Origin of the sequence: uncultured Winogradskyella sp. (assembly GCF_947501905.1) — a bacterium.
In the GTDB taxonomy this organism is placed as follows: domain Bacteria; phylum Bacteroidota; class Bacteroidia; order Flavobacteriales; family Flavobacteriaceae; genus Winogradskyella.
The window spans coordinates 403,700-519,042 of the sequence record NZ_CANMXL010000002.1; the positions used below are offsets into that span (position 1 = coordinate 403,700).

106 protein-coding genes and 1 tRNA gene (2 of these 107 running past the window's edge) are annotated in these 115,343 nt (G+C 32.7%); 47 read left to right on the forward strand and 60 right to left on the reverse strand.

What is annotated here, in order from left to right; all coding sequences use genetic code 11:
- The 4 genes from Q0770_RS05500 to Q0770_RS05515 form a co-directional block, all read right to left on the reverse strand.
- Positions 1 to 2,011: the start of a T9SS type A sorting domain-containing protein gene (locus Q0770_RS05500; protein ID WP_299114852.1), read on the reverse strand. 3,614 nt of this gene lie to the left of the window's left edge; the window shows 2,011 of its 5,625 coding nt (coding positions 1–2,011); it begins with the start codon at positions 2,009 to 2,011; its stop codon lies off the left edge, out of view.
- Between the two features lie 14 nt (positions 2,012 to 2,025).
- Positions 2,026 to 4,257, reverse strand: coding sequence for a hypothetical protein (locus Q0770_RS05505; protein WP_299114853.1), 2,232 nt, complete (start codon positions 4,255 to 4,257; stop codon positions 2,026 to 2,028).
- Between the two features lie 24 nt (positions 4,258 to 4,281).
- Complete coding sequence (locus tag Q0770_RS05510) at positions 4,282 to 4,794, reverse strand: T9SS type A sorting domain-containing protein (protein WP_299114855.1); 513 nt, start codon at positions 4,792 to 4,794, stop codon at positions 4,282 to 4,284.
- 87 nt (positions 4,795 to 4,881) lie between these two features.
- A complete protein-coding gene (locus Q0770_RS05515; RefSeq protein WP_299114857.1) occupies positions 4,882 to 5,475 on the reverse strand; it encodes an outer membrane beta-barrel protein in 594 nt (197 codons plus the stop codon).
- A 280-nt stretch (positions 5,476 to 5,755) separates the two neighbouring features.
- On the opposite strand from Q0770_RS05515, the gene Q0770_RS05520 reads away from it, so the two are divergent.
- Positions 5,756 to 7,690, forward strand: a complete 1,935-nt coding sequence (locus tag Q0770_RS05520; RefSeq protein WP_299114859.1) for a tetratricopeptide repeat protein — start codon at positions 5,756 to 5,758, stop codon at positions 7,688 to 7,690.
- A 56-nt stretch (positions 7,691 to 7,746) separates the two neighbouring features.
- A complete protein-coding gene (locus tag Q0770_RS05525; protein WP_299114861.1) occupies positions 7,747 to 9,531 on the forward strand; it encodes a tetratricopeptide repeat protein in 1,785 nt (594 codons plus the stop codon).
- Between the two features lie 422 nt (positions 9,532 to 9,953).
- Here Q0770_RS05525 and rimO read toward each other — a convergent pair whose 3' ends face one another.
- On the reverse strand, positions 9,954 to 11,258 hold the full coding sequence (gene rimO, locus Q0770_RS05530) for a 30S ribosomal protein S12 methylthiotransferase RimO (RefSeq protein ID WP_299114863.1): 1,305 nt from the start codon (positions 11,256 to 11,258) through the stop codon (positions 9,954 to 9,956).
- A 122-nt stretch (positions 11,259 to 11,380) separates the two neighbouring features.
- On the opposite strand from rimO, the gene Q0770_RS05535 reads away from it, so the two are divergent.
- Positions 11,381 to 12,466 carry a serine hydrolase gene (locus Q0770_RS05535; RefSeq protein WP_299114865.1) on the forward strand — a complete coding sequence of 362 codons (1,086 nt, stop codon included), beginning with the start codon at positions 11,381 to 11,383 and terminating at the stop codon, positions 12,464 to 12,466.
- Here Q0770_RS05535 and Q0770_RS05540 read toward each other — a convergent pair.
- From Q0770_RS05540 to Q0770_RS05585, 10 genes are all read right to left on the reverse strand, one after another.
- A complete protein-coding gene (locus Q0770_RS05540) occupies positions 12,463 to 14,124 on the reverse strand; it encodes an amidase family protein (protein ID WP_299114867.1) in 1,662 nt (553 codons plus the stop codon). The genes Q0770_RS05535 and Q0770_RS05540 overlap by 4 nt on opposite strands.
- 48 nt (positions 14,125 to 14,172) lie before the next feature.
- On the reverse strand, positions 14,173 to 14,601 hold the full coding sequence (locus Q0770_RS05545; RefSeq protein WP_299114868.1) for an SRPBCC domain-containing protein: 429 nt from the start codon (positions 14,599 to 14,601) through the stop codon (positions 14,173 to 14,175).
- Between the two features lie 3 nt (positions 14,602 to 14,604).
- The gene (gene ftsY / locus Q0770_RS05550) at positions 14,605 to 15,579 is read right to left on the reverse strand and encodes a signal recognition particle-docking protein FtsY (RefSeq protein WP_299114870.1); all 975 of its coding nucleotides are present in this window, start codon (positions 15,577 to 15,579) and stop codon (positions 14,605 to 14,607) included.
- A gap of 252 nt (positions 15,580 to 15,831) precedes the next feature.
- The gene (locus Q0770_RS05555; RefSeq protein WP_087491600.1) at positions 15,832 to 15,984 is read right to left on the reverse strand and encodes a DUF4295 domain-containing protein; all 153 of its coding nucleotides are present in this window, start codon (positions 15,982 to 15,984) and stop codon (positions 15,832 to 15,834) included.
- Positions 15,985 to 16,002: 18 nt separating this feature from the next.
- Positions 16,003 to 16,185 (reverse strand): 50S ribosomal protein L33, encoded by a 183-nt coding sequence (rpmG, locus tag Q0770_RS05560; RefSeq protein ID WP_008271040.1) that lies wholly within the window; start codon positions 16,183 to 16,185, stop codon positions 16,003 to 16,005.
- Positions 16,186 to 16,211: 26 nt separating this feature from the next.
- On the reverse strand, positions 16,212 to 16,448 hold the full coding sequence (gene rpmB / locus Q0770_RS05565; protein ID WP_087491601.1) for a 50S ribosomal protein L28: 237 nt from the start codon (positions 16,446 to 16,448) through the stop codon (positions 16,212 to 16,214).
- 80 nt (positions 16,449 to 16,528) lie between these two features.
- The gene (locus tag Q0770_RS05570) at positions 16,529 to 17,776 is read right to left on the reverse strand and encodes a competence/damage-inducible protein A (protein WP_299114873.1); all 1,248 of its coding nucleotides are present in this window, start codon (positions 17,774 to 17,776) and stop codon (positions 16,529 to 16,531) included.
- A gap of 2 nt (positions 17,777 to 17,778) precedes the next feature.
- Positions 17,779 to 18,120: an Hpt domain-containing protein gene (locus Q0770_RS05575; RefSeq protein ID WP_299114875.1), complete on the reverse strand. Its 342-nt coding sequence runs from the start codon at positions 18,118 to 18,120 to the stop codon at positions 17,779 to 17,781.
- Positions 18,121 to 18,211: 91 nt separating this feature from the next.
- Positions 18,212 to 18,823: a fumarylacetoacetate hydrolase family protein gene (locus Q0770_RS05580; RefSeq protein WP_299114877.1), complete on the reverse strand. Its 612-nt coding sequence runs from the start codon at positions 18,821 to 18,823 to the stop codon at positions 18,212 to 18,214.
- 1 nt (position 18,824) lies between these two features.
- Positions 18,825 to 19,601 (reverse strand): 3'-5' exonuclease, encoded by a 777-nt coding sequence (locus Q0770_RS05585; protein WP_299114879.1) that lies wholly within the window; start codon positions 19,599 to 19,601, stop codon positions 18,825 to 18,827.
- Positions 19,602 to 19,725: 124 nt separating this feature from the next.
- On the opposite strand from Q0770_RS05585, the gene Q0770_RS05590 reads away from it, so the two are divergent.
- Positions 19,726 to 20,814 (forward strand): hypothetical protein, encoded by a 1,089-nt coding sequence (locus tag Q0770_RS05590; RefSeq protein ID WP_299114881.1) that lies wholly within the window; start codon positions 19,726 to 19,728, stop codon positions 20,812 to 20,814.
- Positions 20,815 to 20,953: 139 nt separating this feature from the next.
- On the opposite strand, the gene Q0770_RS05595 is transcribed toward Q0770_RS05590, so the two are convergent.
- Both Q0770_RS05595 and Q0770_RS05600 read right to left on the reverse strand, forming a co-directional pair.
- Entirely contained in the window at positions 20,954 to 21,649 is a 696-nt protein-coding gene (locus Q0770_RS05595) for a LytTR family DNA-binding domain-containing protein (protein ID WP_299114883.1), read from the reverse strand.
- Positions 21,646 to 22,464, reverse strand: coding sequence for a sensor histidine kinase (locus Q0770_RS05600; RefSeq protein WP_299114885.1), 819 nt, complete (start codon positions 22,462 to 22,464; stop codon positions 21,646 to 21,648). Before Q0770_RS05600 ends, Q0770_RS05595 begins: the two co-directional genes overlap by 4 nt.
- 224 nt (positions 22,465 to 22,688) lie before the next feature.
- On the opposite strand from Q0770_RS05600, the gene Q0770_RS05605 reads away from it, so the two are divergent.
- On the forward strand, positions 22,689 to 23,861 hold the full coding sequence (locus Q0770_RS05605) for a metallophosphoesterase (protein WP_299114887.1): 1,173 nt from the start codon (positions 22,689 to 22,691) through the stop codon (positions 23,859 to 23,861).
- A 59-nt stretch (positions 23,862 to 23,920) separates the two neighbouring features.
- On the opposite strand, the gene Q0770_RS05610 is transcribed toward Q0770_RS05605, so the two are convergent.
- The 4 genes from Q0770_RS05610 to recR form a co-directional block, all read right to left on the reverse strand.
- Complete coding sequence (locus Q0770_RS05610) at positions 23,921 to 25,231, reverse strand: dihydrolipoamide acetyltransferase family protein (RefSeq protein WP_299114889.1); 1,311 nt, start codon at positions 25,229 to 25,231, stop codon at positions 23,921 to 23,923.
- A gap of 118 nt (positions 25,232 to 25,349) precedes the next feature.
- Positions 25,350 to 25,970, reverse strand: a complete 621-nt coding sequence (locus Q0770_RS05615; RefSeq protein WP_299114891.1) for an HAD family hydrolase — start codon at positions 25,968 to 25,970, stop codon at positions 25,350 to 25,352.
- Positions 25,963 to 26,541 carry a phosphoribosyltransferase gene (locus tag Q0770_RS05620; protein WP_299114893.1) on the reverse strand — a complete coding sequence of 193 codons (579 nt, stop codon included), beginning with the start codon at positions 26,539 to 26,541 and terminating at the stop codon, positions 25,963 to 25,965. The genes Q0770_RS05615 and Q0770_RS05620 overlap by 8 nt, the downstream gene beginning before the upstream one ends.
- A gap of 9 nt (positions 26,542 to 26,550) precedes the next feature.
- Positions 26,551 to 27,168, reverse strand: a complete 618-nt coding sequence (recR, locus tag Q0770_RS05625; RefSeq protein WP_299114895.1) for a recombination mediator RecR — start codon at positions 27,166 to 27,168, stop codon at positions 26,551 to 26,553.
- A gap of 91 nt (positions 27,169 to 27,259) precedes the next feature.
- On the opposite strand from recR, the gene Q0770_RS05630 reads away from it, so the two are divergent.
- Complete coding sequence (locus tag Q0770_RS05630; protein ID WP_299114897.1) at positions 27,260 to 28,720, forward strand: sodium:solute symporter; 1,461 nt, start codon at positions 27,260 to 27,262, stop codon at positions 28,718 to 28,720.
- Here the strand turns inward: Q0770_RS05630 and Q0770_RS05635 are convergent.
- On the reverse strand, positions 28,707 to 29,069 hold the full coding sequence (locus Q0770_RS05635; protein ID WP_299114899.1) for a CoA-binding protein: 363 nt from the start codon (positions 29,067 to 29,069) through the stop codon (positions 28,707 to 28,709). The genes Q0770_RS05630 and Q0770_RS05635 overlap by 14 nt on opposite strands.
- Positions 29,070 to 29,204: 135 nt before the next feature.
- On the opposite strand from Q0770_RS05635, the gene Q0770_RS05640 reads away from it, so the two are divergent.
- Positions 29,205 to 31,679 carry a TonB-dependent receptor domain-containing protein gene (locus tag Q0770_RS05640; RefSeq protein ID WP_299114901.1) on the forward strand — a complete coding sequence of 825 codons (2,475 nt, stop codon included), beginning with the start codon at positions 29,205 to 29,207 and terminating at the stop codon, positions 31,677 to 31,679.
- 469 nt (positions 31,680 to 32,148) lie between these two features.
- Here the strand turns inward: Q0770_RS05640 and Q0770_RS05645 are convergent, their stop codons facing one another.
- Positions 32,149 to 33,159 carry a 3-oxoacyl-ACP synthase III family protein gene (locus tag Q0770_RS05645; protein ID WP_299114903.1) on the reverse strand — a complete coding sequence of 337 codons (1,011 nt, stop codon included), beginning with the start codon at positions 33,157 to 33,159 and terminating at the stop codon, positions 32,149 to 32,151.
- 183 nt (positions 33,160 to 33,342) lie between these two features.
- Here Q0770_RS05645 and Q0770_RS05650 point away from each other — a divergent pair, with 183 nt between their 5' ends.
- The 8 genes from Q0770_RS05650 to Q0770_RS05685 all read left to right on the forward strand — a co-directional run bounded on the left by Q0770_RS05650 (position 33,343) and on the right by Q0770_RS05685 (position 42,686).
- Positions 33,343 to 35,793, forward strand: a complete 2,451-nt coding sequence (locus tag Q0770_RS05650; RefSeq protein WP_299114905.1) for a S9 family peptidase — start codon at positions 33,343 to 33,345, stop codon at positions 35,791 to 35,793.
- A 153-nt stretch (positions 35,794 to 35,946) separates the two neighbouring features.
- On the forward strand, positions 35,947 to 37,833 hold the full coding sequence (gene htpG, locus Q0770_RS05655) for a molecular chaperone HtpG (protein ID WP_299114907.1): 1,887 nt from the start codon (positions 35,947 to 35,949) through the stop codon (positions 37,831 to 37,833).
- A 172-nt stretch (positions 37,834 to 38,005) separates the two neighbouring features.
- A complete protein-coding gene (locus tag Q0770_RS05660; protein ID WP_299114909.1) occupies positions 38,006 to 38,653 on the forward strand; it encodes a carboxypeptidase-like regulatory domain-containing protein in 648 nt (215 codons plus the stop codon).
- Between the two features lie 11 nt (positions 38,654 to 38,664).
- On the forward strand, positions 38,665 to 39,669 hold the full coding sequence (locus Q0770_RS05665; RefSeq protein ID WP_299114912.1) for a transglutaminase domain-containing protein: 1,005 nt from the start codon (positions 38,665 to 38,667) through the stop codon (positions 39,667 to 39,669).
- 147 nt (positions 39,670 to 39,816) lie between these two features.
- Positions 39,817 to 40,401, forward strand: coding sequence for a Crp/Fnr family transcriptional regulator (locus Q0770_RS05670; protein ID WP_299114914.1), 585 nt, complete (start codon positions 39,817 to 39,819; stop codon positions 40,399 to 40,401).
- Between the two features lie 203 nt (positions 40,402 to 40,604).
- Positions 40,605 to 41,783 (forward strand): NAD-dependent epimerase/dehydratase family protein, encoded by a 1,179-nt coding sequence (locus tag Q0770_RS05675; RefSeq protein WP_299114916.1) that lies wholly within the window; start codon positions 40,605 to 40,607, stop codon positions 41,781 to 41,783.
- A gap of 38 nt (positions 41,784 to 41,821) precedes the next feature.
- Positions 41,822 to 42,412: an RlmF-related methyltransferase gene (locus tag Q0770_RS05680; RefSeq protein WP_299114918.1), complete on the forward strand. Its 591-nt coding sequence runs from the start codon at positions 41,822 to 41,824 to the stop codon at positions 42,410 to 42,412.
- A 19-nt stretch (positions 42,413 to 42,431) separates the two neighbouring features.
- Entirely contained in the window at positions 42,432 to 42,686 is a 255-nt protein-coding gene (locus Q0770_RS05685; protein ID WP_299114920.1) for an RlmF-related methyltransferase, read from the forward strand.
- Between the two features lie 19 nt (positions 42,687 to 42,705).
- Here the strand turns inward: Q0770_RS05685 and Q0770_RS05690 are convergent, their stop codons facing one another.
- From Q0770_RS05690 to Q0770_RS05700, 3 genes are all read right to left on the reverse strand, one after another.
- Positions 42,706 to 43,611: a TIGR01777 family oxidoreductase gene (locus tag Q0770_RS05690; protein WP_299114922.1), complete on the reverse strand. Its 906-nt coding sequence runs from the start codon at positions 43,609 to 43,611 to the stop codon at positions 42,706 to 42,708.
- A 63-nt stretch (positions 43,612 to 43,674) separates the two neighbouring features.
- On the reverse strand, positions 43,675 to 44,349 hold the full coding sequence (gene mnmD / locus Q0770_RS05695; RefSeq protein ID WP_299114924.1) for a tRNA (5-methylaminomethyl-2-thiouridine)(34)-methyltransferase MnmD: 675 nt from the start codon (positions 44,347 to 44,349) through the stop codon (positions 43,675 to 43,677).
- A complete protein-coding gene (locus Q0770_RS05700; RefSeq protein WP_299114926.1) occupies positions 44,349 to 44,864 on the reverse strand; it encodes a DUF4920 domain-containing protein in 516 nt (171 codons plus the stop codon). Before Q0770_RS05700 ends, mnmD begins: the two co-directional genes overlap by 1 nt.
- A gap of 115 nt (positions 44,865 to 44,979) precedes the next feature.
- On the opposite strand from Q0770_RS05700, the gene Q0770_RS05705 reads away from it, so the two are divergent.
- The gene (locus Q0770_RS05705) at positions 44,980 to 46,050 is read left to right on the forward strand and encodes a branched-chain amino acid aminotransferase (RefSeq protein ID WP_299114928.1); all 1,071 of its coding nucleotides are present in this window, start codon (positions 44,980 to 44,982) and stop codon (positions 46,048 to 46,050) included.
- Between the two features lie 52 nt (positions 46,051 to 46,102).
- Here Q0770_RS05705 and Q0770_RS05710 read toward each other — a convergent pair whose 3' ends face one another.
- On the reverse strand, positions 46,103 to 46,489 hold the full coding sequence (locus tag Q0770_RS05710) for a nucleoside triphosphate pyrophosphohydrolase family protein (protein ID WP_299114930.1): 387 nt from the start codon (positions 46,487 to 46,489) through the stop codon (positions 46,103 to 46,105).
- A 53-nt stretch (positions 46,490 to 46,542) separates the two neighbouring features.
- Here Q0770_RS05710 and Q0770_RS05715 point away from each other — a divergent pair, with 53 nt between their 5' ends.
- The 9 genes from Q0770_RS05715 to Q0770_RS05755 all read left to right on the forward strand — a co-directional run bounded on the left by Q0770_RS05715 (position 46,543) and on the right by Q0770_RS05755 (position 56,124).
- Entirely contained in the window at positions 46,543 to 46,728 is a 186-nt protein-coding gene (locus Q0770_RS05715; RefSeq protein ID WP_299114932.1) for a hypothetical protein, read from the forward strand.
- A 118-nt stretch (positions 46,729 to 46,846) separates the two neighbouring features.
- Positions 46,847 to 49,822, forward strand: coding sequence for a T9SS type A sorting domain-containing protein (locus tag Q0770_RS05720; protein ID WP_299114934.1), 2,976 nt, complete (start codon positions 46,847 to 46,849; stop codon positions 49,820 to 49,822).
- Positions 49,823 to 50,055: 233 nt separating this feature from the next.
- A complete protein-coding gene (locus Q0770_RS05725) occupies positions 50,056 to 50,352 on the forward strand; it encodes a hypothetical protein (RefSeq protein ID WP_299114958.1) in 297 nt (98 codons plus the stop codon).
- A 57-nt stretch (positions 50,353 to 50,409) separates the two neighbouring features.
- Positions 50,410 to 51,468, forward strand: a complete 1,059-nt coding sequence (locus tag Q0770_RS05730) for a hypothetical protein (protein ID WP_299114960.1) — start codon at positions 50,410 to 50,412, stop codon at positions 51,466 to 51,468.
- 12 nt (positions 51,469 to 51,480) lie between these two features.
- Positions 51,481 to 51,960, forward strand: a complete 480-nt coding sequence (locus Q0770_RS05735) for a hypothetical protein (RefSeq protein ID WP_299114962.1) — start codon at positions 51,481 to 51,483, stop codon at positions 51,958 to 51,960.
- A 106-nt stretch (positions 51,961 to 52,066) separates the two neighbouring features.
- Positions 52,067 to 53,890: a sensor histidine kinase gene (locus Q0770_RS05740; RefSeq protein ID WP_299114964.1), complete on the forward strand. Its 1,824-nt coding sequence runs from the start codon at positions 52,067 to 52,069 to the stop codon at positions 53,888 to 53,890.
- Positions 53,887 to 54,507: a response regulator transcription factor gene (locus Q0770_RS05745; RefSeq protein ID WP_299114966.1), complete on the forward strand. Its 621-nt coding sequence runs from the start codon at positions 53,887 to 53,889 to the stop codon at positions 54,505 to 54,507. The genes Q0770_RS05740 and Q0770_RS05745 overlap by 4 nt, the downstream gene beginning before the upstream one ends.
- A gap of 105 nt (positions 54,508 to 54,612) precedes the next feature.
- Positions 54,613 to 55,644 carry a hypothetical protein gene (locus Q0770_RS05750; protein ID WP_299114968.1) on the forward strand — a complete coding sequence of 344 codons (1,032 nt, stop codon included), beginning with the start codon at positions 54,613 to 54,615 and terminating at the stop codon, positions 55,642 to 55,644.
- Between the two features lie 78 nt (positions 55,645 to 55,722).
- Positions 55,723 to 56,124, forward strand: coding sequence for a response regulator transcription factor (locus tag Q0770_RS05755; RefSeq protein ID WP_299114970.1), 402 nt, complete (start codon positions 55,723 to 55,725; stop codon positions 56,122 to 56,124).
- Positions 56,125 to 56,178: 54 nt separating this feature from the next.
- Here the strand turns inward: Q0770_RS05755 and Q0770_RS05760 are convergent, their stop codons facing one another.
- The gene (locus Q0770_RS05760; protein ID WP_299114972.1) at positions 56,179 to 58,200 is read right to left on the reverse strand and encodes a dihydrofolate reductase; all 2,022 of its coding nucleotides are present in this window, start codon (positions 58,198 to 58,200) and stop codon (positions 56,179 to 56,181) included.
- 92 nt (positions 58,201 to 58,292) lie between these two features.
- On the opposite strand from Q0770_RS05760, the gene Q0770_RS05765 reads away from it, so the two are divergent.
- Positions 58,293 to 59,312: an SRPBCC family protein gene (locus Q0770_RS05765; RefSeq protein ID WP_299114974.1), complete on the forward strand. Its 1,020-nt coding sequence runs from the start codon at positions 58,293 to 58,295 to the stop codon at positions 59,310 to 59,312.
- Positions 59,313 to 59,678, forward strand: coding sequence for a fluoride efflux transporter CrcB (crcB, locus tag Q0770_RS05770; protein ID WP_299114976.1), 366 nt, complete (start codon positions 59,313 to 59,315; stop codon positions 59,676 to 59,678).
- Positions 59,679 to 59,680: 2 nt separating this feature from the next.
- Here crcB and Q0770_RS05775 read toward each other — a convergent pair whose 3' ends face one another.
- Positions 59,681 to 60,283: a DUF1684 domain-containing protein gene (locus Q0770_RS05775; protein WP_299114977.1), complete on the reverse strand. Its 603-nt coding sequence runs from the start codon at positions 60,281 to 60,283 to the stop codon at positions 59,681 to 59,683.
- A gap of 233 nt (positions 60,284 to 60,516) precedes the next feature.
- Here Q0770_RS05775 and Q0770_RS05780 point away from each other — a divergent pair, with 233 nt between their 5' ends.
- The 3 genes from Q0770_RS05780 to Q0770_RS05790 are packed head-to-tail and all read left to right on the forward strand — an operon-like array spanning position 60,517 to position 62,861.
- A complete protein-coding gene (locus tag Q0770_RS05780; protein ID WP_299114979.1) occupies positions 60,517 to 61,734 on the forward strand; it encodes an MFS transporter in 1,218 nt (405 codons plus the stop codon).
- Complete coding sequence (locus tag Q0770_RS05785) at positions 61,735 to 62,112, forward strand: VOC family protein (RefSeq protein WP_299114981.1); 378 nt, start codon at positions 61,735 to 61,737, stop codon at positions 62,110 to 62,112.
- 5 nt (positions 62,113 to 62,117) lie between these two features.
- Positions 62,118 to 62,861 (forward strand): DJ-1/PfpI family protein, encoded by a 744-nt coding sequence (locus Q0770_RS05790; protein ID WP_299114984.1) that lies wholly within the window; start codon positions 62,118 to 62,120, stop codon positions 62,859 to 62,861.
- Between the two features lie 3 nt (positions 62,862 to 62,864).
- Here Q0770_RS05790 and Q0770_RS05795 read toward each other — a convergent pair whose 3' ends face one another.
- Positions 62,865 to 63,308, reverse strand: a complete 444-nt coding sequence (locus Q0770_RS05795) for an Lrp/AsnC family transcriptional regulator (protein ID WP_299114986.1) — start codon at positions 63,306 to 63,308, stop codon at positions 62,865 to 62,867.
- Positions 63,309 to 63,423: 115 nt separating this feature from the next.
- Between Q0770_RS05795 and Q0770_RS05800 the strand changes: the two genes are divergently transcribed.
- Complete coding sequence (locus Q0770_RS05800) at positions 63,424 to 63,819, forward strand: hypothetical protein (RefSeq protein WP_299114988.1); 396 nt, start codon at positions 63,424 to 63,426, stop codon at positions 63,817 to 63,819.
- A 4-nt stretch (positions 63,820 to 63,823) separates the two neighbouring features.
- Here the strand turns inward: Q0770_RS05800 and Q0770_RS05805 are convergent, their stop codons facing one another.
- Both Q0770_RS05805 and Q0770_RS05810 read right to left on the reverse strand, forming a co-directional pair.
- Entirely contained in the window at positions 63,824 to 64,441 is a 618-nt protein-coding gene (locus Q0770_RS05805; RefSeq protein WP_299114990.1) for a DEAD/DEAH box helicase, read from the reverse strand.
- Between the two features lie 5 nt (positions 64,442 to 64,446).
- A complete protein-coding gene (locus Q0770_RS05810; protein WP_299114992.1) occupies positions 64,447 to 67,857 on the reverse strand; it encodes a methylmalonyl-CoA mutase family protein in 3,411 nt (1,136 codons plus the stop codon).
- Positions 67,858 to 68,319: 462 nt separating this feature from the next.
- On the opposite strand from Q0770_RS05810, the gene Q0770_RS05815 reads away from it, so the two are divergent.
- Entirely contained in the window at positions 68,320 to 69,417 is a 1,098-nt protein-coding gene (locus Q0770_RS05815; protein WP_299114994.1) for an OmpA family protein, read from the forward strand.
- Between the two features lie 39 nt (positions 69,418 to 69,456).
- Here the strand turns inward: Q0770_RS05815 and Q0770_RS05820 are convergent, their stop codons facing one another.
- Positions 69,457 to 70,587: a TlpA disulfide reductase family protein gene (locus Q0770_RS05820; protein WP_299114996.1), complete on the reverse strand. Its 1,131-nt coding sequence runs from the start codon at positions 70,585 to 70,587 to the stop codon at positions 69,457 to 69,459.
- Between the two features lie 137 nt (positions 70,588 to 70,724).
- Between Q0770_RS05820 and Q0770_RS05825 the strand changes: the two genes are divergently transcribed.
- Positions 70,725 to 71,429 carry a DUF4197 domain-containing protein gene (locus tag Q0770_RS05825; protein ID WP_299114998.1) on the forward strand — a complete coding sequence of 235 codons (705 nt, stop codon included), beginning with the start codon at positions 70,725 to 70,727 and terminating at the stop codon, positions 71,427 to 71,429.
- 22 nt (positions 71,430 to 71,451) lie between these two features.
- Here the strand turns inward: Q0770_RS05825 and Q0770_RS05830 are convergent, their stop codons facing one another.
- The 4 genes from Q0770_RS05830 to prfA all read right to left on the reverse strand — a co-directional run bounded on the left by Q0770_RS05830 (position 71,452) and on the right by prfA (position 74,849).
- Complete coding sequence (locus Q0770_RS05830) at positions 71,452 to 71,964, reverse strand: hypothetical protein (RefSeq protein ID WP_299115000.1); 513 nt, start codon at positions 71,962 to 71,964, stop codon at positions 71,452 to 71,454.
- A gap of 167 nt (positions 71,965 to 72,131) precedes the next feature.
- Positions 72,132 to 72,914: an ABC transporter substrate-binding protein gene (locus Q0770_RS05835; RefSeq protein ID WP_299115002.1), complete on the reverse strand. Its 783-nt coding sequence runs from the start codon at positions 72,912 to 72,914 to the stop codon at positions 72,132 to 72,134.
- 8 nt (positions 72,915 to 72,922) lie between these two features.
- Positions 72,923 to 73,738, reverse strand: coding sequence for an orotidine-5'-phosphate decarboxylase (gene pyrF, locus Q0770_RS05840; RefSeq protein ID WP_299115004.1), 816 nt, complete (start codon positions 73,736 to 73,738; stop codon positions 72,923 to 72,925).
- Between the two features lie 34 nt (positions 73,739 to 73,772).
- Complete coding sequence (gene prfA / locus Q0770_RS05845; RefSeq protein ID WP_299115006.1) at positions 73,773 to 74,849, reverse strand: peptide chain release factor 1; 1,077 nt, start codon at positions 74,847 to 74,849, stop codon at positions 73,773 to 73,775.
- 494 nt (positions 74,850 to 75,343) lie between these two features.
- Between prfA and Q0770_RS05850 the strand changes: the two genes are divergently transcribed.
- Complete coding sequence (locus Q0770_RS05850; RefSeq protein ID WP_299115008.1) at positions 75,344 to 76,006, forward strand: ATP-binding cassette domain-containing protein; 663 nt, start codon at positions 75,344 to 75,346, stop codon at positions 76,004 to 76,006.
- Here the strand turns inward: Q0770_RS05850 and Q0770_RS05855 are convergent.
- The 7 genes from Q0770_RS05855 to Q0770_RS05885 form a co-directional block, all read right to left on the reverse strand.
- Complete coding sequence (locus Q0770_RS05855) at positions 76,003 to 77,181, reverse strand: AIR synthase related protein (protein ID WP_299115010.1); 1,179 nt, start codon at positions 77,179 to 77,181, stop codon at positions 76,003 to 76,005. The genes Q0770_RS05850 and Q0770_RS05855 overlap by 4 nt on opposite strands.
- 111 nt (positions 77,182 to 77,292) lie before the next feature.
- Positions 77,293 to 78,792 (reverse strand): carboxypeptidase regulatory-like domain-containing protein, encoded by a 1,500-nt coding sequence (locus Q0770_RS05860; RefSeq protein ID WP_299115012.1) that lies wholly within the window; start codon positions 78,790 to 78,792, stop codon positions 77,293 to 77,295.
- A gap of 10 nt (positions 78,793 to 78,802) precedes the next feature.
- Positions 78,803 to 80,374: a CsgG/HfaB family protein gene (locus Q0770_RS05865; RefSeq protein WP_299115014.1), complete on the reverse strand. Its 1,572-nt coding sequence runs from the start codon at positions 80,372 to 80,374 to the stop codon at positions 78,803 to 78,805.
- Between the two features lie 26 nt (positions 80,375 to 80,400).
- Complete coding sequence (locus tag Q0770_RS05870) at positions 80,401 to 80,817, reverse strand: curli assembly protein CsgF (RefSeq protein ID WP_299115016.1); 417 nt, start codon at positions 80,815 to 80,817, stop codon at positions 80,401 to 80,403.
- Positions 80,818 to 80,830: 13 nt separating this feature from the next.
- Positions 80,831 to 81,580, reverse strand: coding sequence for a CsgE family curli-type amyloid fiber assembly protein (locus tag Q0770_RS05875; RefSeq protein WP_299115018.1), 750 nt, complete (start codon positions 81,578 to 81,580; stop codon positions 80,831 to 80,833).
- 21 nt (positions 81,581 to 81,601) lie between these two features.
- Positions 81,602 to 82,144 (reverse strand): hypothetical protein, encoded by a 543-nt coding sequence (locus Q0770_RS05880; protein WP_299115021.1) that lies wholly within the window; start codon positions 82,142 to 82,144, stop codon positions 81,602 to 81,604.
- A gap of 115 nt (positions 82,145 to 82,259) precedes the next feature.
- Positions 82,260 to 83,483: a hypothetical protein gene (locus Q0770_RS05885; protein ID WP_299115023.1), complete on the reverse strand. Its 1,224-nt coding sequence runs from the start codon at positions 83,481 to 83,483 to the stop codon at positions 82,260 to 82,262.
- A 780-nt stretch (positions 83,484 to 84,263) separates the two neighbouring features.
- On the opposite strand from Q0770_RS05885, the gene Q0770_RS05890 reads away from it, so the two are divergent.
- The gene (locus tag Q0770_RS05890) at positions 84,264 to 85,277 is read left to right on the forward strand and encodes a glutamine synthetase beta-grasp domain-containing protein (protein ID WP_299115026.1); all 1,014 of its coding nucleotides are present in this window, start codon (positions 84,264 to 84,266) and stop codon (positions 85,275 to 85,277) included.
- 68 nt (positions 85,278 to 85,345) lie between these two features.
- Here the strand turns inward: Q0770_RS05890 and Q0770_RS05895 are convergent, their stop codons facing one another.
- Positions 85,346 to 86,293 carry a calcium/sodium antiporter gene (locus Q0770_RS05895; RefSeq protein WP_299115028.1) on the reverse strand — a complete coding sequence of 316 codons (948 nt, stop codon included), beginning with the start codon at positions 86,291 to 86,293 and terminating at the stop codon, positions 85,346 to 85,348.
- Positions 86,294 to 86,456: 163 nt separating this feature from the next.
- Here Q0770_RS05895 and Q0770_RS05900 point away from each other — a divergent pair, with 163 nt between their 5' ends.
- Positions 86,457 to 86,816: a BlaI/MecI/CopY family transcriptional regulator gene (locus Q0770_RS05900; RefSeq protein ID WP_299115030.1), complete on the forward strand. Its 360-nt coding sequence runs from the start codon at positions 86,457 to 86,459 to the stop codon at positions 86,814 to 86,816.
- A gap of 1 nt (position 86,817) precedes the next feature.
- Positions 86,818 to 89,445, forward strand: coding sequence for a M56 family metallopeptidase (locus Q0770_RS05905; RefSeq protein WP_299115032.1), 2,628 nt, complete (start codon positions 86,818 to 86,820; stop codon positions 89,443 to 89,445).
- Between the two features lie 35 nt (positions 89,446 to 89,480).
- Here Q0770_RS05905 and Q0770_RS05910 read toward each other — a convergent pair whose 3' ends face one another.
- Positions 89,481 to 91,475 (reverse strand): endonuclease, encoded by a 1,995-nt coding sequence (locus Q0770_RS05910; protein ID WP_299115034.1) that lies wholly within the window; start codon positions 91,473 to 91,475, stop codon positions 89,481 to 89,483.
- A 562-nt stretch (positions 91,476 to 92,037) separates the two neighbouring features.
- Here Q0770_RS05910 and Q0770_RS05915 point away from each other — a divergent pair.
- Complete coding sequence (locus tag Q0770_RS05915) at positions 92,038 to 92,190, forward strand: SsrA-binding protein (protein WP_299115036.1); 153 nt, start codon at positions 92,038 to 92,040, stop codon at positions 92,188 to 92,190.
- Here Q0770_RS05915 and Q0770_RS05920 read toward each other — a convergent pair whose 3' ends face one another.
- From Q0770_RS05920 to Q0770_RS05945, 6 genes are all read right to left on the reverse strand, one after another.
- Positions 92,191 to 94,320: a c-type cytochrome domain-containing protein gene (locus Q0770_RS05920; RefSeq protein ID WP_299115038.1), complete on the reverse strand. Its 2,130-nt coding sequence runs from the start codon at positions 94,318 to 94,320 to the stop codon at positions 92,191 to 92,193.
- Positions 94,317 to 95,108 (reverse strand): chitobiase/beta-hexosaminidase C-terminal domain-containing protein, encoded by a 792-nt coding sequence (locus Q0770_RS05925; RefSeq protein WP_299115040.1) that lies wholly within the window; start codon positions 95,106 to 95,108, stop codon positions 94,317 to 94,319. The genes Q0770_RS05920 and Q0770_RS05925 overlap by 4 nt, the downstream gene beginning before the upstream one ends.
- On the reverse strand, positions 95,105 to 96,148 hold the full coding sequence (locus Q0770_RS05930) for a 6-bladed beta-propeller (RefSeq protein WP_299115042.1): 1,044 nt from the start codon (positions 96,146 to 96,148) through the stop codon (positions 95,105 to 95,107). The genes Q0770_RS05925 and Q0770_RS05930 overlap by 4 nt, the downstream gene beginning before the upstream one ends.
- A gap of 2 nt (positions 96,149 to 96,150) precedes the next feature.
- A complete protein-coding gene (locus tag Q0770_RS05935) occupies positions 96,151 to 97,608 on the reverse strand; it encodes a DUF1501 domain-containing protein (protein WP_299115044.1) in 1,458 nt (485 codons plus the stop codon).
- Position 97,609: 1 nt separating this feature from the next.
- On the reverse strand, positions 97,610 to 99,964 hold the full coding sequence (locus Q0770_RS05940) for a PSD1 and planctomycete cytochrome C domain-containing protein (RefSeq protein WP_299115046.1): 2,355 nt from the start codon (positions 99,962 to 99,964) through the stop codon (positions 97,610 to 97,612).
- 292 nt (positions 99,965 to 100,256) lie between these two features.
- A tRNA-Arg gene (locus tag Q0770_RS05945) sits at positions 100,257 to 100,330 on the reverse strand.
- Between the two features lie 141 nt (positions 100,331 to 100,471).
- On the opposite strand from Q0770_RS05945, the gene Q0770_RS05950 reads away from it, so the two are divergent.
- The 4 genes from Q0770_RS05950 (at position 100,472) to Q0770_RS05965 (ending at position 103,722) form a co-directional block, all read left to right on the forward strand.
- A complete protein-coding gene (locus tag Q0770_RS05950) occupies positions 100,472 to 101,029 on the forward strand; it encodes a YeeE/YedE family protein (RefSeq protein ID WP_299115048.1) in 558 nt (185 codons plus the stop codon).
- 2 nt (positions 101,030 to 101,031) lie between these two features.
- A complete protein-coding gene (locus tag Q0770_RS05955; RefSeq protein ID WP_299115050.1) occupies positions 101,032 to 101,448 on the forward strand; it encodes a DUF6691 family protein in 417 nt (138 codons plus the stop codon).
- Complete coding sequence (locus Q0770_RS05960; protein WP_299115052.1) at positions 101,448 to 102,248, forward strand: sulfite exporter TauE/SafE family protein; 801 nt, start codon at positions 101,448 to 101,450, stop codon at positions 102,246 to 102,248. The genes Q0770_RS05955 and Q0770_RS05960 overlap by 1 nt, the downstream gene beginning before the upstream one ends.
- Positions 102,249 to 102,315: 67 nt before the next feature.
- Positions 102,316 to 103,722 carry a rhodanese-like domain-containing protein gene (locus tag Q0770_RS05965; protein ID WP_299115054.1) on the forward strand — a complete coding sequence of 469 codons (1,407 nt, stop codon included), beginning with the start codon at positions 102,316 to 102,318 and terminating at the stop codon, positions 103,720 to 103,722.
- Positions 103,723 to 103,752: 30 nt separating this feature from the next.
- On the opposite strand, the gene Q0770_RS05970 is transcribed toward Q0770_RS05965, so the two are convergent.
- The 7 genes from Q0770_RS05970 to Q0770_RS06000 form a co-directional block, all read right to left on the reverse strand.
- On the reverse strand, positions 103,753 to 104,028 hold the full coding sequence (locus Q0770_RS05970) for an ATP-dependent Clp protease adaptor ClpS (RefSeq protein ID WP_299115056.1): 276 nt from the start codon (positions 104,026 to 104,028) through the stop codon (positions 103,753 to 103,755).
- A gap of 178 nt (positions 104,029 to 104,206) precedes the next feature.
- Positions 104,207 to 105,247 carry a M57 family metalloprotease gene (locus Q0770_RS05975; RefSeq protein WP_299115058.1) on the reverse strand — a complete coding sequence of 347 codons (1,041 nt, stop codon included), beginning with the start codon at positions 105,245 to 105,247 and terminating at the stop codon, positions 104,207 to 104,209.
- A 246-nt stretch (positions 105,248 to 105,493) separates the two neighbouring features.
- Entirely contained in the window at positions 105,494 to 106,330 is an 837-nt protein-coding gene (gene prmA, locus Q0770_RS05980; protein ID WP_299115060.1) for a 50S ribosomal protein L11 methyltransferase, read from the reverse strand.
- A gap of 8 nt (positions 106,331 to 106,338) precedes the next feature.
- Positions 106,339 to 107,088: a triose-phosphate isomerase gene (gene tpiA, locus Q0770_RS05985; RefSeq protein WP_299115062.1), complete on the reverse strand. Its 750-nt coding sequence runs from the start codon at positions 107,086 to 107,088 to the stop codon at positions 106,339 to 106,341.
- Positions 107,089 to 107,172: 84 nt separating this feature from the next.
- Positions 107,173 to 108,249: an ABC transporter permease gene (locus Q0770_RS05990; protein ID WP_299115353.1), complete on the reverse strand. Its 1,077-nt coding sequence runs from the start codon at positions 108,247 to 108,249 to the stop codon at positions 107,173 to 107,175.
- A 136-nt stretch (positions 108,250 to 108,385) separates the two neighbouring features.
- A complete protein-coding gene (locus tag Q0770_RS05995; RefSeq protein WP_299115064.1) occupies positions 108,386 to 110,002 on the reverse strand; it encodes a BT_3928 family protein in 1,617 nt (538 codons plus the stop codon).
- A gap of 6 nt (positions 110,003 to 110,008) precedes the next feature.
- Positions 110,009 to 110,551, reverse strand: a complete 543-nt coding sequence (locus tag Q0770_RS06000; RefSeq protein WP_299115066.1) for a DUF1599 domain-containing protein — start codon at positions 110,549 to 110,551, stop codon at positions 110,009 to 110,011.
- A gap of 96 nt (positions 110,552 to 110,647) precedes the next feature.
- On the opposite strand from Q0770_RS06000, the gene folP reads away from it, so the two are divergent.
- From folP to Q0770_RS06025, 5 genes are read left to right on the forward strand one after another with little or no spacing between them, the layout of a single operon-like run.
- Positions 110,648 to 111,475, forward strand: a complete 828-nt coding sequence (gene folP / locus Q0770_RS06005; protein WP_299115068.1) for a dihydropteroate synthase — start codon at positions 110,648 to 110,650, stop codon at positions 111,473 to 111,475.
- Positions 111,476 to 112,171: a hypothetical protein gene (locus Q0770_RS06010; protein WP_299115069.1), complete on the forward strand. Its 696-nt coding sequence runs from the start codon at positions 111,476 to 111,478 to the stop codon at positions 112,169 to 112,171. It begins immediately after the preceding gene.
- Between the two features lie 35 nt (positions 112,172 to 112,206).
- The gene (gene cdaA / locus Q0770_RS06015; protein ID WP_299115070.1) at positions 112,207 to 112,989 is read left to right on the forward strand and encodes a diadenylate cyclase CdaA; all 783 of its coding nucleotides are present in this window, start codon (positions 112,207 to 112,209) and stop codon (positions 112,987 to 112,989) included.
- Entirely contained in the window at positions 112,989 to 113,798 is an 810-nt protein-coding gene (locus Q0770_RS06020) for a DUF3667 domain-containing protein (RefSeq protein WP_299115072.1), read from the forward strand. The genes cdaA and Q0770_RS06020 overlap by 1 nt, the downstream gene beginning before the upstream one ends.
- Entirely contained in the window at positions 113,798 to 114,622 is an 825-nt protein-coding gene (locus Q0770_RS06025; protein WP_299115074.1) for a DUF3667 domain-containing protein, read from the forward strand. The genes Q0770_RS06020 and Q0770_RS06025 overlap by 1 nt, the downstream gene beginning before the upstream one ends.
- On the opposite strand, the gene Q0770_RS06030 is transcribed toward Q0770_RS06025, so the two are convergent.
- A protein-coding gene (locus tag Q0770_RS06030) for an ABC transporter ATP-binding protein (RefSeq protein WP_299115355.1) crosses the window boundary here: on the reverse strand, positions 114,619 to 115,343 show its final stretch. 1,045 nt of this gene lie beyond the right edge of the window; 725 of the gene's 1,770 nt are visible here — the last part of the coding sequence; its start codon lies beyond the right edge, outside the window — the gene reads right to left on this strand; it ends in the stop codon at positions 114,619 to 114,621. The two genes, Q0770_RS06025 and Q0770_RS06030, sit on opposite strands and share 4 nt — an antisense overlap.

Sequence of the window (115,343 nt, forward strand, 5' to 3'; positions counted from 1 at the left end):
CATTAAAATTAGCGAGTAGGTTATTATTTCCATTTTTAATATCCAGTTCTGTTAGAGAATTGTTATTACATAATAATGACGTAAGATTTGTATTTAATGTAACATTTAGAGTTCCAATAGAATTACCAGAAATATCTAATGTTACTAATGCAAGATTAGTGTCAAGGTTTATTACTGATAGAATATTATTAGAACAATTTAAATCCTGAAGCGCTATAAAATCTTCAATACCTGTTAAGTCTTCAATTGCCAAACCTGAAACATCCAACATGGTAAGCATATCTATATCTGCAGTAGGTACAAAATTATTTAAGGTATTATCTGAATCTATTCCTTGATCAATTAAAGCTTGTTCAAAATTATCATCTGGTATATAAGTACCACACTGCGTATTGTAAGATGCTGCTGCATCTTTTTGCCAACCAGGAGCAGTATCAGAAAATGCAATATCATCAACCTTAATGCAAAATAGGCTACTATTACTAGTAGCATTAAATGTTGTAATTGCAGTATTATTGGAATTATCTATCTCTAAAGAGAATAAGTTGTTATCGTTACATAATACAGTTGATAATACTGAATTTACACTAAGATTTAAACTCTCTATTAGGTTGTTTGAACAGTCTAAAACATCAAGAAGTGTATTAAATTGAAGATTTAAATTTAACAAGCTATTACCTGAACAATTAAGAATAGTAAGTTGATTATTATTGCTTAAATCCAAATTTGAAATTTGATTATTCGAAATATTTAAAAAATCTATATTGAGATTCGAAGATGTGTCTAATTGAGACAAATTGTTATTTGACAAGTATAATTCTGTTAGCGCCGTATTAGGCAAAATATTAATTTCGTTAATGGAGTTGTTATCTGCAATTAATATACTTAGTGCCAAAAAATCTTCAATTCCTGTAGCATCAGAAATCCCTTGGTTGGAAATATCTAAAGTCATTAAGGAATCTATATTGGACGTTAGCACAAGGTTATCCAACATATCGTCATATCCTAAGTTGATTAGAGCTTGCTCAAAATTATCGTCTGGCACGTAGGTATAAATATCTGCACAAACACCATCTGTATAATAAGCCCAATCGTCTTTAATCCAACCATTTGGCGTAAAACCAGAATCAATTTGAATACAAAATAAATCGGGATTATCTGAAGCGTTAAAAATTGCTATTAAATCATTATAACCATTATTAACTATTAATGAAGTTAGCTCATTTCGAGATACATTAATTGTGGATGTTCCTTGACATAAAGTTATTGGGTCAGTTTGTGGATCTGGACAAACAACAGTATTAATAGAACTTAAATCTAAATCTGTAATTCTATTATTTGAAGCATCTAAGTTCTTTAAAACTGTATTTGCTGTTAAATCTAATGTACTTATTAGATTAGAAGAACAAAAAAGGCTTTCCAAGTCTAAATTGTTACTCACCAACAGTTCACCAATTATTCTATTATTAGAAACACTTAGAGAGGTGAGTGCATTATTACTCTCCACATTTATGCCTGAAAGTTGATTTCCTGATACTGTTAAACTTTTAAGATTGATGTTATTTGAAACATCTATAGTTTGTAATTGATTGTCTGAACAATTTAATGTTTCTAAACTTGTATTATTTGCTAATGATAAATCTGTTAACCTATTTATACCACATAATAAGGAAACTAGACTTAGGTTGTTAGAAATATCAAGTTCTGACAAATTATTATCACTGCATATCAAAGCTTCCAAAGCACTAAAATCCTCTATCCCAGAAAGTTCTGCGATAGATAAGTTTGAGACATCTAAAAATGTAACTCCGCTTATTCTATTTGTAAAAACTAATCCGTTATTTGCTATGCCATCACCCATACTACTCGCATCACCAATTGTAACGGAATTACCATTTTCATCATGTGTTTCGAGATAATTCTCAAAGCTAGTGTCAGGTATTGCTGTAGTTTGGGATTGACTTACACTAAAACTAAAAAAAATTAAAACACAGATAATTGACTTCATCATATCTATATCAAAAATTAATCTCTTTTTCCTACGCTTAATTCTCTATGATAGTGAAACTGCTTATCAAATTTTTGCCTAAGTTTTGTAAGAAATTCGGCTTTAAAACTAGCATCAGTTTTTAGTTTTTTCCAAAGGTCAAAGTTATCGATATCTAAACCTTCAGCACGAAGTTGATTTTCTGCTATTTTTAAGGCCAACTCAAAGTCTTTTTCTGTAATCTCAAAATATATAATCTCGCCTTCATGTGATGCAACTCTCTCGTAATCTCTTCCTGCAATGTTTCCTTTTTTCTCATCATGATATTCTGGGTCTTGATTTAATGTTATAGTATTCTCAGATTGAGAGGCTTTTATTTCAGCCAGAGATTCGAATATTTTAGAAATCTGACTTTTTAATGCTTTTATTTCTTCATCTTGATTATTTAATTGCTTCTCTAGTCTCTGTACGATAAAATTATTATCGTTTTTATTTAAGCCAACTGCCACGTTTATCATATTGAAACCAAAATTATTATTACTCTCTCCCCATGAAATACCTATGATATCTTTTATTTGTTCGGTAGTAATTTTAGAAGGCGCTATGCCTTTAGCAATACCATCATTTTTTCCACTTGGTAAAATGTAATCCCCAATATTTACCTTACCAAATACTTTTACCGGAACCTGTCCCATAAAAGCCACTTTTTCAAAATTTTGCTCTTTATTTAGTTGCGGCATATTTCCAAGTACAATTGGCTTAAATGAAACAACCATTACACGCTCTGCATTGATTGTGTTTTTTGATATTTTACCACCAATGACACCAACGACATCTCCATAAGTCATTGTTTCTTTTAAATCCGCACGTTCTAAATATTCTGCATAATCTCCAGCACCTGAGGCATAGGTTACACCTTCATAAGTTATCTTATTGTCATCATATAAGTCTTTATTATCTTCGGCTCTTATTTTGGCTGCAATTGCAAAACCTTCTTTTACGACGACTATAAGTACTTCGGCAGCAGCAAATGCAATATCTACAGGACCAGGAACCACAGTACAAGCACCTAAACCAAAGCAAGCTCTAAAATCTGAACCAGCTGCAATAAGTCTTGCCGCAGTAACCGCAATATCTACTGATGCCCAAATTAAATCTATATCTGCATCAAAAATATCGTAGTCTAGAGATGTTTGATCAAACAAATAGTCCGCATTGTTTCCAAATTCTGATGGTATCTCACCTTCTATTCTTCCCCACATTGTTGGTGTAGTGAAAGGAAGAGTAACACCAGAAGGTGTCGTTCCACCAGATACGGTAGTGGTATCCCAAAACGATATAAAGTTATTTCTATTCCTTCTCTCATCATCAACAATAATTGCTAAACCTTGATTACCCCCTTCTATAATAACAGGATAACTATTAATATTTAAATCTGAACCACTTAACCCAGATGTAATTCTAACTGGCTCAGTCTCAGATTGTATTCTCACTCTCCCTGTTAAAGAGGTAGATAAATTTACCGTTAAATCATCTGCTGTTAAATCTCCAAAACTTGCTTGACCGTTGACATTTAAATCATTTAATGTGGTTAAACCAAGGACATCTAAAGTCCCTTCCATATTTGAGTTTCCACCTACTCTTAAACTTCCAGATAAGTCTGTTGGTCTTTGATTATTTACATTAAAAGCTTCGTTTAAATTAGTCACGCCATCTACAGTTAAAGTTCCTGACAAATAACTTGGGACATTGTCATTGACGTTTAAAGCATCATTAAAATTTGCTGGTCCTTCAACAAGCAACTGGCCGTTTAAAGAAGTATTACCATCTACATCAAGGTTTCCTGATGCAGTTATATCTCTATGTTTTGCGTAAGGTAAATACGTTAGCTCCTCTACACTTATTAATGTAAAGTCTGAACCACCTTCAAAATCAATTTCAACTTTTAATAATTTAGTACCACCATCCCAACTTATACTTTTAAATGCATCATTGTCCTTACCTATTATAAGATTTACACGACCAAATTCATCAGTTTCTGTTATACGAGTTTCTTGAAATTCAGGTGGGCTTTGTTCATTGTCGCCATCTATTATTGAAAACCTCATATTAATAGTAGTTTGAGGCAAATAATTATCTGGAGAGTTTACACCTGGCAATTCTAATTCGTCTGGACCAATAATTACGGCTTGATAAGTTAAGCCATCAGTTTGTGCAAAAACTTGTAATGTTAAGCAAAAAAATAATGCGATAAGTAGTATTCTTTTCATGATTGCTGATTTTATATTTTTCTCTTATTTAGATTTTATGAGTTTAGAATTAAAGTGTTTACTGCCTGAGACAACTTTTAAAAAATATGTGCCACTTTGTATATTATTAAATTGTAAGTCAATTTTTTGAGCTGCAGAATAAACATTAGAGTAGATTAGCTTGCCAGTAACATCATTAAGCAAAACCATTATATCATTTTTTATAGGGCTAGTAAAATCAATTGTTACTTGTTGATTGAATGGATTTGGATACACTTTTGCTTCCAAATTATAATCTACTTCTGTAACAATGCTTATGTTAAATAATGGTTGCTGATAACCTTGTCTCAAAACATAATTACCATTACTGTGCGTACCAATAACACTAGATTGACCAATGCTCTGGCTTACATTATAAGTTCCTTGAGTTGTGGCTATTGTTTGAGATGAACCACTGCTTCCAAGATTAGAACTGATGATTCTATAACTCGAATTTGTTTGCGCTAAACATACTTGTGTAAAGCAAAACAGAAGTAATATTGGTAAAAATGTTTTCATAATTATTTATAAATCTAGAACTAAATCTCTATCAGTTTTAATGTTTCTTTTAATGTCCACCTTTTGTCTACTGAAAATCGAAAACTTCTAAAAATCGCAATTACAATTGGGCAGATTGATTATAAAACCAATACCAAACTGATGTGCATTAAGTCCTAATTTTTCTTGTGTACTTCCGCTGTTAGCTAAGGTTGTTTTTCCGTAATTATAGACAGCTGAAATTGCTGCATACTTTGAAACAGGATATTGCATTTCTAATCCGCCTCTAAAAAACACTATGGTGTTATTAAACTCTTCATTACCAACTAGGTTAAATACAGCATTATTTATGGTTTGATTCCCTCTTACCATAATCTCTGGTGATACCGATACATTAGCGAAAAAGTAAAGGTCTCTTAATTGAAATAGCTGAATACTCATGCCTGCTTTAAGTCCTAGGTAACTCACATCCCATTCAAAAAAGTTATTTACACTATTCTCACTACCAATCGCACCGTAATTATTATAAGTTGCTCCTAGTGATAAATACAATGTTTTACTTGGATTGATGCTTTGCCTGTATCCCATTCCGTAATAGGTGCTAGAAGTAGATAACAAATTATCTAGTGGTTGGCCTTGAGAGTTTTCATAATCAAAAGAAGATATGGTTGTACCAATCTCAAAATATAGTTGCTGACACATGCATGAGTAACTAATCATTAATGCGAATATTAAAAGTGTATAGTTTTTCACTCTTTTCCAGTTTTGTTGAGAGCTAATATAGTTCGAAAATTAATTGAAAACTGAAAAAAAAGTAATGTCCACCTTTTGTCCACTGCAAAAAATTAATGATTGTCAAAAAAATATTGACCTTTAATTAAGGTGGACAAAGGAAAATCAAATAATTTAATAGACTGATAATCAATATTTTAAAATATATTAAAGATAAACACTAACTTAACTAACCTAACAACCAGACCGTATGAGTATCGTAAAATCACTTTTAAATGTCCTCTCTGCAAAAAATGAGAAGTTTTTTCAGACAATGGTGGACAAATTTGGTAGAGGTTTAATTTTAGGGTTCATCGTTCTATCTTCTATAAGCTATAGTCAGAATAAAAAATTATCTGATAGTCTTAACAGAATATATAATAACCTTGAAGATGGCATACCAAAAGTTAAAACCTTAGAAGAGCTTTTTTACGCTAACGTTTATAATAACCCTAAAGAAGGTGAGAAATATGCTAGGCAAAGTCGAATCTTAACTAAAAAATTAGATAATAACGAAGGATACGGTGTTGCTATTTATCATATAGGTGTGAGCAAACAATTACAAACCCAATTAGATTCAGCTCTTTTATATTATGATGAAGCTTCTAAATTCTTTAAGAGATTCAACGACCTTCCACATTATGCATCCACAATAAGTGCTATAGCAGATATTGAACGTAGAAAAGGTAATTATAAAAAAGCTATAAAATATACTAAAGAGGCTTATATCATACAAAAAAATGCTAATGATCAACTTAGGTATGGTATCGGTGTTGGTGATTTAGCCTCTATCTACAGCGACATGGGTAACAAAAAACTAGCTATAGAAAAATCCATAGAAGCCTTAAAGATTCTAGATACAGTAAAACAAGAACCTTGGCGCAAAACAGATTTACTGAGACAGATTGGAAGAATAGAACTAAGTCGACAAAACTTTGAGGAATCTTTGGAGTATCTCAACAAAGCCCTAAAAGTATACCAAGACACAAATGATAATATTTGGAGTGCTTACACACTAACCGACATTGGAAATAATTATTTAGACTCAAAAAAGTATGATGAAGCAGAAAACACCTACATAAAATCACTTAAGATTGCAGAAGAATATGATTTACTTGATACCAAAGCTAATCTATATAATAACCTTGGAGTTATAAACTACGAAAAAGGAAACTTTAGTAAAGCTAGGCAACAAATTAATGATGCAATGGCTTACAACAAAAGTAAAAATCTAACAAGCAGTGTTTTAGACAATTTAATAGCTCTTAGTCGCATAGAACTAAAGACTAAAAATTATAATACTCTAAATTCTTTAATACAAAAAGGCTTTGAATTATCTGACTCCATTAAGCAAATGGACTTAAAAAAAGAATTCCACTTTTTTAAATCCAAATTACATGAGGGGCAGGGCCAATATAAAGAAGCTTTAAACCAAAACAACCTGTATATTAAAATTAGTGATAGTCTACTCAAAATAAACAATGCCAAACAAATAGATGAAATAAAAATAAGCTTTGAAACCGAGCAAAAGGAGAAAGAGTTAATCATCAAAGAAAAAGAAATAACATTACTAGAAGAACGAAAACAAAAAGCTGAAAATCAGCGCTTGTTTTTTATTATTACTGCTGGGGGAATTCTACTCTTTGCTTTGTCTGTAATTTATGGATTGAGGCAAAAAATGAAACGCAATAAAACTGAAAGAGAAAAGCTTGATATCGATTTAGAGTTTAAAGAAAAACAGTTAACCACACACGCACTTCATCTAGCTCATAAGAACGAAGTACTATTAGACTTAAAAGACCAGTTAAAAGTTATAAAGTCAGAGAGTAATAACTCTAGAGGGTTTCAAAATATCATCAATAATATCAACCTAGATATCAATAACGATAATAACTGGGAACAGTTTAAATCCTATTTTGAAGATGTTCACAAGGGCTTTAATACCAAAATAATTAGAAATTATCCAGAAGTAAGCAATAACGATTTAAGACTCATGTCACTCTTAAAGATGAATTTATCGAGTAAAGAAATAGCCAATATCTTAAATATATCTACCGAAGGCGTAAAAAAAGCACGCTACAGATTGCGGAAAAAACTAAACCTATCTACAGAAGAATCTCTTCAAGAATTGGTACTAGCTATGTAAAAGCACTTTGCTAAATAATATACTCCTTATTTAAATGAAACTAAAAACTAGAACAAATGTGTATAACCAAAACCATCTTTAATATATCAACGCCTATTATAAAGTCTATCAGTTTTACGGTATTAATTCTGGCAATTACCTCTTCAAACTTGAATAGCCAAAACAAGAAAAGAGTTGATAGCTTACTAACTGTTTTAGAGCAACAAAAAGACACAGTAAAAATCAACACATATACACAGTTGTTTATAGAACATATTAATGTAGACCCAGAGATTGCTAAAACATATTTAGATGCTGAAATGGAACTCGCAGAAGCTATAAAAAACAAAGAGTTTATAGCTCGAACAAAGATTAATTACGGCGTATATCTCTTCAACATATCAAAGTTTGAAGAATCAATAAAGGTGCTTGAGCAATTACTCATAGATTTTGATGAGTTAGATAATAGTTATTACAAAACTGTAGTCCTTGTTAACAAAGGTAATGCCCTAAGAGAACTCGGGTATTTTGAAAAAGCTCTCGAAGACCATATAGAGTCTTTAAAAATAAAAGAAGAGATTAATGCAGATAAGGAAAGTATAGCTATTAGTTATTGGAATATTGGAAACCTTCAAGACGACGTGGGCAGAACAGAAGATGCTATTGCGTATTACAAAAAATCAAAAACCCTTTTTAAAGAACTTAATTCAGAATCAGATACCATAATACTAAATATTATGATTGCTGAAGACCTATCAAAAATCAAAAAAACACAAGATGCAATTCCGCTTTATAAAGACGCAGTTAACTTTTTTAAAAAACATAATGCTAAGCAAGATTTAGCAAAAATTTATAGTTATTTGGGCACTAGCTACATTGAATACGACAGCCTTGACGTATCACTAGATTATTTTCAAAAAGGTCTAGCTATAAACAAGGAATATTCTGAAGAAGCTTATATAGGTTTAGACTTAAGACAGATAGGTAAAATCTACTTAGAAAAGAATCAACCAAAAAAGGCAATACCATATTTTACTGAATCATTAGAAATTTCTAAAAAACTAAACCTAAAAGGCGAGATTTCTAAAAATTATGAATCCTTAGCAAAAGCAAAAGCGTCAGTTAACAATTATAAAGAAGCATACACCAACCTCCTTGAATACAAAACCATAAGCGAAGAGATACTCAATGCAGAGAATGTGGAACGTATGAATGAACTCGAAGTAAAATATAAAACCGAGAAAAAAGAAAAAGACTTACTACTAAAAGAAAACGAAATTCAACTTTTAGAAGAGCGTAAACAAAAAGCCGAAAGCCAACGTTTATTCTTTATAATTACTGCTTTATGTATTCTTGCATTTGCCATTGCGGTAATTTACGGATTAAAACAAAAAATGAAGCGTAACAAAATAGAACGCGAAAAGTTAGATAGTGATTTAGAATTCAAAGAAAAACAACTAACTACTCATGCGCTTCATCTAGCACACAAAAATGAAGTACTACTAGACTTAAAAGAGCAGTTAAAGTCTATAAAGTCTGAAAGTAATAACTCTAGAGGATTTCAGAACATTATCAATAACATTAATCTTGATATTAATAACGATAATAATTGGGAACAGTTTAAATCTTACTTCGAAGACGTACATAAAGATTTTAATACCAAAATAATGAGTACCTATCCCGAAGTTAGTAACAATGATCTTAGGCTTATGTCACTCTTAAAGATGAACCTATCGAGTAAAGAAATAGCCAATATCCTTAATATTTCTACAGAAGGTGTGAAAAAAGCGCGTTATAGGCTTCGGAAAAAGCTAAACCTGTCTACTGAAGAGTCATTACAAGAATTAGTTATATCTATGTAAGTCAAATACTTACCTGTTTATGTCCACTATTTGTCCGACATTATAATGGTAAGAGTCCACCTATTGTCCTCACAATATATTTTAGTGTAGTTCATCAATACTATAAGTTTACCATGTCATAAAAATGACAACCAGTTTTGTGGTGTCTTGCGCTGGATATGGCTGCAGACTTCCAGATGCAAGTCGCTACAAAAACTAATGTTTAACCATAAAACGCAAACATTATGAATTTCTCTAAAAACAAATCAAGACGTGCTAAACGCTCAAAAGAAAGATTAGCCTTTACAATTTTTCTGATTCTTTCAGCTGTATTTATATTTTTTTAAAAAGCTAAGCAATAAACACAAGCAAAACTATGGGACTACTAATCTTATATAAAATATACTGTCTATTAATAAAAGGTAAGAGAAAGCCTGCCTTTGTTATGAAATAACCTCTCCATATAAATCAAAGTCTTCGGCTTCTGTGACTTTAATAGTTGCAAATTCTCCTGTTTTAAGATAGGTTTTAGTTGCATCGATTAAAACTTCGTTATCTACATCTGGAGAATCAAATTCGGTACGGCCTACAAAGTAATTACCCTCTTTGCGGTCTATAACCACTTTAAACTCCTGCCCTATTTTTTGCTGATTTAACTCCCATGATATTTGAGATTGAATTTCCATTATCTCATTAGCACGTTGCATTTTCACCTCTTCAGGGACATCATCCTCAAGATTATAGGCATGCGTGTTCTCTTCATGAGAATAGGTAAAGCAACCCAAGCGTTCAAAACGCATGTCTTTAACCCATTGTTTCAAGGTTTGAAAATCGTCTTCAGTTTCGCCAGGATAACCAACAATCAAAGTTGTTCTTATCGTCATTTCTGGAACTTTGGTTCTAAATTCCTTAAGTAACTTCGTCGTTTTCTCTTTAGTAGTTCCACGACGCATACTTTTTAAAATAGAATCTGAAATATGTTGCAATGGAATATCTAAGTAATTACAAATCTTTGGCTCGCGATTCATCACGTCTAAAACGTCCATCGGAAAGCCCGTTGGAAACGCATAATGCAAACGAATCCAATCAATCCCTTCAACTTTTACAAGGTGTTCTAGCAACTCTGCTAAGTTTCGTTTTTTATATAAATCTAAGCCGTAGTAGGTTAAGTCTTGCGCAATAAGAATTAACTCCTTAACGCCATTAGCCGCTAATTTTTCAGCTTCAGTAACCACATCTTCAATTGGTGTACTTTTATGTTTACCTCTCATTAACGGAATAGCACAAAAACTACAAGGACGGTCACAACCTTCAGCAATCTTTAAATAGGCGTAGTTTTTAGGCGTCGTAGTTAGACGCTCACCAATCAATTCGTGCTTATAATCTGCACCAAGAGCCTTTAATAAACCCGGCAATTCAGTAGTCCCAAAATACTGATCTACATTTGGGATCTCCTTTTCTAAATCTGGCTTATAACGCTCACTTAAACACCCTGTCACAAAAACCTTGTCTACATCACCTTCTTCCTTCTTTTGCATATAATGCAAAATCGTATTTACACTTTCTTCTTTGGCATTATTAATAAAGCCGCAAGTATTAATTACAACTACATTACCTTCTTGCTCATGTACCACATCCTTTCCACTGGCCTTTAATTGGCCCATTAACACCTCACTGTCGTAAACATTTTTACTACAACCTAGTGTTACAACATTGATTCTGTTCTTCTTAAGAGTTTTTGTACGCATAGTCTTTAAATCAGCATGCAAAGATACATAATGATTTAGTATATACTATGGCGTAATTTTATAATATGTAGAACGAATTTTAAACCTTTAGTATATTTACATGTCCTAAATAAAACCTATTTATGAAACTTATGCGTATTAACTACTTTGCATTTATTATAATCGCACTATTCTCGTGTAGCACTAATGAGAATATTATTCCTGAAGTACCAATATCTGATAATAGCATATATTTTCCTCCTTTGGATTCTAACACATGGGAAACAATACCTGCAGCTACAGTAGGCTGGAATAACGAGGCTATGCAACCACTTTTAGAATTTCTAGATAATAGCAATACAAAGTCATTTATAATTTTACATAATGGTAAAATCGTTAATGAGTCTTACTTCAATGGAGCCAATGCTTCAACTAATAACCCATGGTTTTCAGCTGGTAAAACATTAACTGCATTTATAACTGGTGTTGCACAAGAAGAAGGTTTTCTGGACATCGATGAGTCATCTTCAACATACTTAGGAAGTCATTGGAGCAGTCTAACTACTGAACAAGAAAATGCTATAACTGTAAAAAATCATATTACAATGACTACAGGCTTAGATTATAATGTTGATTTTGCTTGTACTGATCCCGAATGCTTGACTTTCCTAAATAGTCCTAATGCGTTTTGGTATTATCATAATGCACCATACACCTTAACGCAGTCAATTATATCTGGAGCAATTAACTCTGATTTTGAGTCCTACTTCAATACCAAACTCAGAGATAAAATAGGTATGCAGGGTACATGGATACCTTTTGGATATAATAAATTTTATTTTAGTAATGCTCGTAGCATGGCTAGATTTGGACTATTATGTCTTAACAATGGTACTTGGGATACTACAGAAATTTTGAATGAAGTTTATTTTAATGAAATGACTAGCACATCTCAGAATCTAAATCCTGCTTATGGTTATTTATGGTGGCTAAATGGAAAATCGTCTTACATCTTACCTAGCTCCCCAACTTCATTTAACGGAAAGCTAATACCAAATGCACCTGACGACTTAATCGCAGGTTTGGGTGCTAATGATCAAAAGCTTTATATCGTACCTAGTGAAAAATTAGTAATTATACGAATGGGTGGCAATGGCGACGAGGGTCAATTGGGGCCTTCAGGTTATGACAACTTACTTTGGGAGAAAATATCAGCTTTAATCGATTAATTATAATTACTAGGAGCAATTCTCGCTTTTGAAGCTTGCTCATATACATAGGCCCATTCCAGTATCTGTTTTTCACGTAAACGACCAGAAATAAAGGTTAATCCCATTGGTCTACCAGTATCTTGGTAACCCATAGGAACGGTTAAAGCAGGATATTCTGCTACTGCAGCAAAGCCAGCATGATAATTATTTATAGATAAGAATCCATCAAGGTTTTGAGCTTGCATTGGCTTATCAAAATATTGTCTACCATTTGTCTTCAGAGTATCTTTAATACGTTCTAAAAAAGTAGCATCGCCTTTATCATTAGCAATACCTTTAAACAGATTTTGTCCATAAGGCATAGAGGTTAATGAATCTTTTAAGTTGAATGCCATAAAATCTTCAATAGTTCTCATAGAAATATCCTTATTAGCATAGCCTTCCATATACGCTGGTAAATCTTTCTTCATATCAAGATTAAGCAGTCTTAAAAAATTTGGCAAACCCAATTGTTCTTCTTCAATCTCAACAATAACAGCACCTTTCGCTTTTAAGACATCAAGAGCTTTCACATACAATGAATCTTCTAATAATCGCTTTGGAGCACCGAAACGTTTTCCATTAACAGAAGCCTTTTTTAAATCTTGGTAATAAAATCCAATATCTAAAAGTGCGTCAATAGTCTTTGAGTCTGAAGTATCAGGACCAAAAATAGCATCCAACAAAATGGCATTATCCATCACGGTTTTGGTCATTGGTCCAGCAGTGTCTAATGTTGAAGAAATTGGCACTACTCCAGTACGACTCACTAAGCCAATTGTAGGTTTTAAACCAACAACAGAATTACTACTTGCAGGTGATAATATAGAACCAGACGTCTCACTTCCAATAGCTGCCGCTGCAAAATTTGCAGAAACCGAAACTCCACTTCCAGAACTAGAACCACCAGTATCAATAATTCGTCTTCCGTATGGGTTTAATGTTTGTCCACCAACAGCTGAATAGCCACTAGGACAATCTCCACAAAAGAAATACGCCCATTCGCTAAGATTGGCTTTACCTAAAATTAAGGCGCCTTTAGATTTTAATTGTTTTACTAAAAAAGCGTCTCCTGTTTTATTATTTAATAAGGCTGTTGCACCAGCTGTCGTTACCATACCATCAGCATTTACATTATCTTTTAAAAGAATTGGCATACCATGAATTGGGTGAATGTCGTCATAATCATCAACTTCATCTAACATATATGCGTCCTTAAGTACATTTGGATTGATAGAAATTACTGAATTAAGAGATAAGTTATTTTCTCTGTCAAATTTCCTGATACGATATAAATAGAATTTAGTGAGTTCCTGATAATTAAACTTGCCTCCTGAAATATGCTTTTGCAAAGTTGAAATATTAGCTTCTAAAATAAGTGGCTTCAATCTGTTATAGTCTGCTTCTTTAAAATCTTCCATTTGAGGGTTTATAGTTGACCATATTTGAGCTTTTGTAATGACCTTAGAATCTAAAATTTTAAATTCTCTAAAATCCTTAGTAGAAATAGCACTTAAATCATCTTCTTCAACAACGGTTTCTGATTCGCTAATTGGAGGTCTTGCCTCTTCAGACTTAGGATTGTCTTTACAAGAAAAAATAAATAGTAATAAAAGAAGTGTAATGTATCTAGTCATGATATGCATTTTTTATAAAAGTACGAAATACCATGTTATATAGAAATTTTAGTTACGTTCGCTAAAAGGAATTATAGTCCCTTTTTCAATATAGTTTTTTAACCCATTTAAAAGCATTGCCCAACAAAATGATGAATTTCTAAACTCATGATTATTATGCTGCCAATCTGAATGAGAGAATTTTAAAAGCGTACCATTGTTACTTTTCTCCAACTCAATACCAAAAGTAGTTGGCATCCAATCAGTACTAGCTTCGGTCATTTTTAAAAAGAAAACATCATTTTGCTTTACTTTTGAAACCTTGGCGTACCAATCATATTCATCTGTAAAGTTTAAATTATATACTGCATCTAATTCTGGTTTTCCTGAAGATTTTAAGGTCCACCAATTATCTAAATGTTTCGGTAAAGAAAACGCATCAAAGACCTTCTCTTTTGATGCGTTAATATATAAATCGAAAAGTATTCTATTTTCCATAATCTATTTAAAAAACGAATCCACAAACTCATATTTATTAAAGACTTGTAGGTCTTCAATACCTTCTCCTACCCCAATATATTTTACTGGGATTTGAAATTGGTCACTAATACCAATTACAACACCACCTTTTGCAGTACCATCTAGTTTGGTAACCGCAAGTGAAGTCACTTCTGTGGCAGCTGTAAACTGCTTGGCTTGCTCAAAAGCATTTTGCCCAGTTGAACCATCTAAAACTAACAATACATCATGAGGTGCATCTCCAACCACTTTTTGCATCACACGTTTAACTTTAGTTAGCTCATTCATTAAGTTAACCTTATTATGCAAACGTCCTGCTGTATCTATAATAATAACATCTGCATCTTGCTTAACACCAGATTCAAGAGCATCAAAAGCCACAGAAGCAGGATCGCTACCCATTTCTTGTCGTATCATAGGTATATCTACACGGTCTGCCCAAACTTGTAACTGATCAATAGCCGCAGCTCTAAATGTATCTGCAGCACCAAGAACTACTTTTAAACCTTTCTTCTTAAACTGATATGCCAGTTTACCAATGGTCGTTGTCTTACCAACACCATTAACACCAACTACCATTAACACATAAGGTGTTTTTTGACCATTGTCTTGTTTTGGCAATTCTGGAATTGTATAATCGGTCTCTTCGCCTGAATTAGTTTCTGATAATAAACCAGCTATTTCTTCTCTTAAAATTTGATTAAGTTCTGATGTCCCCAAGTATTTATCTTTAGACACGCGCTCTTCAATACGTTCAATAACTTTAAGCGTGGTATTAACACCAACATCGCTAGTGACTAGGATTTCTTCTAGGTTATCTAATACGTCATCATCGACTTTAGACTTACCTGCAACAGCTTTATTTAGTTTATTAAAAAATGACGATTTAGATTTCTCTAAACCTTTATCTAGGGTTTCCTTTTTTTCTGAGGAGAATATTTTTTTGAAAAAACTCATATTTATGTTTAATCGTTTGTTGTTTAGTTGTTTATTATTGCGTTAGGGATTGAACAACTTGTTTGAGCTCCTCGAAGAGAGCGAGTTGTGAAAGCCCGCAGAGACATTTTTAGTCTCGGAACGCACAAAACATAAATCAACAACCTTGCCTTTTAAATAATACTGCTAAGTTGTCAGACATTGCTCAAATATAGCCATAAAAAAACTGCTTTCATATGAAAGCAGTTCTATAAATATCTTAAGCTTTAGCGGTTATTTTTTCGCTAAAAAGTCTTTAACAAATTCTGGTGCCATTACTGACTCCACAAATGTGTAAGCTCCTGTTTTTGGAGATTTCACCATTTTGATAGCTTTTGTCAAACGCTTTGATCCTGTTTGTAAGGATGCTACTGATTTCTTTGCCATAATTCCTGTGGATTAGTATTATTTAATTTCTTTATGAACAGTCATACGCTTAAGTATTGGATTAAATTTCTTAATCTCCATACGGTCTGGCGTGTTCTTTTTGTTTTTTGTCGTAATATATCTTGAAGTTCCTGGCTGACCAGAAGCTTTATGCTCTGTGCATTCTAAGATAACTTGTATTCTATTTCCTTTTTTTGCCATTGTAAATTGACTTTAGCGTAATGCTATTATTTGTAAAATCCTTTTGCTCTAGCTTCTTTTAATGCTGCAGAGATACCAATTTTATTGATAGTCTTTAATGCAGATGTAGAAACCTTTAATGTTACCCACTTATCTTCCTCAGGAATATAAAAACGCTTCTTCACTAAGTTTGCATCAAACTTGCGTTTTGTCTTATTCATGGCGTGAGATACATTGTTCCCAACCATTGCTTTTTTCCCAGTAAGTTCACAAACTCTTGACATTGTATTCTTCTTTAGGTATTCGTTATTTTTAAACAGGGTGCAAATTTAGTAAAACTTTATGTTTCGGCAAACATAAAGTATTACTTTTTTAAAATTTCTTTTTGCAACATTTCAAAGGCTTTATTGGTTGCCTTTTTTATAGTCTTTTCGCGTTGGTTAGAAAATTTATAAACCTCTGCATAAACATTGTCTTTTGTAGCAATGCCAATCCATACGGTACCAACATCTGCATCTGCATCTCCCTTTGATGGTCCCGCATTACCAGTTGTACTAATAGCGTAATCTGTTTTATATAAGTCTAAGACACCTCTTGCCATAGCTTTGGCCACTTCTTCACTAACAACAGAATGCTTATTTATTAGGTCTTCAGATACTCCAAGAATATCCATCTTAGATTGTGTAATATAAGTCACAACACTGCCCTTAAAGTATTTTGAAGCACCAGCATTTACTGTTATGGCTTGAGCAATACTGCCACCTGTACAACTTTCTGCAACGGCAATTGTTTTTCCTTGATGTGCCAATTGCTTACCGATTAAAGCTTCTAGTGAGGCATCTTCCTCATAACCCACAAATATATCTTCAATTTGAGGCAGCAACAGTTCTATTTGTTTTTGCATTTCTGCTTCAACTAGAGATTTATCCATAGCTTTTGCAGACAAACGGAGACGTACTCTTCCTAAATTCGGCAAATAAGCCAACTTTATAAAATTTGGTAGATTATCTTCAAATGCTTCAATACGATTAGCAATAGCACTTTCTCCCAAACCATAAGTGAGCAATGTTCTATGCTTTATATATGGAAACTTGAATTGTTTTCTCAATTCTGGAATAACCTCATTAGAAATTAACGCTTTCATCTCATAAGGTACACCAGGAACTGAAACAAACACTTTCCCGTTTTTTTCTAACCACATGCCAGGCGCCGTACCAAATCTATTGGTTAAGACTTTAGACTTTGATGGCACTAAGGCTTGTTGTCGATTAATATCTGAAATTGGTGTGTTTATATATTTTGAAAACAGATGCTCTATGTGTTTTAAAACATCATCGTTCTCAACTAAAGTATCATCAAAATATTCGCAGAGTGTGTGCTTGGTAATATCATCTTTTGTTGGTCCTAAACCACCAGTAACAATTATGATGTCTGCATTTTCTTCGGCTTCTTTTAAAGATTTAAGAATATGCGCTTTATCATCTTGAACCGAAGTGATCTGATAAATAGAAACCCCTATTTTATTAAACTCTTTTCCTATAAAAGCAGAATTGGTATCCACAATTTGCCCAATGAGAATTTCATCGCCAATGGTAATAATTTCAGCATTCATAATTATAAACCGAAATCTTGGCGAATTTCATTTACCGTGTTCTCAACAGCAGTAAGTACTATTTGAAGTTGTTCTGAAACATCTTTATCAGTTTGCTCAAACTTACCCCAATCTTGTACCTCGATAAGTTGGTCGTATACGCCAAGTTCAAACAAATCTATTGTAGGTTTCATTTTATGAGCAGCTTGATAAGCTTCATGATAGTCTTTTGCAGGAACCGCAACACGCAAACGTTCTGCATCTTCCGGAACTTCTTCCAAAAATGCTGCTGCTAATGCTGCGACAAAATCTTCGTCACCATCAGCTAATTCTCTTACGCGTTCTAGTTTATAATGTTGTGCCATTACTCGATAATCGAGATTAAATATGATTAAGGTTTACCCTAAAATCAAAGGTTATTATTATATGCCTATCTATAGTTTTTTATAAAAGGACTTATTTTACTTTAATTGAAAACACCTCTTCATCTTCGATGAAGCCTTGCAAACGGTCATTAGCAAAAACTTTGCCAACTCCTGCTGGTGTTCCTGTAAAGATAATATCTCCAATCTTTAAAGTAAAATATTTTGATACATATTCGATGAGTTCATCAACTTTCCAGAGCATCAATTCTGTATTGGCAGCCTGAACTACCTTATCATTTTTCTTTAAACTAAAGTTAATGTTATTGATATCCTGAAACTTAGCCTTAGGCAACCACTTACCAACTACTGCTGCTCCATCAAAAGCTTTTGCTTTTTCCCATGGCAATCCTTTTGCTTTTAGTTGTGCCTGAAGGTCACGTGCTGTGAAATCTACACCCAAACCAATCTCATCATAGTATTTATGAGCAAATTTCTTATCGATGTACTTCCCAACTTTATTGATTTTGACTAAGACTTCTACCTCGTGATGTACATCATCAGAAAAATCCGGAATAAAAAAAGGCTGTTTTTTTAGCAGGATGGACGTATCAGGTTTAAGAAACACAACTGGGTCTGTTGGTTTTTCGTTTTCTAATTCCTCGATATGTGCCGTGTAATTACGACCGATACAAATCAATTTCATATTAACTCAACTTATTATTAAACTGACTTAACTTAATAGCTGTTAGTACCTTCTTTGTATATAGCGGAAAGTCTGCGTTGAGTAACCAGCCAAAATAACCTGGTTCTTGCTCTAAAACATCTAAGACACGTTTGCCTTTGTGCTTACCAAACGAAAAACATTCTTCACCTTCTTTGTTATAGGCAATAAATCCTGCAAAATCTGCAAACTTCTTTCTTGAGCTAAATTCTGCTAGAAAATTGGTATCATTCTCTAACTCACCATAACGGTCTAGTTGAGCTTTTAACACCTCGTAAGTAGCCTTTGTATCGGCTTCTGCACTATGTGCATTATCCAAATTTTTATCGCAATAAAACTTGTATGCCGCTGATAATGTACGTTGTTCCATTTTATGAAAAATGGTTTGTACATCGATAGACTGACGGTTTTTCATATCAAAATCTACATCGGCACGTAACATTTCTTCAGCTAACAACGGAATATCAAAACGGTTAGAATTAAAACCTCCTAAATCTGAATCCTTAATCATGTTATGCACTTCCTTGGCTAGTTCCTTAAATGTTGGTGCATCTGCCACATCGGCATCTGAGATACCATGAACAGCAGTAACCACTGGCGGAATAGGAATGGTAGGGTTTACCTTTTTGGTATAGGTTTCTTCTTTACCATCTGGATACACTTTAAGAATTGAAATCTCTACAATACGGTCTTTGGAAATATTAATACCTGTCGTTTCTAAATCGAAAAAACAAACAGGTTTATTGAGGTTGAGTTGCATATTAGAATTTTAGAATTACAAAGATAATGAGATTGATTGTATTGCAACTTGTCATTATGGAATTTATAATCTAACTTCGTAAAATTGGTTAACCAATTTTTTAAATAAGTCATACCTTTAATTAATGAATCGATTTTATTTATATTTATTAGTATTAGTTGTACTTAGTTGCGCTGAGAGTGATGAACCAACTGAAGTTATATCCACAGATATTTCTGTTACAAGTTCTACGAACTCAATTACATGGACAGATGACACAGGTTTATTACAACAATTAGATAATGCTTTAAGTTATAATTTTGGAGGCGCTCTTGAGAGTGAAACTGAAAAGCAACAAGTCTTTAATCCTGATTCTACAGAGGTCACTGCTAGTATAAAATTTAGCGCTGGTTTTGAAAATGTATACAACGACACCAACCCTTTTAATAATTCTGTAACCATAAGTTTAATAAGAGAAGTGCCTGCTCCGCAAGGTGTAGAATTGAAAGCAGATGGCTCTGGAAACACTTACGAATTAATTACTTCGGTTTTAGCACCAGGTGCAAATCCTATTGAAACCCCAGATTGTAACCACGCATCTTTTGGACGTCATATCGATGAAATTTTTGATAATGACCTAAACACAAACGTGTTTAGATTCTTTATGCATACAACACCAGACGACGACCGCTGTATTAATTTTGACCGCCAGCGTAACGAGATAAAGACCTATGACCAATCACCTGATAATTTAAAAGGTGTACAAAACGAAACGGTAGTTTATAAATGGAAGTTTAAGTTACCTTCTGGATTTCAGTTATCTCCTAATTTTACGCATTTACATCAATTAAAATCTGTAGGTGGTGATTTGGCAAGTATGCCTATGTATACATTAACCGCAAGAAAAAGTAGCCCTGATAGGTTTGAATTGCGCTATGCTGAAACAAATAGCCAAATAACCTTGACTCAAACGCCTATTGCGCCTTTTTTAGATACATGGGTGGAAGTTACAGAAACCATAAGCTATGGTACAAATGGCACTTACGCTATTGAAATAAAAAGTATAAGTGATGGTAGTGTTTTATTAGAATACTCCAACAACTCCATTATTAATTGGCGACCAAATGCCGATTTTGTTAGACCTAAATGGGGTATTTACCGAAGTCTTATTAACTCACAATACTTAAGGGACGAAGAAGTGCTTTTTGCAGATTTTAGTATTATGGAGCTGTAAGACTCCTCTATATAAACTCGCCTCTTTTGAATAACTTGACCTTATAAGTTTTAAAACCTAACTTCGTTTAACAATCGATAAAATCAATTAAAACTGAATTTATCTAAGCATTAAACGAAACTTTTCAAAAAAAATCAGTTTATCCTAATATCTCATTTACATTAGCTTTATAAAGTTTCCCAATTGGTATCTTATGGTCTAGCATGTTAATTCTATTGCCTTCTATACTATCAATATGCTGTTTAGAAACTATAAACGATTTATGCACTTGCAGAAACTTTTGGCTTGGTAATAGTTGCAAAAAGTCTGAAATTTTGGTCCTTACTAAATGACTATCCTCTTTTAAAACCACTTTGCAATAATTACCAGAGGCTTCAATAAAAAGGATATCCTTTACAGAAACCTGAAAATGCTTTTTATCTGCATACAGAAAAATTTGGTCTAGACGTTCTGTAGCTGGTTGCTCATTTGAAACAACAGGCGCTTCACTTTGGTTTACTTTATTTAATGCTTTTAGAAAACGCTCAAAACTAAAAGGCTTTAGTAAATAGTCTACAACATTAAGCTCATAGCCTTCTAATGCATATTCTTGATAAGCTGTAGTTACAATAACTTTGGGTGACGACGTGAGTGTTTTTAAAAACTCAAACCCTTTTAGTTTAGGCATATTAATATCCAGAAAAATTAAATCTATTGTATTAGACCTTAAATATTTCAAAGCTTCTAAGGCATCGTAGCAATCTTTCATTAATTGCATACCTCCAACCTTATCACAATACCCTTTTATGATATTATGAGCCATAGATTCATCATCAACAATAAGATATGTAATCATAAGGTTAGTTTTAATTCTGCTTTATAGATATCATTAGATTTTTCAAATACCAATTGATGTGCTTTAGGGTATACAAGCATTAATCTTCGTTTTAAATTCTGAATACCAATTCCTGGTTTTTCCGGTAATTCAGCATTATCAAAATTATTTTTTACTTCGAAACTAACCTTACCGTTTTTAGCAGTAAGATTCATATGCACATACGCATCACTTGTTAGGTTTTCCACACCGTGCTTAAAGGCATTTTCTACCAATATAATAAATAATAAAGGCATGATTTGATATCCGCTTTTATCAATGTTGGAATTAAACGTAACCTCAACATCCTTATGGTACCGCATTTTATGAAGCTCAATATAATTCTCTAAATATTCTATTTCTTCTTCTAGAGTCACTGTTTTTCTTTCGCCTTCATAAATGCTATAACGCATTAAATCAGATAACTTTAAAATTAGAGCTTTTGCTTTTTCGGTATCAACATCTACCAAACCATAAAGGTTATTCAGCATGTTAAAAAAGAAATGCGGATTTACCTGGCTTTGCAAATGCAGTAATTCGTTTTTCTTGTTTTCATTTTTTAAAGCGAGTACACTTTTTAGCTGTATTAACACCCAAATAACTCCCAGAATAAGAAGAATACAATAGTATATAAGCACAATAATTGCTACAGCCGGATGATAATCTCCAAGAAACAGAACGTTGTCTTTCTGAAGAATAATAACCTCATAAAGAGTAATACCAACGGGAATAGCTATAGTTATTAAAACTATAATCTTTACTAATAGCCAGTTGTTTCGTTTTAGAATAGATAGCATTCTCCAAAATTAGAAGAATCAAATGAATACCTATCAAAAAAGTGATGAACCTTCTCATTTCAGATTTATAATACCACAATAGTGATATAAACTTCAAAAAAAGCCGATTTCATTTATCTGTCACTTAAAACGGAACGCTTGTCACAAAAGTTATAGTACGGTAAGTCTTAAATATACTTTAGCTGCAATCAAAAAACGAACATTAACTATAAAAACAATCAAAAATGAAAACACGAATCTTACGTTACTTAAAACACATCTTTGCTACTTTTTTTGCACTAGCAATTATTGCAATATCTTTTGGACTCTATCATGGCGCAAGTGCAAGTTATGGTCATAACTCCAAACGATTAGACTTTAATGGTGAAGGCCCATATGCCTTTTATAAAAACGACAGTACGCTAAATATCAAGTATATAAGAGGTAATAAAAAAGAGGGCTTCTATCTTGATAAAAAAGAAATGCCTGCAAGTGCATCTATTTCTGCCAATTGTTTTTTCCCTTTAGACTCTACCAGTTTTAATTTTAAAATAGAAACTAACTTTAAAACTCCAAAAACTGTTTATAACGACGGAGAGAAAATATTAGCAATTTCTGATATAGAAAGTGGTTATAAAACGTTTAGAGATTTTTTAATTAATAATGCAGTCATTGACCAAAGTTTAAACTGGACTTTTGGCAAAGGCCATTTAGTATTAGTGGGCGATTTTATGGATAGAGGTTTTTCTACAACTCAACTACTTTGGTTTATTTATAAATTAGAACAAGACGCAAATAAACAAGGAGGTCACGTGCATTTTATTATCGGGAATCACGAGTTGAAAAATATGTATGGAGATTATGAAGCTGCTTCTCTTAAATACACCTTTGTGTCTTCTATAATAGGAAAGACCCAGTCTAACTTATATGATACAAACTCGGTTTTAGGCAGATGGTTATCTAGCAAAAATGTCATCGAATCTATTAATGGCTATCTTTTTGCCCATGGCGGATTGCATCCAGATGTCGCTTCTCTTAATATATCTTTAGAGGATATTAATACACTACTAAGAAACAATTACTATACGGCGCCTTATCCAAAAGCCAATAAACAGAAGATTGATTTATTACTATCATCAAAAACTGGTGTTTGTTGGTATCGCGGATATTTTAAAGATGATTTAACTATTGAGGACGTAAAAAAACCGTTAGATAAATTTAATGCCAAAGTCATTATCGTTGGTCATACTATCCAATCTAAAGTAAAAAGCCATTATAACGGAAGTGTTATTGCTATTGATGTTTCTCATCCTAAAGATTATCACAAAAATTGGCCTCATAAAACATCTGAAGGATTATTTATTGAAAATGGAATGTATCAACGAGTTTTATCAGATGGCACAAAAAAGAGTTTGTAGAATAAAAAAAGCACAGTCCTAAAACTGTGCTTTTTTTATTTATATATAAATCTTCTAATCTATATTTCTCTATCCATATCCCAAGACTCTAAATAGTCTTTTACAGCTTTTACAAACTGTCCGCCAAGTGCGCCATTAACCACACGATGATCGTAAGAATGCGATAAGAACATACGGTAACGAATGCCAATAAAATCACCTTCAGGGGTTTCGATAACTGCAGGTACTTTACGTATAGCGCCTAAAGCCAAAATACCTACTTGGGGTTGATTAATAATTGGTGTCCCCATAATACTCCCAAATGTACCTACATTAGTTACAGTATACGTACCACCTTGAATATCATCTGGATTTAATTTTCCAACTCTTGCGCGGTTGGCTAAATCATTAACTTTTTTGGCCATACCTAAAAGGTTTAACTGGTCTGCATCCTTTATGACTGGTACGATTAAGTTACCATCTGGTAAAGCAGCTGCCATACCCAAATTGATATGCTTCTTTTTTACAATGCTATCGCCTTGCACAGAAATATTCATCATTGGGAAATCGCGCAATGCCTTTGCTACGGCTTCCATAAATATTGGTGTGAATGTTAAGTTTTCACCTTCACGATTTTTAAAACTGTCTTTATGCTTTTTACGCCAGTTCCAAATGTTTGTCACATCGGCTTCTATAAACGACTGTACGTGTGCAGATGTCTGCACAGAATCTACCATATGCTTGGCAACTAATTTGCCCATACGACTCATCTCAACGATTTCGTCATCACCAGATGCTACAATTGGTGCAGCTTTCTTTTCTACAGATTTAGTTGGTGTAGCTGGTGTAGAAACAACTGTTTCTGTCTTTGGAGCTGAACTACGAGACTCTAAATATGCTTTAATATCATTTTTAGTCACACGTCCATCTTTACCTGAGCCAGCAATTGTATCTAATTCTGTTTGAGAGATACCTTCTTGTTTAGCAATATTTTTTACTAATGGCGAATAGAAACGTTCACCAGTGGATTCAATAGGAGCAACTGTTTCTTTAGCAGCAGTTACAGTTTGAGCAACCTCAGCAACTTCTTTTACAGGTTCAGCTTTTGGTGTCTCTGCAGCAGGTGCTTTTACTTCTACCGTATCACCACCTTCTGTTTCGATTACTGCAATAGTTTGTCCGACTTGCACAACATCATCAACATCGAATAATTTTTCGACTAAAACACCGTCAACTTCACTTGGCACTTCACTATCTACCTTATCTGTAGCAATCTCTAAAACTGCTTCATCTGCTTCAATAGTTTCACCAACGTCTTTAAGCCATGAGGTTATTGTTGCCTCAGCAACACTCTCTCCCATTTTAGGTAATTTTAGTTCAAACTTTGCCATATCTCTAATTTGATAGTCGTTATTTGGTAATTGGATGCAAAATTAATAAAAAAACAGATATTTTACTGCTAATACATTAAATATTAATCAAAATTTAGTATTCGTAATCAACATAAAATTACTTTGTTTTTCGCACTTCAAAATTAATCAAATTCTCTTTCAGCCAGTTAGAAAGTTTATGATTTGGATTAATAATTATATTCTTTTTGGCAATTTTAATAATTGGTGCATCATCCATATGGTCAGTAATAAAAACATCTACTGACTCAAAATTATTCTTTTCAAAATAACCTAAAAGGTTTTCTTTTTTTCGTTCGCTAAGGTTTTCATAATCTGTAGTAAATCCATATTCAGGAAAATCTGTTGCCAAGCACACATCAAAACCTTCTGCTTTAGCAATCCAATTGGCATAACAGCTTGGTGCTGCTGTGGCCAATATCTTAACATCGAAAGAAGAGTCTGCAACTTCTTCTATTTTGTTTTTGTGTTTTAATAATTTTGAAACAAAATCTTGATAATCGATATCTTCATTTTTAATAAGCCCTAGAACTTTATACTTTAATCTAGAATGAGATATCATTCGGAATAGCCTCAACTTAATAAAAAACAACAGTATATTAAACTTGAACATTCTGAAGTCATTAAAATAATAACTCAGTAAATACTTAAGAAACTCATGAAACGTATTGGTATTGTATAACGTCCCGTCTAAATCTACAACTAAAACCTTCTTATCCATGGCGTTTGGTTTTATAATCTAATGACCATGGAAAACGAACCAATTGGCTCTTAAAAATAGAATAATCTGGTGCTATTATAGACTCGGAATTTGTCCAAGCTAAAACTGCTGTTTTAATGGAGGTCTCTGGAAATTTATTTGACAATACTTCTACAACCGATTGCATTGTTTGTCCTGAATCTAAAGCATCATCAAGAATAAGAATATTATTTATAGACTTATTTTCAAAAGCACTAAAATCGATTTCAATATTTTGAGTATCGTTTTTATTTGATGCTTTTATCTGTTTTTGATGTTCAGAAATTCTAGCTCTATTTAATATTGAATAGGGTAACAAACTCAATAAATTCTTCATAAAACTACTCTGCTTAAATCCTTTTGTAGATGCTCGCTGAAGTTTTACAGTTCTGTAAATAATATCTTTATCTAAATTTTCTTTTTTGAATTCTTCCAACACATAACCACCTCCATTTAAAATACCTACAACTGCATCTGGCTTATCTTCAAGTTTTGAAAACAGCTCGATACAATACTGCTCGAAAGCCATTTTATGTAATGTTATAACTTTCAAATTGAAACATTATAGTTTTAGAGACGCTTCAAACGGAATACGGTCAATGATACTTCTTCCTAAAGTGACTTCATCTGCATACTCTAACTCATTGCCTGCAGCAATTCCACGTGCAATTGTCGATGTTTTTATATCGTAATCTTGAAGCTGTTTAAAAATATAGAAATTGGTTGTATCCCCTTCCATTGTTGGACTCATAGCAAAAATAAGCTCTGCAACTTCGCCAGTTTTTACCTTATTTACAAGTGCATCAATATTTAAATCTTGAGGTCCAACACCATCCATCGGCGAAATCTTTCCGCCTAGAACATGATACAATCCTTTAAAAGAACCTGTGCTTTCAATAGCCATTACATCACGAATATCTTCTACAACGCAAATCAATTCTTTTTTACGCATAGGGTTTGTGCAGATTTCACAAAGCTCCTTATCACTAATATTATGACAAGACTTACAGAAATTTATTTCTTCTCGCACTTTTTGAAGCGCGTCTGCTAACAAAAAAGATTGCTCTTTTGGTTGACGTAATAAATGTAATACCAAACGTAATGCCGTGCGTTTACCTATACCTGGTAATTGTGACATTTCGTTAACTGCCTTTTCTAAAAGTTTTGAAGAAAATTCCATATTGGCGAAGTTAGCTATTTTTTAAATTTTGGAATGATTGGTATTGGTATTTCTAAAAAGTTTATTTTCGAATGAACTAATTACTCATTTTATGTCACCGACTTCTATCTTACTTCTTATTGCTGCCTACTTTGGTGTATTAGTTTTAATCTCATATTTCACCGGAAAGGAAGACACCAATGCTGCATTTTTTAAAGCAAATAAGTCTGCGCCATGGTATTTAGTAGCTTTTGGGATGATAGGCGCATCACTTTCTGGTGTAACTTTTATTTCGGTTCCAGGTGCCATTGCAGATAAACAGTTTGGATATCTACAGGTTGTTTTCGGCTATTTAGTTGGCTATTTGGTTATAGCATATGTCTTATTACCTCTTTATTATCGTTTAAATCTAACATCCATATACACCTATTTAAAAGATCGTTTTGGTATAACTAGTTACAAAACAGGCTCTATTGCGTTTTTAATTTCCAGAACAGTTGGTGCTTCTTTTAGACTGTTTTTAGTAGCAAAGGTTTTACAACTCTTAGTCTTTGATTTGTTTGATATTCCTTTTACCATTACTGTGATTATAACTATTGCTTTAATATGGTTATATACATTTAAAGGTGGTATAAAAACCATCATCTTTACAGATACATTACAAACATTATTTATGCTTATTTCTGTTGTTGTTGCTATTGTTTTTCTAGCATCTGCTTTGGACTTACATAGTGTTTCTGATGTTATTACTAATGCCAAAGAAAGCTCGCTTAGTAAAGTTTTCTTTTTTGATGATGGTAATAATGCACAATATTTCTGGAAAAGCTTCTTATCTGGTATATTCATTACCATTACTATGACTGGTCTTGATCAAGACATGATGCAAAAAAATCTAACTTGTAAAAACTTGAAAGAAGCTCAAAAGAATATGGTTTCTTTTAGTATTGTTCTTGTGTTTGTGAATATTCTGTTTTTGGTTCTTGGATTAATGTTGACGCAATACGCACAACAAAATGGCATTACTGCAACTAAGGATGATTTGTTTCCAACAATAGCAATGCTACCAGAAATTGGCATTGTAACCTCAGCTTTCTTTTTATTAGGATTAATCGCGGCTGCATACTCCAGTGCAGATTCTGCTTTAACTTCTCTAACCACTTCTTTTTGCATAGATATTATAGAGATTGATAAAAAGCCTCAAGATGAGCAGAAAAAAACGCGAAAAAAGATTCATGTTTTATTCAGTATTATCCTAATAATAGTCATTATAATTTTTGATACCCTTTTTAAAGATGTATCAGTTATTTGGGAGTTATTTAAAGCCGCTGGTTATACTTACGGACCACTTTTAGGATTATTTGCTTTTGGCCTGTTGACTAAGAAACATATAAAAGACAAATACGTTTGGTTAATAGCTATTATAGCTCCAATACTATCTTATGTTTTAAACATATACTCTGAAGTATTATTTAATGGCTACAAAATTGGTTTTGAAATTTTAATCATTAATGGTTTTATTACCTTTTTAGGATTGCTGTTAATTTCAAAAAAGCAAATCTTTAGTACTGATTAGTGCCTAAAAGAACTAAGGTACAAGCGACTTCATATTCAATATTATTTTCAGACAGTAATTTATAAAACTCAGGGTTTTCAGTTCCTGGATTAAAAATCACGCGATTAGGATTTAGACCAATGACATAGTCATAATATTGTCCTTGTCGTTTTGGGTTTAGATATAAAGTTACTGTATCAATGTCTTTATAATTTATTAAATCTGTATCAATAGTCACACCTACTACTTCACCTTCACGAAGTCCAAAAGCTTTTACTTCATGACCATATTTTACCAATCGATGTATTGCAATATTGGAATAACGCTGCTCTTTTAATGAAGCACCAAGGACTAATGTTTTCTTATTCATAAATAATATTTGTTAAGATTTGTTAAAACGAGTAACATATTACAAAAATAGTCGTCTACACATTAACAAACTATCATCAATCAATCGATACTGCGATATTTTAAACGTTTCAGTATCATAAAAAACGAACAATCAATGAAACATTACCTAATGGTAATTGTCATGTTATTTTCTTTTGTGACAATTGCGCAACCTAATTCAAATTCTGACATTAAAAACGGCTCCATCTCTGGACGAGTTATGGACGCTAAGTTAAAACAACCTTTACCTTATGTAAATGTTATAATTAAAGACAAAGATCAAAAAGTAATTACTGGCGGTATTACAGATGCTGATGGTAGTTTCTTTATAGACAAGATTCCTGAAGGCACAGTAATAGTGGACATAACCTATATAGGCTATAAAACAATAACTAAATCAGTAACACTAGAAAAAGGGAACTATAAGGTAAATCTTGGCGATATAAATCTAAATGAAGATGCCGAGAGTCTAGATGAAGTTACAGTAGTTGCTGAAGTCTCTACAATTCAACAGAAAATAGATAGACGAGTCATTAATGTTGGTAAAGATCTTACTACATCTGGCCCTACGGCATCAGATATAATGAATAACATCCCAACAGTAAACATTGATCAACAAACTGGCGATGTTGCTTTACGTGGCAATCAAAATGTGCAGGTGATGATAGATGGTAAGCTGTCTAATATTCCTGCCGCGCAATTATTAAGACAGATTCCTTCGACTTCTATAAAACAGATTGAATTAATCACTAACCCATCTGCAAAATATAATCCAGATGGTATGAGTGGTATTATCAATATTATTCTTCATAAGAACGTTAATATAGGATTTAACGGAAATTTAAATGTAGGGCTTGGCTATCAATTAGAGCCTAAGTTTAATAGTTCTATTGATATGAACTATCGTAATGGTAAACTTAATTTTTATGGTAGTTACGGTAATAACATCGCTGATAATAGAAACTCAATTATTTTAGAGCAAACAGAATCTGGTTTGGTGCAAGATTTAAGTCTATTAGATGAACGTAATTCTAACTTATTTAAGTTTGGTGTAGACTATTATATTAATGATAAGAATACATTCTCTGTATTTACAAATCAGAATATTTTTGATGGTGGTGCTTTAGGTGAAACTGCCCTAACCTTTGGAAACAATCCAAGTTTAAATCAAACTCAGATACTAGATAATATTAACGAAAATAATAGTCAACAATATAACACCAATTACAAATTAGATTTTGATAAGGAAGGTCATAATATTGAGTTAGAAGTTGATTATAATGTTTTTGATGCTGATGTAGAAACAAACAACAGTTTCACTGGAACTAATGTGAGACCAAATTTTAATGAGTTTACGGACACAGATAGAGAACGTACAACGATAAACTTAGACTATACAAATCCTTTATCTGATAGTGCAAAATTAGAAGTTGGAGCTCAAGCTAGATTGTTTACAAATGAATTAGCTTATAATTCTGATGCACGTGTACAAAATCAGTTTGGAACATACATTCCAACAGCTACAAGTTTTGATTATGAACGTAATATCTATTCTGTATATGCTAGTTATGGGAAACAATTAGAGAAATGGTCATACAAACTTGGGCTTCGTGCAGAAACTGTTACTGTTGATGCTTTTGCGGTTGATACAGATTTAACTAATAATACACAAACAGATTTTCCTTTTGAAAACGATTACACACAAGTATATCCATCAGCTTTTGTTACTTATAATCCGTCAGAGAAAAACTCTTACCAATTTAGTTATAGTCGTCGTGTAGATAGACCAGGCGTAGGGCAAGTAAATCCTATTCCCGAGTTTAATACTCCATTAATATCACAATTTGGTAATCAGGAATTAGAACCTCAATTTACCAACTCTATTGAAGCTAATTATACAAGAAATCTGGAAAAAGGTAGTATTACAGGTGGTGTATTCTACAGACTAATTGAAGATGAGATTAATCAAGGTGTTTTTGTAGACCGTTCGACTTTAGGCTCTGGAAGAGTCATCTTAAGAGTAGATAATTTTGGAAATACATCTGCATATGGTGTAGAAATATCTTCAAGCTATAGACCAACAAAATGGTGGAGCTTTAATGCTAGTTTTGATATGTATGGTCGTAAGCAACGTGGTTTTGCTGAAAGCTTAGACCCAAACATTGTAAACCCAACAGAAAATGATATTGTACTAGAAAATACTGAAGTAGATAACTTAATCTTAAATTTTAGAGTCTTTAATAATTTCAAGGTTACTAAAAAATTATCGCTTTCTGCATTTGCAATGTATAGAGGAAAAGATACTGGCTTAAACTTTGAAATGGAGCCTATGTATTTTGTTAATCTAGGTATGCGCTACAGTTTTCTTCAAGAAAATAGAGCCACGTTTAGTTTAAACTTTAATAATGTGTTTGACACTCAAGAAATAAATATTCTTAGTGAACGTCCTTTTAGACAAGAAGCTCAGGTAATGCCAGAGTTCAAAACAATTTTCGCTGGTCTTTCTTACCGCTTTGGAGGTGGAAAATACAGAGCAAAATCACGTAAAAGACGTGATAATGATGAAAAATCTGGAGGTGGATTCATATAAAGATATAGATTTAGTAGCCTTTCTTAATAGTTGATGGTTAGTGTTAGTGTTAGGCTATTAAACAGAAAACCCGGAGCAAATTTGCTTCGGGTTTTTGTTTGGCATACTATTTGAAAACAGATTCTGTAATGATAAATAACACTTATCGACTTATCCTATAACTAGTTATAGTTTACAATTATTTGAGTTAGTCTTCAAAATAAAAATAACTACAAATTAGATATAGTAAAATCCAAAGGTTGTCCGCTTTTGGATTTTTTTTGTTAAAACGCGTTAAATATGTTAAAGTTTGCAATAAAAAATAAACAAAAGCGTCTTTGTTATAGATAAGTTTTAAGTAATAAGTGTTATATATTTTTAAGTTTATAACATAGTGTTAGTTAAAGTTGGTTAATAGCTGAAAAAGCCGAGTCTGGAGAGTCTCGGCTTTTTTGATCTTATAAAAAATCTTTAATCTAGTTCTGAAAAATTACCACTTCATTATAGCACTTCCCCAAGTAAAACCACTACCAAAAGCAGCTAAAACTACATTATCGCCTTCTTTTATTTTTCCTTCTTCCCAAGCCTCTGTTAATGCAATCGGGATTGATGCTGCAGTAGTATTACCATAACGCATAATGTTATTATACACTTGGTCATTACTTAGACCAAATTTCCTTTGGATAAACTGTGATATACGCAGATTAGCTTGATGCGGAATAAGCATATCTATATCTTCTTTCTGAAGTTTGTTTTGTGTTAAACCTTCAATAATAGCTTCACTAAAACGCACTACGGCATGTTTAAAAACAAACTGCCCATTCATATAAGGATAATAAGACACATCTTCTGGGTCATTTTCTTCCATAATAGCATCCACCCAGCGTCCTGTACTCGGTCCTTCTAAAGCTAATTCTGCAGCATGCTTTCCTTCAGAATGTAAGTGTGTAGATAAAACACCTTTTGTATTATCTTCTTCTCTACTTAAAACAGCAGCGCCTGCACCATCTCCAAAAATCACAGTCACACCACGACCTCTTGTAGAACGTTCTAATCCACCAGAGTGATTTTCACTACCAATGACTAAAACATTTTTGTACATCCCAGTTTTTATAAACTGATCTGCTACAGAAATACCATATATAAATCCAGAACACTGATTTCTGATATCAATGGCACCGATAGTATCCATTTCTAAAAGTTCCTGCACACGTACACCTCCGCCAGGAAAATACATATCTGGACTCAAGGTTGCAAAAACAATAAAATCTATATCATCCTTGGTTAATCCAGCGCGTTCTATAGCAATTTTGGCAGCCTTTGCTCCCATTATAGAAGTTGTATCGTCACTTGTTTTTGGGTCTATCCAACGGCGTTCTTTAATACCAGTACGCTCCTGTATCCACTCATCACTTGTATCCATAAACGCTTTTAAATCGTTATTGGTTACCACATTCTCTGGCACATATTTTCCTAAACCAGTAATTCTTGAATTGTACATAAACTTTAAATATTAAGGGAAAAGCAAAATTAACTATTTAGAAACTAATCAGAATTGCATTCGTTATGCAAGCATAATAAACTAAATTTAAGAGTCTATAGCAATAATTTTAACATCATTATTACATTTTCAAGTTTCTATTTTAAGTATCTTCAAGCCACTAATCAATTATCATTATCAAAAATGAAAACATTAATCAAATTATTCTCATTCCTATTTCTATTAAATGCCTATGCACAACAAAGTCTAACCTATCAACAACCATCTGATGAAATTTTAGAATTAGCTGATGTCGAATTAGCTCCTGGTGTACAAATTGATAGTAAAGGTGAAAACATGGTACTCTTATACCGCAATCAGTATAAATCTATTGAAGAGCTATCAGAAACCGAATTACGTTTAGCAGGTTTAAGAATCAATCCTGTTACTAATATTGGTAGTAGAACCAATTACTACACTAATTTAAAAGTAAAAAAAATTAAGGATAAAGATGCAAAGCAAGTTCAAGGTTTGCCAGAAAATGCTAGACTTTCGGGATTTAGATGGTCGCCAGATGAAAGTATGATTGCTTGCTTAAATACCACATCAAAAGGCGTAGAAGTTTGGGTTTTAAATATTGCAGAAGGGAAAGTTACTAAGCTAACTGATGCTAACGTAAATGCAAATATGGGAAGCACAATTAACTGGTTTAAAGATAACAACCATTTATTGGTTAAAATACTACCCAGTGACAGGAAAGAATTGATTAACACTGCTACTGCTGTACCAACTGGACCAACAGTTTCAGTAAGTGATGGTGCTAAAGCACAAAATAGAACATACCAAGATTTATTAAAAACACCTAATGACGAATTCAACTTTGAGCAATTAGCACGTTCAGAAATCAAAAAGGTATCAATAAATGGAAATATTTCTCATTTTTTAGAAGCAGATATGTATCGCGGTATTAACTTTTCGCCAGATGGTAAATACGTTATGGTTACTAAAATTAAGCGCCCTTTTTCATATATAGTTACTTACACAAGATTCCCAAGTGAAAGTATTATGTATGAGGCTAACGGGAACAAAGTAAGTACTGTTAATGAAGTTCCTTTAGATGAAGTAAGACCAAAAGGATTTATGTCTACAAGAATGGGCAAACGTAATATGAATTGGAGAGCAGATAAGCCTTCTACTCTAGTTTGGGCAGAAGCTTTAGACAATGGTGATCCTGCTGTAGAAGCAGAGTACAGAGATGCGGTTTACCAACTTAATGCTCCTTTTAATGGTAAAGCAAAAGAAATATTAAAAACGAAACAACGTTTTTCGGGTATTCAATGGGGAGATGATAATAATGCAATAGCATATGATTACTGGTGGAACACACGTAATTTAAAAACTTATTTATTTAACCCTTCAACCGGAAATGCAAAAATTATATCCGACAGAAGTTATCAAGATCGTTATAGTGACCCTGGGAATTTCGTTAGTTCAAAAAATGAATTAGGGAGGTATACTTTAGATATAAATGGTGATAAGCTCTATCTTATGGGTGATGGCTATTCTAAAGAGGGTCAATTTCCATTTATAGATGAGTATAATATAAAATCTGGTAAAACCAAACGTTTATATCAATCTACTTACACAGATAAATTAGAAACACTCAATACGGCTATTGATATGAAAAAAGGCGAAATACTTGTTCGTATCGAATCACAAAAAGAATATCCTAATTACTACATAAGAAACATTAACAAAGACAATGACTTAACAGCTATTACTGCTTTTGAAAATCCTTTTAAAAGCCTTGAAGAAATTGATAAACGAGTTGTTAGCTACAAACGAGATGATGGTTTAGATTTAGAAGGCACACTTTACTTACCGTTAGATTATAAAGAAGGAGAAAAATACCCTATGATTTTATGGGCTTATCCTCGTGAGTATAAAGATAAAGCTAGTGCCTCGCAAAGTACAGCAAACCCAAATGAGTTTGTATATCCGTATTGGGGTTCTCCAATTTATTGGGTAACTAAAGGCTATGTTGTTTTAGATGACGCAGCATTCCCTATCGTTGGAGAGGGCTCTGAAGAACCAAATGACTCGTTTAGAACACAATTAGTTGCCAACGGAAAAGCCGCTATAGATGCCGTTGACAATTTAGGTTATATCGATAGAAATAAAGTTGCTGTTGGAGGTCATAGCTATGGTGCTTTTATGACAGCTAATTTATTATCACATTCAAACCTTTTTGCAGCAGGAATAGCAAGAAGTGGTGCCTATAATAGAACTTTAACACCTTTTGGTTTCCAAAGTGAGGAGCGTAGTTATTGGGAAGCACCTGAAATTTATTATAATATGTCTCCGTTTATGCATGCAGATAAAATGAAAACACCATTACTTCTTATTCATGGTGTAGCAGATAATAATTCAGGAACTTACCCATTGCAGAGTGAGCGCTACTTTAACGCACTTAAAGGCTTAGGTGCTCCCGTAAGATTGGTAATGTTGCCTAAAGAAAGTCATGGCTATAGAGCTAAAGAATCTATTATGCACATGCTATGGGAACAAGACCAATGGTTAGAAAAGCATGTTAAGAACAAAAAGAAAGAAGAGAAAAAAATTGAAAATAAAAAACCTAAAGTAAAGGGTAAATAGTCCTTTTAGAATATAAAAAAGCCATTCAATATTTGAATGGCTTTTTTATGCCATCTTGTCATTTATTAAGGATTGGTATTTTATTTGAATATTGTGTATTTAAATTAAAACATAAGATTCCCTACTAGTAAGGAATGACAAAATTGAAATATTATGACAAAAGGAAACATTAATGTATCGGTAGAAAACATCTTTCCGTTAATTAAAAAATTCTTGTACAGCGACCACGAAATTTTTCTTCGTGAGTTAATAAGTAATGCAACCGATGCCACTTTAAAACTAAAGCACTTAACCAATATTGGTGAGTCTAAAGTAGAATATGGTAACCCGCAAATTGAAGTAAAAGTAGATAAGGATGCAAAAAAATTGCATATCATTGACCAAGGTCTAGGCATGACTGCTGACGAGGTTGAAAAATACATTAACCAAGTCGCATTTTCAGGAGCTGAAGAGTTCTTAGACAAATACAAAGATGCTGCTCAAGATGCTGGTATCATTGGTCATTTTGGATTAGGTTTCTATTCTGCATTTATGGTTGCAGATAAAGTAGAAATCATTACCAAATCTCATAAAGATGAAGCTGCAGCACATTGGACCTGTGATGGCTCACCAGAATACACACTTGAAGAAGCAAATAAAACAGATAGAGGAACAGAAATCATCCTACATATTGCCGAAGATTCTACAGAGTTTTTAGAAGACAGCAGAATTAGCGAACTATTATTAAAATATAATAAGTTTATGCCTGTGCCAATTAAGTTTGGTACAAAAACGGAAACACTTCCAAAGCCCGAAGATGCTAAAGAAGATGACCCAGCACCTACTCAAGAAGTTGAAAACATTATAAATAATCCAAATCCAGCTTGGACAAAACTACCTGCTGATTTAGAGGAAGACGATTATAAAAACTTCTACCGCGAGTTGTATCCAATGCAATTTGAGGAGCCATTGTTTAACATTCACTTAAATGTTGACTATCCTTTTAACCTTACTGGTATTCTATATTTTCCAAAGATGTCTGCAGATATGCAAATTCAAAAGGATAAGATTCAGTTGTATCAAAATCAAGTCTTTGTTACAGATAACGTTGAAGGTATAGTTCCTGAATTTTTAACCATGCTTCGTGGTGTTATCGACTCACCAGATATTCCTTTAAACGTATCTCGTAGTTACTTGCAAGCCGATGGCGCAGTAAAGAAAATTTCGTCTTACATCACTCGTAAAGTTGCAGATAAACTAAAATCTTTATTTAATAACAACCGTGAAGATTTTGAAGCGAAATGGGATGATATTAAAATAGTAATCGAATATGGAATGCTTTCTGAAGAAAAATTCTTCGAAAAAGCAGATGCTTTTGCGCTTTACCCAACAGTAGATGGCACATATTACACATACGAAGAGCTTTTCAATAAAATAAAAGCAAAACAAACTGATAAAGATGACAAATTAGTTATCCTTTATGCTTCGGATAAAGATGCACAGCATTCATATATTGAAGCAGCAAAAGTAAAAGGCTATGAAGTTTTATTGTTAGACTCTCCTATTGTATCGCACTTAATTCAAAAATTAGAAACGACAAAAGAAAATATTTCTTTTGCACGTGTTGATGGTGACCATATCGATAACTTAATCAAAAAAGAAGATACAGCGATTTCAAAACTATCTGAAGACGAAAAGAAATCTTTAGATGAATTATTAAAAGAAGTTGTACCGTCAGAAAAATTTATGGTACAGCTCGAAGCTATGGATAGTGACGCATCGCCTTTTATGATTACGCAACCAGAGTTTATGCGTCGCATGAAAGAGATGCAGCAAACTGGTGGCGGTGGTATGTTTGGTATGGGTAACATGCCAGAGATGTATAATCTTGTAGTAAATACAAATTCTGAATTGGTTAGTGAAATCTTAAATACAAAAACCCGAAAGAAGCAAGAACGCTTAATTAATCAAAGTTTGGATTTAGCTCGTCTATCTCAAGGTCTTCTTAAAGGTCAAGAATTGACTAATTTTATTAAGCGTAGCTACGATATGATAAAATAGAACTTTTAGATTTATATTTTTAATAAAACCACCTTGTGAAAACTTGGTGGTTTTATTATGCCTATTTCATAAACCATGTTCACTCACCAGAATATAGTGTTAACTCAATAAGAGTTTTTAAAGGTTTCATAATCATTTAGGTTTACTTCATATTAACTTAAATACATTTATTATGAAAAGCCAATTAGAATTAAGCGTTGCAACACCTTGTTCAAAAAAATTTAGTGACTTCTCACCAACTAAAAATGGTGGGTTTTGTGATTCTTGTAACAAAGAAGTCATCGATTTTACTAAAATGAAAGATGAGAATATCATTAAATTTTTTCAAACTAATACAGAAAATACTTGCGGTATTTTTAATAGCCCTCAATTAAAAACCTATAATACGACGAAAACCCAACGTCAATTTAGTTTTATAGGTACTATCGCAGCCGCTTGTTTGGCTCTATTATCTTTTGGTTCAATAGAGGCTCAAACAAAAACTCAGAGTCCAAAAAACACAATATCTCAACAAACTAATACTTTTACAGTAAAAGGAAATGTTTCTGATGGGGATTTGCCATTGCCTGGAGTAAACATTATTCTTAAAGGCTCAAAAATAGGAACTCAAACAGATTTTGATGGAAACTTTACATTTCCTCAAAAATTAAAGAAGGGAGATGTTTTGCTCTTTAGTTATATTGGGATGAAGTCACAAAAAGTTGTTATTAATGATAAAAACACAGCTTCTAATGTTAGCTTAAAACTAGATATGAAACTTGATCAAGTTATAATAATGGGAAAAGTATCTTCAAAAAAGGTGTACAAATCTAGACACTAAACCTATTTGCTATGAAAAAGATTGTTTTACTTTTTATTATAATAGTTTACCAAGGAAACGCACAAGTGTCAGACTTTAGAGCTATCGATTTTACTTTGGCAGATAATATTGCAAAGCTTAACAAAGGTGCAAGTCTCAAAGACATGGGTAAGCTAGTGTACAATTTAACACATAAATTATCTACAGATGTCGAAAAGTTTAGAGCTATACATACTTGGGTTTGTCAAAACATTACTGGTGACTACACTCAGCACACCAAGGTACTTAGAAAGAGAAGACGATTAAAGGATGATAATGCTAGGTTTCTGTCTTGGAACAAAAAATATCGGAAAAAAGCATTTAAAAAATTATTAAAGTACAAGCGTACCATGTGTACAGGGTATGCATACATTATAAAAGAATTATGTTTTTTAGCAGGAATTGAAGCAAATATTGTAAATGGTTATGCCAGAACATTTGACACAAATATTGAAAAATTAGAATTTCAAAATCATTCATGGAATGTTATAAAACTCAATAACAAATGGTACTTATGTGATGCAACATGGTCCAGTGGTTATATGAACGAAGATTCAGTTTTTGTAAAAGATTACAATGATGGTTACTTTTTAGCAGAGCCTTTATTGTTTTCAAAAAATCATTATCCAATTGAGAAAGAGTGGCTATTGATAGACTCATTAACTAATTCAGAATTCATACCTGGGCCCATTGTGTACGGAGAGGCATTTAAATACAATACTACACCTATATATCCAGAAACAATGAATGTAAAAACAATTAAAGGGCATGAAGTAAATTTCAGCATAAAATCTAAGGATATTACACTTGATAAAGTTTCATTATTACATACATATAGAAGAGGTGAAAAAACTTTAAAAATTACTGATATTAAAACTGAAAATGGTTATATAAAGTTTAAGCACAAATTTAAAAATCGAGGCTTTTACGATATCCACCTACAAATAGATAATGATATTATAGCCACTTATACCGTCAAGGTCATGAAGCAGTATTGAGTATCATGCATTATAAACAAAACCACCTTGTGAAAACTTGGTGGTTTTATTATTACTACACATTACATCAAATATATTAGATAAAATAACGATAGTTCTTGGATAAGAATAAAGTTATAGCTAGATTAAATGGCTATTAATAATCCCATGAAAGCTGACGACTCAAAGGCTAAAGAACTCTTTAAAGGCTTATCCTTTTCTTCTGATGAAATCGATATCATTGAGTCCGTATTTCATAAGGTTAGTTTCAAAAAAGGTGATATCATACTAGAGACTGATGATGTCGTAAATTATCAATATTACACATTAGAAGGCTGCTTAAGATCTTATTACCTAGACTTGCAAGGAAAAGAGCATACTGTACAATTTGCAATAAAAGATTGGTGGATTAGTGATTATACTGCTTTTTTTTCAGATTCTAAATCTATTATGAATATTGAAGTTATACAAGATGCTACTGTATACAGACTTTGCAAAAAAGATAAAGAAGAGTTGTATGCCAAAATACCCAAAGTAGAATCATTTTTTAGAAAAAAATTAGAACGTGCATTTGCTGCGTTTCAAAAAAGAATTTTATCTAACATATCACAGACAGCAACGGATCGCTATACAAGTTTTATTGAAGCATACCCTAACATTGAGAAAAATGTAAAAAACTACCATATAGCTTCTTATCTGGGTATAACTAACGAAAGCTTGAGTAGAATTCGTAGAGAAATGTCTAACAAATAATTTATTACCATACATCAATTTTTATAGAAATAAATTAATATAATTTTGTACCATCATTGATGGTGTTTCATACTATTAATTAATAGCTAAAAAAGCGCAACTCACTTAAAAGTTGCGCTTTTTTTATAGTATAAATTTAACCTAGATATACTAACAAGAATTGTAATCATTAGTTTTTCATAAATTTATAGAAATCTTCATTTATGAAAGCAAAGCATACCCGTCGTGAATTTATATCTAAAACAACTTTAGCAACTATTGGAATTCCATTATTAGGTTCAACACTTCTCAGTTGTATAGAAGAAAACAAAACTCAAACTGAAGTAAGCAATTTAACAGATAAAAAACTTAAGATTCTTATTCTAGGCGGAACTAGCTACTTAGGACCTCATCAAGTGGCTTATGCCATCGGTCGCGGGCATTCTGTATCAATATTTACACGTGGTAAAACAAAACCAAAACTACATAAAGAAGCCTTTAAAAAAGTTGAACACCTTATTGGAGACCGTGAAGACAACCTTACTGCTTTAGAAAATAGAAAGTGGGATGTCGTTATTGATAATTCTGGCAGAAAAGTACAATGGGCAAAAGACACTGCCAATTTGCTTAAAGATAATGTTGGCATGTATATGTATACATCGTCTACAGGTGTTTACTACCCTTATCTTAACAATTCGATTAGCACAAAAACACCTTTAGTTCTTTCATTACCTACAGGCATTACAGATGATGAAAAATACGAGCATGAGTATGGCATTATGAAAGCAAACTCAGAGTTAGAAGCAATGAAAGTTTTTGGAAAAGATAGGTTTGTTGCAATTAGACCGACTTATATGCTTGGGCCTGGTGATAGAACTGACCGTTTTTTGCATTGGCCTTTAAGATTATCTAAAGGTGGTGAGATTCTAGTTCCAGGCAAAAAAGAAGATTTGGTTCAGTATGTAGATGTTCGTGATGTGGCTGAATGGTTTATAAGACTTGCCGAAAATAATCAAGCTGGCACTTATAATGGTGTTGGACCAAAAGCAGAGCAAACCATGTTAGATTTTGTAAAAGAAGCTTCAAAAGCATTTGATAAAAGTTATTCTTTTACGTTAGTTGATGACTATGATTTCTTAAAAGAAAATAACATTTATTATCAGATTCCATGGGTAATGCCAGATGAAAAACACTATGGTTCTGCACGAATACAAAACACCAATGCCATCAATAACGGTTTAACCTTCAGACCTTTAAAAGATACTATTATTGATACCTATAATTGGTGGAATTCTAATATTATTGATTTAGAGAGAAAAGAAAAATATGAGACAAATAAAAACGCTTTGATTGCCAAAGAAAAAGAACTATTGACACAATGGTCTCAATTAGTTAAAGGCTAATCTTAAAAACAATTACTTTTGCTTACAAACTGAAAAAATTGTCTCTAAAAAAAAAGAACTCACAAGCAAAATCTAAACTTCATCCAAGGAGTAAACATAGAGAACGTTATAATTTTGAACTATTAACACATAAAGTTCCAGAATTAAAGACTTATGTTTCGCCTAATAAGTATGGTAATTTATCTATAGATTTCTTTAATCCAGACGCTGTTAAAGCTTTAAATAAAGCATTATTATTACATCATTATAATCTCGATTATTGGGATATTCCTAATCAATATTTATGCCCACCTATTCCTGGTAGAGCAGATTACATCCATTACATAGCTGATTTAATTGAAGACACCTCAAATAATCCTAATATTATAGGTTTTGATATTGGTACCGGTGCCAATTGCATTTATCCAATTATAGGCCTTCAGAGTTACGGATGGCATTTTATTGGCTCTGATATTGACGAGGCTGCTATTGATTCTGCAAAACATGTTTTAAACCAAAATCCTGTTTTAAAAGATAAGATTGAAATCCGATTACAAGAAAATAAAGTCCATAAACTCAAAGGCATTTTACAACCTAATGAGCAAATTGATTTTGTAATGTGTAACCACGCCATTTCATGCCTCTGCTAAAGAAGCGCAGAATGCTTCAATGCGAAAGTTGAAAAACCTAAAAGGAAGGCAACCTAAAAAAGTAATGTTAAACTTTAGTGGTCAGAATAATGAATTGTGGTGCAAAGGTGGAGAGGCGCGTTTTATAAAAGACCTCATTTTTGAAAGCAGGCATTTTGCAAAACAATCTCAGTGGTTTACAACATTAGTTTCAAAAGCTTCAAATTTAAAAGGTATCTATGCAGATTTAAAAAGAGTAAAAGCTAAAGAGGTTAAAAAACAAGTCGTATTGTAGCTTGGACGTTTCAATAACTTTATTCTAGCAAATCTTTTAAAGCTGGTTCCAGATTTGCAAATGTAAAATCAAACCCTTCTTGTTCTATTTTTAGAGAGCTCACACGTTGGCTTTCAAATAAAAGCATATGCATTTCACCTAAAGTTAATTTCATAGCAAATTTTGGGATATTAGGTAATACAAGTGGTTTTTTTAAAACCTTAGCTGCTATTTTTGTAAGCTCAGTATTGGTTACTGGATTTGGTGCTACTGCGTTATAAACACCTATCAATCCTTGTTTAACAGCATACATAAATAGCCTAGCTAAATCCTCAACATGAATCCAACTTTGCCATTGGTCACCAGTACCAAATGCTGCTCCAGCTCCAAATTTCATGGGTTTAATAATTTCTGGTAATGCACCATCTTTTTCCGAAAGCACTAATCCAATTCTAAGTTTGCAAACATCTATATGTGAGGTTTTAAAAGCATCAACAGCAGTTTCCCATTGTTCTACTACTTTACCAAGAAAGGTATCTGAAACCTTATCAAAGTCTTCTTCAAAATAATTAACTAATGATGATGGGTAAATGCCTATTGCACTTGCAGAAACCATATGTTTAACAGGGAAATTGTTATCATCTATTGTTCTTTTAAGAAGTGTGGCCGTATGAGTTCGGCTTTCTAAGACTTCCTTTTTATAGGAACTTGTCCAACGTTTAGAAATTGACGCCCCAACTAGATTTATAATTGTATCAACACCATCAAAACTAGCTTTGTCAATTTCGCCTATTTTAGGATTCCAGTAAAATCCTTTATAGTTGTCTTGAGCTTGTAATTTAGATTTAGAAGTCGTCAGGTAATTAACCGCAATACCATCTTCGTGACAAAGCTTAACTATTTCTTTACCAATTAGACCAGTAGCACCTGTAATTAAAACCCTCACAATTATTAATTTTAGACAAAGATACGTGAGCTAAAAACCCAAGACTCTGACTTTAGTTAAGTTTTAACGTTTTATAGCACGTAACATATGCCGTTTATTGGGTGGGCCTTCAAGTCTTTCAATCTCGAACCCTACAGATTTTAGAGCACGTTTAACACTACCTTTTGCTGAATAGGTTACCAAAACGCCTTCAGGTTTTAAAGCCTTGTACATTATTTTAAAAATAGCTTCTGTCCATAATTCAGGTTGAACTCGAGCTCCAAAAGCATCAAAATAAACAATATCAAATTTTGAGCTGTGGGCTATGTCTTTAAAGAATTTTTGTTCCTTAGTAATATTGAAGTTTTTAGAAATCTCTACTTGTTTTTCCCATGTTGAATCATGAAGTGTATTGAACTCTTTTTCATATTTAGTAGAAATCAATTCAGGATAATTTAAGACTTCTATTTCTTCTTGTTTTACTGGGTAAGCTTCTACTCCAGTATAACTAATGTTTTGTTGGCGTTTTTCTGCTTCAATTAAAGTTAAAAAAGCATTCAATCCTGTACCAAAACCAATTTCTAGAATTGATACTTCTCTGTTTTTAGGTATTTCGCTTAAAAAGAAAAGCAAACCATGTTTTAAATACACATGATTTGCTTCGTTAATTGCACCATGAACGGAATGATATTGCTCATTCCATTCTTCTATATGGATGGTTTTAGAGCCATCTCCAGTGGTAATAATTTTTCGTTGCACTATTTTTTTAATAAGACACCATCTGCTTCAAAAGACATAGTCACTTCAGGCTCTGTAATTTTTGCAATCTCCTCAGGCGTTTTACCAGCGTCTTCGGCATAATGTTGTAAATCTGCTACCGATGTTTCTTTTACAAAAGCCTTACCATTAACTACGACTTCTCCTGTAGCATCAAGTGGCATAAAAAACCCGTAGTCTTTAAAAGTAACACGAACAATTTTATCATTGCCCATATCTAGCTTCATCCAACATCCTTTTTTAGAACACACCTCAGAGATTTTTCCTCTCATCTTTGCATTTACTGTATCTCCAACTTTCAAAGCATCATAATGCGCCATCATTCGTTCAGCAGAAAGTGCATCTACATCCGTAATTTCTTTTCCAAAACTACTATAAGCTATTTCTTTAGAAATTTCTTCAGTCTTGGTATCTTGTTCTGTATCATTGGTTTTAGCTTCATTTTTACAAGAAACTATAAGTCCGCCAATTAATAATAGGGTTAAAAGTTTTTTCATTTTATATGATTATTGTTGATAAATGGTATAACAAATTTACTAAATTTTAAGGGAAAATTAGGGTTTAAAGCAGTTATGATTCCGTATTTTTGCACCATCAAATCTAGCAAATTAAATGAATACAACAACATCTTACGAAATCGATTTAGTAAAAGCAAATACTTCAAAAATCAATAGTGTTGATTTTGAAAATTTAACGTTTGGTCGCGTCTTTACAGATCATATGTTTGTTTGTGATTTTAAAGATGGACGTTGGCAGAAACCTCAAATAATGCCATATCAGGCAATGACTTTTGAGCCTTCTGCTAGAGTGTTTCATTACGGTCAAGCTGTTTTTGAAGGTATGAAAGCCTATAAAGACGATAACGGCAAAGTCTTTTTATTTAGACCAGAACAGAATTTTGAGCGTATCAATAAATCTGCTGCTCGTATGGCTATACCTGAATTTCCTAAGGAGTACTTTTTTAAAGGGCTAGAAACTTTATTGAATTTAGATACTGAATGGATTAAACCAGGATTAGACAACTCATTATATTTAAGACCTTTTGTAATTGCAACAGAGCCTGCTATATCAGCATCTCCTGCAGAAGAATATCGCTTTATGATTATTTGTTCTCCTGCAAAGGCTTATTACAATGAACCTGTACGCGTTTTATTTGCTGAAAAATTTAGTCGTTCTGCAGATGGCGGTGTTGGCTTTGCAAAAGCAGCTGGTAATTATGGAGCTCAGTTTTATCCAACTAGTTTAGCACAGAAGAAAGGGTTTCAGCAAATTATTTGGACAGACGCTAGTACACATGACTATCTTGAAGAAGCTGGTACTATGAATATCTTCTTCAGAATTGGAGATACATTAATTACTGCGCCAAACAATGACAGAATTTTGGATGGTGTTACACGTAAAAGTGTAATACAACTTGCTAAAGATTTAAATATTGATTGTGAAGTGAGACGCGTAAGTGTTAAAGAAATAAAAGACGCTGCAATGGATGGTAGCTTAAAAGAAATTTTCGGTGCTGGTACAGCGGCTGTAATAAGTCCTGTTTCTGCGTTTGAACATGCTGGTGATGTTTTTGAAATCCCAGTGACCAATGACTCGTATGCAACCTTATTTAAGTCTACATTATTAAACATACAGCATAACCTAGCCGATGACAAACACGGTTGGAGATACGAGGTAAAATAAAAACAAGACTTAATTATCTATAAATATAAAAGCAGCCGATTGGCTGCTTTTTTTATGATTCTAAGATAGATTGAATATTAGGCTTAAAATAGTTTGGTCCTTTTAGCACCTTACCATCTTCTCTATAAATAGGCTCGCCATCTGCGCCTAGTTTACTCATATTACTACGTTGTATTTCTTCAAAAACTTCTTCAATTTTATGTTGCATACCATGCTCGATTATAGTACCGCATAAAATATAGAGCATATCACCTAAGGCATCCGCAACTTCTACCAAATCATTAGCATTGGCAGCTTCTAAATACTCTTCGTTTTCTTCTCGCATTAACTTATAACGAAGCATATTTTTCTCTGTGCCTAAGTCGGCTTTTGGTTCTTCTCTATGTCCTATTTTAAAAGCTGTATGAAATGCTTTAACTGCATTAATTTTATCTTGCATTGTTAGTTAGTCTATTAAGGTTCTAATACGTAAATTTGTATAAAAATAAGAAGATGTTTACGACTGGTCAATTAGTTTTTGGAATATTATTTTTTATTGCCTTTGCAACGGTGATTGCGTTTCAGTATCGTAAAGATTTAAAACTCCACAAAAAATACTATAAAGGCACTATTTGGATACTTCTCGCTTTTATTGGTTTTATTGGTCTTATTGCTGCAGTGAAATTTATGTATATGTAGTTGCTCTGCTTTTTTAGTTTTTCAACCTGTTTTTTAATATAAAAATACCTACTAGCAGGTATTTACTCGCGTTTATACATTTAGCAACTTTGTGAATATCAACAAAATGCTATTAATTATGAAACGATTACTACTCTTATTTTTATTTTTTATTCCTATGTCTGTTATTAGTCAATGTCCGCCAGAATCTAACATGGATACTGATGGCGATGGCGTCTTAGATTGCATAGATCCTTGTACAGATTTAGCAAATTCTGTTATTGGCAATTTAAGTTTTGAATCTGACTTTACTGGCTGGACAATACCTCAAAACCCAGGAAATTTTAGCATTAATCAAAATGCCTCAAACTTGTTACACGGTAATAATGCTTTGTATATAAGTGCACCTAATGGCTCTCAGTTTGAAGATTATGCCATCTTCTCAGAAGAGTTTACACTCCAACAAGGTGTTGCTTATACCTTTCATATACCAGCAAAGCGAATTGGAGCCAATGATGGCGAAGCATTGCGATGGGCTCTTGTAGACGAAAATGGTTTATACAGAAACCTAAATAACTATTACAATATTACAACAGATTGGACTACAATATCTATAAATAATTTAATGATAGATTATACAAACTTTACAAGTAATAAGTTTCGATTTCGCCTAGAATTTGGATTATCTCAAACTGATATGGTAGTAGATAGAATAGAGTTTTACGAATCTTCTCAAGGTTACGACCCAGCTTATCAAGACTTAGACAATGATGGTAGCCCCGATTGTATTGATAATTCTGTTTTTATCCCAGTAAATGATTTAATAGAAAATGCTGTAGAAATACCAGAGGAAAATTTTATTGATGAAAATCTTCGATTAGACTTAGCGACTACAAATGGTATTGGTGGCTCAGATTGTGGTGTAGATTCTTTTGAAAGAGTCTATTACAAATTTACTGCAACATCTTTTATTTCTATAACAGCAAGCATCACTGATCCCAATTTTCAGGCAATTAATGGAAATTCATTTTTAATACCCTATACAGCTCCAGATTTAAACCAAATGAATGAAAATCAACTTTTGGTATTGCCTGGCTATTGTACCTTTAGCACGTCAACAACTTTTACAACAGTACCTGGTCAAAGTTATTACATACAAGTGTGCAGAAACTTAGACAGTGGTCAACTTTCTAATATTAATTTTAATATCGCAGAAGATAGTTCACAAGCAGAGCGCGATGCATTAATTGCATTCTTTAATGCAAATGCTGGAGCAAATTGGACGAATAGTAGTAACTGGAATACCAGTCAACCTGTGGGTGCATGGCATGGTGTAACTGTAGAGAATGGAAATGTAACACGTATAGAATTACCTGCTAATAACATCCTAGGTAACGATTTGAGTGCATTATTAAATCTACCAAACCTTGAATATCTTGTACTCTCAAGTAACTTCATTAGTGGTAGCATTCCAGATTTTAGTACACTTACTAATTTGGAAACATTAAATATCAGAAACAATTCATTTTCGTTCTTGGATTTTGAGACAAATTTCGCTGCAATCAATGGGATATCATCATTTATTTACAGTCCTCAAAGAGTTCAAGACGTAGAAGAAAATATTGAAGGTATTGTTGGAGACAATTATACGTTTACAATGACATCAATTGCTGGTACCGATGTGGACTATCAATGGTATATAAGTAATAGGTTTGATTTAAATGCTGAAAGCACTCCAGTTGCTGGTGCAAATTCAAATACATTAACCTTTAACAATCTACAACTCGAGGGCTTAAATACTTATCTATGTATTGCAACTAGCCCTTTAGTTCCTGGTTTAGAGTACATAAGACCGTTTATTGACCTCTATGGAGAAGTAAGCCAGCAAGAGAAAGATGCTTTAATGGTATTTTATAATGCTTTAGACGGTCCAAATTGGTCGGACAATACCAACTGGGGAACTACGGAACCTGTTCGCACATGGGCAAATGTAACAACAGCTGGCAACAAAGTTATTGGGTTAGATTTTTTTGGCATCAGTGGTTTAAACGGGCAAATCCCTTCTGAAATTGAAGATTTAATAAACTTAGAGTATTTAAGTCTCGCTCTTAGCGAAAATATAACTGGACCAATACCAACAAGCATTGGTAACCTATCTCAATTAAAGCGATTACGTTTACAAGGCACAGGCAACTCTGGTACTCTACCAGCTTCTATCGGAAACTTGAATAATTTAGAAGAGCTTCGTCTTATTGGTAATAATTTTAGTGGTGATATTCCAAGTAGTTTCAGTAACCTTACTAATTTGACGGATTTTTATGTAATAGGTAGCACTTTTACTTATGCAGGAAACTTTAATCAATTTACTGGAGAATTACCCGATTTTTCTAATGCGCAAAATTTGTTTAGAATACAAATTAGCGGCAATGATTTTTCCGGTGAACTAGATGATTACAGTATTTTTCCTAATATAACTACTCTTGTTATTGACGAAAATCTTTATTCTTTTAGTGATTTGTCTACCAACCAAGCCAACAACTTAACAATAGAGAATTACATTTTTTCGCCACAAAGAAATACAAGCGAACCCGAAACTGTTGAAATTCCGCCTGGAGAGTCAATTACACTTGATGTTAATGGAATGGCTAACGGCAGAACTTATTTTAGATTATTAACCACAGACCAATATCAATGGTTTAAAGACAATGTTGCTATAAACGGTGCTACAGAATCTACATACACCATTAACAATCCACAACCATCCGATAGCGGTGTGTATTATTGCGAAATCACAAACTCCACAGTAGATGATCTCGTGGTGACAAGAGCAGAAATCACACTCAATGTCAATGCAGCTTTGAGCATAAATGATATAGGATTATCAGATTTTAAACTGTATCCAAATCCGGCTTCTAACTGGTTAAATATATCTGGAAACGGATTACAATATGCAAATGCAGAAGTATATGACATAAACGGTAGACTCGTTATCAAAAAAGAATTCGCATCTAACACAACCTCACTAAATGTAGAAAACTTAATATCAGGCATATATCTAATTAAAATCACTGATAGAGAAAACAACTCAGCTACAAAACGCTTTATAAAAATTTAGTTAATTAATTCATTTTTTTAAAAGAGCTACAGCAATTAATTACTGTAGCTCTTTTGTTATAAATATTTTAGAAATAACATTTTAACCCTCTTTTTCTTACATTTTAACGAACTTATATAAGCTATTGATATTATTGAATTAACTTTTTATGTTAAAATACCCAGTAATGGGTATGTTTTTGCATCAAAGCTTTTTGCAATTTTGAAACATGAACCAATAAAACCCTTATAATTATGAATGATACATTTTCATCCAAAACCATGTTATACATTTCATTAGCAATATTTGTAATATTTCTTATTTATTTTTCAACCATTAGTTCAGATAGCACACAATTAAATTGGTTTATAAGAGTAGTTGTGTCTTTAGCTGCTGGCGCTATGAGTATGTCATTATCGGGGTCTATCAACATAGGGAAAGATAAAGAAATGAGAACTCTCGCAGAGGAATCTCCAAAGATTACTGCTGCTGGAGCACTAGCGGTTTTTGTTTTAGTGTATTTATTTGACCCAATTAAGTTTACTGTTTAATAATTGTAATTAAAAACACCTTTACATTTTCGAATATACATTTAAACTTTTGACTGAATGAATACAAAAAGTGATTATCAAATTAAGCAAGATATAAATAGTCTATTCAACTCATTATTCATTGAAGTAAAAACCGACATTTTAAATTTAGAAAAAGTGAATTATGTTTCATTGATTGAAGATGATTGTGATGTAAGCTGTGTCCCTTGTGATAATTTTCCATATTTAGAAATAGGCTTTCATAATAATAGCTTTGATTATAATCTCGGAAATTATATTACTTCAATTATAAAAGAATCTAATGCAGTAGATGAAATGCTAAATTATTTGACTAGTTCACATAATATTTCAAAAGTTTATTCAGAGAAAGAAGCCTCAAAAATTTACAATAGACTATCAAAAGATGCATTAGCAGAAATAATTGTTAAGCTCCAAAATAATTCAAAAGATATCGATAAGATTATTGGAGGTTGCGAAATAAAAAATCAACATGACGATGCAGGTCCAGGAACCTTGGGTATTGTCGTAAAAGACAGAAAAGACAAAATTTACTACATACTTTCAGCTTTGCACGTGTTGTATGGTAATCGATGTTACAAAACTGATTGTGAAGAAAGCTCTATTCAGATGTATCTTAATGGTGAGATCCATAACATTGCAGAAAATTTCTTGTCTGAAGCACAGATTAAACAAATTAAGCATCTAGATGTTGCCTTATCAAGGATAAATGAAGAATATATAGATTTGGTAGAACCAGGTGTTCTGAAAATAGGCCTTGTAAATAACGACTTAAGTGTAGCAAAAACATGTGACAAATTAATTAAATATGGTGCTTCAACCAGAGATACAAATGGGCATATTAGATCTACAACTTGTGATTATAAGTATCAGGAGAATGGACTACCAGACTATGAGTTAAAACTAGAGAACTCAATTTTAATGAGTAATAGATCCAAAGGAGGAGATTCAGGAAGTCTTGTATTAGAAAAAAACACAAAAAAAGTAGTGGGAGTATTAGTTGCTGGTGATGAATTCACTCATTCAGTTGCAGTTGATATTAATAGTGTTATTAAGGCTTTCAAAAATATAAACATAGAATTCGATTTTAATTTTTAAAACTATATAATTATGAGTGAAGAAGTAAAACCACAAACACCCCCAGAAAAACCTACCCATTATTTCAATATTGATTTGAAAGACAAGACTCGTTTTCAACCCGTACATTTTACACCAATACTGGGAAGTTACATGGCTTTAATCTGTAAATTTGATGCTGATGAAGTAAAGACTGATGTTTATAAACTTAATAGCGTAGAAATTAAGTCTAAAAGGATTGCTGGACTTGTTAACATGGCTGTATATCGAATAAGTGGTATTAGACGTGGAGATCCTAAAAATAAAGAAGATGAAAATGAAGTAAAAATAACAGTAGATATTAACGTTTTTTCAAAAAAGGATAAGTACCCTTATTTTGAAACAGATGGATTTGAAATTAAAAAAGGAGACTACTTTAACGTTGCAATAGGAGAAGCTTACGGATTAGAAGATGATGATTTGTCCAATAAGCAAGGTTTAGATAGAGATGGATTCTGTTTTTCCACTTTTTAATTAAATTACTTAAAAAGCAATCAATAACAAGGTATAATAAATATATGTACCTTGTTTTTCTGTTGATATGAAATTAAAAAAACTATACTGTATATTTTTCATCTTAATGGCAGCTATTGCTAATTCTCAATCTAATACAGAATTGTTTAATAGTTCATTAATACATATAACTAATTTTGAATTAGATAAAGCAAGTAAAATAATTTCTAAATCGAATGCTAATACTTCGGTAGAATTAAAAACAAAGAAACTATTAAATAATTATGTCTCTTATTTAAAAACTGGCAAAGAACTTAACATTCTCTTTTCCGATTCATCAAATAATTCAAATAAAGAATTACGGTGGTTGAATAGTATATCGCATTCAATTTATGCAGAAAAAAAATCTCATGAAGTCATCAAAGAAAAAGATATCATTCATAAACATTATTGGAAAAGTTTAAATCTTGCTTTGCAGACAAAAGATAATGGTTTAATCTGCTTTATTTTAAAAAAAATCATTTATAGTGTTTTGTATAATCCAAACACTAGAAAAGAATTAAAAGATTATTTAGAGTTATATAAAATACATGCCAAAGATAATTTTGAAAGATTATGGTATCAATTTTATAATTTAAGGTATGACAAAAAAGAAAAAATAAAGGAGTTGGAAAGTCATCTTGACGAACTTGAAAAATTAGATGCTACCTTTTTAAAGGCAAATTATCATATACATATTGGTTTGCACTATAATGATTTTAAAAGGAATTCAAAAAAAGCAAGATATCATTACAACAAAGCGATAGAACTTTTAAAAACCATTAGATTTAATAATTTAAATCAATATCTTTTTCAATCACACGCAAATTCTGGAGTTACATACTATCATGAAGGTAATTACAATAAAGCATTAGAAAAATTTAAAGTTGCTAGCGAATTAAAAATATCTAATAACAGATTTGACTATTTAGCAAACCTTGAGAGATGGAAATTAAAATGTTTTATAGCTATAAATGATTCAGAAAATGCTTTAAATTCTCTAGAAAAAAGAGAGATATTACTAGATTCAATAAGTAATTATCAACAAGGACTAGCAATAAAAGAAACTGAAGCAAAGTTTAATAATGAAAAATTAAGAGCAGATAATTTAGAAACTAAAGCTAGAAGCAAACAAAACCAAAATATAGCTATAGGTTTAGCTGGAAGCTTGGCGCTTGGAAGCATTATAGCATTCTTACTCTTTAAAAACACCAAACGCAAACAAAAACTAGCAGAACAAGACAAAGAAATAGAAACGCAGAAATTAGCCACGGTATTAAAAGAACAAGAACTCACTGCTATTGATGCGATGATAGAAGGTCAGGAAAAAGAGCGTCAACGTATTGCCAATGATTTGCATGATGATTTAGGTGGGCTTATGGCTACAGTTAAGCTTCACTTTAATGCGCTTAAAGACAAAAAATCTCCTGAGCTCTTTGACAAAACTAATACGCTTATTGACGAAGCTTATAATAAAGTACGCTCAGTAGCTCACGCCAAAAACTCTGGCGTTATTGCTAAACATGGCTTGTTAAAATCCGTAAAGGAAATGGCAAACAAAATTTCTATTTCCAACCAATTAGAAATCGAGGTTATTGATTATGGTCTTGAAACTCGTCTTGAAAATAGTCTTGAGCTTACATTATTTAGGGTAATTCAAGAATTAGTTTCTAACGCTGTAAAGCACGCCCAAGCTTCAGAAATAAGCATTCATATTACTAATCATGAAGATATGATTAATCTAATGGTCGAAGACAATGGCATAGGTTTTAATACTAAGCAAATGACCAAAACTAACAAGGGTATGGGCATTAATAGTATTGATAAGCGTGTAGAATATCTTGATGGTAAAATGACCATAGAGTCAGAAAAGAACAAAGGCACAACAATAATAATTGACATTCCTCTATGATACGATTAGCAATAGCAGAAGACCATCAATCCTTAATAGATGGTATAAAACTGTTACTTAAATACGAAGATGATATTGAAATAGTAGGTGCTGCAAATGACGGTGAAGATTTACTTAATTTAGTAAGATTAAAACAGCCTAATGTCGTTATCACTGATATTAGAATGCCAAAAATGGATGGTATAACTGCCACAAAAATTATAAAGAAGGAATTACCAAATATTAAAGTCCTTGGCTTTACAATGTTTGACCAAACAGAAGCTATTGAACAAATGATGAGTGCTGGTGCTTCAGGTTATTTATTAAAAAACTCTCCATTAGAAGAGGTGTTGAAAGCTGTAAGATCCGTCCATAAAGGAAATAACTACTATGATGCTAATATCAATTTTGACTCAGAGAAAAACTCTAACAAGAAATCAAAAGGCACTCTTACCAAAAGGCAGATACAAATTCTAGGACTTATTGCACAAGGTAAAACCTCACGCGAAATTGCAGATGAGCTTTTTATTGGCTTGCATACTGTAGATACACATCGAAAAAATATGATACGCATCTTAGGATTGCAGGGCAAAGGTGAGCTCATGCGTTATGCCTTAGAAAAGAAATATCAATTTTAACTATACCTTCCTGTATAAAGCAATATTTAAAAATACCCTCCAATGGGTATTTTTTTGTGCCTTATAGCTAGGTAAATTGCAGTGTTAACTAATTATAATTCAACAATGAAAACAACAAACACTTTAAAAATTTTATTCTTAGCAGTAATCCTAAGTTCTTGTGGATCCACAAAAGAAGTCAACACAAAATTATCTGGCCCTCAAGTAACTTCTAGCGCAAAAGAGCTAGTACGTATTACAGATGATGCTGTAGCCGAGTTTCAGCCAAGCTTATCTCCTGACGGGAAAAAACTCTTATATGTTATTAGAGACGATGCAAATGTTAGTAATGCTAAGTGGAGTTTACGCCTTAAAAATGATGTTATGCTTCCTGGTTTTACACCTCTAATTGGTCAGAAAACCAGTGCACCTTCTTGGATTAATGACCAAGGTGATTTTATGTTTACTTATCATGCATCAAGTCCAATTATAGCAACAAGTAATATTAAAAGGCTAGGCATTACTTATGTTGGGCAAAATGCTTATGGAGATTATGACAATGACGCTATGATTTCTCCTAATGGAGAAAAAATTGTACTAACAACTTCTTTACAAGGCAACAGAAGTATTTGTTTAGTAAACAGAAACGGTAGTAGTTTCACAGTTCTTTCAGAAGGGATTAACCCAAAGTGGCACCCAACAGAACAAAAATTACTATATAGTAAGCTTTCTGGAGATTATTTTCAGTTATTTGAGCTTGATTTAGACACTTACCAAAGTACACAAATCACTACCGGAGAATCTCATTACTCAAGTGGCGCCTATTCTCCTAATGGCAATCACATTACTTTTATTGCAAATAAAGATGGAAAGTATGGACATTTATTTATTATGAAACGTAATGGACGATCTGTTACTCAACTTACAAGTGGAGACTCAAACGAAACACAACCTTTTTGGGGAACAGATGGCTACATCTATTTTGCATCTACCGCAGGAGCTAAAAGAGCTGAAGTAAAAAAATCGAAAAAGAGAAGTGATATTTTGAGTACCCTATTATATGGCAAAAGATCTACTAGCGGTCTCGAGCAAGAATTAGGTGCATACTCTTATCCATACTCTGATATTTGGAGAGTAAAACCTCTTATAGTTGACTAATTATTAAGACATAAAGAAAATTAAAAATCCCCATTGACGGGGATTTTTTAATGCCTATTTCAAATCTATATTGCATCTATGAAAACCTTATCGGCTCACAAAAAAATTATAGTGTTACTAAAACAATTAGAAAAGAGTAATAAGGAGCTTAATATCCATGAGTTATTAGATGTTCTTGAAAATCTAAAAAACATATCTACTGACAAAAACTCTATTGAGATTATCATAACATCTATAAAATCCTTGAAAGAGAAAGAGTTACTTTATGTAAATAAACTTACGGACCGCGAATCTGAAATAATACTATTAATATCTAAAGGACTCCAGAATACCGAAATGGCAATAAAGTTAAACCTTAGTAAATCTACTATTGAAACTCACCGTAAAAACATAAGAAAGAAATTAAAATTAAAAGGTAACGATAGCCTTTTTGCATTTGCTTTAATCTTTAGTTTACAAAACTATCGAACGATAATTTAATGATAAAAAAGGGAGGCAACTTGCCTCCCTTTTTTAACTATATAATACTAAAACTTAATTCTTAGTTGGCAAAAAGCTATATGTTTTACTATACTCTAGCATTTGCTCAGGGAACCCTTTTGGCTGTGTTACTTTAATAGCAGTTATAACTCCATTTTCATCCATCTCTGGAACTAATACTGGATTTACAAAACCGCTGTAAGGTGCCGATGTAAACTGCTTGTTACGTTCTAAAACCTCAGCATGAATATCTTGGTCTACCTTTACACCATAACCTTCTACCAAAGCTTCGACAGCAGCATAATCTCCTTCAGATTTTATACGCTGTGTTTCACGAAGTAACTGTCCAAATAATGTGTGTAGTTTTTCGTAGTCATTAATATTAAAATAGGTTTTGCCATCTCTAGTTACTTTTTCAATGACATTATCAGTTTTTCCTTTTTCAAAAACCCAAGCACTCACCCATTGTCTGTTTACCATATGTGCTTCTTCTACATCATCACCAAGGTTTAATCTTATTAATTGTGTCATTAAACCATTTCTGATATAGCCATCATAAGCAGCTTTTCCTATAGACTTCCAATCATCTACTAATCCTAATTCTTGCAATTTTGGATTATATAAATAATAAAGCCCTACTAAATCTGCACGACCTTCTTCTAAAGTAGATGCGTATTTTTTCAGTGTTTCTTTAGTCTCTCCAACTCCTGGGTTTAGTTGCCCTGAGGCATGACCAATCACTTCGTGTAAAGCTGTGTGTAATTTATCTGCCTGTTGCCCATGCTCCTCTTCTAACTTTAATTCCTCATCATCATGAACAAATTCTTTTAGCCTACCTGTGCTTCCTGCATTATTATAAGCGTTTATAATATTTCCTAGTGATACTGATTTGCTTCCAACTTCTTTACGAATCCAATTGGCGTTTGGTAAGTTTACGCCTATTGGGGTACTCGGTGATGCATCGCCTGCTTCACCAGCAACAGTTACCACTTTATAAGTTACGCCAACAACGCTATCTTTTTTGTGTTCTTCAATTAATGGAGAATTATCTTCAAACCACTGTGCATTTTCAGATAATACAGACATTTTTTTTGACATATCAAAATCATTAATCTGTACAATAGTCTCGTAACTTCCTCTATAGCCTGAAGGGTCGTTATAAACTTCTATAAAACTATTAATATAGTCTACATTACCCTCTGTAGCTGCAGTCCAAGCTACATTATAATCGTCCCAAGTTTGCAAATCTCCTGTTTTGTAATAGTCAATAAGCAGACCTAGTGCGTAGCCTTGAGCTTCGTTCTCTGCTACTCCTTTTGCTTTTTCTAACCATTTAATCACTTCATCAATAGCACTACCATATAATCCACCAGACTTATAAACGCGTTCTTTTAATACACCATCTTCTTTAACTAATTGAGAGTTAAGTCCAAATGATAATGGTCTGTCAGGATTTGGTGATTTTTTCTGTTTGTAGAAATTTTCGACATCAGTAGTTGTAACATCTGGCCCATAAAAATTAACAGCAGATTCTAATACATTATCAACGCCTTTAGCTAAGTTAACTTTTTTAGAATCTTTATCATTAAAAATAGCAGCATAAGCCATTCCGTCTAGTCTAGTATCAGTAGCTTTTAATAACTCATTGAAATAAGACTCATCAAAACCAGGTTGTAATTTATCGTTAGAATAATGATGATGTATACCGTTACTAAACCATACACGCTTTAAATAAACTTCAAAAGCCTTCCAATTATCAGATGTTTTATCTCCAGAATAATTAACATATATATTTTCTAAGGCTTCTCTAATCTCTAAATTATGACGGTAATTTTGATCCCACATCATATCTCGACCTGCCAAACCTGCCTGCGTTAAATAGTAAACTAATTTCTGTTCTTTCAAGGTTAGGTTTTCCCAACCCGGAATCTTATAACGTAAGATTTTAATATCTGCAAATTGCTCTACGTTATAACTAAATTCTTGCGCTTCAGGTATTGATTCTTTTTTGTCATCACCACATGATAAGAATAATGAAGCTACTAAAGCAATACCCAATATTGATTTTATTTTCATTTTTGATTTAATTTTAGTTGTACACAAATGTAGCATTAAAAAGACATATCATAAAATTGCTATCTTTGGTTAATAACTAAAATCAATCCTCCATGAAAGCCTTAAAATATATCCTTTTTCTGATTCTTATTGTTGTTATTGGACTTGCAATCTACATCGCTGTTCAGCCCAATTCTTATGAAGTAGAACGTAGTAGAACTATTAAAGCACCTGCTGCTGTTGTTTATAATAATGTCATAGATTTTAAAAACTGGGAAGCTTGGAATTCTTGGAAAGAAGAACATCCCGAAATTGAAATTTCCCTACCTGAAAAAACTAATGGTGTTGGTGGCTCTTACTCCTGGACACAAGATGGTGATGTTGGTACTATGAAAACTACTGCTACTGCCACTAATGACTCTATTATACAAGAAATGCAATTTTCAGATTTTCCTAAGTCTGATGTAAAATGGAATTTTACAGCTAATGAAGACGGAAGCACAACTGTAAATTGGAAAATATCTGGAAAAGATTTACCCTTTGGTTTTAAAGCATTTGCAACACTAATGGGCGGCATGGAAAAACAAATTGGACCACATTACGAAAGAGGACTAGAAATGCTTGATAGTGTAGTTGTAAATAGTATGAAAGCCTACAGTGTAAAAACAGATGGAATTACTGAATATGGTGGAGGCTTTTATATGTACAAAACCACATCGGCTACTAGCTCTAACATAAGCCAGATAATGGGCAAACAATATGGTGAGATAATGAGCTACATGGCAAAGAATGATGTTGTGCAAACTGGCATGCCATTTACAATATATAATGAAATGAATGACGCAAATAATAATATAATTATGAGTCAAGCAATCCCAGTTCAAAACAAAGTTGAGATTGCTCAAGGCTCTGAGATATTGTGTGGTTATATCCCAAAAACTAAGGTTTTTAAAACCACTCTAAAAGGTAATTATACGAATCTACCAAAAGCATGGGAAAGTGCAATGACTTATATCGCAAAGAATAATTTACAACAATCAGAGTTAAAACCTTTTGAAATATATCAAACAGATCCAGGCAATTATCCTAACCCTGCAGATTGGATAACAGAAGTATATATTCCTATAAAATAAATGAAACAACTATTACTTGTATTTGTAGGTGGTGGCTTTGGAAGTGCACTTCGTTTTTTGGTTGGAAAATGGCTTAATAGCTCTGAAAGCGGAATACCTTATGGTACTTTTGCTGCTAATATCATTGGAAGTTTACTCATTGGAATAATACTAGGTGTAGCTACAAAAAATGACGGACTTTCTGAGTCGCAAACACTTTTGTTAGCTACTGGCTTTTGTGGTGGCTTTACCACATTTTCTACTTTTGCATATGAGAATCATGTGTTTTTAAAATCTGGTGATTTTACCTCTTTTGCCTTGTATACCATTGGTAGTTTTATAGTTGGTTTTTTAGCTGTCTTTGGAGGCATGTATTTAGTAAAGTAGCATCAATGCTTCTTAAATGCCTTTACTCCCGCTTCAATTTTCAAGCTTACATAATTTGTCCGAGGTACAATTGGACAAGAATACCTTTCACTGTAAGCACAGTATGGGTTATATGCTTTATTAAAATCTATAATTAAAGTATCCCCTTCTGGAATTCTAGCTTCAGTATATCGACCACCAGAGTAACTTTGATTGCCATTAGTATCATCTAAAAAAGGCAAAAACAGATAGTCTTCATAACCCTCTTTATTTAATAATCCCATATTTTGATATATGTTTAATTCATGTATTTCTCCCTTTAATTCAAATGTAATAACAGCATATTGTCTGTAGTCTGCTAAACGCGCTGTAGTTGTTTTCATTTTAAAAGGCTTTGCTTCTGGTGTGCGCTTAAGCTTTGCTTTTACTACATATGCCGAATCAAACTTAAAGAAATCTAGACCTTCAAACGTTTTTAAGTCTTTTGCTTTCAATGGTGATTTAGAAGCATCTTTAAAATCAGCATTCATTTTTTTCTGCCATTCTGTTTCAGATTTTAATAGTTGCTTTTCTTGAGCGCAGCTCAGAGTTGTACATATTAAAAAAAGTAAAAACAAGTTTTTCATTTTCTATTATTTTGATTCCAAAAATACAACTTATACTTTTTTTTCATAGTTTTGGATGCAAATCTAATAATTACCTAATGAAATTTTCAATTGTAACATATAAGCAGAGACAGACCTCTTTACAGAAGAGTCGTACTTTTTGTGTGTTGTAATGTTGATATATTTAACCAACCAAAACTTAAAAAGTCCGACAGCAATGTTGGACTTTTTGCTTTTTATAATAATTATTAAAAATGAAAAAACTGTATGCAAATTATATAGCATCATTTAAAGGATTGCCAAAGGAAATTTGGTACATATCGTTGATATCTCTAGTCAATAGAGCCGGTACAATGGTTATCCCTTTCTTATCGCTTTACCTTACCAAAAATCTAGATTTTAGTAACGATGATGCTGGATGGATATTAGCCTTTTTTGGAATTGGTTCAGTTATCGGTGGTTGGTTAGGCGGAAAATTAACAGACGTATTTGGATTTTACAAGGTCATGATTGTTAGCTTGTTTCTAACTGGGCTTTGCTTTATAGGTTTGCAATACATGTCTTCATTTTGGGGATTATGTTTTGGCATACTCATTACTATGAGCATCGCAGATTCTTTTAGACCTGCTATCTATGTTTCAATAAAGACATACACTACTGAAGAAAATAGAACTCGAGCTATAGGCTTATTACGTTTAGCTATTAATTTAGGAATGGGAATTGGACCAACATTGGCTGGATTAATTATTGTATCTAAAGGCTATAACATCCTATTTTGGATAGATGGTATTACCTGTATATTGGCTATACTACTATTTAGTTATTTGGTAAAAGAGCCTAAAAGACAGCCTTTAGAAATTGAGTCAGAATCTGATGCCGTAAGTAAACCAAAGAATATAGTTTACAGAGACTTTACATATTGGATTTTTATTGCCATGTTCTTTTTCATGGGAATGGCATTTTTTCAACTCATTATCACTATGCCTTTATATTACGAAGGTGTGTTTGGGCTTAATGAGTTTCAAATAGGTTTATTTTGGATGATAAACATAGGTTTGATTATCATTCTTGAGATGCCCTTTTTAAGCTATCTTGAAAAACAATCTATTACAGTTACAAAGCTTATTCTTTATGCTTGTTTATTAATGAGTATTAGCTTTTATATCCTTTATCAAAACTTTTGGTTTGGCATTCTTGTTATTAGTATGGCTTTAATAACTTTTGGAGAGATGTTAGGATTCCCTTATACCAACAGATTTGCTCTCAGTAGAGCTAAAGAAGGTTTTGAAGGCAGCTATATGGCACTTTATGCGATGGCCTTCTCTTTATCTCATATTTTTAGTTCTAAAATAGGATTGAGTATTGTCGAACGATTTGGATATCAAATTAATTGGTTAGTTACAGGGACTTATGGTCTAATAGCTGTAATTTTATCATATTGGCTGCATAATCGTGTAAAAAAGAATTTATAAATGAATTTAAACCAAGTTACCATTCCATCTCTAGATGTCGAGAAAGCCACAGCGTTTTATAAAACTTTAGGGCTGATTTTAATTGTTGATGCCTTACCTAGATATGTCCGTTTCGAATGTCCTAATGGTGATTCAACTTTCTCGATACACAAAGTTGATACTTTGCCAAAGGGTGATGGTATAAGCATATATTTTGAAGTCGAAAATATTGAACAAACCGTCAAAACCCTCAAGCAAAAAGGCATTACATTTACAACTGAAGTTTTAGAGCAAAAGTGGCTTTGGAACGAAGCACATTTATTTGACCTTGATAAGAATAAAATAATCATATTTCAGGCAGGCGAAAATCGAAAAAATCCGCCGTGGCGAATCAATTAAATATTATGAAAAAAATAATAATTCTACTTTCCGTATTACTCAGTTTTAGCTGTAATTCTAATTCTGAAAAGAAAGCGATAGAAAGCGAAAATACATTTATAGAAAAGCAATTCCCCAAGTTAGAACCAAATCGCTATAACGTAGCGTTTCTAATCATGGATGGAACTTATAATACAGAGTTGACAGCCCCTTATGATATTTTTCAGCATACTATCTTTAGAGAGAATATTAAGGCTATGAATGTATTTACTGTAGCTAATACAGATGCACCAATTACAACTTTTGAGGGTATGCAAATTCTTCCAGATTTTAATTATGTAACAGATTCTTTGCCAAAAATTGATATCCTTGTTGTACCAAGTGCAGAGCATCACTTAGATACAGATTTGGATGATAAAGCTATGATAGACTTTGTAAAAAGAGTAGATACAGAAGCTACATTTATGACTTCTCATTGTGATGGCGCATTTGTTCTCGCTGAAGCAGGAGTGTTGAATAATAAAGTATCTACAACTTTCCCAAGTGATATTGATAAAATGCGAGAGCGTTATCCTAACTTAGATATTAGGAAAGACGTACTTTTTGTTCATGATGATAAGTATATCACCTCAGCTGGAGGAGCTAAAAGTTTTGAAGCTGCTTTGTATTTGTGTGAATATTTATATGGAAAAGACATAGCTATAAGCCTCGCTGGTGGTTTAGTTATAGATTGGAATCTAAAAGATGTACCACATATTGTTATAGAATAGTAGTTATTTTAAAGGCTTTACTGGATTATGATTCACAACATGAGACAAAACAATCTGTGTCTTAGTTTCACCATAAACGATAAGTTGGTCAATAAACTTCTCTAAATGCTGTTGATTTTTCAACACCACTTCCATGACAATATTTTCATTTCCCGTGATGCGATAACAATTGATGACCTCGTCATAAGTTTTTACTTTTTCAAGAAATGGTTTTAGCATGCCCATAAATGCTCGTAATGTAATGATTGCTTTTAATTGATATCCTGCAGAAAATGGTGAAATTAGGGTTTTATACGACTGAATTATTTCTGCATCTTCCATCTTTTTTATGCGTTCTGCAACCGCAGGAGAACTAACACCTACTCGTCTTCCAATTTCAGCATTTGTCATCCTAGCATTTTCTTGTAAACACTTTAAAATCTGCCAATTAAGAGAATCTATACTCATTTAATGTTTTTTATAAAAATTAACACATAATTTAAAGTAAATATAATGATTTGCTTTAAATATAAAAGCTTAAAATGATTATGAGTGATTATTTTCGTATAAAATTGCTATTAAATTGAATTATTCTATTCCATCACACTTGTCAAACATTCCGCTTTACCAAAAGGCGATGGACATCTTTATTTTATCTCGAAGTATTTCGACATATCTTAATGACGATTTGTGTTTATTAGACGTCGATGGAAAAGAAAATAATGACATTTACTTTACGGGAGATATAATTCAACAATCTTCAAACTTAGCACCAGAAATTATTAATGCAGAACGCGAACGTTTTTCCGATAAAAAACATAAGCATATTGAAAGTCTAGACCGTTTAACATATCGCCTTTACAAAAACTGTAAACGTCTAGAGAATACGAAAAGCAACGGTAGAGATTACTTACCTATATTAAGAAGTGAGTTAAAAAAATTCAGAAAACTTAAGCATAATTGGATGCTTACGCTATAGAAACCTAATCTTTACACTTTAAGACTCTAGCATTACTCATATAACCGCTTTGGTAATTGGATATCCTTTTATTCCACTCATCAGCGATGACGATAGATTGAAACTTATCCATACTTTCTGTTAAACGCAGAATATGATTGTAACCGTTATTATTTGCCAAATAATCTGCATCTTCTAACACAAACAACTGAATTTGTCCTAAGTGTAATGCATTCTGAAAATAAAGTTTTGAAATAAAAGCAGGTGTTCCAATAACGATATCTTGTCCGTAATAAATTTCTACTTTCTGCTTTTCAAAATCGTAACGCTCACTTGTTCCATAAACACGTAAATCTGTATTCCTGATATACTTTGAAAACTCTTCTTTAAGCTCTGCTATTTTTTGTTGATTTTCGACAATAAACAGAGCACGCGGAGAATCTTCAAAAGCTTCAGCTTTTAGTTTATGAATTGTATGAATGATTAAAGCCGTGGTTTTCCCACTCCCTTTTTTACCGATAACATAAGCATCAGCACCACTTTTTATAACAGGCAGTACTTCTTTTTGGAATGTTAAAGGAGCATCATACCTTAAACCTTCTAGTGATTCTTTAAGTAAAGGGTTTAGTTTTTTGAATGACATATAAATTACATGTTTCTTCTATACTGTCCACCAACTTCAAATAATGCACTTGTTATCTGCCCCAAAGAACACACTTTGCAAACCTCCATTAAGGCTTCAAAAATATTCTGATTATTTACTGCTTTGTGTTGTAAATCTTTCAGTAACTCTGAAGTATCATGAGCAGCATTCAAACTTTTTAAGGTTTGTATCTGGAACTCTTTTTCATCTTCTGTAGCTCTAATAACTTCTGCTGGTTGAACAGTTGGCGAGCCTTTGCTACTTAAGAAGGTATTTACACCAATAATTGGAAATTCGCCATTATGCTTTAAAGTCTCATAATACAAACTTTCTTCTTGAATTTTACTACGCTGATACATAGTTTCCATAGCGCCTAAAACACCACCACGTTCAGTAATTCTATCAAACTCTAATAACACAGCTTCTTCAACCAAATCAGTTAATTCTTCGATAATAAAAGCACCTTGAATTGGGTTCTCATTTTTAGCTAAACCTAATTCTTTATTAATAATTAACTGAATAGCCATTGCACGACGTACAGACTCTTCTGTTGGCGTAGTGATAGCCTCATCATATGCATTTGTGTGTAGAGAATTACAGTTATCATTTATAGCATAAAGTGCTTGCAATGTAGTACGGATATCATTAAAATCAATCTCCTGAGCATGTAAACTACGTCCAGATGTTTGGATGTGATACTTAAGCATTTGCGCTCTTGGGTTTGCACCATATTTATTCTTCAACGCTTTTGCCCAAATACGTCTCGCTACACGCCCAATTACTGAGTATTCTGGGTCGATACCGTTGGAAAAAAAGAACGATAGGTTTGGACCAAATTTATTAATATCCATTCCACGACTTAAGTAATACTCTACATATGTAAAGCCGTTAGAAAGTGTTAATGCCAATTGTGTAATAGGATTTGCTCCTGCTTCTGCTATATGATATCCAGAAATTGACACTGAATAAAAGTTTCTTATACCATTATTAATAAAATACTCTTGAACATCACCCATTAAACGTAATGCAAATTCTGTTGAGAAAATACATGTGTTTTGTGCTTGGTCTTCTTTTAAAATATCTGCTTGAACAGTACCTCTTACTTGAGCTATTGTTTTTTCTTTAATCTCTGCATATATATGATCTGGTAAAACTTGGTCTCCAGTAACTCCTAAAAGCATTAAGCCAAGCCCATTATTACCTTCAGGTAAATCGCCATTATATTTTGGACGTTGCTTCCCTTTATATATATCCGCTATTTTCTTTTCAACTTCTTTTTCTAAACCATTATCCTTTATATAAACCTCACATTGTTGGTCTATAGCTGCATTCATAAAAAAGCCTAGCAACATTGGTGCTGGTCCATTAATGGTCATACTAACAGAAGTCATAGCGTCTGCAAGGTTAAAACCTGAATACAATTTTTTAGCATCATCCAAGCAACAAATTGAAACACCCGCATTACCTATTTTACCATATATGTCTGGTCTATAATCTGGGTCGTTTCCATATAAAGTCACGCTATCAAAAGCCGTAGATAAACGCTTTGCCGGCATACCTAAACTCACATAATGAAAACGTCTATTAGTACGTTCTGGACCACCTTCTCCGGCAAACATACGTGTTGGGTCTTCTCCTGTACGTTTAAATGGATATAAGCCTGAAGTGTAAGGAAACTCACCTGGTACATTTTCTTGTAACATCCATCTTAAAATATCTCCCCAAGCAGAATATTTTGGCAAGGCTACTTTTGGTATTTGAGTATGAGATAAAGACTCTGTATGCGTTTCTATTTTAATTTCCTTATCTCTTACTTTAAAAGAATAGATAGGATTTTTATAACGGTTTACTTTCTCGTCCCAACCAGTAATGACTTCCCAATTATAAGGATCTAAGTCCATTTTTACACGGTCGAATTCACCAATAAGCAGTTTTAAAAAATCTTTATTTTCACTTAAATCTGTAGAACTAATATCTACTCCTGACTTATCAAGCTTAGGCATTGAACCAATAACTGATTCTATAGTCTTAAATATTCCATATAGCCTCTGAGCGACTTCAACTTGATTTGTAGCTGTTTGGTCATAAGCACGATTGCTTTCTGCAATTTCAGAAAGGTAACGCGTACGATTTGGAGGAATGACAAAAATCTTCTCACTCATTTCTTTAGAAATCTCGAAAGTAGATTTTAACTCTGCATCTGTTTTCTCTACTAATTTATCCATAATAGATTTGTAGAGCGTATTCATTCCTGGATCATTAAATTGAGACGCAATTGTACCAAAAACAGGCAAATCATCTTGATGAACATCCCAAAGATTATTATTACGCATGTATTGCTTCTTCACATCACGTAATGCATCTAATGCGCCTCTTTTATCAAACTTATTGATAGCCACTAAATCAGCAAAATCTAGCATGTCAATTTTTTCTAGCTGTGTTGCTGCACCAAATTCTGGCGTCATTACATATAAAGCTACATCGCTATGCTCCATGATTTCAGTATCAGACTGACCAATACCTGAGGTTTCAAGGATAATTAAATCATATTCAGCAGCTTTTAATACTTCAATCGCTTCACTTACATATTTTGATAATGCCAAGTTAGATTGACGTGTTGCTAAACTACGCATATAAACTCGTGGAGAATTAATGGCATTCATTCTTATTCTATCACCTAATAAAGCACCACCTGTCTTTCGTTTTGAAGGATCAACGGAGATAAGACCTATTGTCTTCTCTGGAAAATCAATTAAAAAACGTCTTACAAGCTCATCTACTAAAGACGATTTACCAGCACCTCCAGTTCCTGTAATTCCTAAAACTGGTGTTTTAGATGTTTTATTTTTTTCCTCTATAATACTTAATGCATCTTTTGCAACATCAGGAAAATTTTCTGCTGAAGAAATAACACGCGCAATATCTTTTGAGTTTTTTTGATTTAAATGGTTGACTTCTCCATTTAGATTATCTCCAATTGCATAATCAGATTTCTCTACCAAATCATTAATCATACCTTGTAAACCTAATTCTCTTCCATCGTCTGGGGAATAGATACGGGTAATACCATAATCCATTAAATCTTTAATCTCTTCTGGTAAGATAACACCGCCTCCGCCGCCAAAAATTTTAATATGCCCAGCTCCCTTTTCATTAAGTAAGTCATACATATATTTAAAGTACTCATTATGACCACCTTGATAAGAAGTCATTGCAATAGCATTAGCATCTTCTTGAATTGCCGTATTTACCACTTCTTCTACACTACGATCATGACCTAAATGTATTACCTCAACACCTGTAGATTGTATAATGCGGCGCATGATATTAATTGCAGCATCATGCCCATCAAAAAGTGAGGCAGCAGTAACTATACGTACTTTATGTTTTGGTTTATATGGTGCGACTTGTTCCATTCGTAATACAATTGCTTTTTAGAGCTACAAATTTACTGAATTTATAAAAATCATAGGCTTTTGTTATGAAATCTTTAAATCATAAAAAATCTTATTGTATTCCTATATTAATAATCATAGATGTATAGCTTGAATTATATAGTATTTTGATTTTTGCAAAAAAAGAGAAAAGGCAAGATTTGATTTTTGATTATTACGCCTTAACAGCACAAAAAAGCATTTAATCGAAAAAAAATGATATTCAACAACTGAGTGTTTTCTAAAATACTGAAGTTATTATTTTTTTGCTCGTTGATTATAAACTAATTAATAACTTTTATTCTCTAAAAAATTTGTTAAAATGTGTCAATTTTCTTACTTTTAAAATCGGCTTCTTTCTAAAAATCAACATTTTAAGAGATTTAACCAAAGAAATAAAAATTCTTAATTAATTAACACAAACCATTTTAAACACCACAATTTATGAAACAAAAACTATTATTAGTCTGCTTTTTAGCAAGTGTAGCTTTTACCTATGCTCAAGACTTACCATCTAATCCAACACCGGGAAAATGTTATGTAAAGTGCATTACTAAAGATACTTTCAAAGAAGTTACTGATACTTATCAATCCTATCCAGAGTACAATACTTTAGATATAGTGCCAGCAACTTACAAAACTGTTGAAGAAAGAGTTTTAGTAAAAGAAGCTACAAAAAAGTTTGTATATGTCCCTGCGGTATATGAAACTGTTGAAGTTTCTTATGTGAAGAAAGAAGGTCGTACAGATTTAAAAGTGGTACCAGCTACTTTTGGAACAAGTTCAAAAACTTACGAGACTTATCCATCTACATCTGGATGGGAGTATAAAATTTTAGAAGATTGTCCTTCAGTAAATAAAGATGATTGTGTAGCTGCTTGTTTTGTTGAGTATCCAGCTCAGTTTAGAGAAGTTTCATTTACTACTCTTGCTGCTGATGCTTCAACAAACAATATCCCTGTTCCAGAACAGACTACAACTTATAAAAAGAGAGTCATAAAAACTCCAGCTCGTGTAGATGAAATAGAAATACCTGCTGAATACACTACAATTAAAAGACAAGTAGTAGATACACCTGCAAAGGCAGTACCAACTACAGTAGCTTCAAAATCTGATTCAGTTGATAGAACAGTGTTAGACCAGAAAGGTGGAATTTCTTCATGGGAAGAAGTTGACTGTGAGTTGTTAGATCCAAACGTATTACCTGTATTTTATGAATTAGGAAGTGCTCGTTTAACTGCTGCATCTAAGAAAACTATAGATGAAACATTATTACCTATAATGAAAGATTCTAAAGTAAGCGTTGAGATTATGTCTCATACAGATTCTAGAGGTAATGATGATTTTAATCAATCTTTATCGCAACAACGTGCTAACTCTGTAGTAAACTACTTAGTATCAAAAGGAATCTCAAGAAACCGATTATCTGCTAGAGGTTTTGGAGAGTCTCGTTTAACAAACAGATGTTCTAACGGTGTAGATTGCTCTGAGGCTCAACACCAAAAAAATAGACGTACAGAATTTAGAGTTTTATCTAATTAATCTCTGGATACTCTTTTTAAAATTGATAAAGCACCTTTTTTAAGGTGCTTTTTTTGTTATAATGTATTGTGGATAATCTGTAGCTTCTTTTTTGACCTTAATCCCATATTCTTCAAGATTGCTTTGCATGAACTCAAAATATTTATAATGTATTTGCCAATCGTGTATACTATAAAGATGTTTATCGTTTGAAGAAGATACAATTACAGGTAAATCAAGCGCTTTTGATAATTGATATGCCATATCTTTTATACTCACATTATCTGCTTGTATATCACTATCGCTAACCAAATATTTAGACTCAACATCTCCCCAGTTAATTTGTGTAGAGTTCCAAAAACTTGGGTTGTTAATTTTCAAAGTTATAACGTCTCCATTAGTAATGCCTTCTGTAACTTGCAGTTTTAATTCATTTAAAACTTGTAAATCCATGTCTTCATTTTCAATTTCTGTCTTTTTTATATAAACATCATAGTGCTTATTTAATTCTGATGAAACTTGTATTTGATTTCTATTAACTTTAGACAAATAACTCAAGATATCTTTTACTTTACCATTTAATTTTAAGTAACCATTGCTATAGCTAACATTAAAATCTTCAGAACTTATTTTACTTAGTATAACTTCGATATTTTTTTTTGGTACATAATCTTTTTTTGAAAACTCTTTTCTGTTTATAACTTTCAAGAATTTTGACAATGGTTTTCTAGTTCTATTTTCTCTTAAAAATTGATTTAGTAACTGAGGTTTTAAATCTGATGGATGGCCTTGCCATAGCTTTTCTCCTTTTGCATTAAAAAGAATACCCTGTGGTAATGACCTAACGCCATATTTCTTGAAAGTACTACCGTAATCATCTATAGCAATAGTTAATAGTGTTGTGTTTTTATTAATAAATCGCTCAACTTTTGTTGGGTTCTCTTCTGATAAAGAAATCACATGAAAATCTTTGGGATATTGTTTTTGCAAAACAGTAAGCAATTTCTTTGCATAAACACATGGCCCACACCATGTTGCCCAAAAATCAACGAAATAGAGTTTGTTTGACTCCGTTTCTACAATTGTTGATTCTTGAAGTACCTCAGATACTCTTATCTGAGAATTAGCATAAAAACTTCCTGATAAAAATAGTAATGCAAATGCTATATTTTTGAATTTTAAATCTCTCATAATTAAATCTTCAACTCTATAAGTCAAATACCATGCTAAAATTAATATTTATAATCTAAAATATAAATATGGCTAAGATATAAACGCCAATTTTATGCATATATTTGAGAAAAATTTTAAATAAAAATACTCCTGTCATGAAAAAATCTATCCTACTTGTTTTCTTAGTCTTAATATTTTCATCATGTGCAGAACTACAGCAAGTTGTTAATCAACTCCCGCAAACTGGACCTATTAGCAATACTGATATAGCTTCAGGCCTCAGACAAGCTTTAGACTTAGGAATAGATAAGCAGGTTAGTAAGCTCACCCAAAAAGATGGGTTCTTTAAAAATGAATTGGTAAAGATTTTACTCCCAGAAGAACTTCAGAAAGTTGATAAAACATTAAGGAATATAGGCTTGGGTAACTTAGCTGATGAAGGTTTGAAGATTTTGAATCGTGCAGCTGAGGATGCTGTAAAGGAGGCTACACCAATTTTTGTAAATGCTGTAAAGGGCATTACCTTTAACGATGCCAAGAACATCTTACTTGGGAATGATGATGCAGCTACACAATATTTAACTTCAAGAACGCAAACTGAACTTTACAACAAGTTTAAACCTGTAATTAATAACTCATTTAGTAAAGTCGGTGCAGATGAAATTTGGTCAAATCTAATTACAAAATACAATGCCTTACCGTTAACAAATAATGTCAATCCTGATTTAACAGATTATGTAACCAGTGAAGCTCTAAAAGGTGTTTATACAATGATTGCCGTTGAAGAAAAGCAGATACGAACTAAAATCTCATCTAGAACTACAGATTTACTAAAGAAAGTATTTGCGCTACAAGATTAAAGAGCATATATAGTTTTACTAATTACTTTCTTTTGTATAGTCCATCAAAAGCTACTGATATCTTTTCGCCTTCTTTAGTTTGGGTGATGACTTCCCAATATTGTCTTACTGTCCCATCTTCGTTATCAGTCCAAGTAACTCTATTTACAAACTTATCGCCATCTTTGTTTAAAGCTTCATCTGTTTGCAAAATCATCTGGTTTCCCTTCTTGTTACCTTTAAGATGAAGGCTTGCGCCTTGATTGTCTATCCAGACTTGTTCCCATTGTTTTGCTACAGCATTGTAAAAACTATGACTTGTACCTGTATAACCTGGAGTAGCACTAGTCCATCTTTCTTGAAGTACACATTTGCCCTCAATTAATTTTAGGTCATTCTCTCCGGCTTTATTTCCGTTTGGCAATGTCACATCCCATTGACCTTCCCAAAAAGCAAACTCTGCATGTTTCTCAGTACAACATGCACAATTATTATTTTGGGCAAATAAATGAGACATAAAAATTATTGCAAAAAATGTAAAAATACTTTTTCTCATAATGACATAGTTTGTTCTAAGTTATTAAACCATATTTAATTATATCCTAATGTTAACATAACATTTACAAGAAGAAAAGTCTTCATATTTGTAATGTAAGATATTAGTTAGTTTTTACATTATGTCAGTTAGTTAATAAGCCGATATGCTAGTATCGGCTTTTCTTTTTATACACTCAATGTCTCGAAATATTTATATGCATATTTAAGACGACTACCATACCAAGAAAATAGTTCGCCATCTACAAGGATAATTTCTTTTTTTGGAAAAGAATTCTTCAATTCTGCTATATGCTTTTCTTTAAAAGGAAAAGGTTCACTTGACAACATGATAACTTCTGCTTCTTTTAATTTTGAATGATTTAAAGAAACTTCAGGATATCTTGATTCAGTTTTAAAGACATTTTCAAAACCTGCTTCCGCAAGCATAACATCTATAAAGGTATTTGAAGCAGCGACCATCCATGGGTTTTTCCAAATAAAGTATGCTACTTTCCTTTTTGATATGCCTTGAATTTTATTTTGAAAATACTTGCGTTCTTTCTTAATTTTAGAAATAAGTAATGTGGCTTTTTCTTTAACCTGAAAGATATCAGCATACATCTCAAACAACTCAAAAACATCGTTCAGATTATAAATATCACTAATATGTATTGGGGCAATTTCTTTTAGAGTTTCAACAATTTCGAGGCTATTCTCTTCTTTATTACAGAGAATGATATCTGGGTTTAAGGCTTTTATCTTATCAACCTTAACATTTTTTGTACCACCAACAATGGTTTTCTGTTCTCTTAACTCTTTTGGATGAATACAGAATTTTGTAATACCAACGATTGAATCTCTTATGCCTAAATCAACTAACAATTCAGTTTGTGAAGGCACTAAAGAAACAATTCGCTTTGGTCTCTCTCCAATATTAATTTGTCTATTGAGTTGATCAGTAAATATCATCAGAAGACTTACTTGGCAAGTATTTCCTTCATTTCAGCTTGTAAGGCAAGTGCTTTATTTGTAGCAGCCTCAGCAAAATCTTCACTTTGCGAAGCATAAATAATACCTCTTGAAGAATTAATTAACAAGCCAACATCATCTGTCATTCCGTATTTACAGACATCTTGAAGGTCTCCGCCTTGGGCACCAACACCAGGGACAAGTAAGAAATTCTCTGGAATAATTTGCCTTATTTCAGCCAAATATTCGGCTTTAGTAGCGCCAACTACATACATTAAATTCTCAGAATTCTTCCAAGTCTTGGAGATTTTTAATACTTCTTTATAGACTTCAACACCATCAACAGTCTTAGTCTGGAAGTCATATGCGCCTTGATTAGAAGTTAAAGCAAGAAGTATGGTGTGCTTATCTTTAAACGCTAGAAACGGTTCTACAGAATCTTTACCCATATATGGTGCCACAGTGACACTATCAAAACCCAAATCATCAAAAAAGGCTTTGGCATACATCGTACTTGTATTACCAATATCACCACGCTTTGCATCCGCAATAGTATAAATATCTGGGTGATTTTTATTAAGATAATTGATGGTTTTCTCTAGAGCTTGCCAACCTTTAATACCATAAGCTTCATAGAACGCTGTATTAGGTTTGTAGGCAACACATAAATGATGTGTGGCATCTATAATTGCTTTATTAAACGCGAAAATCGGGTCTTCCTCTTTTAATAAATGCTTTGGAATTTTATCTAAATCTACATCCAATCCTATGCAAAGAAAGGATTGTTTTTTTTTGATTTGATTAATTAGTTGAGTAGTTGTCATTCTATAAAAAAAGCCTCAAAAAGAGGCTTAGTATTTAAATTACATCGTCGTTAGCTTTTAATAACTCCGTATTTTCTGCTAACATTAATTCGTCTATTATTTTTTGGATATCACCATTGATGATATTTGATAAATCATAAAGCGTCAATCCTATTCTATGATCTGTAACACGTCCTTGAGGATAGTTATAGGTTCTAATTTTTGCACTACGGTCACCGGAACTTACCATACTTTTACGTTTTTCAGAATCAGCAGCTTGCTTTTTAGCCAATTCTAACTCATATAGACGTGAGCGTAATACCTTTAATGCTTTCTCTAAGTTCTTATGAGATGATTTCTGGTCTTGACAGCTTACAATCATCCCTGTAGGTTCGTGATGCAATTTAATTGCAGAATACGTTGTATTTACCGATTGCCCTCCAGGACCTGTCGATGTTGTACGCTCAATACGCACTTCAGTCATATCTAATTCCACATCAAACTCTTCAGCTTCTGGTAACACCATCACAGTTGCTGCACTTGTATGCACACGTCCTTGTGTTTCGGTTTGTGGCACACGTTGTACACGGTGAACACCAGCCTCAAACTTCATAGTTCCATAAACATCTTCTCCTGATACTTCAAAAATAATTTCTTTAAAACCTCCAGATGTTCCTTCGCTAGTACTTACAACATCAACTCGCCATCCTTTATCGCTACAGTATTTTGAATACATACGGTACAAATCTCCAGCAAAAATACTAGCTTCGTCTCCACCTGTTCCTGCTCTAACTTCAACAACAACATTCTTAGCATCATCTGGATCTTTAGGTATGAGCATAAAACGAATCTCTTCTTCTAAAACTGGGACTTGCTCTTTTGCTTCTTCTAATTGCATTTTGGCCATTTCTACCATTTCTGCATCAGATCCATCTGCAATAATTTCTTCGGCCTCAGAAATATTATCTATTAGCTCTTTATAAATTGCTCCTTTATCAACAATCTTTTTAAGGTCTTTGTATTCTTTATTGAGTTGCACATAACGCTTCTGGTCAGATATTATATCTGGCTGAATAATAAGGTCATTAACCTCATCGAAGCGTTGTTTAACTATTTGTATTTTCTCTAACATCTATCATCAAAAATTGAGGGATAAAAGTACAATAATTATTCATTTTTATTTTGGGTTTCTTTAGTACATATTAACAGTAAAAAATAATTAATAATAAACCACGTTAAAGAAGTATATGCATCGTCTCCTAGCTATACTTGCATTTTATAAACCGTTTGTAGTTTGGTCTTTAATTGTTAATGCTTTGATTGGATTTTTAAACCCTCATCTAGCACCAGCGCTTATAACCAAATTGTTTCTAACGGTTTTTGCGTGGTATTATGTCCATGAAACCTCGCAACGGCGTAAATTAACCTTTTATAAAAATTTAGGAATTTCGCCGATAAAACTATTTTCGATTTTATTTATATTAGACAGTGTATTGACCATCATTTTCCTTACAGTTTTTAAGGAATTTACATAGCCTCGGCATTGCTCAGCTAACAAATTTTGACTTTAACACTAAACTATATTTTAAAAACTAAAACCTCTAACAATGATATAATATTACTCAAATGATATTTGAATTAGATAATGTAGAACTTTACTTTAAAAACAAACGTATTTTAAACGGCATTTACCTAAAAGCAGAAACTGGAAAAGTGACTGGTATTCTAGGCAGAAATGGCTGTGGAAAAACGAGTCTTCTAGATATTGCTTTTGGAAATCTGAAACCAAAGTATAAACTCATTAGAATTGACAGTAAACCTGTTTTAAAACCATTATATAAAACTATATCAACAAAGTATTTACCTCAGTATGATTCTGTTCCTAAGAATTTTAAGTTGAAATCTCTTTTTGAACTATTTGAAGTGAACTGGAATACTTTTACAGAACAATTTGAAGACTATTATCCTTATCAAAATTATAAATTTGGTAAGCTTTCTGGCGGACAACGCAGATTCATAGAAATCTACATCATCTTAAAAAGCAAGAGCGATATTGTACTTTTAGATGAACCTTTTAATGGTATTTCTCCTTTAATGATTGAAGGTGTAAAACGTATAATATCTGAGGAAAAACTTAATAAGATAATTATGCTTACCGACCATAGATATGAGGATGTTATTAATATAACCGATACACTTTATCTTCTAAATAACGGCACAACAAAATTGATTAATGAATTAAGTGAACTTGAAGATTATGGGTACCTGAGTGTTGGGAGTTTATCTTAGTATTCAAATTTACCAAATTCGCTTTTAATGGTTAATCGCTTAGTATCAGAAGCTTCTACACGACCAACAATCTGTGCATTTACATTAAATGATTTTGAGATAGCTATAATATCTTCAGCAACTTCTGGTTTAACATATAATTCCATACGATGACCACAGTTAAAGACTTGATACATTTCTTTCCAATCGGTTTTAGATTGCTCCTGTATAAGTTTAAATAATGGTGGAATTGGAAACATATTATCTTTTATAATATGCAAATTGTCTATAAAGTGAAGAATCTTGGTTTGAGCACCTCCACTACAATGCACCATACCATGAATTGCATCGCTATTATACTTGTTTAAAATTGCTTTTATAATCGGTGCATAAGTACGTGTTGGAGATAACACCAATTTACCTGCATCAATTGGAGAGTTTTCAACCTCGTCAGTCAACTTGGTGTGCCCTGAATACACCAAATCTTCTGGCACGGCTGCATCAAAACTCTCTGGATATTTTTTTGCCAAATATTTATCAAATACATCGTGACGGGCAGAAGTTAATCCATTACTTCCCATACCACCATTATATTCGGTTTCATAAGTAGCTTGACCAAAAGACTCTAAGCCAACAATAACATCACCTTCAGAAATATTTGCATTATCTATAACATTACTACGTTTCATCCTTGCAGTAACTGTTGAATCGACAATTATTGTACGCACCAAATCACCAACGTCTGCTGTCTCTCCTCCAGTAGAATGAATAGTTACTCCAAAAGACTTTAAATCTTCTATAAGTTCTTCAGTTCCATTTATAATTGCCGAAATAACCTCACCAGGAATCAAATTTTTGTTTCTTCCAATAGTTGAAGACAACATAATGTTATCTGTCGCTCCAACACAAAGTAGATCATCAATATTCATAATCAACGCATCTTGTGCAATGCCTTTCCAAACAGAAACATCTCCTGTTTCTTTCCAGTACATATATGCCAAAGACGATTTTGTACCAGCACCATCTGCATGCATAATCAAACAATAATCCTCGTCATTAGTTAAATAGTCTGGAACTATTTTACAAAACGCCTTAGGAAATAAACCTTTATCAATATTTTTTATGGCATTGTGTACGTCTTCTTTAGAAGCAGAAACACCTCTTTGTGCGTATCTTTTACTAATATCTTGGCTCATTGTTGTGTATTATTAAGCACAAAAATAATTGAATTAATTTCTATATCTAATTACTGGAACAAAAAAAGCATCCAAAATAATTGAATGCTTTTTTAATGTTATATGCTATATTTATTCAAAATCTGGCATTTGAGCATCTTCAGCAAATACAACTCTAATAAAACCAGCATCATTAGGATCTGTATCAGTTATTAATACATTTCGCTGAGACACACCGTCATTTGAAGTGTTAGTAAATATTATTTCAGCTTCATTTGGTGTAAAACGGCAATCAAAATCATTAGTTCCAGCATCTTTATCATCTGATAAATCATCTGCAGTTGCCATAGCTCTGTTATATAAGAATATACGCGAATCTAATTGCCTATAATTTGAACTCTCAAAGCCTGACACATCATACCAATACAAAATTGTTTGATTATCTACAGATATATCTAAACCGCCTGCAGCTCCTAAAACTCCCGAAAGCACATTATCTATAATAGTACCAGAATTATCAATTGTAAATATTGATACATTATAACCACTTGCATCGTTTGTCTTTACTGCTGTAAAAGTCTCATCTGCAGAAATAGCTACCTCAGTAATAAAACTTCCATCTGTTGTTTGATAAACTTCTTGCAATCCTGTACCATCAACATTTATAGAATATATACTATCAAAATTAGGGTAGATTAATCGCCCTCCATTTTGAGTCCATGCAAAGTCTACCTCATCTAAATTAAATCCATTTACTTGAACTTGAGAAGTAATTTGCTCCATATTTGAACCGTCTAAATCCATAGTGAAGATATGAGTCTCGGAACCACTGTTTGATAGAAAAGCTATTTTATCGGCTGCAGTGTTTTGTCTTGGTCTAAAACTATTTAGAGAAGAAGATGTTAATTGCAATTCATTACCATCTGTATCTGTTGAAAAAATAACGTTATTACCATTAATTTTTCTAACAAATACATGTCTGTTTTCTGGTGCATTTATAGTTTCAAAAACACCCACAACACTTTGAATTACATCAGCGTTGATATTATCTTTTGCGCCAACTTGCCAGAAATACTTTAAACCAAATCTTAAACCAGTAATATCTAACATGGTATCATTTACTGTAGAAAAAGATAATACTTCATCATCAAAATCATTTCTCAACTCAATAGTATAATTAATTTCATCCTCGTCTGGATCACTTCCAGTCCAAACTAATTGGGTATCTAAAGCTACATCTACGGCATTATTTATAGGAGTAACCAAAACTGGTGTATTAGGAGGTCTATTATTTGCTGTCTCTATATCCATTTCAAAAACAACATTAACAGTAACACCACTTGTAATCTCTGTAGCTTCAAAAGCAGTAAGATAGCCATCTAATTCTGCTTGTACAGAATATTGTTCTACAGGTATATCCTCAATTATAAAATTTCCATCTACATCTGTAAAAACTGTACTAGAGCTTGGGTTTGTAGATATCTTAACGTTTTCTAAAGGTATGTTACTTCCATTAATAACTGCTATACCTGTTAGTGTTCCTTTTTCAAAATTATCAATTGGGTCTTCGCTACAATTAACAAGAACAAGTGCTAATGCAATTACTAACAAGTTTTTTATATACTGATTCATTTTGCTCATTTTAGTTCCCATTATCGTTTTTCTTTTCTTCCTTCATAGCTTTTTTATTAGCTTTTCTTAACTCTTTAAGTTTTCTTCTCTCTTCTCTTTTTGCAGTTCTATCATTATTCCCATTATCTCTAGATTTCATCTCTCTTATATTAGAGTCTCTAAGGTTTCTGAGTTCTTTTTCTTGTTGTTGTCGTAAACGTCGTGCTTTTGTGCCTTCATATGTTGGAGGAGACAAATAAAAGTTAAGACCTAAACCAAATCTAAGATAGAAATCATCTCTTTTACCACTCACAATTCCATCTACCTCATCACTAAAAACAATATTATGTTCTCCAAAAAGATTAATTCCTAATTGGTCTGAAAGTAAATATTCTAAGCCTAAACCGTATTGAAATTTTAAATCTAAATCTGCAAAATTATTTCGTGCATTAGCACCCATACCTGAGTAAACAAAAGGTGTGAGATTATCGTAAGGTAAAATTGTAAATTCTGCATTTAAATCTAGTGAAGTAAAGGATTCATCTAACCTACCTTCATTACGGAGGTTGAACTGATTTATAGATGTGTTGACATTTAGGTAAGGATTTAAATATCTTTTATATCCTAGTCGCCCAAAAATTTCTGGTCTAGACTCTGGTAAATCACCATCTATAATACTAGTTCCTGCAGCTAAATTTATAACATTTTTACCACGTCTGTCTCTATATAATCTATCATAGAGTTTTGTCTCGTCAGAAATACTTTTCTCCTGATAATAATCTTTTAGCAAATCACTTACTTCTTGCTTATCTTCTTCTTTAGGATACCATAACTCATCAGAAATACCTTCAATAACTAAAGAGTGTACTGCCTTTTCAATAGCTTCAGTAATTGCCAATTGTATGGGTTCATTTCTTGTAAAACCAGTCTCAGCCTCTAACAATCTTTGAAAACTTACAAATCTAAAATAGCTAGCATCCAATGCTTGAGAGAGTATTGTTTTAGATACATAAACTGTCTTTAATATTTCACCCGTAGAAGTAGAAACTGCTCTGAGGTATATTGTAACTCTATCTTGTCTATATTTAGTAGAGCCTCCAATACCAAAGTATCTAGCACCAATACCGCCAGTTACAATGTTAGTGTCATAAGACACAATACCACCTTCTAATAAAATTCCAGCAAATAATAATGGTCTTAAACGTTCAGGAGTAGTGCCATTTACTTTAGCATACTCATCCCTTGTAGACTTAATTATCTGCCTTTCGTTAAGTAAGTTATTAAGATTCTCTCTTTCTGTAGCAATAAACCAATTAGAGTCCTCAAGAGCTTTTAGTAAAATTGCTGTAGACCCTTGAGTTACGGCTGTACTAAATGTACTTCCGTTTTCAGTAGGCTTAAACTGGCCTGTTTGATCTCTAAAGTTGTATACACCAACCACAACTGGTTGCTCAGGTTCTGGTAAACCAGACAATACTTTACTCACTCTAGTATCTTCTCCTAAGCGTGCTTCCTGCTCGTTAAGAGGTTGATTAAAGTAAGTTCCACAACTAAACATAAATACCATTACAAATAATGATACTAGTAGTTTTAAATTTCTCATACGATTGATCTAAGGCGAAATTATTATTAGTTACCTGGAATGATAACTTGAGTTTGATCACCATTGGTGGTGTCTAATATATCTATGACGAGCCCTTCATTGGATTCAAAAATTTCGAGTACTAATGATCCAAATGAAAAAGTACCTGGGGTTAACTCTCCATCTGCTCCAAACTGCTGGCTAAACAACGATCTAGAAAGCTGATTTAATAATTGATTATTTAAGCTTTCTGTAAAACGCTCTAAATCACTTCTCTCATCTCTAAGATTATCGTCTGGACCAGTAAATGAATTTTGAGCTTGTGCGCTTTGTAATAAAAACTGATAATTAAAAGTATCCCCTCCAAAAAAAGGATTTACAGGTCTATATACTAATTGCTGAGAATAACATTCAGAGATTCCGAGGATTCCGAACAAGCCGATTATTATGATTAATTTTTTCATATTGATTAATATTCTAATATTGTTTGATATAGTTTTTTTGACGTTGTAAGTTAATAAAATATCTCGTAACGTTAATGATCGCTATTCTTGATTGTTGCTCTATAAAATCCCGTGTTGGTTGTACAAAAAATCGATGTACAATTGTATTACCTACACTTACTTCCATTATTGTGCTTCTACCAAAACTAAATTGCTCTGTTATTTTTACAACTTCTTTACCATTAATGCCTTTTAGTCTATAATTGGAATAAAAATCAATATAGAAATCTCTTCCAGGTTTTGTTTTAGTATTTTCTACAACAATTCCTCGCAAACCTACATAATCATCTTCTTTTGCTGGCTGATTTATTATTTTTTTTGTTACTTTTTTTTCGTCATTATTAAGTATCACTTGTCTATCCTTAGCTATTAGCTTATTATCAGAGTCATATACTAATATAACAACGGTAACCTTGTCTTTTGTGTTTTGATTGATTTTTAATTCTGCTAAAGATTTCTTTTCATTTGGCTGTAAAACCACACGACCAGAATTCTCTGCTTTAGCAACATTTGAAGTCTCAGGATTTTTTCTATAAATAAACATATCATATCGCAAACTCATTAAAAGCTCTGTCCTACTAGATACTGTGCCTTTGATATTAAGAACATCAGCTAGCTTTACAACTTCTACTTTTGCAATAACCTGGGTATTTGTTTGTTGGGAAAAACAAAACGAATTGACTAGCAAATAAAGAAGAAGAATTATATAATTCGGCTTAGTCAAAACTTAAAAATTTAAAAGGCATTAAAAACTACGAATAATAACCGTTTGGTTATTTCCTGATACTCGTAAAGATAACTTATTAGTTAGTGAATTAGTGCCAAATTTCTCGAATGATAAATTATTACCATTCTGCAAAATATTTAATGATGATGTATCCACGTTTCCAAATGAAAAATTAATAACATCATTATTATTACCATTTTGAATAATACGCTCTGTAGTGTTCAAAATTGAATTCGTACTCTCAATATTATTATTATTTCCTATTTGAATAAAATCAATAGCAGAGGTATTAGAATTTGAACTAGCAGTAGCTTTATTATTATTACCTATTTGTTGAATGATGGTAACATTTCTAGAATTATTTGAACTATTCATAATTCTATCTGAAGCGTTTATTTCAACTTGATTTAATAGTAGGTAATTTGATGTAGACTTGGTGTAATTGAAAATATCTGAAACACGTTTATTCTTACTATTATCTTCTTCGACTTTTTCTTGAGAATACAGCTCAATAGGTCCGAGAAATAGTATTGTGATTAATATTAATATAATATGTTTCATTTTACAATCTTAGTGGTTAAAAATAAATAAAAGAAAGGAGATATTTCACTCCTTTCTTCTATTTTAATATTTCAGCATTTGAAAATAAATTTCATTGCTTAAACTTTAATACTAATTAGAATGGTAAACCACCAACTTGTAAAGTAGCAGCTATGTTACCATTACCAGTTTGCTTAATAACACTAAAGTGAGAAGCACCTAATTGAGCTGAAGCAGCACCATTGCCGTTTCCTCTTTGTCTTACTCTTGTATAGTTATCAACTCCACCTTGGAAAGTTAACGCGCCGTTTGAATCTCCTCTTTGTAAGATATCAGATTCGTTGATATCTCCTAATTGAAGAGAACCAGCGAAGTTTCCATTACCAATTTGTGTAGTTTCAGCTAAGTTATCATCTCCATCTTGCCCTTGACCTGCATAGTTACCATTACCATCTTGTGTAATAGTAGCAGTATTATCAAGACCATTTTGGATTTGATCAGATGTGTTATTATCACCATCTTGATCACTTACTGCCCAGTTTCCTTGACCGAAATCTCCTCCAGTTTGAGTTTGTGTAGCTGTGTTACCGTTACCATTTTGGTCTACAAAAGCATCATGCCAGATACCTGTTTGAGACTGTGTAGATGTATTGTTATCTCCAGTTTGATCAGTAAAAGACCAGTTCCACAGACCATCATCAGTTTGTGTAGATACGTTACCGTTACCATCTTGGTCAGAATCAGCTCTGTTGAAATCTCCTGTTTGAGTTTGTGTAGCCATGTTTCCATTACCATCTTGGTTAACGTCTGCATCATTTAGTCTACCTCTTTGAGTTTGAGTTGACTCATTGTCGTTACCATTTTGTCTAGCATAAGCATCACTCCCTGGATCTGCATTAGTACCTGTACTTTGATCTTGTACAGCAGAATTGTCATTACCATCTTGATCTACCTCAGCAGTGTTATTATCGTAACGTTGCTTTTGGTAAGATGTATTTCTTCTACCTAATTGATCTACAGTCGCTGAGTTGTCTTCTGCCCAACCTACTCCTTGATCGATTTCTGCGTCATTTCTACGACCTTCTTGTGTAACTTCAGCTAAATTTCTATCACCTGCTGATTTTATCAAAGAGTTGTTTCTAAAACCAGTTTGGCTTACAAAAGCACGGTTATCAACACCACCTGTTGTAGCTCTGTTCTGATCGTTTTGGTAAACTCTAGATTTGTTTAGGTTACCAGATTGAGCAACTAAAGCTAAGTTACCAGAACCTTCTTGCTCAGTTTTACTGTTGTTTGATTGCGCAAAGACCATACTCCCGCAAAACATTAGTGCAACAGCACTTAAAAAATAATTTTTCATAATTTTTAATTTAATGGATTAATTTAAATAGATTAATAAATGATTAATTAACAAAACATAAATTTTTATGTTTAACTTTTATATAATTCTCAATCAATAAAGAAAGAGGTTACAATACCTTTAAAATGCTTATAATCTTTTAACGATTACAATACACTATCATCATTAATATATTCTCGAGGGACAGAATAACTTTTCTTCATAATTATTTCGTCTTAAAAGTATTTGAAAAAGTGCTAAAACACATATCAAAAACTGTTACGAAACAATGAACATAACATTAAATTTTTGGGGGATATAAAATTCAATTCACTTGCTTAAAAAGTGAGTTCAAAAGAAAATTAATTAATTGATTAATAGCTTTTAATGTTTAAATTTCCAATTACAGAAACTTCAACATTACAAATGTATACTTTATTACTTTAGACCAATAGTCTTTGAACGAATATTTAATCTTTTTGTCGAAAAATCGTTAAAAAAATAAATTATCGTTAGTATATGTTATTAAAATATAACAATGATTGAATTATTATCAACATTAAAGGAAAGCTTAATAGCTGATAATTAATAAGGTAAGGATTAAAAAGATTTCTTTTCTTCAAAAATCTTACTATCCTTTTAAACTTTCAAAAAAGAATTATACCACCAAATGCGAAAACCTTATAGTTAATAAATAGAACCCTCTTGTTAATAACAAATGCTTAAACCAAGTTCTTTTTATAGTAGTGAAAAATGAAAAAAAATTATCTTTGGGCTTTCGCTAATTTAACACAACACAAAATGAGCAAATCCAAGTTAGAATATATTTGGTTAGACGGTTACAAACCAACACAAAACATGAGAAGTAAAACTAAAGTTGAAGACAACTTTAGTGGCAAATTAGAAGACTGCCCGATATGGTCTTTTGATGGTTCATCAACAAAACAAGCAGAAGGTGGATCCTCGGATTGTCTATTAAAACCAGTTGCCATTTATCCTGACCCAGCACGTAATGATGGATACTTAGTAATGACAGAGGTTTTAAATGCAGATGGCACACCACATGAATCTAATGGTCGTGCAACTATTGACGATGATGATAACGACTTTTGGTTTGGTTTTGAGCAAGAGTACTTTATTATGGATAAGGACACTCAATTACCTCTAGGATTCCCAATTGGTGGTTATCCTGGACCTCAAGGCATGTATTACTGTTCTGTTGGCGGTAGAAATACACATGGTAGAGATTTTGTTGAAGAGCATGCAGATTTATGTATTGCTGCTGGATTAAATTTTGAAGGCATCAATCAAGAGGTAGCATCTGGTCAGTGGGAATTTCAATTATTTGCCAAAGGTGCCAAAAAAGCTGGTGATGAAATATGGGTAGCTCGTTATTTATTGGATCGTTTGACAGAGCAATATGGCTACTATATAGAATACCACCCAAAACCTGTAAAAGGCGATTGGAATGGTTCTGGTATGCATGCCAACTTCTCAAACACTGTTTTAAGAACATGTGGTTCTCAAGAAACTTATGAAAAAATATGTGAAGCTTTTAGACCGGTTGTAAAAGAACACATGGCCGTTTATGGTGAATATAACGATCAGCGTCTAACTGGATTACATGAAACAGCTCATGTAGACGATTTTTCTTATGGTGTCTCTGACAGAGGAGCATCAATCCGTATTCCTATTATTACTGTAGAAAAAGGTTGGAAAGGCTGGCTAGAAGACCGTAGACCTGCATCTAATGGTGATCCATATAAAATTGCTGGACGAATCGTTAAGACAGTTAAATCTGCTAATATTTCGTAGTGAAATTTATATATAAATTAAAAAGCGATCCAAATGGGTCGCTTTTTTTATAACCAATATTTATTTTCTTAGCTAAAAGCCAATCCTATAAATATTAGGTATGCTATAAAAAGTAATAATCCTTTACGGCGCCCAATAGTAAATCTCTTACCTAAAAACACTAACGGTATAAGGATAGCAGCAAAGCAAATCATCCAAAATATATTTGTAGATAAAATCATAGAAGATTCTACAACTATTGGTTTTATCATTGCCGTAAGTCCTAAAACAGACGCAATATTAAATATGTTAGACCCAATTAAATTACCTAAAGAAATGGCTTTTTCTTTTTTAAGAGCAGCTATGACAGAGGCTGCTAATTCTGGCACACTTGTGCCAATAGCTATTACTGTTACAGATATAGCATAATCACTTATACCTACAGATTTAGCAAAACCCTTTGCTCCATCTACCAACCACTCAGAACCATAGTATAAACCTGCTGCGCCAATAATAAGCCAAATACCAATTTTAAAATTTGAAATAACTGCCAAGCTTTCATCTACTTCTTCTGCGATACTCGCTTTTGTTTTCTTTCGAGAATCTCTAATTAACAAAAACAGGAATCCAATTAAAATAGCAAATAATATTGCGCCTTCAATTGCAGAAAGCATATTATCATTATTAAGAAAGAAATACAATGCAAATGACATAAACATAAGCATTGGCCAATTGAGTTTATAAAACTCTCTATCTACTATTAATGGAGAAATTATAGCAGTAATCCCCAAAACCAAACCTATATTGGCAATATTAGAACCTATTACATTTCCTAAAGCTATATCACTTACACCATCTAATGCAGCTTGTAAACTCACTAACAACTCTGGTGCCGATGTTGCAAAAGATACAACTGTCATACCAATTACAAGTTTAGACAGCTTGAGTTTAAAAGATAATCCTATAGATGCTCTTACTAAAAATTCTCCACCAACGACTAGTAAAATCAATCCTAGGATTATTAGCAATACATTCATTTACATTCAATTTTTTGCGAAGATAGTATTTCCTTTTCAACTATATCTTCTATTCTTTTAAAGGATTAAAACTAAATTTTAAGTTAAATAACTATAAAAATAGTTTGATAACTATAAAAATAGTTATATTTGAAACGTATTCATCAATAAAAAAATATAGCACATGCAAAAACTAACAAATAAAGAAGAGGAAATAATGCACATTTTGTGGCAATTAGAAAAAGCGTTTGTTAAAGATGTTTTGGCAGAAATTAAAGAAGATAAGCCCCACTACAATACATTATCGACAATTATTAGACATCTTGAAGAAAAAGGTTATGTTGCATACAATGCTTATGGAAAGACTCACCAATATTATCCTATTGTTAGCAAAGAAGCTTATAAAGCTAAATTTATGAATACTGCCATTGCCCACTATTTTAATAACTCATATAAAAACATGGTGTCGTTTTTTGCTAAAGAAGAAAAAATTAGTGTTGAAGAGCTTAAAGAAATTATAGAATTAATAGAGAAAAAGAAATAAGATGGATTACTTATTAAAATCTAGTGCCTTGCTCCTTTTAATGTATTTGGGCTATACCTTTTTTTTAAAAAAAGAAACTTTTTTTAATCATAACAGATGGTTTCTATTAGCTGGTCTTGTAACCGCATTGGTATTACCATTAATAGTTATTCCGGTATATATTACTATTGAGCCAATTACAATAGTAGAAACTCCTACATTTTATGCTAACACCTATGCAGAAATTATTCCTAATGAGAAACCCTTTGATTGGCTACAATTATTAACTAATATCTATACTATAGGTCTAGTCGTGTTTTTTATACAGTTTGTATTACAATTTGGCTCTTTAGCATTTCTTTTGCTTAAAAACTCAAAAGATAAGGATGGCATTTACACTTATGTGATTGTAAAAAATAAAATCTCTCCATTTTCATTTTTTAAATGGATTGTTTACAACCCAAACTTATTTTCGGATGAAGAATTAAAACTAATACTTAATCACGAAAAAGTACATGTACGCCAATGGCATTCTATGGATATTATTATATCTAGACTCACTTGTGTCATATTTTGGTTTAACCCGTTTACATGGCTATACCATAAAGACATTCAGCAAAATTTAGAGTATATAGCAGATGCTAATGCCCAGAATGCATCAAACTCAGAAACCGATTATCAACGCTTACTTTTAAAAACAAGTGTCGGTGATAACACTATAAATCTTACATCAAATTTTTATAATTCATTAATCAAAAAACGAATCATCATGTTACAAAAACAACCATCAAAGTCAATTAATCGTTGGAAGTCTATTTTTATTTTACCGCTTTTTGTGATTTTCTTAATGAGCTTTAACACTAAGGAAGTATATATAGAAGCTGAATCTGCAAAAAACAATGAGAAAAAAACTATTGAGTTTATAGTTACCAAAAACACTTCAGATAATGAACTGTACAATATGTCTGAAGCTGTATCTAAAAAAGGAGGGACTTTAAACTTTAGTGATATAAAAAGGAATAGTCGTAATGAGATTACTAACGTTTATGTAAACTTTTTTAACCATAGTTATGTTGGTGGAGATTCTAAATCTCCAATAGAATCTTTTATTGTATACAAACAACTTTATGGCAATCAAGGAGGATATGTTGGAACTCCGGAGGGAGCTACAATTCATTTTAAAAACAACAATATACCAAACAAAAAAGATATCGATGCCTTAGAAAAGGATATGATAGAGTTGGGAATGTTCACAAAACTAATAGAAGTCGTTTTTTCTAAAAGTACTTCTGACAAAGAATTAAACAAAATTAAATCTGAATTAGCAAAGCAGGATATAATAATGACCATCAATGAAATTGAAAGAAATTCTGATGGCATAATTACAGAAATTGACTTGTCTTTCAAGTTTAATGAAGGCATGACCAATTACAAAGCAGAAGATAGTGATGGTATAAAGCCATTTTATTTTAAAACTGATAATAATGGTTCCGTTAGCGTTGGCCCAATAACAAATAAAGTAATAGAAATCATTGAAGAACCTGAAGTCATAGAAATTATTGAAGTTGAAGGGGAACCTATCATCGAAATCATTGAGGAAGTTGAGGAAATTGAGGAAATTGAAGACGATACAAAACAAAACAGATTCATTATTCATGATGCTGAAAATGAAGTTGAAATTGAAGCTGATTCTATAGTCATTGTTGAAGGTCAACCAAAAGTCAGAGCATCATATACATATATTTCTAATGACACTATAGTTGTTAATAGACCAGTAACGGCAACAGTTAAAGCTAATGGTAATGTTAAGGTTAGATCAAATAGTTTCACAATTAAAACAGACTCTGTTAATTATAAAAATTCTTTCAAAATTAGAAACTCCAAAAACACAGATCCAATTTATATTTTAAATGGTAAACGCATATCTAAAAAAGAGTTTCAAAAAATAAACTCTAACAAAATTAAAACTGTGGATGTGCTCAAAGATAAATCTGCAATAAAATTATACGGTAAGGCTGCAAAAGATGGTGTTGTTGTAATTAATACCGAAGAAAAGGGACCATGGAAAATATCAACTAAAGTCAACTCAATAAATTCTTATAAAGAAGCATCTAGTGATGAAATAAAGCAGTTAATTGCTTCTGGCAAAAAACCAGTAATTGTGATTGATAATGAAGTCATGGGAAATATAAAAATAAAAGATATTGATTATGATGTTGCTAAATCAGTTAGCATTTTAAAAGGAGAAGGAGCCATAAACTTATTTGGAAAAAAAGCCAAAGACGGGGCTATAGTAATTTTTACTAAAGACTATAAAGTAAAGCATGATAAAAGTAATCACAAAGTACATGTCCAATCTATTGTTTATGCAGATGATGATGTATCTGAAAGTGCAATTTTATACTATGTAACGAAAGACACCTCAGATGAAGAGTTAAAGCAATATAAAAGCAAATTAGCTGAACAGAACATCACAGCAAAATTTAATAAAATAAAGCGCAATGATGCTGGTGAGATTACTAGTATCAAAATTTCATTATCCGATAAAAATGGTGCTAAATCTAGTGCAAGCTGGAAAGACGATGATGGGATTTCAAAAATACTAGTAGGTAAAAAAGGGAATAAACTTATCACTTCTTCCAGCTACTAAAACAAAAAGCCTGAACTTAAATGTTCAGGCTTTTTTTATTTAATCACTAAGCGTCTCGTCTCAGTTTTGTTAGCATCGGTAAACTTTAATAAGTACAAACCTGAAGACAAACTAAAATCAACCCTATGAGAACTATCTGGTTTTAATGTTTTAATTTTTCGGCCTTCAATAGATAAAATCTCAATTATTGTTGATTCTGTTATGCCCTTAAACGTTAAGCTACTTTGTGTAGGGTTTGGATAAAACGAATATGCATCTAACTCATCATCATTAGTACTTAAAGCCCCGTTAAAAACCATCCCAACTTTGTCTCCCCAAATGTAATCTACAAGGTCTGGTAAATCAACTAATGGATTTCTATTACGCTGCCACTCATATACAATGTTATTTCTATTCATTTCGTAATCATCCGGAACATCATCATCATGCCATTGCAAAATTGTAGCCAAATCGCCTAAATTACCCGTAGGAGAAGAACTCGGAAAGCCATTTACAATTTGTAAACCATTATATCTTAACTCTAAATATAACACACCACGAGCAACATCGCCTCTAAAACTAATTCCCACATCATTTATCACATCTATATTTGAAGGACCATTATACTCATCAGAATCAAAATTATTACTGTAATGTCTGTTACTTCTTCTACTATTCTCTCCAGCATCTGCAGCCTTTAATGCATGAGCATCAGAATTTGCATGTCTTAGTGAATCAGCATTTGTTGTTATAAATGTATTAATCCCTGTAGCAACATCATCAAAATCGTCCCAATCATTAAAACCACCCCTAGATCTAGGAAATGTATGCTCCCTATTCCACTTCCCAGTACTAATTCCAGAATTTTGCTGGTCTAGCTTTGAGCGCCCTTGTTCTGTATAAACCAACCAAACCTGGTTAGAATTCTCAGGGTTTTGATCAGCAGTTTTTAGGATATTAAAAACATCAGCATAACTATGTGTCCTAACAATGTTTGGGTCTGCAATAATTGCTTGTACTGCATCTCTTAAATCTTGACCTGATTTCCCGTTTAAGCTACTATAATAACCCGCTGGCTGCGTACTAGTCACCTGATTATAGGTTGGATTTAATGGTGTACCCCATGCAGCCATAGTAAAATCATTATCTACAACACGTACAGTTATTAAATTATTTGAAGCCACTATTGGCTCTACCAAACCTTGAAACTCTATAACAAGTTCTTCATCTCCTTCATCATTTGAATCATCTATAAGAGAAATAAAAGTACTAGCTGTATTCTGACCGTTAGGAATTGTAATACTTGTAGAACCCGAAAAATCCGCAGATGTGAAAGTTCCATTATTAAGCAAAATATTAAATGTAACATCAGAAGTTACATTCTGATCAGCCGTAAATGTAATTGTAAAGCTATCTCCTTCATTATACTCAGTTGGAGCAACAGAAATTTCTATAGTATTAAAAACTATTCCACTACCATCGTTTAATGCTCTAGGTGTTGGTGTAGCAGCTATGTAAGTTCCATCATTTTGCCTTTGCAAAGACCTTGGATTAGAAGTCGTACCATTATCGTTGTACTGAACTGTTTCACCTAAAAGACTAAGTAATACCGAATCATCGGCATCATTAGTATCGTATACTAATGCATCAATTAAATCTGTTTGTGTTGCAAGTGTTCCTTCTGGGAAATCATTTACTGAAGCCTGATATATAGCAACAGCATCAGCACCATTCTGAATACTATTATTTGGAATCACAACTTGGGGAAAAGGACTTACCAATAAATTCCCAAGAACTAAAAGTCCATTACTATCCGTGGTGTATCCATTTAAGTCATATACTAAATAACTTGAATCACCTCCATTAGTAGAACCATTAAAAAACACCAAAATATATCCGTCAGTTGAAAAGTTTGGTGTCAGAGATTTTATTTCAATAAATTCTTTATCATCAGTACTAGGAGTGTCTGGGTCAATCTCATTAATTACAAGAACTTGTGATTGTGCAAAAAATGAAACTAAAAACAACAAGAGAAATGTAAAATTGCGCATACTTAATTTTTTGCAAATATAAGCTTATTAAGCACCGAATAATGTTAATTAACTATTATCAAATAGAAGTAAAAAAAATGACGCTACTTATCTTAAAAAAGTTCAGATAATAAAATTAAAAAAGATCAAATCCACAAAAACAGCTGTTTTGAGCATAAAATTTCCCTTGAATTTTAAAAACAGCTCTTAAAACCCCCTTGAAATGTTTCAATTAACAACCAAATACATATTAAGTTATAATATATTAAAACATTAATCAAGACTAATGAGTTTCATTTTATAACTATTTAAATTTTTTTACTTATAAATTCATATTTAAATTCATAGATTTTAGCAAAAGTGTTTGGCAGAAGGTTAATCGCCTATATATATTGAAAACTCAATCAAGAAATAAGAGTAAAATATTAACCTTTAAAAACATTAAATCATGCTAACTATTGTAAAAGTCATTGTAGAAATTATATTCTCTATCTAGGACACCACCAGCCAATCAAAAAACGTAAAACTTAGCCAAAAAGCTAAGTTTTCTTTTTTTAGATATATTTGAACATTAGTATATGTTATGAAAAAAGGCGTTTTTAAAGGTTTAGCTAAAGTAAATAAGGTACTTCTACCTTCTTTCACTAAAAAGCAATTAGACATAACAAAAGCAAAGAAATGGCAATTAGCTATCATAGGATGGCGAGCTTATGTAACTATGAATGCTTTGGATTAATTACCAAAAGTAGATTTCGTCTACAAAGAGCCACGAGGGGTTTCCTGCTGCTGCATGCCAATCTGGTAACTTACCATGATTTTTTATCACAACCTTAAAATACCTAGCAGATACATCGTTAAAATTAAGATGCACTTTTTTAAGTTCCGCATCTCCGCCTTGTCCTTCTCTTGTAACATTAGCGTTACCAACTTTCTTAAATCTCGTGTTTTTTGAGTTTGATGCATAAACTGTAAATTCTTTTGGGTACAGAATCCAAGTGTTTACATCTTCTAAACAACTAAAAGAAATATTATCAACGTTTTTTTCTTCACCTAAATCTATTGTTGACACCAAATCCTCTCCAAAATAACCTGTCCAATTTCCATCTCTAAAATCAAGAGTTCCTTCTTGTAAATCAAAAAGCTTATCTGCACTTGCATAATTCTCACTAGGTTTTTTTAAAACTGAATACGCATTTACATCATGCACTATTTTTGCAAAATCTTTTACCAAAACTTCACTAGACACCCACCCCTTTTTTGATGCAATAACTTTTAAAGTTGTGGACGCCTCAAAAATTAGAATTTCATCTAACTTTTTAGATGTTGAATCTGGCACTGTCCCGTCTAAAGTGTATCTCAAATCCACATCTTTAATTCTGCTTTTTACTGCTACATGAATTGTATCTTTAAATAGTGTTTTAATTGGCGAAACTAAAGGCATTTCTAATTGGCTATCTTCAACAAATCCCTTTTGTATACTATTTTGTATTGAAACATCATATTCCTCTTTCAACGTCAGAGCTTTTTCATCAGTTACTTCTGTACTATTTGTGTAAATCTTTTGAGGTCTAATGTTAGTTAGTAATTCGGATAAACCTTTATCTGTTATTGATGTGTTATAGAGATTCAACACCTCTAATTGTTCCAAGTCTTTTAGATGTTTTAAAAAAGCATCAGTTATACTCTCATTATTAACACGCAAAAACTTTAGGTTTTTCATTTGCTTTACAACTTTCAGCATCTCATCTGTAACATCAGCATTAAAAAAATCAAGTTCTACGATTTGCTCTTCTACAGCTTCTAATAACATAATAGCCTCTTTTGCTGGGTTTTTATCCAATAACTTTACATTTAGAGCTGCTTCGCCGGGAACAATTTCAAAAACCCTAAACCCAGAGTTTCTAACCATTTCGATATCATCAGCTGGCGCTTTAGGAATTTCAATTGTATTAAAAACAAGATATTTTTTCAGTTTATCTCTAAGCGTATCGTTTGAAGCTACTTGCGATGCATAATCGCTAAAATTAGCACCATTTTCTATCCAATGTTTAATCAACCAAATCTCATCTTTTGTTGGCTGTTCCTTTCCTTCAGGAGGCATATGCTCCTCATTAGAAACAGGAAGCAACATACGTGTTAACAGTGAACTTTTGTCTGGGTTCCCACTAACTAAACTCGCTCCAGAAACACCACCCTTCAAAATTAAATCTGGAGTTAGCATAGACAACTCGCCTTTTTGTTTTGAAGCATTATGACATTGAATACACTTACTATCTAAAATCTTAAAAACTACATCTTCATAGATTTTAAGGCTATCAACAACTTCTATTGTTTTGGTTTTAGGCTTTACTCCCGCATACTCCGTTAAAAAATTATCGCCATGCGTTAAAACACTTCCAAAATGGCCTGCAACGCTTATTAAGATAAGTGTCAAAACAAAGAAAGGAAGAAAGATTTTACTGGATTTAAAATCACTTCTTGTGGTTAAATAAAGTAATATGGACGTGAAAATAGCTGTAGCTGTACCTGAATAAAAATGCAGGTCCAAGGTTCTATCAGCATAACCACCTTCTAGAGATAAAAAGTAACCAAAAAAACAAGTGATTACTGAAAAAATTGCTGTAAAACCTAATAAGTGTTTTATGGTTTCTGAAACTTCATTCTTTTGAAATCTTCGAATAATCTCAAGAAAAAATGTAACCACTAGAGCCCCTATTGGCAAGTGTAATACTAGAGGATGGAATCGTCCTAGAAACAAAATAAAACGTGGTACTTCTTCTGTTTTTATAGTATACAACGTAATAACACCAAATACGAATATGACGATTAAAAATGTATTTTTATATAGTTTGTCTATGTGTTTCATTCGTTAAAAATCCATTCGTCCATAAACAACCACGCATTATTTCCATTACTGGGATGCCAACTTGGTAAAATGGTATTCACTACATTAATTTTAAGTGTTTCAATCTCTCTATCAATAGGAATAACAACCGCATCTAATTGCTTGTACTTACCTTCGGGAAGTTTTGGAATGTTCACCGAAATAGTATCTTTTTGATTCACAATAACTGAAACATTTTCCGGTGGAAATATCCATGATTTTGTATCGACTAAATAACTTACGGAAAGCTTTGAAATACGCTTAGGGATTTTAAAATCTATAACCGCTACTGCAGTAGTATCAAAACCCATCCATTGAGAATCTTTAAAATTTAAACCTCCTAGTTTGTTATTAATTAAAGTCTGCGCGCCTTGGCCAGGGTAGCTTTTACTAGCTATAGTTTTCCAAGAAAACACTGGTGGTAAAATACCTCCTTCAAAGACTTTCAAACTTGTTGTACTACTTTGTTTCCAGTCGCTGTGAAATGCTTTAAAATTATAATTTCCAGCTTTAGATATTTCTAACTGATTCTTATAAATTTTAGATTTTTCTGTTGGCTCTTCTTCATTTTCAGTATAGCGAATTATGATACCTTCCATTTTTAAATCTGCTTTTATTACTACTGAAGAATCTATAATTCTACTGGAGGCAATTACTCTTGGCTGGGCAAGTTCTATCGTATCTTCTTGTACAAAGTTTGTTTTTTGTTCTTTTTCATTAGAACAACTCAGTATAAAAACACCTACAAAGAGAACAACTAATTTTCTCATACACGAGTGAGTTTTATAGGATATGTTTTTCCAGAATTCCACTGTGCTACGTACATGTTTTCATCATCGTCTATGCACACATCATGCGGATGCTGAAATAGACGAATGGTCTGATACAGTTCATCTAACTGACTACCTTTATATCTTGGCGCTGTTGCTCCAGGACAAGACACAACCTCGTTGTTTTCATTCATTATAAGTACAAAACCAGAATCTTCATATAATGAATTTTTAGACCTCAACACTGCAAAATAAATATCCCTACCGTGAATTACTGGTCTACAAATCAACGCGCCGGGTACATTTATAGTCTCTATGTATTCTCCCGTTGGAGTAAAACGTTTTAACTGATTTAATTCTCTTGCTGTAACTAATAAAGAAGGGTTTTTAGTATCACGATTGTCATAACAAATACCATGAGCATTTAAAAATTTATTACTTTCAGTACCAACTCCACCAAAATAGTTTTGAAGCTCTCCTTTATAGTTATAATGCATAATGAATTGCTTTCCATAGCCATCAGCGACATATATATCTCCATTATCTGTTACAGCCGTCTCAGTTGGTCTGTAATCTCCTTTTGATGAATACGCTGCGATTTCTGATGGGTAATCTATTGTAAAAACTACTTTACCATCGATGGTTGTTTTTATAACTTGATGACGTTCATAATCAGTAATTAACAAAAAATCTTCTCCATTTTCTTTAACCAAAGTTAAGCCGTGAGCTCCAGGATAATCTGCACCCCATGTTTCGAGCAACTTTCCAGATTTATCATAAATAATAACATTGTTTTTAACCTCATTTGTAAGCAACACTATTCGCCCTTTGGAGTCCTGTACCATTTCATGGCAATCATTTACTGGTGTTTTTGAAGCATCTAAATTACCCCAATTCAAATCTACTTTATAACGATGCGAATTATGACCTACAATTATATCTTTTGAGTCTGAAAACGAAAAAGCATTACCATACATAGGGTATGTAAGTAAACCAGCTGCTAAACAAGATGATTGTTTTAGAAATTTTCTTCGGCTCATATTTAACTCAATAAATCTTTTACTACATGACCAGAAACGTCTGTTAATCTAAAGCGTCTGCCTTGGTGTTTGTGCGTGAACTTGGTGTGATCAATACCCATGAGGTGCATCATTGTTGCCTGTAAATCATGAACATGTACAGGGTCTTTGGTAATATTATATCCAAAATCGTCTGTTTCGCCATAAGTAAACCCAGGTTTTACGCCTCCGCCAGCCATAAACATGGTAAAACATCTTGGGTGATGATCTCTTCCATAATTAGTTTTTGTAAGTGCTCCTTGACTGTAATTTGTACGACCAAACTCACCTCCCCAAACCACAAGAGTATCTTCTAATAATCCTCGTTGTTTTAAATCCATAATCAAAGCAGCAGTAGCTTGATCTACATCTTTTGCCTGTTTTGTTATATGTGATGGTAAGTTGTCGTGTTGATCCCAACCCATATGATACAACTGTACAAATCGTACATCTTGCTCTACGAGTCGTCTAGCCAGTAAACAGTTAGCGGCATATGTTCCTGGGATTGCAGCATTAGCACCATACATTTGCATGATATGATCGGGCTCATCTTCTATATTCATGGTATCTGGAACGGAAGTTTGCATGCGATACGCCATTTCGTATTGTGCGATTCGGCTATTTGTTTCTGGGTCTCCAAACTCACGTTCTTGTTTTTCATTAAGTTCCGCAATATGATCTAGCATTTTGCGACGTTCTAAACGTGTCATACCTTCTGGATCTTTGAGGTATAAAACTGGATCTTTTCCTGAGCGGAATTGAACACCTTGGTGTAATGAACTCAAAAAGCCATTACCCCATAACCTAGAATATAAAGGCTGCGCCATTGCTCTTCCTGTGCCTCTAGATAACAATACGGTGAATGTCGGTAAATTCTCATTTAAGCTACCTAAACCGTAACTCATCCATGAGCCTATACTAGGACGACCAGCTTGTTGCGAGCCTGTCTGGAAAAAGGTAATTGCTGGATCGTGATTAATCGCTTCAGTATGCATCGATTTTATAAAACATAACTCATCTACAATCTTTGCAGTAAATGGCATTAAATCACTTACCCAGGCTCTTGATTCGCCATATTGGTTAAATTTAAATTGACTCCCAACCAAAGGAAAACTATCTTGACCAGATGTCATCCCTGTTAATCTCTGGCCTTGCCTAATAGAGTCTGGCAAGTCTTGACCACGCATCTTATGTAATAGTGGTTTATAATCAAACAATTCTAATTGCGATGGCCCACCACTTTGAAATAAATAAATAACACGTTTTGCCTTTGGTGCAAAATGAGGCAAATTTAATCCTGCTAATGGCGAATCTGATGACTCTACTATTGAAGAGAATGGATTTAACAAAGAAGCTGTAGCTAGACCTCCAATTCCTAAACCTAATTTTTTAAGAAAATGGCGTCTATTATTATTTAAAAAATGTTTTGATATTTCTTCCATCTTATCCTTTTACAATAGCTTCATCCAAGTTAAAAATGAGACTCGTCAATGTTGTGAATGCATATATTCTTTTCTTCGGAATATTTAAATCTTGATATTCTTGTTTTAATTTAAAATCTTCTTTTTCAATCTCATTATAATTTGATTCGGTATCCTTTAAAAATGTAATCAATTTTTCAACTTCTGAATCCTCAGGCGTTCTCGAAGTGATTCTTCTAAAAATTATTTTAATTCGTTCTTTATCAGATAAATTTTCGTCTTTAAGCATCTTAGCTGCTAATACTTCTGATGCTTCAATTAATTGTGGATCATTAAGCATCACTAAAGCTTGCAGTGGTGTGCTAGTTTTTTGACGTTCTACACTACAAAAATCTCTGGTAGCAGCATCAAAAGTTAGCATCGCTGGTGGTGGCACAGTACGTTTCCAAAAGGTATACAAACTTCTACGGTATAGGTTTTCGCCTTTATCCATTATATACTCTGTTAGCCCTTGACCTGATGTTGTTTCTGCCCATAAGCCTTTTGGTTGGTATGGTTTTACACTTGGACCACCTAATTTATCTACTAATAAACCACTTGCTGCAAGTGCATTATCACGAATCATCTCGGCAGTTAGTTTTTCTCTTGAGCTACGTGCTAGCCATTTATTAGTTGGATCAATTTCTAGTAACTCTGGAGTCGCTTTAGTGGTTTGCTGATAGGTCTGCGACATTACCATACGCTTAAGCATCTTCTTGGTATCCCAACCTTCTTCTCTATAAGTTTCGGCGAGCCAATCTAAAAGTTCGGGATGAGAGGGCAATGCGCCTTGATTACCAAAATCAGAACTTGTTGCTACTATACCTATTCCAAATATCTGCTGCCATAATCTATTTACGGCAACTCGGGCCGTTAACGTATTATCTTCATCAAATAACCAATCAGAAAGTCCTAATCTATTTTTTTGATATTTATCTGTAAATGATAAAACAGCTTGTGGTACGCCTTCTTTAACTTCTTCTCCAAAATTATCATAAGCGCCGCGCTTTAAGATATAGGTTTTCCTATTTGGTTTGGAATCTTTCATTACCATTAAGTCCAACTCATTAATAGAATCTGGCATATTAATAAAAGTCAAAACATCTTTTACTTCTTGCTGAGTTATTCTAATATTAGGCTCTGGGATTTCGCCATAATCCATTCGTCCTTTTTCATCTAATTTGTTGAAAAACGCATAAAAACTAAAGTATTCTTTTTGCGAAATCGGATCATATTTATGGTCATGACATTGAGCACATTCCATAGTTAAGCCTAAAAGTGATTTTGAAACGGTATTTGTCCGGTCTAAAACATATTCGTTCCTGTATTCCTCATCTATAACACCACCTTCTTGAGTGATTTTATGATTACGATTAAATCCTGTTGCTAAAATCTGTTCTCTTGTTGCATTTGGAATTAAATCTCCTGCGAGTTGCCATTTTACAAATTGGTCGTAGGGTATATTCCGATTAAAAGCACTAATCACCCAATCGCGCCAAGGCCACATTATACGCTCCAAATCATCTTGATACCCATGTGTGTCAGAATACCTAGCAACATCTAACCAAATTGCCGCCATACGTTCTCCGTAAGCTTTTGAAGCTAACAAATTATCAATAACGGTCTCAAAGGCATTTTCACCATTGTCTTTTATAAAAGTATCTATTGCCTCTATCGATGGAGGTAGCCCAGTTAAATCGAAATAAACACGACGAATCAGCTTTTCTTTACTTGCTTTTTCGGACATAGAAAGTCCTTTCTCTTTAAGCTTTCTAAGAATAAATTTATCTATTTCTCCATTCTTATTTTCTGAAAAAATATTAGGGATTTCTGGTTTTTTAGGTTTTACAAAAGCCCAATGGTCTTTCCATACTGCGCCTTGCCCAATCCATTTAACCAATATTTGTTTTTCGTAATCGGTAAGACTCAGGTTCGAATTTATAGGAGGCATAATCTTACTCTCTTCTTTAGCAAGAATACGGTGTACCATTTGGCTAGCAGTTGTATCTCCTGGAACTAAAGCAAATCGGTCTTTATTTTCGCCAAGAGCGGCATAGGCACCATCCTTGGTGTCAAATCTTAAACCAGCCTCACGAGTGCCTTCATCAGGTCCATGACATAAATAACACCTGTCTGATAAAATAGGTTTAACATGAAATATATAGTCTATCTTCTCTGGAATTGTTTCCTCTGAAGCTAAAACAGATGCGTCCTTTATTTCGACATCAGAATAATCATTTACTCTACTTGATGAGATATACTTATAACACAAGACTAGCAAAAATGGCACTAGAAAGTACCAAATAAGCGGTGTTGATTTAAACTTTTTCTTTTTCATTGAAACAAGAAATACAGCTTAAAAATAATTCTTTTTTAAGTATATCTCCTAGATTTAATTAACATCACTAAAATAATAATATACAAGCAAAATGTTTATAGAAGCTCTATAAGTAAAATCAATGCAATGATTTAGAAAGTTTTAGCAAATAAAAAACTTATTAATATTGATGAGTTCTTAGTGACCTCGATAGATTGACCCTAGCTTGCCTAACAAAGCTAGCTTTGAAAATCAAAACCTTATTAAAACAAAAAAGCAAGCTAAAACTTTTAGCTTGCTTTTGATTTATTCGTGACCTCGACAGGATTCAAACCTGTAACCTCTTGAGCCGTAATCAAGTGCGCTATTCAGTTGCGCCACGAGGCCTTTTTTAAGTGGGTGCAAATATAATACATTATTTAAAAAACATCCAAACTATTTTTTCTTAAAATATAAGTTTTAGCCTTTTATTGTCATTAGTTATAGATAGATGATTATAGAATTATATTTTTGTTTAAAATTTAATTTATGGAATATATTTTAGAGCCTTGGCCATGGTACATTTCCGGACCATGCATTGCCATAGTAATGTTTATACTTTTATACTTTGGAAGAACGTTTGGCATGTCTTCTAATTTACGTACACTTTGCGCTATTGGCGGTGCTGGCAAAAAAGTAGATTTTTTTAAATTCGATTGGAAAGCACAACGTTGGAATCTTGTTGTTGTACTTGGTGCAATAGTTGGTGGTTTTATTGCTCATAACTTTCTTTCAAACCCAATAGATATTGATTTAAGTCAACAAACGGTTTTAGATTTAAATGCTTTAGGTTTTAACGATACAGGCAAATCTTTATTACCTCCAGAATTATTTAGTTGGGAAAATGTATTGAGCATTAAAGGATTACTAATACTTACTATAGGTGGTTTTTTAGTCGGATTTGGTACTCGTTATGCAGGCGGTTGTACTTCTGGACATGCTATCACAGGTTTAAGCAGTTTACAATTGCCATCATTAGTGGCTGTTGTTGGCTTTTTTATTGGCGGTTTAATTATGATTCACCTTATTTATCCAATCTTATTTTAACTATGAGTAAGTATATAAAGTTCTTTTTAGTAGGTCTATTCTTTGGAATTGTTTTGGTTAAATCTGAAGCCGTTTCATGGTATCGCATTTTTGAGATGTTTAAGTTTCAGTCTTTTCATATGTATGGCATTATTGGCTCTGCAGTAACTACCGGTATTTTATTATTATTAATTTCAAAAAAAATAAAACTAAAAACCATAAAAGGCAATCTTTTAACCGTTCCAAAAAAGGATTCAGGATTCAAAAGATATATTATTGGTGGTAGTATTTTTGGGTTAGGTTGGGCGCTTTGTGGCGCATGCCCTGGCCCAATGTATATTTTATTTGGGACTGGTGCATTCTCTATTATTATTGTATTAATCGCTGCAATTTTTGGAACATATATGTATGGCATATTAAAAGATAAACTACCTCATTAATGGAAGTCAATCAAATATTAGGATATGTCGCATCAGTTATTGCCGGAATTATCATGGGACTAATTGGTGGAGGAGGCTCTATACTAACCGTTCCTATTTTGGTATACCTTTTAGGGTTCAACCCTATTGTAGCTACAGCGTATTCCTTATTTGTTGTTGGAGCCACATCTACTATTGGTGCAGTACAAAGTCTAAGGCGAGGTCTAGTAGATTATAAAGCGGCAATAATTTTTGCAATTCCTTCTATTATTGGCGTATACTTAACTAGACGTTATTTGGTACCTGTTCTACCAGATGTTATGTTTAGCATTTCTGATTTTAAAGTAACTAGCGGTATTTTTATAATGCTTGTTTTTGCTGTCGTTATTCTGCTTGCTAGTATTTCTATGATAACCAAAAAGGCGAATAGTATAGATGATGATGAACCAGACTCGAACTACAATAACTATTTAGTTATAATCTTTGGTTTAGTCACAGGAATTATTAGCGGTTTTGTAGGAGCTGGTGGTGGTTTTCTAAATATTCCTGTTTTAGTTTTCTTTGTAAGATTGCCTATGAAAACAGCTATAGGCACATCGCTTTTTATTATTGCTATAAAATCTTTGATAGGTTTTTTAGGCGATATCGAACATATTGATATTGATTGGATGTTTCTCCTAAAATTCACCTCACTTTCAATAATAGGAATCCTTATAGGAATATATTTTTCAAGGTTTATAGATGGAAAAAAACTAAAGAAAGCATTTGGATATTTCACCTTAATAATGGGGTCTTATATTATCTGGAAAGAGCTTCTATAAGCTATGTGATAAATATCACATTTTGAAACTACAAGTTTTGTAAATTTGTATCTCAAAAATAAAGAGAATGAAAATAGAACAATTATATACAGGTTGCCTAGCTCAAGGTGCCTACTACATAGAATCTGAAGGTGAGGTTGCAATTATAGATCCTTTAAGAGAAACACAACAGTACATTGATAAAGCTGAAGCGAATAATGCAAAAATCAAATACATTTTTGAGACACATTTTCATGCTGATTTCGTTTCTGGCCATGTAGATTTAGCAAAAAAAACAGGTGCTACGATAGTATATGGACCTGGAGCAGATACTGATTATGATATACATTCTGCAACTGATAACGAAGAGTTTAAAATCGGAAAACTGACCATAAAAGTGCTGCATACTCCCGGACACACATTAGAATCTTCAACTTATTTATTAATTGATAAAAACGGTAAAGACCATGCTATTTTCTCTGGTGACACCTTATTTTTAGGAGATGTTGGCAGACCAGACTTAGCCATAAAATCAGATTTAACTAGTGAAGATTTGGCAGGTATGTTATTTGACTCGCTTCGTAATAAAATAATGCCTCTGGCAGATAACGTTATAGTATACCCAGCTCATGGCGCAGGATCTGCATGTGGAAAAAATCTAAGTAAAGAAACTGTTGGTATATTAGGTGAGCAAAAGCAGACCAATTATGCGCTTCGTGCAGACATGACAAAAGCTGAATTTGTAAAAGAAGTTTTAGATGGTATTGCTCCACCACCTCAATATTTTGCTAAGAATGCTATGATGAACAAATCTGGCTATGCTGATTTTGAAGACGTTTTAAAACAAGGTGAAGTCCCTTTAAGCGCCGACAAATTTGAAGCATTGGCAAATCATGAGTCTGCTCTAGTTTTAGATGTTAGGCCTCAAGCAGATTATATAAAAGGGCACATTCCAAACTCAATATTTATTGGATTAAACGGACAATTTGCACCATGGGTCGGTGCTTTAATCACAGACATAAAGCAACCCATAGTTTTAGTTGTTCCTGAAGGCAAAGAATCTGAAGCTGTAACACGTCTTTCTCGTGTGGGCTATGATAACACGTTAGGTTATCTAGAAGGTGGAATAGAAAGCTGGAAAACTTCTGGAAGAGATATAGAAACTCTTGAATCTATCTCAGCAGAAATATTTGCAGAACGCGTAAAAAATGATGCTATTAATATACTAGATGTACGTAAAGACGGTGAATATAATTCATCTCATTTAGAAAACGCACAACACTTTGCTTTAGACTTTATCAATGAAAATATGGGTCAAGTTGATAAAAACAAAAAATATCATATTCATTGTGCTGGGGGTTACCGCTCTGTAATTGCAGCTTCAATACTTAAAGCTAGAGGATTTAGTAATTTAGTTGATATTGCTGGTGGTTTTGGAGCCATTAAAAAAACTGATTTGCCGACGACAAGTTTTGTTTGTCCATCTACACTATAAATAAAAAGCCCACGATTGCGGGCTTTTTATTTATACTATTTCGGCACTGAGTCCAGCTTGTAATAGCTTGGAACATCGCGGCTCTAAATCATCATAAGGACCAGTCTTTACAGTACACTTTCCTTTGTAGTGCACAATAATAGAGCACTGCTCTGCCTGTTCTGGCGTATGGTCACAAGCATAAATCAATGTGTCAATGACATGGTCAAAGGTATTAACATCATCATTAAACAAAACAATTTCATTCTGTTTGACAACTTCTTCTTCAATTAATAACTTTTCTTTTATTTTCTCCTGAGATTCCATTGCTATGAACTATTAAGCTAATTTAAAAAATATTCGTTACTAAAACGATGAATCACTTCATTCTAGCATCCTAAATATGTTAAAGTTTAATCTAAATACAGATACCCATTAATATAATAAACATAAAATGGGTTACTCTCTCAAAAGAAAGCAACCCATTAAAATAAAATACTTGATTTTAGTTACAAGGACCTAATAATGTCCAACCTCCTGAAACTCTTTCATAGAGATTTCCGAAATAAGTAACTTGGTCTCCAATATTATAGCTTACGCCACTTTGCCATTCTGAAACTCCATCGCAAGGACCAGTTGGAGTTTCTGGATACATAAACTCCAAGGCAACTACATCATTTGTGTTAAATTCCCCATCTTCACTCGTAGAAAAACAAGCTTGCATAACCGATGTTAAATCTCTTCCTGTTGGAGTACCTGGAATATGAACAGCGCCATCAGAACCAGCTCCTTCGTTACCTTGAGAAGAAGGAGGGCAACTTAACCTGTCAAACCAATCTGAATGTCTGAATCCTACGGAATGTCCAATTTCGTGAGTAATCACGTGCTCATTAACGTTTGTAGAAAACTGTTCGATATTATATATCTGTACAAACTTATTAGGTTCTCCGGCAGAATTTGGAAAACCTGCAACACCACCTTGGCTATTAGGAGTATTAACAGTATTATCGTAAACTACCATGTCTGCAGCTTGGAAATTAGTACCAAAAGTTAAGTTAAACTGTAATGTAGTGTTTAGGTTATTATAGTTATTCACAGCCCACTGCAAAGCTGTTTGAGCTTTCGAAGATAATGCTTGACTACCTCCTGTGTAACCTAAAATGTCTATAGTCCTATTAGCTCCAGTTACTAAATTAAACGTACGATATTGACGTTGACCATCTCCGTCTGGATTAATCCATTCGTCTAATTCTTCTGGAGTAAAGGTTATATCATTACCTATGTAATATCTTTCTTCTATTGTACCATCAGGCAGGTGAAAATCTCCGACAGAAACTGTTCCAACATCAATATCTAAAGTTCTAATAGAATTAAGTAAATCTGTATCTGTTACTACAGTTCTATTCTCTAGATTAGTTGTGTTAAGAAAAATATCTTCGTCTAGATTTAATATATCATCTTCAGTAGTATTATCTTTTTCACAAGCAGTAAAAATTAAAGCAAATACGGACATTAGAACTATCCAATTTTTAATTAAATTTTTCATTTTTAATTTGAGTTTTGTTAATGTTTTGGTTTAAATCGTTTACGTAAAACAAGACATAGAAAGCCTATAGGACCACTATAATGACCCGAAATAAAATTCCTACAATTAAATAATATTATTTACACTAATGTACGCTCTGAAAACGAAAAAAGATTACGGAAAAACCACATATTTTTAACAAATTCTTAACTTTTTAGTTAAAATTTTAGGTAGTTTATCGATAACAAACAAAATTGTTAAAAAGTGTTAATTATTAAACATCAAGGCGACCCAATTATTCCTCTGAAGTTTGTCTGTAAGACCTAAAGCATGTTTTTTACATTCTGTTGTAATTGTGATAATATCATCTTCATAAAAACCACTTAAAAAGAGTAAGCCATTTTCATTTAAGCACTCTGCATACGTAGAAATATCAGAGAGTAAAATATTACGGTTAATATTTGCTATAATAATATCATAAGTTTTTCCATATAAAAGTGCCACATCTCCTTGATATACTGAAGTTTTTGTACACTTATTGCGATCTACATTTTCTAAACTATTGATGTAACACCAATTATCAATATCTATAGCATCAACGTTTTTTGCTCCAACTTTTTCTGCCAGAATAGCTAAAACACCGGTTCCGCACCCCATATCTAGAACTGATTTGTCTGTAAAATCATTTCTAAGAATATGTTGAATCATCATATGAGTAGTTTCATGATGCCCAGTCCCAAAACTCATTTTTGGCTCTATAATTAAATCATATTTTGTTTGGGGCTTATCATGAAAAGGTGCTCTTACTGTAACTTGATTGTCGACTATTATGGGTTTAAAATTCTTCTCCCACTCGGCATTCCAATTGGTTTGCTCAATTTCATTGAATTTGTAAGTAATTTCAAACTCTTCAGAATTTAAAATCTGTATATCTTTTAAAATATCCTGATACCATTCGTCTTTTTGAATATATGCTGTTACACCATCTTGGTTTTCAACAAAACTCTCAAAACCTGCATAACCTAATTCTGCAATCAAAATTTCTACAGCTGGTTGTAATGGGAAAACTTTAAACTCGTAACCGATATATATGGTATTAGACATAAATTTTATTAAAAGGCATTGACAATAGCAAAGAAATCCTCTGCCTTAAGTGAAGCACCGCCAATTAAACCACCATCGACATCTGGTTTTGAAAAAATCTCTTTAGCATTATTTGGTTTTACACTTCCACCGTATAGAATAGAAACTTCATCAGCGACATCAGCACCATACTTATCTGCTAATGTTTTACGGATAAAAGCATGCATATCTTGTGCTTGTTCAGGACTTGCAGTTTCTCCAGTACCAATTGCCCAAACTGGCTCATAAGCCAATACAATATTTTCGAAAGTATTAGCATCTAAATGAAATAAAGCATTTTGTATTTGACCACCAACTACGTTTTCTTCGTTACCAGATTTTCTATCTGCTAATTCTTCTCCAAAACAAAAGATAACTCGTAAACCATTTGCCAATGCAGCATCAACCTTTTTAGCTAAGGATGCATCAGTTTCGTTAAAATATGCACGACGCTCACTATGACCTAAAATTACAGTTTTAACACCTATACTCTTAAGCATACTAGCACTAACTTCTCCTGTATACGCACCATTTTCTGCAAAATGCATGTTCTGTGCAACGACTTCAATTGTGTTTTGGCGTAGGGCATCAAAAGCATGCCAAAGATTAGTAAAACTCGGTGCTATCATAACCTCAGCATCTGAAATCTGATTTTGATTTTTCAAGTCAGTGATTAAAGCTTCCGCTTGTGGTAAGTCATTGTTCATTTTCCAGTTACCAGCAACTATATTTTTTCTCATAATATTGAAGTATTGAATCGTATTTTTCGAATTACAAAAATAAGGGTTTAAACCCGAAGTTTAGTTGACAAATCTCATGTATTACTATGACAGTTTTACACGTGGGTCTAACATAGCATAAATAATATCCACCAAAATATTAATGATAATAAAACAGGTTGCTATTACAAGTACAGAACCCATAATCACAGGTAAATCTAGTGTGTTTAATGCATTAACAATTTCTTTCCCAAGACCGTTCCATCCAAAAATATACTCCACAAAAACTGCACCTGCCAACATAGAAGCAAACCAACCTGAAATTGCTGTAACTACTGGATTTAATGCATTCTTAATCGCGTGATTTTTTATAATCTGAAACTCACTTAAGCCTTTTGCTCTTGCAGTACGAATATAATCTTGACTCATAACTTCTAAAAGTGAGCTACGCATCAATTGAATAATTACTGCCAATGGCCTAATTCCTAAAACAATAGCTGGTAAGACTAAGTTTTTCCACTTGATGTTTACCTTTTCTCCAAAATCATCAAGCTCGTAAAGACTACCTGTCATTTCTAAGTTAGTGTATTTATGTAATACAAAACCAAATAACCATGCAAATAAAATAGCACTAAAAAACGAAGGCACACTCATACCCAACGTACTAAACACCTGAATACTTCTATCTATCCAAGTATCTTTTTTAAGAGCAGAAATAACACCAAATATTAAACCCAAAATCATAGCAATAATTATTGCAGATACTGCTAAAACAAAAGTATTAGGCAAAGTCTCTCCAATAACCTGACTCACTTTTTTACCTTGTTTAGCAAAAGATGCTCTTAGAAAAGGCAATTTAATTACAGTAGTTGTATTACTAATTGTAAAAAGCTTTACTGCTGAATATTTATTAGCTTCTAAATAAGTATAATCTTCATTATCGGTTGAATGAAAAGACAAAGGTGATAAATCATTAAGGTAGTATAAATACTGAGTCCCTATAGGCTTATCAAAACCATACTTCTTTTTTACGGCTTCAACTTGCTCAGCAGTTTGGTTTTGACCCAACATCATTTTTGCTGGGTCTCCAGGCAATACCGCAAATAATAAGAATATAACTGTGACTACTCCTACTAGAGTAAGAATGGCATAAAGTATTTTATTTAGCAGGTAACTTATCAGGTACTTAAATTTTTATAAATCAGTTTGTTTTATCTAGCTTATTTACTTCTTCTATTGTATAATTTTTGAAAACAAAATCATCACCAAATATGCGCTTTGCATTTTCCTCTACTGTATCTAAAAATCCTGCCTCTGCTCATAAACTATTTACATTTTCTACATCAGCAATTGGCCATATTATTTGAATAGGATTATCAGTTTTCATACCTATAGTTCTTCCTTGCGTACCGTATATCTGAGGCTTACCATTATACATTAAATGACGATCTTCCATCATTGCTACTAAATGTTTAGGTAATTCTCCTTTATTTGATGCTTCTTTCATTAGAGGAAGATATTGTTCAATTTTCTGTGAATGCTGAATAACATACCAAGCAGCTTTATTGGTAGGCTCTCCTACCAAAGATTTGCCTGGATAACCGTAATCCTTTACAATTTTTTCTACCTTAACCATATTAACGGAGTCTATCTCACCCCATAAATTCATATAATCTAAAGTGTTTTCCTTTACAGGTATACCTATCCTCTGAGCAATTGCATCCTTTTCTTCTTTGGATTTAGCGAAATAAATTTCTCTTATACCTTGGTCCAAAGCATATATTTTATCAAGTTCTTTTTTAAGCTCAAAATCCATGCTCAAATTTGCATTCTCTAATATTTCCAGCTCTATATCCTCAATATCGCTCCAATGGGCTTTATTAATTACTGTGCCTTTGTTAAGAATGAAAATTCCTGGATTAGAACGTACAATAGTTTTTACTACTTTTTCATCACACAAGTAAGTATCAAAATTTAAGTTGTAATCTGTTTTTAATTGCTGTTTTGCTTCATCTCCCGAGGCTGAAAGTCCAATAACTGTGTAACCTTTTTTAATTGCATCATCAGTAAATGATTTTAGTTTTTCTAAACCTTCTTTTTCAGAATTATAAATATTATACATAGCCACTACAACTAGATTATCTTTCTCCAAGAAATAAGTCGTTAAGTCTTCGTCATTAGACTCAATGGTGAAATCTTGAATTGATGGAATAAAACCAGGGTCAATTTCTTTAGTTTCTACATTTATAACCTCATCGTATTTAGCTGGTCCACTTCCGTTATCTACATATGTTTTTTCTTCGCCATTAATCTTATAAGTCCAGGTATACTCTATCACAGGACGGGCAGCATTTTCCGGAATTGCCATTTCATCAGATAAATTGTTTCCAATTTTATAAGCTCTAAAATCAATTGATGGTAAATGCATCAATACATGATATGCAAACCAAAGCGACACAATAAAACTCAATAACGCAACAATAGTATTAGGTAACGTCTTAAAAATAGGTTTGATATACTTCTGTCCGTAAAACAAAATAAGAATCAATACTAACAACACTACATCTTTTGTGAAGCTCTCCCAAGGTGTTAATTTTAAAGCATCACCAAAGCAACCACAGTCTTTTACTTTATCAAAATAAGCCGAATAAAAGGTTAAGAATGTGAAGAACACTATCATACCCAAAAGCATCCAGATGGTAAACTTACGTTTATAACCAATTAGCAAAAAGACACCAAGTACAACTTCTAAAACCACCACAAAAACTGAAATAGCCAATGCATAAGGCTCTAAAAATGGTATATTAAGTACATCTGTACTAAAATACTCTTGAAGCTTATATGAGAACCCAAGTGGGTCATTCAGTTTTATAAATCCAGAAATGATAAACAAAACTCCAACAAAAATTCTACAAATTTGAACTATGTATTTCATACTTTTCTATTTTCCTTCACCTAAGTGAATCATTGCAAAAATTGCATAATTAATCATGTCTTGATAGTTGGCATCTATACCTTCACTTACTATTGTTTTGCCTGCGTTATCTTCAATCTGCTTCACTCGCAATAACTTTTGCAAAATCAAATCGGTTAAGCTACTTACGCGCATGTCTCGCCATGCTTCACCATAATCATGGTTTTTATCTAGCATTAATTGTTTTGTTTCAGCTACATTTTGGTCATATAATTTTGTAGCCTCATCAGTATCCATGTCTGGTTGCTCTACAACACCTTTTTCGAGTTGTACAAGCGCCATAACACAGTAATTAATAATGCCAATAAACTCACTCACTTCACCTTCATCAACTTTTCTTACATCATTTTGTTGCAAACTACGTATTCGCTGAGCCTTTATAAAGATTTGATCAGTTAGAGATGGTAATCTTAAAATTCGCCATGCACTACCATAATCACTCATTTTGTTTATAAATAAGCTTCGGCATTTGGCAATTACAGCATCGTATTGTAGAGACGTATTAGACATTTAGTATCCTATTATTTTTGCGTAAATTTCGCATAAATAAATCAGAAGTTCAAAGTTTTTGGAATTTGGTTTTTAACAATTGAAAATCAGTTATTTATGACAATCAACTGCAAAGGACAACTCATAGATCTTTCGCAACCCAAAGTTATGGGTGTTTTAAATGTAACACCAGATTCGTTTTACGATGGCGGCACTTACAAAGATAAAACCGATATCTTGAAGCAAGTTGAAACCATGCTAAGCGAAGGTGCTACTTTTATTGATGTTGGTGGTTATAGCTCGCGTCCAGGTGCAGATTTTGTATCTAAAGATGAGGAATTACTACGTGTTGTACCAGTTGTTGAATTAATATTGGAAGAATTTCCAAAGGTTCTAATGTCTATTGACACCTTTAGAAGCGAAGTTGCTAAGCAAACTATTGAAGCTGGTGCTGCTTTAATCAATGATATTTCTGCAGGAAAGATAGATAACAAAATGATTGAAACTATTGGAAAACTCAATGTGCCATACATTATGATGCATATGCGTGGTAATCCAAAAACCATGCAACAACAAACTGATTATAATGATTTAATAAAGGATATCATCAGTTATTTTGGCGAACGCATAGCAGAAGCCCATAAAGCCAAAATAAACGACATTATTATTGACCCGGGTTTTGGTTTTGCAAAAACTTTAGAGCAGAACTATACACTTCTAAACCAATTGGAATTATTAAAAATGACCAACAAACCTATTTTAGCAGGCATATCAAGAAAGTCCATGGTTTACAAAGCATTAGATACATCTGTCAAAGAAGCACTCAATGGCACAACTGCACTCAACATGATTGCTCTAGAAAATGGAGCTTCTATTTTGCGTGTGCATGATGTTAAAGAAGCTATGGAATGTGTCACGCTTTTTAATCAGCTAAAATCTAACTAAATGCGCTACTTATCATTATTAATAGTTGCTCTTCTATTTAGTTGCAAAAATGAAAGAGTAATTCAATTACCCGAAATCGAAAATGCAGATATCAAAGAAGTTTTAGATGTGTCTCCTGCGTATGTTTTTTATGACCAAACCCAACCTGACTCAACATTATTTAATAGAAAAAACTTAATTAGTACAACGAACTGGTTGGTAAACGTAGATAAACGACTGACTCTTAAACAAGCTATCCCACACTTACAATATTTACAAAACAAACGCCGTAAAGCATCGATGCATAAAAACGAAAATGCCAAAAATTACTTTACCTCTAATGATACTAGTATTAAAAATTTGGGATTTTTGGAGTTTACTGATGTCAATTACATTGAAGAAGAATCAACACATTTCTACTTAAAAACTTCTCAATTATATTTGAATAAAACTTTCTTGCATCTTCGGATAAACTCAAATAAAAAAGTGAATTTTATTAGAATTGGTAAGGATAAAAATCTCAAAAACAAAATAATTCGTTATTCAGATTTGAATAACTATTTAATTAAAATTAAAAAAGAATCAAAAAACTTATTAGTTGTCTGCCTAAATTTCAATAAGGAATTGATTTTCCAAGATTATATTTCAATAAAATCAGAATTATCAAAACTAAATATTGATGAAATCATTATAGATGGCAATGAGTTCTTTTATTAAACCTAATTTGTTAAATTAGCACAAAACCATCCAACTTGAGTGATTTACAACTTTGGGATTTTAGACTTATAGATTTTGTAGATGTCTTTCTTGTGGCCATTCTACTCTACTACATCTACAAATTGGTTCGGGGTACTGTTGCCATTAATATCTTTATTGGTATTCTTATTATTTACTTAGTTTGGGTAGTTACTGACTACCTTAATATGCACCTTCTTTATAGAATTGTCGATGGTTTTATGAAGGTTGGTATTATTGCTTTGATTGTGGTCTTTCAACCTGAAATTAGAAAGTTTTTACTGATGGTTGGTTCTACAAACCTATCTGGTAAACGACGAATTTTTAAAAATTTTAAATTCCTTAATAGCGATACAGAAACTACTAACGATGTTGAAGCCATTGTTAATGCATGTATAAAAATGGGAACCACAAATACTGGTGCTTTAATAGTTATAGAACGTAATAACAATCTTGATTTTTTGACTAATACTGGTGATGAAATGAACATTATCGTATCACAACCCATTTTAGAAAGCATCTTTTTTAAGAACAGTCCATTACATGATGGTGCCATAATCATTGATAACAATGTGGTAAAAGCTACTCGTGTTATTTTACCTGTAAACAATGAAGTCACTATACCCAAACGTTTCGGATTACGTCATCGTGCCGCTCTTGGTATTACTGAAAAAACAGATGCATTGGCATTAGTTGTAAGTGAAGAAACCGGTACACTATCTTATGTGAAAAATGCTGAATTTGTCATGTATAAGACTAAGGAAGAATTGATTGATAAAATTAAAAAAGACTTGGTATAATGGAGTGTAGAAATTGCCAAATGCCTCTTTCTAAGTCACAGCGTTATTGTTTTGAATGTGGTGCTCGTGTTATAAAAAACAGACTGACTACAAAAGCACTTTTCCAGCAAATTAATGCTGAGTTTATGTCCGTTGATAATAAACTTTTAAAAACTTTTATTCATTTATTCACTAAACCAGAAGCTGTAATTAATGGTTTTATAGAAGGTACTAGAAAAAAATACATTAATGTTATCCAATATTTTGCTATTGCATTGACGCTACTTGGTATACAGGTCTTCTTAATGGAACATTGGCTAAATGACCCTGAATTGTATACTTCTGATTTAATGGATGGTATTTCAAAAATGCCAGGCAATGAAAATAATCCATTTAATAAAATGGATTTTGGAGAGTTTAATAGTTCTCAAAGTATATTCTTTACATTAAGCATTCCGTTTTCGGCTTTAGGGAGCTGGTTTACATATTGGATAGTTGGATTAAGACGCTTTAATTTTACTGAGCATATAGTCATTAATTTGTATTATGGTGCTCAGACTGTTATCATATCAGCTTTTTTGTATACATTTTTTTTGGCATTAGGCTATAATTACTTTACACTCTCACTGGTAATTACTACTCTTACTTTTATTTACCTGTTCTATGTATTGAAGCGAGTTTTCAACACTCCTTTTTGGAATACTGTTGCGTATTACTTATTTATGTTTGTAGTATTTACTTTAATATTCATAGCTATTATGGTTTTAGTAGGTATAATTACCGCTATATATATAATTATAAATAAAGATCAGTTTATAACATCAGTATAATGAATTGTAAAAATTGTAAAATAGAACTCTCACCTGATAGTGACTACTGCAATAAATGTGGTGCACGTGTTATTAGAAATAGGTTAACATTTGGGAACCTATTTACTCATTTTTCTGAAGAGTTTTTAAATTATGACAACAAGCTCCTGCAAACATTTATAGCGCTTTTTACGAAACCTGAAGCCGTAATAAGATCTTACATTTCTGGAACGAGAAAAAAATATGTAAATGTTATAAGCTACTTTGCCATTGCAATAACAATAGCAGGAGTTCAACTTTTTATTCTTCAAAGATTCTTTCCTGAAGCTATGGACATGTCTTCAGTATCAACAGAAGCTACGAAAGAATTTAATCTAAAGGTTTTAGAGTTCATTCAAGATTACCAATCTATTGCTATGATGCTAAATGTTCCTATTTATGCGCTAGTCTCGAAATTGGTGTTTATAGGCGAAAAGAAATTTAAGTATAATTATACCGAGCATTTAGTCATCTACATGTATTTATTAGCTCAATTAAGTGCCATAGGTACTGTTATTACATTAACAGCAGCAGCTTTTGATTTATCTCTAGGTACAACTTCGCTTATATTATCGCCAATTCAGTTTATATATATTGGCTATGCTCTTAAACGCATCTTTAATTTAGATTGGACAAATTTTATTTTACGAACGCTAATTTTTATATGCGCACTTATTGCCTTTACAGTTCTAGCCTCAGTTGCAGCTGGTCTTGTAATGTATTTTAATGGTGATTTTCAAAAAATGATTGAAGCCCAGAAAGCAGCTAATGAGGCCGCAAGAACAGTTAAAGATACTATTAACTAGACTGCTTCGGCATTAAGAAACTGAACTTCGTATAGATTACGATAATATCCATCTTCTTTTTCTAGAAGCGATTGATGTGTACCAATTTCAACAATTTGTCCAGCATCCATAACTATTATTTTATCAGCTTGTTGAATAGTTGCTAAACGATGAGCTATAATAATTGATGTCCTACCTTGAGTAATCTTATCTGTAGCATCTTGCATTAACTGCTCAGAATAAGAATCTACTGAAGAGGTAGCCTCATCTAAAATTAAGATACTTGGATTAGTCATGTAAGCACGTAAAAACGAAATCAATTGTCGCTGTCCAGAAGATAACATCACACCACGCTCTTTTACGTTGTAATGATAGCCATTTGGCAGGCTAGATATAAAATCATGAATACCAATTGCTTTTGCCGCTTCAACAACATCTGCTTCAGAAATATCAGGATTATTTAAAGTAATATTATTTAGAATTGTATCTGCAAATAAGAAAACATCTTGTAATACAACAGCAATTTGTTCACGCAAGGATTTTAAAGAAAAGGCTTTAATATTTGTACCATCAATAGCAATCTCACCAGAATCGATATCATAAAAACGATTCAATAAATTAATAATGGTAGATTTCCCTGCTCCTGTTGCACCAACAATAGCTATAGTTTCACCAGAATTAATATCTAATGATACATCTTTTAGTACTTCCTCATCTTTTATGTAAGAAAAACGAACATTTT

Bases quoted from the DNA above. Each gene is read 5' to 3' on its own strand.
- Q0770_RS05935 (WP_299115044.1), bottom strand. From the start codon at position 97,608: ATGGAAGAAATATCAAAACATTTTTTAAATAATAATAGACGCCATTTT.
- Q0770_RS05710 (WP_299114930.1), bottom strand. From the start codon at position 46,489: ATGCAAGATAAAATTAATGCAGTTAAAGCATTTCATACAGCTTTTAAA.
- Q0770_RS05540 (WP_299114867.1), bottom strand. From the start codon at position 14,124: ATGACTAGATACATTACACTTCTTTTATTACTATTTATTTTTTCTTGT.
- Q0770_RS05860 (WP_299115012.1), bottom strand. From the start codon at position 78,792: ATGAATCAGTATATAAAAAACTTGTTAGTAATTGCATTAGCACTTGTT.
- prfA (WP_299115006.1), bottom strand. From the start codon at position 74,849: ATGTTAGAGAAAATACAAATAGTTAAACAACGCTTCGATGAGGTTAAT.
- Q0770_RS06020 (WP_299115072.1), top strand. From the start codon at position 112,989: ATGGAGTGTAGAAATTGCCAAATGCCTCTTTCTAAGTCACAGCGTTAT.
- Q0770_RS05895 (WP_299115028.1), bottom strand. From the start codon at position 86,293: ATGAATGTATTGCTAATAATCCTAGGATTGATTTTACTAGTCGTTGGT.
- Q0770_RS05520 (WP_299114859.1), top strand. From the start codon at position 5,756: ATGAGTATCGTAAAATCACTTTTAAATGTCCTCTCTGCAAAAAATGAG.
- prmA (WP_299115060.1), bottom strand. From the start codon at position 106,330: ATGTCTAATACCATATATATCGGTTACGAGTTTAAAGTTTTCCCATTA.
- htpG (WP_299114907.1), top strand. From the start codon at position 35,947: ATGACAAAAGGAAACATTAATGTATCGGTAGAAAACATCTTTCCGTTA.
- Q0770_RS05650 (WP_299114905.1), top strand. From the start codon at position 33,343: ATGAAAACATTAATCAAATTATTCTCATTCCTATTTCTATTAAATGCC.
- Q0770_RS05960 (WP_299115052.1), top strand. From the start codon at position 101,448: ATGGAAGTCAATCAAATATTAGGATATGTCGCATCAGTTATTGCCGGA.
- Q0770_RS05675 (WP_299114916.1), top strand. From the start codon at position 40,605: ATGAAAGCAAAGCATACCCGTCGTGAATTTATATCTAAAACAACTTTA.
- crcB (WP_299114976.1), top strand. From the start codon at position 59,313: ATGAAACAACTATTACTTGTATTTGTAGGTGGTGGCTTTGGAAGTGCA.
- Q0770_RS05780 (WP_299114979.1), top strand. From the start codon at position 60,517: ATGAAAAAACTGTATGCAAATTATATAGCATCATTTAAAGGATTGCCA.
- Q0770_RS05505 (WP_299114853.1), bottom strand. From the start codon at position 4,257: ATGAAAAGAATACTACTTATCGCATTATTTTTTTGCTTAACATTACAA.
- Q0770_RS05740 (WP_299114964.1), top strand. From the start codon at position 52,067: ATGGCAGCTATTGCTAATTCTCAATCTAATACAGAATTGTTTAATAGT.
- Q0770_RS05995 (WP_299115064.1), bottom strand. From the start codon at position 110,002: ATGAAATACATAGTTCAAATTTGTAGAATTTTTGTTGGAGTTTTGTTT.
- Q0770_RS05955 (WP_299115050.1), top strand. From the start codon at position 101,032: ATGAGTAAGTATATAAAGTTCTTTTTAGTAGGTCTATTCTTTGGAATT.
- Q0770_RS05525 (WP_299114861.1), top strand. From the start codon at position 7,747: ATGTGTATAACCAAAACCATCTTTAATATATCAACGCCTATTATAAAG.
- Q0770_RS05915 (WP_299115036.1), top strand. From the start codon at position 92,038: ATGAAAAAAGGCGTTTTTAAAGGTTTAGCTAAAGTAAATAAGGTACTT.
- Q0770_RS05900 (WP_299115030.1), top strand. From the start codon at position 86,457: ATGCAAAAACTAACAAATAAAGAAGAGGAAATAATGCACATTTTGTGG.
- Q0770_RS05545 (WP_299114868.1), bottom strand. From the start codon at position 14,601: ATGGAAAATAGAATACTTTTCGATTTATATATTAACGCATCAAAAGAG.
- Q0770_RS05775 (WP_299114977.1), bottom strand. From the start codon at position 60,283: ATGAAAAACTTGTTTTTACTTTTTTTAATATGTACAACTCTGAGCTGC.
- recR (WP_299114895.1), bottom strand. From the start codon at position 27,168: ATGGAATTTTCTTCAAAACTTTTAGAAAAGGCAGTTAACGAAATGTCA.
- Q0770_RS05725 (WP_299114958.1), top strand. From the start codon at position 50,056: ATGAATGATACATTTTCATCCAAAACCATGTTATACATTTCATTAGCA.
- Q0770_RS05630 (WP_299114897.1), top strand. From the start codon at position 27,260: ATGTCACCGACTTCTATCTTACTTCTTATTGCTGCCTACTTTGGTGTA.
- rpmB (WP_087491601.1), bottom strand. From the start codon at position 16,448: ATGTCAAGAGTTTGTGAACTTACTGGGAAAAAAGCAATGGTTGGGAAC.
- Q0770_RS05765 (WP_299114974.1), top strand. From the start codon at position 58,293: ATGAAAGCCTTAAAATATATCCTTTTTCTGATTCTTATTGTTGTTATT.
- Q0770_RS05825 (WP_299114998.1), top strand. From the start codon at position 70,725: ATGAAAAAATCTATCCTACTTGTTTTCTTAGTCTTAATATTTTCATCA.
- Q0770_RS05965 (WP_299115054.1), top strand. From the start codon at position 102,316: ATGAAAATAGAACAATTATATACAGGTTGCCTAGCTCAAGGTGCCTAC.
- Q0770_RS05615 (WP_299114891.1), bottom strand. From the start codon at position 25,970: ATGGATAAGAAGGTTTTAGTTGTAGATTTAGACGGGACGTTATACAAT.
- Q0770_RS05905 (WP_299115032.1), top strand. From the start codon at position 86,818: ATGGATTACTTATTAAAATCTAGTGCCTTGCTCCTTTTAATGTATTTG.
- Q0770_RS05645 (WP_299114903.1), bottom strand. From the start codon at position 33,159: ATGTACAATTCAAGAATTACTGGTTTAGGAAAATATGTGCCAGAGAAT.
- Q0770_RS05755 (WP_299114970.1), top strand. From the start codon at position 55,723: ATGAAAACCTTATCGGCTCACAAAAAAATTATAGTGTTACTAAAACAA.
- Q0770_RS05555 (WP_087491600.1), bottom strand. From the start codon at position 15,984: ATGGCAAAGAAATCAGTAGCATCCTTACAAACAGGATCAAAGCGTTTG.
- Q0770_RS05760 (WP_299114972.1), bottom strand. From the start codon at position 58,200: ATGAAAATAAAATCAATATTGGGTATTGCTTTAGTAGCTTCATTATTC.
- Q0770_RS06010 (WP_299115069.1), top strand. From the start codon at position 111,476: ATGCGCTACTTATCATTATTAATAGTTGCTCTTCTATTTAGTTGCAAA.
- Q0770_RS05600 (WP_299114885.1), bottom strand. From the start codon at position 22,464: ATGCTATCTATTCTAAAACGAAACAACTGGCTATTAGTAAAGATTATA.
- Q0770_RS05795 (WP_299114986.1), bottom strand. From the start codon at position 63,308: ATGAGTATAGATTCTCTTAATTGGCAGATTTTAAAGTGTTTACAAGAA.
- Q0770_RS05515 (WP_299114857.1), bottom strand. From the start codon at position 5,475: ATGTGTCAGCAACTATATTTTGAGATTGGTACAACCATATCTTCTTTT.
- Q0770_RS05830 (WP_299115000.1), bottom strand. From the start codon at position 71,964: ATGAGAAAAAGTATTTTTACATTTTTTGCAATAATTTTTATGTCTCAT.
- Q0770_RS05920 (WP_299115038.1), bottom strand. From the start codon at position 94,320: ATGAAACACATAGACAAACTATATAAAAATACATTTTTAATCGTCATA.
- Q0770_RS05790 (WP_299114984.1), top strand. From the start codon at position 62,118: ATGAAAAAAATAATAATTCTACTTTCCGTATTACTCAGTTTTAGCTGT.
- Q0770_RS05635 (WP_299114899.1), bottom strand. From the start codon at position 29,069: ATGAATAAGAAAACATTAGTCCTTGGTGCTTCATTAAAAGAGCAGCGT.
- Q0770_RS05745 (WP_299114966.1), top strand. From the start codon at position 53,887: ATGATACGATTAGCAATAGCAGAAGACCATCAATCCTTAATAGATGGT.
- Q0770_RS05930 (WP_299115042.1), bottom strand. From the start codon at position 96,148: ATGAGCCGAAGAAAATTTCTAAAACAATCATCTTGTTTAGCAGCTGGT.
- Q0770_RS05735 (WP_299114962.1), top strand. From the start codon at position 51,481: ATGAGTGAAGAAGTAAAACCACAAACACCCCCAGAAAAACCTACCCAT.
- Q0770_RS05815 (WP_299114994.1), top strand. From the start codon at position 68,320: ATGAAACAAAAACTATTATTAGTCTGCTTTTTAGCAAGTGTAGCTTTT.
- Q0770_RS05835 (WP_299115002.1), bottom strand. From the start codon at position 72,914: ATGATATTTACTGATCAACTCAATAGACAAATTAATATTGGAGAGAGA.
- Q0770_RS05750 (WP_299114968.1), top strand. From the start codon at position 54,613: ATGAAAACAACAAACACTTTAAAAATTTTATTCTTAGCAGTAATCCTA.
- Q0770_RS05785 (WP_299114981.1), top strand. From the start codon at position 61,735: ATGAATTTAAACCAAGTTACCATTCCATCTCTAGATGTCGAGAAAGCC.
- Q0770_RS05705 (WP_299114928.1), top strand. From the start codon at position 44,980: ATGAATACAACAACATCTTACGAAATCGATTTAGTAAAAGCAAATACT.
- Q0770_RS05685 (WP_299114920.1), top strand. From the start codon at position 42,432: ATGCGAAAGTTGAAAAACCTAAAAGGAAGGCAACCTAAAAAAGTAATG.
- Q0770_RS05610 (WP_299114889.1), bottom strand. From the start codon at position 25,231: ATGGCAAAGTTTGAACTAAAATTACCTAAAATGGGAGAGAGTGTTGCT.
- Q0770_RS05940 (WP_299115046.1), bottom strand. From the start codon at position 99,964: ATGAAAAAGAAAAAGTTTAAATCAACACCGCTTATTTGGTACTTTCTA.
- Q0770_RS05820 (WP_299114996.1), bottom strand. From the start codon at position 70,587: ATGAGAGATTTAAAATTCAAAAATATAGCATTTGCATTACTATTTTTA.
- Q0770_RS05880 (WP_299115021.1), bottom strand. From the start codon at position 82,144: ATGAAACATATTATATTAATATTAATCACAATACTATTTCTCGGACCT.
- Q0770_RS05605 (WP_299114887.1), top strand. From the start codon at position 22,689: ATGAAAACACGAATCTTACGTTACTTAAAACACATCTTTGCTACTTTT.
- Q0770_RS05970 (WP_299115056.1), bottom strand. From the start codon at position 104,028: ATGGAATCTCAGGAGAAAATAAAAGAAAAGTTATTAATTGAAGAAGAA.
- tpiA (WP_299115062.1), bottom strand. From the start codon at position 107,088: ATGAGAAAAAATATAGTTGCTGGTAACTGGAAAATGAACAATGACTTA.
- Q0770_RS05730 (WP_299114960.1), top strand. From the start codon at position 50,410: ATGAATACAAAAAGTGATTATCAAATTAAGCAAGATATAAATAGTCTA.
- Q0770_RS05805 (WP_299114990.1), bottom strand. From the start codon at position 64,441: ATGTCATTCAAAAAACTAAACCCTTTACTTAAAGAATCACTAGAAGGT.
- Q0770_RS05870 (WP_299115016.1), bottom strand. From the start codon at position 80,817: ATGAAAAAATTAATCATAATAATCGGCTTGTTCGGAATCCTCGGAATC.
- Q0770_RS05535 (WP_299114865.1), top strand. From the start codon at position 11,381: ATGAAACTTATGCGTATTAACTACTTTGCATTTATTATAATCGCACTA.
- Q0770_RS05590 (WP_299114881.1), top strand. From the start codon at position 19,726: ATGAATCGATTTTATTTATATTTATTAGTATTAGTTGTACTTAGTTGC.
- Q0770_RS05855 (WP_299115010.1), bottom strand. From the start codon at position 77,181: ATGAGCCAAGATATTAGTAAAAGATACGCACAAAGAGGTGTTTCTGCT.
- Q0770_RS06025 (WP_299115074.1), top strand. From the start codon at position 113,798: ATGAATTGTAAAAATTGTAAAATAGAACTCTCACCTGATAGTGACTAC.
- Q0770_RS05670 (WP_299114914.1), top strand. From the start codon at position 39,817: ATGAAAGCTGACGACTCAAAGGCTAAAGAACTCTTTAAAGGCTTATCC.
- Q0770_RS05720 (WP_299114934.1), top strand. From the start codon at position 46,847: ATGAAACGATTACTACTCTTATTTTTATTTTTTATTCCTATGTCTGTT.
- Q0770_RS05885 (WP_299115023.1), bottom strand. From the start codon at position 83,483: ATGAAAAATTATTTTTTAAGTGCTGTTGCACTAATGTTTTGCGGGAGT.
- folP (WP_299115068.1), top strand. From the start codon at position 110,648: ATGACAATCAACTGCAAAGGACAACTCATAGATCTTTCGCAACCCAAA.
- Q0770_RS05700 (WP_299114926.1), bottom strand. From the start codon at position 44,864: ATGAAAAAACTTTTAACCCTATTATTAATTGGCGGACTTATAGTTTCT.
- Q0770_RS05975 (WP_299115058.1), bottom strand. From the start codon at position 105,247: ATGAAAAATTTAATTAAAAATTGGATAGTTCTAATGTCCGTATTTGCT.
- Q0770_RS05640 (WP_299114901.1), top strand. From the start codon at position 29,205: ATGAAACATTACCTAATGGTAATTGTCATGTTATTTTCTTTTGTGACA.
- Q0770_RS05890 (WP_299115026.1), top strand. From the start codon at position 84,264: ATGAGCAAATCCAAGTTAGAATATATTTGGTTAGACGGTTACAAACCA.
- Q0770_RS06000 (WP_299115066.1), bottom strand. From the start codon at position 110,551: ATGTCTAATACGTCTCTACAATACGATGCTGTAATTGCCAAATGCCGA.
- Q0770_RS05665 (WP_299114912.1), top strand. From the start codon at position 38,665: ATGAAAAAGATTGTTTTACTTTTTATTATAATAGTTTACCAAGGAAAC.
- Q0770_RS05660 (WP_299114909.1), top strand. From the start codon at position 38,006: ATGAAAAGCCAATTAGAATTAAGCGTTGCAACACCTTGTTCAAAAAAA.
- Q0770_RS05715 (WP_299114932.1), top strand. From the start codon at position 46,543: ATGTTTACGACTGGTCAATTAGTTTTTGGAATATTATTTTTTATTGCC.
- Q0770_RS05585 (WP_299114879.1), bottom strand. From the start codon at position 19,601: ATGCAACTCAACCTCAATAAACCTGTTTGTTTTTTCGATTTAGAAACG.
- rimO (WP_299114863.1), bottom strand. From the start codon at position 11,258: ATGCGTACAAAAACTCTTAAGAAGAACAGAATCAATGTTGTAACACTA.
- Q0770_RS05950 (WP_299115048.1), top strand. From the start codon at position 100,472: ATGGAATATATTTTAGAGCCTTGGCCATGGTACATTTCCGGACCATGC.
- ftsY (WP_299114870.1), bottom strand. From the start codon at position 15,579: ATGAGTTTTTTCAAAAAAATATTCTCCTCAGAAAAAAAGGAAACCCTA.
- Q0770_RS05810 (WP_299114992.1), bottom strand. From the start codon at position 67,857: ATGGAACAAGTCGCACCATATAAACCAAAACATAAAGTACGTATAGTT.
- Q0770_RS05850 (WP_299115008.1), top strand. From the start codon at position 75,344: ATGATATTTGAATTAGATAATGTAGAACTTTACTTTAAAAACAAACGT.
- Q0770_RS05595 (WP_299114883.1), bottom strand. From the start codon at position 21,649: ATGATTACATATCTTATTGTTGATGATGAATCTATGGCTCATAATATC.
- Q0770_RS05510 (WP_299114855.1), bottom strand. From the start codon at position 4,794: ATGAAAACATTTTTACCAATATTACTTCTGTTTTGCTTTACACAAGTA.
- rpmG (WP_008271040.1), bottom strand. From the start codon at position 16,185: ATGGCAAAAAAAGGAAATAGAATACAAGTTATCTTAGAATGCACAGAG.
- Q0770_RS05865 (WP_299115014.1), bottom strand. From the start codon at position 80,374: ATGAGAAATTTAAAACTACTAGTATCATTATTTGTAATGGTATTTATG.
- pyrF (WP_299115004.1), bottom strand. From the start codon at position 73,738: ATGACAACTACTCAACTAATTAATCAAATCAAAAAAAAACAATCCTTT.
- Q0770_RS05910 (WP_299115034.1), bottom strand. From the start codon at position 91,475: ATGCGCAATTTTACATTTCTCTTGTTGTTTTTAGTTTCATTTTTTGCA.
- Q0770_RS05925 (WP_299115040.1), bottom strand. From the start codon at position 95,108: ATGAGAAAATTAGTTGTTCTCTTTGTAGGTGTTTTTATACTGAGTTGT.
- Q0770_RS05580 (WP_299114877.1), bottom strand. From the start codon at position 18,823: ATGAAATTGATTTGTATCGGTCGTAATTACACGGCACATATCGAGGAA.
- Q0770_RS05575 (WP_299114875.1), bottom strand. From the start codon at position 18,120: ATGGCACAACATTATAAACTAGAACGCGTAAGAGAATTAGCTGATGGT.
- Q0770_RS05570 (WP_299114873.1), bottom strand. From the start codon at position 17,776: ATGAATGCTGAAATTATTACCATTGGCGATGAAATTCTCATTGGGCAA.